This is a genomic window from Streptomyces sp. WP-1 (assembly GCF_030450125.1).
In the GTDB taxonomy this organism is placed as follows: Bacteria; Actinomycetota; Actinomycetes; order Streptomycetales; family Streptomycetaceae; genus Streptomyces; species Streptomyces incarnatus.
In genome coordinates this window covers 571,614-682,242 of the sequence record NZ_CP123923.1, presented here as the reverse complement: position 1 = coordinate 682,242, position 110,629 = coordinate 571,614, and the positions used below count along the sequence as shown (strand labels likewise).

The 110,629-nt window shown below is 73.6% G+C and carries 109 protein-coding genes and 2 pseudogenes (1 of these 111 running past the window's edge); 60 read left to right on the top strand and 51 right to left on the bottom strand.

What is annotated here, in order from left to right; all coding sequences use genetic code 11:
* Nucleotides 1-159: 159 nt before the first annotated feature.
* From QHG49_RS02660 to hypE, 9 genes are all read left to right on the top strand, one after another.
* A complete protein-coding gene (locus QHG49_RS02660) occupies nt 160-294 on the top strand; it encodes a hypothetical protein (RefSeq protein ID WP_268982581.1) in 135 nt (44 codons plus the stop codon).
* Nucleotides 295-593: 299 nt separating this feature from the next.
* Entirely contained in the window at nt 594-1,331 is a 738-nt protein-coding gene (locus QHG49_RS02655; protein WP_145489648.1) for an MgtC/SapB family protein, read from the top strand.
* A gap of 128 nt (nt 1,332-1,459) precedes the next feature.
* Nucleotides 1,460-2,020: a hypothetical protein gene (locus QHG49_RS02650; protein ID WP_159698337.1), complete on the top strand. Its 561-nt coding sequence runs from the start codon at nt 1,460-1,462 to the stop codon at nt 2,018-2,020.
* Nucleotides 2,017-2,598 (top strand): hydrogenase maturation protease, encoded by a 582-nt coding sequence (locus tag QHG49_RS02645; RefSeq protein WP_301487105.1) that lies wholly within the window; start codon nt 2,017-2,019, stop codon nt 2,596-2,598. The genes QHG49_RS02650 and QHG49_RS02645 overlap by 4 nt, the downstream gene beginning before the upstream one ends.
* Nucleotides 2,599-2,658: 60 nt before the next feature.
* The gene (gene hypB / locus QHG49_RS02640; RefSeq protein WP_301487104.1) at nt 2,659-3,411 is read left to right on the top strand and encodes a hydrogenase nickel incorporation protein HypB; all 753 of its coding nucleotides are present in this window, start codon (nt 2,659-2,661) and stop codon (nt 3,409-3,411) included.
* Complete coding sequence (gene hypF / locus QHG49_RS02635) at nt 3,408-5,747, top strand: carbamoyltransferase HypF (protein ID WP_301487103.1); 2,340 nt, start codon at nt 3,408-3,410, stop codon at nt 5,745-5,747. The genes hypB and hypF overlap by 4 nt, the downstream gene beginning before the upstream one ends.
* Before the next feature lie 3 nt (nt 5,748-5,750).
* Nucleotides 5,751-6,041 (top strand): HypC/HybG/HupF family hydrogenase formation chaperone, encoded by a 291-nt coding sequence (locus QHG49_RS02630; RefSeq protein WP_145489640.1) that lies wholly within the window; start codon nt 5,751-5,753, stop codon nt 6,039-6,041.
* The gene (hypD, locus tag QHG49_RS02625) at nt 6,038-7,180 is read left to right on the top strand and encodes a hydrogenase formation protein HypD (RefSeq protein ID WP_145489638.1); all 1,143 of its coding nucleotides are present in this window, start codon (nt 6,038-6,040) and stop codon (nt 7,178-7,180) included. Before QHG49_RS02630 ends, hypD begins: the two co-directional genes overlap by 4 nt.
* Nucleotides 7,173-8,267 carry a hydrogenase expression/formation protein HypE gene (hypE, locus tag QHG49_RS02620; protein ID WP_301487102.1) on the top strand — a complete coding sequence of 365 codons (1,095 nt, stop codon included), beginning with the start codon at nt 7,173-7,175 and terminating at the stop codon, nt 8,265-8,267. Before hypD ends, hypE begins: the two co-directional genes overlap by 8 nt.
* A gap of 125 nt (nt 8,268-8,392) precedes the next feature.
* On the opposite strand, the gene hypA is transcribed toward hypE, so the two are convergent.
* The 8 genes from hypA to QHG49_RS02580 all read right to left on the bottom strand — a co-directional run bounded on the left by hypA (nt 8,393) and on the right by QHG49_RS02580 (nt 14,971).
* Nucleotides 8,393-8,734 carry a hydrogenase maturation nickel metallochaperone HypA gene (gene hypA, locus QHG49_RS02615; protein ID WP_159698325.1) on the bottom strand — a complete coding sequence of 114 codons (342 nt, stop codon included), beginning with the start codon at nt 8,732-8,734 and terminating at the stop codon, nt 8,393-8,395.
* 7 nt (nt 8,735-8,741) lie between these two features.
* On the bottom strand, nt 8,742-8,930 hold the full coding sequence (locus QHG49_RS02610; RefSeq protein WP_145489625.1) for a hypothetical protein: 189 nt from the start codon (nt 8,928-8,930) through the stop codon (nt 8,742-8,744).
* A 21-nt stretch (nt 8,931-8,951) separates the two neighbouring features.
* Nucleotides 8,952-9,158 carry a hypothetical protein gene (locus QHG49_RS02605; RefSeq protein ID WP_145489623.1) on the bottom strand — a complete coding sequence of 69 codons (207 nt, stop codon included), beginning with the start codon at nt 9,156-9,158 and terminating at the stop codon, nt 8,952-8,954.
* Nucleotides 9,159-9,184: 26 nt separating this feature from the next.
* Nucleotides 9,185-9,781: a DUF5947 family protein gene (locus tag QHG49_RS02600; protein ID WP_301487101.1), complete on the bottom strand. Its 597-nt coding sequence runs from the start codon at nt 9,779-9,781 to the stop codon at nt 9,185-9,187.
* A complete protein-coding gene (locus QHG49_RS02595; protein ID WP_159698319.1) occupies nt 9,778-10,344 on the bottom strand; it encodes a NifU family protein in 567 nt (188 codons plus the stop codon). The genes QHG49_RS02600 and QHG49_RS02595 overlap by 4 nt, the downstream gene beginning before the upstream one ends.
* Entirely contained in the window at nt 10,337-12,130 is a 1,794-nt protein-coding gene (locus tag QHG49_RS02590; protein WP_145489618.1) for a nickel-dependent hydrogenase large subunit, read from the bottom strand. Before QHG49_RS02590 ends, QHG49_RS02595 begins: the two co-directional genes overlap by 8 nt.
* A gap of 73 nt (nt 12,131-12,203) precedes the next feature.
* A complete protein-coding gene (locus QHG49_RS02585) occupies nt 12,204-13,277 on the bottom strand; it encodes a hydrogenase expression protein HypE (protein WP_301487100.1) in 1,074 nt (357 codons plus the stop codon).
* Nucleotides 13,274-14,971, bottom strand: coding sequence for a hypothetical protein (locus tag QHG49_RS02580; RefSeq protein WP_236576190.1), 1,698 nt, complete (start codon nt 14,969-14,971; stop codon nt 13,274-13,276). Before QHG49_RS02580 ends, QHG49_RS02585 begins: the two co-directional genes overlap by 4 nt.
* 612 nt (nt 14,972-15,583) lie before the next feature.
* Here QHG49_RS02580 and QHG49_RS02575 point away from each other — a divergent pair.
* Nucleotides 15,584-17,110: a hypothetical protein gene (locus tag QHG49_RS02575; protein ID WP_301487099.1), complete on the top strand. Its 1,527-nt coding sequence runs from the start codon at nt 15,584-15,586 to the stop codon at nt 17,108-17,110.
* 33 nt (nt 17,111-17,143) lie between these two features.
* Here the strand turns inward: QHG49_RS02575 and QHG49_RS02570 are convergent, their stop codons facing one another.
* The 3 genes from QHG49_RS02570 to QHG49_RS02560 form a co-directional block, all read right to left on the bottom strand.
* Nucleotides 17,144-18,454, bottom strand: coding sequence for a hypothetical protein (locus QHG49_RS02570; protein WP_145489615.1), 1,311 nt, complete (start codon nt 18,452-18,454; stop codon nt 17,144-17,146).
* Nucleotides 18,455-18,635: 181 nt separating this feature from the next.
* Nucleotides 18,636-19,049, bottom strand: a complete 414-nt coding sequence (locus QHG49_RS02565) for an SRPBCC family protein (protein ID WP_159698310.1) — start codon at nt 19,047-19,049, stop codon at nt 18,636-18,638.
* Between the two features lie 83 nt (nt 19,050-19,132).
* Nucleotides 19,133-19,966 carry a hypothetical protein gene (locus QHG49_RS02560; RefSeq protein ID WP_301487098.1) on the bottom strand — a complete coding sequence of 278 codons (834 nt, stop codon included), beginning with the start codon at nt 19,964-19,966 and terminating at the stop codon, nt 19,133-19,135.
* Nucleotides 19,967-20,170: 204 nt separating this feature from the next.
* On the opposite strand from QHG49_RS02560, the gene QHG49_RS02555 reads away from it, so the two are divergent.
* Nucleotides 20,171-21,217, top strand: coding sequence for a permease (locus tag QHG49_RS02555; RefSeq protein ID WP_370530417.1), 1,047 nt, complete (start codon nt 20,171-20,173; stop codon nt 21,215-21,217).
* Complete coding sequence (locus QHG49_RS02550; protein ID WP_301487097.1) at nt 21,214-22,050, top strand: TIGR03943 family protein; 837 nt, start codon at nt 21,214-21,216, stop codon at nt 22,048-22,050. The genes QHG49_RS02555 and QHG49_RS02550 overlap by 4 nt, the downstream gene beginning before the upstream one ends.
* A 54-nt stretch (nt 22,051-22,104) precedes the next feature.
* Here the strand turns inward: QHG49_RS02550 and QHG49_RS02545 are convergent, their stop codons facing one another.
* Nucleotides 22,105-22,335, bottom strand: coding sequence for a hypothetical protein (locus QHG49_RS02545; protein ID WP_145486708.1), 231 nt, complete (start codon nt 22,333-22,335; stop codon nt 22,105-22,107).
* A 213-nt stretch (nt 22,336-22,548) separates the two neighbouring features.
* Between QHG49_RS02545 and QHG49_RS02540 the strand changes: the two genes are divergently transcribed.
* On the top strand, nt 22,549-22,989 hold the full coding sequence (locus QHG49_RS02540; protein WP_159698299.1) for a universal stress protein: 441 nt from the start codon (nt 22,549-22,551) through the stop codon (nt 22,987-22,989).
* 9 nt (nt 22,990-22,998) lie between these two features.
* Here the strand turns inward: QHG49_RS02540 and QHG49_RS02535 are convergent, their stop codons facing one another.
* Complete coding sequence (locus tag QHG49_RS02535; protein ID WP_159698296.1) at nt 22,999-23,487, bottom strand: CBS domain-containing protein; 489 nt, start codon at nt 23,485-23,487, stop codon at nt 22,999-23,001.
* A gap of 257 nt (nt 23,488-23,744) precedes the next feature.
* Between QHG49_RS02535 and QHG49_RS02530 the strand changes: the two genes are divergently transcribed.
* Complete coding sequence (locus QHG49_RS02530) at nt 23,745-24,602, top strand: universal stress protein (protein WP_301492673.1); 858 nt, start codon at nt 23,745-23,747, stop codon at nt 24,600-24,602.
* Nucleotides 24,603-24,625: 23 nt separating this feature from the next.
* Here the strand turns inward: QHG49_RS02530 and QHG49_RS02525 are convergent, their stop codons facing one another.
* Both QHG49_RS02525 and QHG49_RS02520 read right to left on the bottom strand, forming a co-directional pair.
* Nucleotides 24,626-25,327 (bottom strand): response regulator transcription factor, encoded by a 702-nt coding sequence (locus tag QHG49_RS02525; RefSeq protein ID WP_145486711.1) that lies wholly within the window; start codon nt 25,325-25,327, stop codon nt 24,626-24,628.
* Nucleotides 25,328-25,454: 127 nt separating this feature from the next.
* Nucleotides 25,455-26,117: a CBS domain-containing protein gene (locus tag QHG49_RS02520; RefSeq protein ID WP_145486712.1), complete on the bottom strand. Its 663-nt coding sequence runs from the start codon at nt 26,115-26,117 to the stop codon at nt 25,455-25,457.
* A 230-nt stretch (nt 26,118-26,347) separates the two neighbouring features.
* On the opposite strand from QHG49_RS02520, the gene QHG49_RS02515 reads away from it, so the two are divergent.
* The 4 genes and pseudogenes from QHG49_RS02515 to QHG49_RS02500 all read left to right on the top strand — a co-directional run bounded on the left by QHG49_RS02515 (nt 26,348) and on the right by QHG49_RS02500 (nt 31,853).
* A complete protein-coding gene (locus tag QHG49_RS02515) occupies nt 26,348-27,244 on the top strand; it encodes a universal stress protein (protein WP_145486713.1) in 897 nt (298 codons plus the stop codon).
* Nucleotides 27,245-27,400: 156 nt separating this feature from the next.
* Nucleotides 27,401-28,261 (top strand): universal stress protein, encoded by an 861-nt coding sequence (locus QHG49_RS02510; RefSeq protein WP_301487096.1) that lies wholly within the window; start codon nt 27,401-27,403, stop codon nt 28,259-28,261.
* Nucleotides 28,262-28,348: 87 nt separating this feature from the next.
* Nucleotides 28,349-30,727, top strand: a complete 2,379-nt coding sequence (locus QHG49_RS02505; RefSeq protein WP_159707851.1) for a phosphoketolase — start codon at nt 28,349-28,351, stop codon at nt 30,725-30,727.
* Between the two features lie 164 nt (nt 30,728-30,891).
* Nucleotides 30,892-31,853: pseudogene (locus tag QHG49_RS02500) on the top strand (alcohol dehydrogenase catalytic domain-containing protein).
* 17 nt (nt 31,854-31,870) lie between these two features.
* Here the strand turns inward: QHG49_RS02500 and QHG49_RS02495 are convergent.
* A complete protein-coding gene (locus tag QHG49_RS02495; RefSeq protein ID WP_301487095.1) occupies nt 31,871-32,311 on the bottom strand; it encodes a pyridoxamine 5'-phosphate oxidase family protein in 441 nt (146 codons plus the stop codon).
* A gap of 343 nt (nt 32,312-32,654) precedes the next feature.
* Here QHG49_RS02495 and QHG49_RS02490 point away from each other — a divergent pair, with 343 nt between their 5' ends.
* The 3 genes from QHG49_RS02490 (at nt 32,655) to QHG49_RS02480 (ending at nt 35,832) form a co-directional block, all read left to right on the top strand.
* Nucleotides 32,655-34,373: a GAF domain-containing protein gene (locus QHG49_RS02490; RefSeq protein WP_159707849.1), complete on the top strand. Its 1,719-nt coding sequence runs from the start codon at nt 32,655-32,657 to the stop codon at nt 34,371-34,373.
* 125 nt (nt 34,374-34,498) lie between these two features.
* Nucleotides 34,499-35,200, top strand: coding sequence for a CBS domain-containing protein (locus QHG49_RS02485; protein WP_159698284.1), 702 nt, complete (start codon nt 34,499-34,501; stop codon nt 35,198-35,200).
* Between the two features lie 32 nt (nt 35,201-35,232).
* Nucleotides 35,233-35,832 (top strand): hypothetical protein, encoded by a 600-nt coding sequence (locus QHG49_RS02480; RefSeq protein ID WP_159698281.1) that lies wholly within the window; start codon nt 35,233-35,235, stop codon nt 35,830-35,832.
* A 57-nt stretch (nt 35,833-35,889) separates the two neighbouring features.
* Here QHG49_RS02480 and QHG49_RS02475 read toward each other — a convergent pair whose 3' ends face one another.
* Together QHG49_RS02475 and QHG49_RS02470 are read right to left on the bottom strand one after the other, a co-directional pair.
* Nucleotides 35,890-36,501 (bottom strand): CBS domain-containing protein, encoded by a 612-nt coding sequence (locus QHG49_RS02475; protein ID WP_159707847.1) that lies wholly within the window; start codon nt 36,499-36,501, stop codon nt 35,890-35,892.
* Between the two features lie 59 nt (nt 36,502-36,560).
* Nucleotides 36,561-37,019 (bottom strand): cyclic nucleotide-binding domain-containing protein, encoded by a 459-nt coding sequence (locus QHG49_RS02470; RefSeq protein WP_145486719.1) that lies wholly within the window; start codon nt 37,017-37,019, stop codon nt 36,561-36,563.
* 432 nt (nt 37,020-37,451) lie between these two features.
* Here QHG49_RS02470 and QHG49_RS02465 point away from each other — a divergent pair, with 432 nt between their 5' ends.
* Nucleotides 37,452-37,745: a hypothetical protein gene (locus QHG49_RS02465; protein ID WP_145486720.1), complete on the top strand. Its 294-nt coding sequence runs from the start codon at nt 37,452-37,454 to the stop codon at nt 37,743-37,745.
* Between the two features lie 24 nt (nt 37,746-37,769).
* On the opposite strand, the gene QHG49_RS02460 is transcribed toward QHG49_RS02465, so the two are convergent.
* From QHG49_RS02460 to QHG49_RS02445, 4 genes are read right to left on the bottom strand one after another with little or no spacing between them, the layout of a single operon-like run.
* Nucleotides 37,770-38,141, bottom strand: coding sequence for an STAS domain-containing protein (locus QHG49_RS02460; RefSeq protein ID WP_301487094.1), 372 nt, complete (start codon nt 38,139-38,141; stop codon nt 37,770-37,772).
* 49 nt (nt 38,142-38,190) lie between these two features.
* The gene (locus QHG49_RS02455) at nt 38,191-39,129 is read right to left on the bottom strand and encodes an ADP-ribosylglycohydrolase family protein (protein WP_301487093.1); all 939 of its coding nucleotides are present in this window, start codon (nt 39,127-39,129) and stop codon (nt 38,191-38,193) included.
* A 22-nt stretch (nt 39,130-39,151) separates the two neighbouring features.
* Nucleotides 39,152-40,081 (bottom strand): M56 family metallopeptidase, encoded by a 930-nt coding sequence (locus tag QHG49_RS02450; protein ID WP_145486723.1) that lies wholly within the window; start codon nt 40,079-40,081, stop codon nt 39,152-39,154.
* Between the two features lie 6 nt (nt 40,082-40,087).
* Nucleotides 40,088-40,465, bottom strand: a complete 378-nt coding sequence (locus QHG49_RS02445) for a BlaI/MecI/CopY family transcriptional regulator (RefSeq protein ID WP_145486724.1) — start codon at nt 40,463-40,465, stop codon at nt 40,088-40,090.
* A gap of 159 nt (nt 40,466-40,624) precedes the next feature.
* Between QHG49_RS02445 and QHG49_RS02440 the strand changes: the two genes are divergently transcribed.
* The 4 genes from QHG49_RS02440 to QHG49_RS02425 all read left to right on the top strand — a co-directional run bounded on the left by QHG49_RS02440 (nt 40,625) and on the right by QHG49_RS02425 (nt 45,092).
* Nucleotides 40,625-41,209 carry a TerD family protein gene (locus QHG49_RS02440; protein WP_159698266.1) on the top strand — a complete coding sequence of 195 codons (585 nt, stop codon included), beginning with the start codon at nt 40,625-40,627 and terminating at the stop codon, nt 41,207-41,209.
* A 101-nt stretch (nt 41,210-41,310) separates the two neighbouring features.
* Nucleotides 41,311-42,534 (top strand): TerD family protein, encoded by a 1,224-nt coding sequence (locus QHG49_RS02435; protein ID WP_301487092.1) that lies wholly within the window; start codon nt 41,311-41,313, stop codon nt 42,532-42,534.
* Nucleotides 42,535-42,651: 117 nt separating this feature from the next.
* A complete protein-coding gene (locus tag QHG49_RS02430; RefSeq protein WP_159698260.1) occupies nt 42,652-43,056 on the top strand; it encodes a metalloregulator ArsR/SmtB family transcription factor in 405 nt (134 codons plus the stop codon).
* Between the two features lie 302 nt (nt 43,057-43,358).
* Nucleotides 43,359-45,092 carry an LCP family protein gene (locus QHG49_RS02425; RefSeq protein ID WP_236576183.1) on the top strand — a complete coding sequence of 578 codons (1,734 nt, stop codon included), beginning with the start codon at nt 43,359-43,361 and terminating at the stop codon, nt 45,090-45,092.
* 40 nt (nt 45,093-45,132) lie between these two features.
* Here the strand turns inward: QHG49_RS02425 and QHG49_RS02420 are convergent, their stop codons facing one another.
* Nucleotides 45,133-46,002: a class II glutamine amidotransferase gene (locus tag QHG49_RS02420; RefSeq protein WP_301487091.1), complete on the bottom strand. Its 870-nt coding sequence runs from the start codon at nt 46,000-46,002 to the stop codon at nt 45,133-45,135.
* 233 nt (nt 46,003-46,235) lie between these two features.
* Between QHG49_RS02420 and QHG49_RS02415 the strand changes: the two genes are divergently transcribed.
* Entirely contained in the window at nt 46,236-46,739 is a 504-nt protein-coding gene (locus QHG49_RS02415) for a lamin tail domain-containing protein (RefSeq protein WP_260864759.1), read from the top strand.
* A 79-nt stretch (nt 46,740-46,818) separates the two neighbouring features.
* On the opposite strand, the gene QHG49_RS02410 is transcribed toward QHG49_RS02415, so the two are convergent.
* The gene (locus QHG49_RS02410; protein ID WP_145486729.1) at nt 46,819-47,712 is read right to left on the bottom strand and encodes a TIGR01777 family oxidoreductase; all 894 of its coding nucleotides are present in this window, start codon (nt 47,710-47,712) and stop codon (nt 46,819-46,821) included.
* Between the two features lie 236 nt (nt 47,713-47,948).
* Here QHG49_RS02410 and QHG49_RS02405 point away from each other — a divergent pair, with 236 nt between their 5' ends.
* The 5 genes from QHG49_RS02405 to QHG49_RS02385 all read left to right on the top strand — a co-directional run bounded on the left by QHG49_RS02405 (nt 47,949) and on the right by QHG49_RS02385 (nt 53,416).
* Nucleotides 47,949-48,614, top strand: coding sequence for a ScbR family autoregulator-binding transcription factor (locus QHG49_RS02405; RefSeq protein WP_145486730.1), 666 nt, complete (start codon nt 47,949-47,951; stop codon nt 48,612-48,614).
* A gap of 239 nt (nt 48,615-48,853) precedes the next feature.
* The gene (locus QHG49_RS02400; protein ID WP_301487090.1) at nt 48,854-49,693 is read left to right on the top strand and encodes a bifunctional 2-polyprenyl-6-hydroxyphenol methylase/3-demethylubiquinol 3-O-methyltransferase UbiG; all 840 of its coding nucleotides are present in this window, start codon (nt 48,854-48,856) and stop codon (nt 49,691-49,693) included.
* 184 nt (nt 49,694-49,877) lie between these two features.
* A complete protein-coding gene (locus QHG49_RS02395) occupies nt 49,878-52,034 on the top strand; it encodes an MMPL family transporter (protein ID WP_301487089.1) in 2,157 nt (718 codons plus the stop codon).
* Nucleotides 52,035-52,179: 145 nt separating this feature from the next.
* A complete protein-coding gene (locus QHG49_RS02390; protein WP_301487088.1) occupies nt 52,180-52,893 on the top strand; it encodes a DUF2993 domain-containing protein in 714 nt (237 codons plus the stop codon).
* 58 nt (nt 52,894-52,951) lie between these two features.
* Entirely contained in the window at nt 52,952-53,416 is a 465-nt protein-coding gene (locus tag QHG49_RS02385; protein WP_301487087.1) for a hypothetical protein, read from the top strand.
* An 11-nt stretch (nt 53,417-53,427) separates the two neighbouring features.
* On the opposite strand, the gene QHG49_RS02380 is transcribed toward QHG49_RS02385, so the two are convergent.
* The 3 genes from QHG49_RS02380 to QHG49_RS02370 all read right to left on the bottom strand — a co-directional run bounded on the left by QHG49_RS02380 (nt 53,428) and on the right by QHG49_RS02370 (nt 56,846).
* Complete coding sequence (locus QHG49_RS02380; protein ID WP_145486733.1) at nt 53,428-53,778, bottom strand: cytochrome C oxidase subunit I; 351 nt, start codon at nt 53,776-53,778, stop codon at nt 53,428-53,430.
* Complete coding sequence (gene ctaD, locus QHG49_RS02375) at nt 53,775-55,463, bottom strand: cytochrome c oxidase subunit I (protein WP_159698245.1); 1,689 nt, start codon at nt 55,461-55,463, stop codon at nt 53,775-53,777. The genes QHG49_RS02380 and ctaD overlap by 4 nt, the downstream gene beginning before the upstream one ends.
* A gap of 183 nt (nt 55,464-55,646) precedes the next feature.
* Entirely contained in the window at nt 55,647-56,846 is a 1,200-nt protein-coding gene (locus QHG49_RS02370) for a mannosyltransferase family protein (RefSeq protein ID WP_301487086.1), read from the bottom strand.
* Between the two features lie 197 nt (nt 56,847-57,043).
* Here QHG49_RS02370 and QHG49_RS02365 point away from each other — a divergent pair, with 197 nt between their 5' ends.
* Entirely contained in the window at nt 57,044-57,913 is an 870-nt protein-coding gene (locus QHG49_RS02365; RefSeq protein ID WP_301487085.1) for an MBL fold metallo-hydrolase, read from the top strand.
* A gap of 183 nt (nt 57,914-58,096) precedes the next feature.
* On the opposite strand, the gene QHG49_RS02360 is transcribed toward QHG49_RS02365, so the two are convergent.
* Entirely contained in the window at nt 58,097-58,828 is a 732-nt protein-coding gene (locus QHG49_RS02360; protein WP_301487084.1) for a dienelactone hydrolase family protein, read from the bottom strand.
* Nucleotides 58,829-58,960: 132 nt separating this feature from the next.
* Nucleotides 58,961-60,334, bottom strand: coding sequence for a hypothetical protein (locus QHG49_RS02355; RefSeq protein ID WP_370530416.1), 1,374 nt, complete (start codon nt 60,332-60,334; stop codon nt 58,961-58,963).
* A gap of 113 nt (nt 60,335-60,447) precedes the next feature.
* Here QHG49_RS02355 and QHG49_RS02350 point away from each other — a divergent pair, with 113 nt between their 5' ends.
* The gene (locus QHG49_RS02350; protein ID WP_159698236.1) at nt 60,448-61,707 is read left to right on the top strand and encodes a molybdopterin-dependent oxidoreductase; all 1,260 of its coding nucleotides are present in this window, start codon (nt 60,448-60,450) and stop codon (nt 61,705-61,707) included.
* 322 nt (nt 61,708-62,029) lie between these two features.
* Here the strand turns inward: QHG49_RS02350 and QHG49_RS02345 are convergent, their stop codons facing one another.
* From QHG49_RS02345 to QHG49_RS02335, 3 genes are read right to left on the bottom strand one after another with little or no spacing between them, the layout of a single operon-like run.
* Nucleotides 62,030-62,782 (bottom strand): bifunctional 2-polyprenyl-6-hydroxyphenol methylase/3-demethylubiquinol 3-O-methyltransferase UbiG, encoded by a 753-nt coding sequence (locus tag QHG49_RS02345; RefSeq protein ID WP_301487083.1) that lies wholly within the window; start codon nt 62,780-62,782, stop codon nt 62,030-62,032.
* On the bottom strand, nt 62,779-63,396 hold the full coding sequence (locus QHG49_RS02340) for a DUF2064 domain-containing protein (protein WP_159698230.1): 618 nt from the start codon (nt 63,394-63,396) through the stop codon (nt 62,779-62,781). The genes QHG49_RS02345 and QHG49_RS02340 overlap by 4 nt, the downstream gene beginning before the upstream one ends.
* Nucleotides 63,393-64,085, bottom strand: a complete 693-nt coding sequence (locus tag QHG49_RS02335) for a glycosyltransferase family 2 protein (protein WP_186337822.1) — start codon at nt 64,083-64,085, stop codon at nt 63,393-63,395. Before QHG49_RS02335 ends, QHG49_RS02340 begins: the two co-directional genes overlap by 4 nt.
* Before the next feature lie 113 nt (nt 64,086-64,198).
* Here QHG49_RS02335 and QHG49_RS02330 point away from each other — a divergent pair, with 113 nt between their 5' ends.
* Together QHG49_RS02330 and QHG49_RS02325 are read left to right on the top strand one after the other, a co-directional pair.
* The gene (locus tag QHG49_RS02330; RefSeq protein ID WP_370530415.1) at nt 64,199-64,963 is read left to right on the top strand and encodes a response regulator transcription factor; all 765 of its coding nucleotides are present in this window, start codon (nt 64,199-64,201) and stop codon (nt 64,961-64,963) included.
* 2 nt (nt 64,964-64,965) lie between these two features.
* Nucleotides 64,966-66,075 carry a sensor histidine kinase KdpD gene (locus tag QHG49_RS02325; protein ID WP_145486741.1) on the top strand — a complete coding sequence of 370 codons (1,110 nt, stop codon included), beginning with the start codon at nt 64,966-64,968 and terminating at the stop codon, nt 66,073-66,075.
* An 11-nt stretch (nt 66,076-66,086) separates the two neighbouring features.
* Here QHG49_RS02325 and QHG49_RS02320 read toward each other — a convergent pair whose 3' ends face one another.
* Both QHG49_RS02320 and QHG49_RS02315 read right to left on the bottom strand, forming a co-directional pair.
* Nucleotides 66,087-67,088: an NAD(P)-dependent oxidoreductase gene (locus tag QHG49_RS02320; RefSeq protein ID WP_301487082.1), complete on the bottom strand. Its 1,002-nt coding sequence runs from the start codon at nt 67,086-67,088 to the stop codon at nt 66,087-66,089.
* Between the two features lie 254 nt (nt 67,089-67,342).
* Nucleotides 67,343-68,995, bottom strand: a complete 1,653-nt coding sequence (locus QHG49_RS02315) for a penicillin-binding transpeptidase domain-containing protein (protein WP_145486743.1) — start codon at nt 68,993-68,995, stop codon at nt 67,343-67,345.
* A 179-nt stretch (nt 68,996-69,174) separates the two neighbouring features.
* Here QHG49_RS02315 and QHG49_RS02310 point away from each other — a divergent pair, with 179 nt between their 5' ends.
* A complete protein-coding gene (locus QHG49_RS02310) occupies nt 69,175-71,688 on the top strand; it encodes a SpoIIE family protein phosphatase (protein WP_301487081.1) in 2,514 nt (837 codons plus the stop codon).
* Nucleotides 71,689-71,704: 16 nt separating this feature from the next.
* On the opposite strand, the gene QHG49_RS02305 is transcribed toward QHG49_RS02310, so the two are convergent.
* The 3 genes from QHG49_RS02305 to QHG49_RS02295 all read right to left on the bottom strand — a co-directional run bounded on the left by QHG49_RS02305 (nt 71,705) and on the right by QHG49_RS02295 (nt 73,884).
* Nucleotides 71,705-72,808: a PP2C family protein-serine/threonine phosphatase gene (locus QHG49_RS02305; RefSeq protein WP_370530559.1), complete on the bottom strand. Its 1,104-nt coding sequence runs from the start codon at nt 72,806-72,808 to the stop codon at nt 71,705-71,707.
* A 223-nt stretch (nt 72,809-73,031) separates the two neighbouring features.
* A complete protein-coding gene (locus tag QHG49_RS02300; protein ID WP_145486746.1) occupies nt 73,032-73,187 on the bottom strand; it encodes a DUF6131 family protein in 156 nt (51 codons plus the stop codon).
* A 127-nt stretch (nt 73,188-73,314) separates the two neighbouring features.
* The gene (locus tag QHG49_RS02295) at nt 73,315-73,884 is read right to left on the bottom strand and encodes a TetR/AcrR family transcriptional regulator (protein WP_222128853.1); all 570 of its coding nucleotides are present in this window, start codon (nt 73,882-73,884) and stop codon (nt 73,315-73,317) included.
* Nucleotides 73,885-74,193: 309 nt separating this feature from the next.
* Here QHG49_RS02295 and QHG49_RS02290 point away from each other — a divergent pair, with 309 nt between their 5' ends.
* From QHG49_RS02290 to QHG49_RS02250, 9 genes are all read left to right on the top strand, one after another.
* The gene (locus QHG49_RS02290; RefSeq protein WP_301487079.1) at nt 74,194-74,766 is read left to right on the top strand and encodes a (2Fe-2S)-binding protein; all 573 of its coding nucleotides are present in this window, start codon (nt 74,194-74,196) and stop codon (nt 74,764-74,766) included.
* Nucleotides 74,763-75,755: a xanthine dehydrogenase family protein subunit M gene (locus QHG49_RS02285; RefSeq protein ID WP_301487078.1), complete on the top strand. Its 993-nt coding sequence runs from the start codon at nt 74,763-74,765 to the stop codon at nt 75,753-75,755. The genes QHG49_RS02290 and QHG49_RS02285 overlap by 4 nt, the downstream gene beginning before the upstream one ends.
* Entirely contained in the window at nt 75,752-77,887 is a 2,136-nt protein-coding gene (locus QHG49_RS02280; protein ID WP_301487077.1) for a xanthine dehydrogenase family protein molybdopterin-binding subunit, read from the top strand. Before QHG49_RS02285 ends, QHG49_RS02280 begins: the two co-directional genes overlap by 4 nt.
* Nucleotides 77,880-79,019, top strand: coding sequence for an XdhC family protein (locus QHG49_RS02275; RefSeq protein WP_301487076.1), 1,140 nt, complete (start codon nt 77,880-77,882; stop codon nt 79,017-79,019). The genes QHG49_RS02280 and QHG49_RS02275 overlap by 8 nt, the downstream gene beginning before the upstream one ends.
* A 93-nt stretch (nt 79,020-79,112) precedes the next feature.
* Nucleotides 79,113-80,399, top strand: a complete 1,287-nt coding sequence (locus QHG49_RS02270; RefSeq protein WP_159707831.1) for an FAD-dependent oxidoreductase — start codon at nt 79,113-79,115, stop codon at nt 80,397-80,399.
* A 142-nt stretch (nt 80,400-80,541) separates the two neighbouring features.
* Complete coding sequence (locus tag QHG49_RS02265; RefSeq protein WP_301487075.1) at nt 80,542-81,498, top strand: hypothetical protein; 957 nt, start codon at nt 80,542-80,544, stop codon at nt 81,496-81,498.
* Nucleotides 81,499-81,640: 142 nt separating this feature from the next.
* A complete protein-coding gene (gene rpmG, locus QHG49_RS02260) occupies nt 81,641-81,805 on the top strand; it encodes a 50S ribosomal protein L33 (protein WP_085563397.1) in 165 nt (54 codons plus the stop codon).
* A gap of 154 nt (nt 81,806-81,959) precedes the next feature.
* The gene (locus QHG49_RS02255) at nt 81,960-82,217 is read left to right on the top strand and encodes a DUF6400 family protein (RefSeq protein WP_301487074.1); all 258 of its coding nucleotides are present in this window, start codon (nt 81,960-81,962) and stop codon (nt 82,215-82,217) included.
* Complete coding sequence (locus QHG49_RS02250; RefSeq protein ID WP_145486756.1) at nt 82,204-82,452, top strand: hypothetical protein; 249 nt, start codon at nt 82,204-82,206, stop codon at nt 82,450-82,452. The genes QHG49_RS02255 and QHG49_RS02250 overlap by 14 nt, the downstream gene beginning before the upstream one ends.
* A gap of 61 nt (nt 82,453-82,513) precedes the next feature.
* Here QHG49_RS02250 and QHG49_RS02245 read toward each other — a convergent pair whose 3' ends face one another.
* A complete protein-coding gene (locus tag QHG49_RS02245; protein WP_301487073.1) occupies nt 82,514-83,320 on the bottom strand; it encodes an SGNH/GDSL hydrolase family protein in 807 nt (268 codons plus the stop codon).
* 327 nt (nt 83,321-83,647) lie between these two features.
* Between QHG49_RS02245 and rox the strand changes: the two genes are divergently transcribed.
* Nucleotides 83,648-85,081 carry a rifampin monooxygenase gene (gene rox, locus QHG49_RS02240; protein WP_159698198.1) on the top strand — a complete coding sequence of 478 codons (1,434 nt, stop codon included), beginning with the start codon at nt 83,648-83,650 and terminating at the stop codon, nt 85,079-85,081.
* 138 nt (nt 85,082-85,219) lie between these two features.
* On the opposite strand, the gene QHG49_RS02235 is transcribed toward rox, so the two are convergent.
* Nucleotides 85,220-86,149: an SDR family oxidoreductase gene (locus QHG49_RS02235; protein WP_301487072.1), complete on the bottom strand. Its 930-nt coding sequence runs from the start codon at nt 86,147-86,149 to the stop codon at nt 85,220-85,222.
* A gap of 86 nt (nt 86,150-86,235) precedes the next feature.
* On the opposite strand from QHG49_RS02235, the gene QHG49_RS02230 reads away from it, so the two are divergent.
* The 4 genes from QHG49_RS02230 to QHG49_RS02215 all read left to right on the top strand — a co-directional run bounded on the left by QHG49_RS02230 (nt 86,236) and on the right by QHG49_RS02215 (nt 90,571).
* The gene (locus QHG49_RS02230) at nt 86,236-86,823 is read left to right on the top strand and encodes a TetR family transcriptional regulator (protein WP_301487071.1); all 588 of its coding nucleotides are present in this window, start codon (nt 86,236-86,238) and stop codon (nt 86,821-86,823) included.
* A 103-nt stretch (nt 86,824-86,926) separates the two neighbouring features.
* Nucleotides 86,927-87,238, top strand: a complete 312-nt coding sequence (locus QHG49_RS02225; protein ID WP_244320210.1) for a hypothetical protein — start codon at nt 86,927-86,929, stop codon at nt 87,236-87,238.
* 1,684 nt (nt 87,239-88,922) lie between these two features.
* Entirely contained in the window at nt 88,923-89,657 is a 735-nt protein-coding gene (locus tag QHG49_RS02220; RefSeq protein ID WP_301487070.1) for an acetate uptake transporter, read from the top strand.
* 176 nt (nt 89,658-89,833) lie between these two features.
* Complete coding sequence (locus QHG49_RS02215) at nt 89,834-90,571, top strand: hypothetical protein (protein ID WP_301487069.1); 738 nt, start codon at nt 89,834-89,836, stop codon at nt 90,569-90,571.
* Between the two features lie 91 nt (nt 90,572-90,662).
* Here the strand turns inward: QHG49_RS02215 and QHG49_RS02210 are convergent, their stop codons facing one another.
* The gene (locus QHG49_RS02210) at nt 90,663-91,019 is read right to left on the bottom strand and encodes a GNAT family N-acetyltransferase (RefSeq protein WP_301492669.1); all 357 of its coding nucleotides are present in this window, start codon (nt 91,017-91,019) and stop codon (nt 90,663-90,665) included.
* A gap of 280 nt (nt 91,020-91,299) precedes the next feature.
* On the opposite strand from QHG49_RS02210, the gene QHG49_RS02205 reads away from it, so the two are divergent.
* Together QHG49_RS02205 and katG are read left to right on the top strand one after the other, a co-directional pair.
* Complete coding sequence (locus tag QHG49_RS02205) at nt 91,300-91,737, top strand: Fur family transcriptional regulator (RefSeq protein WP_301487068.1); 438 nt, start codon at nt 91,300-91,302, stop codon at nt 91,735-91,737.
* 33 nt (nt 91,738-91,770) lie between these two features.
* The gene (gene katG / locus QHG49_RS02200) at nt 91,771-93,999 is read left to right on the top strand and encodes a catalase/peroxidase HPI (RefSeq protein ID WP_145486766.1); all 2,229 of its coding nucleotides are present in this window, start codon (nt 91,771-91,773) and stop codon (nt 93,997-93,999) included.
* Nucleotides 94,000-94,172: 173 nt separating this feature from the next.
* Here katG and QHG49_RS02195 read toward each other — a convergent pair whose 3' ends face one another.
* A complete protein-coding gene (locus QHG49_RS02195) occupies nt 94,173-94,739 on the bottom strand; it encodes a heme-binding protein (protein ID WP_159698180.1) in 567 nt (188 codons plus the stop codon).
* 219 nt (nt 94,740-94,958) lie between these two features.
* Here QHG49_RS02195 and QHG49_RS02190 point away from each other — a divergent pair, with 219 nt between their 5' ends.
* Both QHG49_RS02190 and QHG49_RS02185 read left to right on the top strand, forming a co-directional pair.
* Nucleotides 94,959-96,143 carry a sensor histidine kinase gene (locus QHG49_RS02190; RefSeq protein ID WP_301487067.1) on the top strand — a complete coding sequence of 395 codons (1,185 nt, stop codon included), beginning with the start codon at nt 94,959-94,961 and terminating at the stop codon, nt 96,141-96,143.
* Nucleotides 96,140-96,772 carry a response regulator transcription factor gene (locus QHG49_RS02185; protein WP_301487066.1) on the top strand — a complete coding sequence of 211 codons (633 nt, stop codon included), beginning with the start codon at nt 96,140-96,142 and terminating at the stop codon, nt 96,770-96,772. Before QHG49_RS02190 ends, QHG49_RS02185 begins: the two co-directional genes overlap by 4 nt.
* A 31-nt stretch (nt 96,773-96,803) precedes the next feature.
* Here the strand turns inward: QHG49_RS02185 and QHG49_RS02180 are convergent, their stop codons facing one another.
* Entirely contained in the window at nt 96,804-97,751 is a 948-nt protein-coding gene (locus QHG49_RS02180) for a serine hydrolase (RefSeq protein WP_301487065.1), read from the bottom strand.
* Nucleotides 97,748-98,719 (bottom strand): LysR family transcriptional regulator, encoded by a 972-nt coding sequence (locus QHG49_RS02175; RefSeq protein WP_301487064.1) that lies wholly within the window; start codon nt 98,717-98,719, stop codon nt 97,748-97,750. Before QHG49_RS02175 ends, QHG49_RS02180 begins: the two co-directional genes overlap by 4 nt.
* 127 nt (nt 98,720-98,846) lie before the next feature.
* Between QHG49_RS02175 and bla the strand changes: the two genes are divergently transcribed.
* The gene (gene bla / locus QHG49_RS02170; RefSeq protein WP_159698171.1) at nt 98,847-99,776 is read left to right on the top strand and encodes a class A beta-lactamase; all 930 of its coding nucleotides are present in this window, start codon (nt 98,847-98,849) and stop codon (nt 99,774-99,776) included.
* A gap of 90 nt (nt 99,777-99,866) precedes the next feature.
* Here bla and QHG49_RS02165 read toward each other — a convergent pair whose 3' ends face one another.
* Nucleotides 99,867-100,217 carry a metalloregulator ArsR/SmtB family transcription factor gene (locus tag QHG49_RS02165; protein WP_145486771.1) on the bottom strand — a complete coding sequence of 117 codons (351 nt, stop codon included), beginning with the start codon at nt 100,215-100,217 and terminating at the stop codon, nt 99,867-99,869.
* 151 nt (nt 100,218-100,368) lie between these two features.
* Nucleotides 100,369-100,761, bottom strand: coding sequence for a VOC family protein (locus tag QHG49_RS02160; RefSeq protein ID WP_159698168.1), 393 nt, complete (start codon nt 100,759-100,761; stop codon nt 100,369-100,371).
* 451 nt (nt 100,762-101,212) lie between these two features.
* On the opposite strand from QHG49_RS02160, the gene QHG49_RS02155 reads away from it, so the two are divergent.
* Nucleotides 101,213-101,905, top strand: coding sequence for a pyridoxamine 5'-phosphate oxidase family protein (locus QHG49_RS02155; protein ID WP_145486773.1), 693 nt, complete (start codon nt 101,213-101,215; stop codon nt 101,903-101,905).
* Nucleotides 101,906-102,037: 132 nt separating this feature from the next.
* Here the strand turns inward: QHG49_RS02155 and QHG49_RS02150 are convergent, their stop codons facing one another.
* On the bottom strand, nt 102,038-102,673 hold the full coding sequence (locus tag QHG49_RS02150) for a CBS domain-containing protein (protein WP_301487063.1): 636 nt from the start codon (nt 102,671-102,673) through the stop codon (nt 102,038-102,040).
* Between the two features lie 523 nt (nt 102,674-103,196).
* Here QHG49_RS02150 and QHG49_RS02145 point away from each other — a divergent pair.
* On the top strand, nt 103,197-104,075 hold the full coding sequence (locus tag QHG49_RS02145; RefSeq protein ID WP_145486774.1) for a universal stress protein: 879 nt from the start codon (nt 103,197-103,199) through the stop codon (nt 104,073-104,075).
* Between the two features lie 23 nt (nt 104,076-104,098).
* On the opposite strand, the pseudogene QHG49_RS02140 reads toward QHG49_RS02145, so the two are convergent.
* The 3 genes and pseudogenes from QHG49_RS02140 to QHG49_RS02130 all read right to left on the bottom strand — a co-directional run bounded on the left by QHG49_RS02140 (nt 104,099) and on the right by QHG49_RS02130 (nt 107,418).
* Nucleotides 104,099-104,193: pseudogene (locus QHG49_RS02140) on the bottom strand.
* Nucleotides 104,194-104,297: 104 nt separating this feature from the next.
* Nucleotides 104,298-105,872 (bottom strand): amidohydrolase, encoded by a 1,575-nt coding sequence (locus QHG49_RS02135; protein ID WP_301487062.1) that lies wholly within the window; start codon nt 105,870-105,872, stop codon nt 104,298-104,300.
* Between the two features lie 49 nt (nt 105,873-105,921).
* Nucleotides 105,922-107,418: an APC family permease gene (locus QHG49_RS02130; protein WP_301487061.1), complete on the bottom strand. Its 1,497-nt coding sequence runs from the start codon at nt 107,416-107,418 to the stop codon at nt 105,922-105,924.
* Between the two features lie 224 nt (nt 107,419-107,642).
* On the opposite strand from QHG49_RS02130, the gene QHG49_RS02125 reads away from it, so the two are divergent.
* Nucleotides 107,643-108,257, top strand: a complete 615-nt coding sequence (locus tag QHG49_RS02125; RefSeq protein ID WP_301487060.1) for a TetR/AcrR family transcriptional regulator — start codon at nt 107,643-107,645, stop codon at nt 108,255-108,257.
* A gap of 42 nt (nt 108,258-108,299) precedes the next feature.
* A complete protein-coding gene (locus tag QHG49_RS02120) occupies nt 108,300-108,536 on the top strand; it encodes a hypothetical protein (RefSeq protein WP_159698156.1) in 237 nt (78 codons plus the stop codon).
* A gap of 41 nt (nt 108,537-108,577) precedes the next feature.
* Here QHG49_RS02120 and QHG49_RS02115 read toward each other — a convergent pair whose 3' ends face one another.
* Nucleotides 108,578-109,579 (bottom strand): phosphotransferase, encoded by a 1,002-nt coding sequence (locus QHG49_RS02115; RefSeq protein WP_301487059.1) that lies wholly within the window; start codon nt 109,577-109,579, stop codon nt 108,578-108,580.
* Nucleotides 109,580-109,687: 108 nt separating this feature from the next.
* Nucleotides 109,688-110,629, bottom strand: the 3' portion of a protein-coding gene (locus QHG49_RS02110; protein ID WP_159698150.1) for a phospholipase C. Its footprint extends 882 nt past the window's final position; the window shows 942 of its 1,824 coding nt (coding positions 883-1,824); its start codon lies off the right edge, out of view; it ends in the stop codon at nt 109,688-109,690.

Genomic DNA, 110,629 nt, shown 5'->3' with positions numbered 1-110,629 from the left:
CTCCCGTCCCACGCTCCTGGAAGCACCGTAGGCACACCCCCGCCCACCCGGCCCCTCCAGCGCCCGCGCCCGGGTCACACCGCGCCCGTGAACGTCACCGTCCGCCGGTTTTGGACCGCGCTCCCGCACCGTCAGGAGATGTGGCGGGGGCCGAGTGATGTGACAGTGGACGTGGGCCACGCGGCCCTGGTGCGGGTGTGGGTGCTCACGGGACCTTCACAGCTCTCCCTGGTGGGCGGGTGCGCGCCGGGGCACTCGCGGGGTGTCGTCGGCCAGGAGGTGCACCTCCAGTGATCACCGTCGCGGTTCTGCTGCTCCCCGTTCTCAGCCTTCTGCTCTTCGGACTCGATCAGGTCGAGGACCGATGGGTGACCCGCCCCTCGAAGCCCCGTGCCGACCGTGTGCGCAGGCACCGCCGGGTCAGGTCCGGGCGTCGCTGACCGCTCCGGTCCCGGCGGCCCCCTTCGCTCGCCCACGCAACCGGCCGTAGCTCCCGGATGCCCGGGGACAGGGCGGCCGGTAGCGTCAGGAGACCACCTCCGGGGTAGGCGCCAGCGGCAGGACGAATCGGCACGAGGACATGCGAGGTGTGCATGGCGGGAGTGTGGCTGGCGGCACCGTTGTGGGACATACACAACGGCCAGGGACCCAGGCAACTGGCCGAGCTGGGGCTCGCGCTGCTGCTGTCGACCCTGATCGGCTGGGAGCGCGCGACCCAGCAGAAGAGCGCGGGTCTGCGCACCCACACGCTGGTCGGCATCGCCAGCGCGCTGATGATGGAGGTGTCCCAGCACGGGTTCACCGCGGTGCTCGGCCTGGAGCACGTCTCCTTCGACCCCTCCCGCGTCGCCGCCCAGATCGTCTCCGGTATCGGCTTCATCGGCGGCGGTCTGATCTTCGTACGACGGGACGCGGTACGGGGCCTGACGACCGCCGCCACCGTCTGGCTGACCTGCGCCGTCGGCATGGCCTGCGGCGGCGGGCTGCCCGTGCTCGCGATCGCGGTGACGGCGCTGCACTTCCTGGTGGTGCGCGGCTACTCCTACTTCTCCGGCCGGCTGGTCCCCGGCACCACCGCCGCCGCCTTCGAGGCCCGGCTGACCTATCGCACCGGCACCGCGCTGCTGCCCCGCCTGATGGAGATCTGCACCCGGCTCGGCTTCCGCATCGTGCAGGTCAAGCTGGAACGGCTGCCCGGCCGCACGGACGACGCGGCCCGCGTCCTGCTCGAACTGGAGGGCACCGAGGACCCGGCCCGGCTGACCTCGGAACTGTTCCAGGACGAGGGCGTGCTCGACATAGAGCTGATCCCGGCGTCCGACGAGGAGTGACGCCCGGCCCCGAAGGGCGGGACGGGTCCCGTCGCGCGGTCCGGATGGCGCAAGGGCGCCGCGCGGCGGGGGTGAATCCCCGTGGCGGTCCTTCGCGGGGCGCGCCGCAGGGGTGAGCATGCCGCGTCATGGACATCCTGCTCGTGGCCGGCGCCTTCAACGGCCTCTGCCGGCGTGTGTACGCCGAGCTGTCCGACCGGGGTCACCGCGTGGACGTCGTCCTGGCGGCCCGGGGCGCGGAGCCGGTGCGGGCCGCCGTACGGGAGCGGGACCCGGATCTGGTGATCGCCCCGATGCCCACGACCGCCCTGCCGGAGGGCGGATGGCGGGAGCGCCCCTGTCCGATCGTGCATCCGGGGCCGCCCGGCGAACAGCACCGGCCCTCCGCGCCGGACCGGGCCGTCGCGGGCCGCCCTCGCCGCCACCCCGACCTCGGCCGCCGTATCGCCGCGAAGGCGGCCCCCCGCGCCGCCGGCGAACGGCACCGGCCCCTCGCCACGTACCGGCGCGCCGAACTGGCCCGTATGCACGCCCCGTTCTTCGACCCGCACGCCCCCTACCACGCCCTGCGCGCCGCCTTCGTCCGCAGGACGCCGACGGGCTCGCCCCGCCCCCTGGCCGCACCCGCCGACCCGCGGCAGCCGCTCACCGCCCGAACCGACCCCGCCGAAGCCGGAGCCGCCCGATGACCGCCCCCCTCCTCGTCGCCGGTGTCGGCAACATCTTCCTCGCCGACGACGCCTTCGGACCCGAGGTGATCCGCGCCCTCGAACAGCGCCCCCTGCCTCCCGAGGCGCGGGTGCGGGACTACGGCATCCGCGGCCTGGACCTCGCCTACGACCTGCTCGGCGGATGCGCCACCGCCGTACTCGTGGACGCCGCCCGCCGCGGGCAGCGGCCCGGCACGCTGTCCCTGATCGAGGCCGAACCCCCCGACGGGATCGTCCCGCCGGAGGCGCACGGCATGGACCCGGCGAAGGTGCTGGCCCTGGCCACCCACATGGGCGAGGAGCCGCTGCCCCGGGTGCTGGTGCTGGCCTGCGAGCCGGAGGTGCTGCCCGCCGGGGACGAGGACATCCTGCCCGGACTCAGCGCGGCCGTGCGCGCCGCCGTCGAACCCGCCGTCACCGCGCTGCACACGCTCGTCCCGCTGCTGCTGGCCGACCCGGCCGCACCGGCCGGCGCATTGGGCCGCTCGATGGAAAACGGCCCGGCGCACCCGGCTGCGCTGCCCGCCCACGCGCCCGCCACGGCCGAAGATCGATGACACCCGGGCCGCGCGGGACGCGGCCCGGGGCCCAGCCGCCGAACCCGAGGAGCAGCGCCCATGTGCCGGTCCGACGACGTCCGACAGGCCGTCCTGGCGAAGAACGACGACCTCGCCGCGCGCCTGCGCGAGGAACTGGCGGAACAGAGGGTGGCCGTCGTCAACCTGCTGTCCAGCCCGGGGAGCGGCAAGACCGAACTCCTCGGCCGGATGCTCGCCGACGCGGTGGCGCGGGGCGTGCCCGTGGCCGCGCTCACCGCCGACCTGGCCACCGAGAACGACGCCACCCGGCTCGCCCGCTCCGGCGCCCCCGTCCAGCAGGTCCTCACCGACGGGCTCTGCCACCTGGAGGCCCGCCAGGTCCGCGAACGGCTCACGGGCTGGCTGCCCGAGGACACCTCGGTGCTCTTCGTGGAGAACGTCGGCAACCTGGTCTGCCCCGCCTCCTACGACCTCGGCGAGAACCTGCGGATCGTGCTGATGGCGGTCACCGAGGGCGAGGACAAGCCGCTGAAGTACCCGACCGCGTTCGGCTCCGCCCATGTCGTCGTCATCACCAAGACCGACCTCGCCGAGGCCGCCGGCTTCGACGAGAGCACGTTCCGCGCGAACGTCCAGCGGGTCAACCCGGGGGTGGAGATCGTACGGTCCTGCGCCCGCACCGGGGACGGCGTCGGCCCCCTCCTCGACCACGCCCTCGCCGCCCGCGACGGCGCCCCCGCGCACCGGCCGCCGCTCGCCCCGCACCCGCACGGCCACCACCACCAGCACGGACACCACCATCAGCACACCGAGTCCGCGCCCGTCGCATGACCGCTCCCGCGACCGGGACCGGACCGGTCCGCCGCCGGCTCACCGTGCACGGCACCGTACAGGGGGTGGGCTTCCGGCCGTATGTGCACCGGCTGGCCGCCGAGACGGGCCTGGCCGGGTTCGTCGGCAACACCGGCGACGGCGTGCTGATCGAGGTCGAGGGCCCGGCGGCGGAGGTGGCCCGGTTCTGCGACCTGCTGGCCCACCGGCCCCCGCCGCTGGCCACGGTGACCCGCGTCGCCCACGAGGAACTGCCCGCCACGGGCGCCGCCGGACCCTTCGCGATCCGCTCCACCGACCGGGCGAGCGGCCGCGCCCAGCTCCCGCCCGACACCGCGACCTGCGCCGACTGCCTGCGGGAACTCGCCGACCCGGCCGACCGCAGGCACCGGCACCCGTTCGTCACCTGCACCCACTGCGGCCCCCGCTTCACCATCGCCACCGGCATGCCCTACGACCGGGCGGCCACCACCATGTCCGGCTTCCCGATGTGCCCCGACTGCGCCCGGGAGTACGGCGATCCGGCCGACCGGCGCTTCCACGCCCAGCCCGTCGCCTGCCCAGGCTGCGGCCCCCGCCTCACCCTGACGGGCCCCGGCCTCCGCCCGGCACGGGACGCGGACGCGCTCGCCGCGGCACGCGGACTGCTCGCCGCCGGACGGATCGTCGCCGTTAAGGGGCTCGGCGGCTACCACCTGGCCTGCGACGCCACCGACCCGCGGGCCGTCGCCACGCTGCGCGACCGCAAGGAGCGCGGCGGCAAGGCGTTCGCCGTGATGTGCGCCGATCTCGCGGTCGCCGAAAGCCTCGCGGTCCCGACCCCCGCCGAGCGCGCCGCGCTGACGGGGCCCCGCCGCCCCATCGTGCTGGTGCGCCGCCGCACCCCCGCCGGGGAACTGGCCGACCAGGTCTGCCCGGGCAGCCCGCACCTCGGCATCATGCTGCCCTACACCCCCCTGCACACCCTGCTGTTCGGACTGCCCGGCGACCCGCCCGGACCCCGGGTCCTGGTCATGACCAGCGGCAACCGCTCCGGCGAACCCATCGTCACCGACGACACCGAGGCCCGCACCCGGCTCGCGGGACTCGCCGACGCCTGGCTCGCCCACGACCGGCCCATCGCCGCGCCCTGCGACGACTCCCTGCTGCGCATCCGCCCCGACGGCACCGAACAGGTGCTGCGCCGCTCGCGCGGCTACGTCCCGCGCCCCCTGCGGCTGCCGGTCCCGGTGCGGCCCGCGCTCGCCGTCGGCGGCGACCTGAAGAACGCGCCCTGCCTCGGTGACGGCGACCTCGCCTGGTTCGGGCCGCACATCGGCGACATGGGCGACCTGGCCACGCTGGACGCCGCCCGGCGGGCCGAACGGCAGCTGAGCCGGCTGACCCATGTCACCCCCCGGCTGATCGCCGCCGACCGGCACCCCGGGTACCACTCCACCGGCTGGGCCCGCAGACGCGCGGGCGCCCGGCTCCCGCTGCGGCTCGTCCAGCACCACCACGCCCACATCGCCTCCGCCATGGCCGAACACGGCCTCGACGGCACCACCCCGGTCATCGGGGTCGCCTTCGACGGCACCGGATACGGCGACGACGGCACCGTGTGGGGCGGCGAGATCCTGCTCGCCGACTACACCGGCTACCGCCGCTTCGCCCACCTGACCCCCGCTCCGCTGCCCGGCGGCGACGCGGGCGTGGCCAACCCCTGCCGGCTCGCCCTGGCCCGGCTCTGGGCCGCGGGCCTGCCCTGGGACGCGGAACTGCCCAGCGTCACCGCCTGCTCCCCGACCGAACTCACCCTCCTGCGTCAGCAGTTGGACCGCCAGGTGGCCTGCGTGCCCACCTCCAGCATGGGCCGCCTCTTCGACGCGGTCGCCTCCCTCGCCGGTGTCTGCCACCGCGCCGGATACGAGGCGCAGGCCGCCCTGGAGCTGGAGGCCGCGGCCCTCGACGCACGGGACGCGGACGCGGTGGCGTACCCCTTCGGGCTCACCGGCGGCGCCACCCTCGCCTGCGATCCCGCGCCGATGCTGCGGGCCCTGCTCGCCGACCGGCGCCGCCGCACCCCGCCCCCGGTCCTCGCGGCCCGCTTCCACCGGGGCGTGGCCCGCGCCGTCACCGAGATCTGCCGCCGGGCGCGCGGCGCGACCGGCCTCGGCACGGTCGCCCTCACCGGCGGGGTGTTCGCCAACGCCCTGCTGGAGGAGAAGTGCACGGCCCTGCTGCGCGCCGACGGCTTCACGGTCCTGCGGCACGGCGAAGTCCCCCCGAACGACGGCGGGTTGGCGCTCGGCCAGCTGATGGTCGCGGCCACCGCACCCCACCACGAGACGGAGTGAGCCATGTGTCTGGCAGTGCCCGGCAAGGTCGTGTCCATCGACCACCAGGCCGACCCCCTCACCGGCCTGATCGACTTCGGCGGCGTCCAGAAGCAGGCCTGCCTGGAGTACCTGCCCGATGTGAAAGTCGGCGAGTACGTGATCGTGCACGTCGGCTTCGCGCTCCAGCGCCTCGACGAGGAGTCGGCCCGCGCCTCCCTGGAGCTGTTCGACCAACTCGGACTGCTGGAGGAGGAGTTCGGTGACGCGTGGGAGCAGGCGGCCCGCCAGGAGAACGAGAGCGAGGCCCGGTGAAGTACATCGAGGAGTTCAACGACCCCGCGCGCGCCCACCGGCTGCTGGACGAGATCCGCGCCACGGTCACCCGGCCCTGGGCCCTGATGGAGGTCTGCGGCGGCCAGACCCACTCCATCATCCGGCACGGCATCGACCAACTCCTGCCGGAAGAAGTCGAGTTGATCCACGGCCCCGGCTGCCCGGTGTGCGTCACCCCGCTGGACGTCATCGACAAGGCCCTGGACATCGCCGCCCGCCCCGAGGTGATCTTCTGCTCCTTCGGGGACATGCTGCGGGTGCCCGGCACCGACCGCGACCTGTTCCGGGTCAAGGGCGAGGGCGGCGACGTACGCGTGGTGTACTCCCCGCTCGACGCGCTCGAAATCGCCCGCGGGAACCCCGACCGGCAGGTGGTGTTCTTCGCCATCGGCTTCGAGACCACCGCCCCCGCCAACGCCATGGCCGTCCACCAGGCCCGCCGCCTGGGCCTTCGCAACTTCAGCCTGCTGGTCTCCCATGTCCGGGTCCCCCCGGCCATCGAGGCGATCATGACCGCGCCCAGCTGCCGGGTGCAGGGCTTCCTCGCCGCCGGACACGTGTGCAGCGTGATGGGCACCGCCGAGTATCCGGACCTCGCCGAGAAGCACCGTGTCCCCCTCGTCGTCACCGGCTTCGAACCCCTCGACATCCTGGAGGGCATCCGGCGCGCCGTGCACCAGCTGGAGCGCGGCGAGCACCGGGTGGAGAACGCCTACCCGCGGGCCGTGCGCGAGCAGGGCAACCCGGCCGCCCTGCGCATGCTGGAGGAGGTCTTCGAGGTCGTCGACCGCAACTGGCGCGGCATCGGCCGCATCCCGGCCAGCGGCTGGCGGCTGACCGACGCCTTCCGCGACCACGACGCCGAGCACCGCTTCGACGTCTCCGGCATCCGCACCGAGGAGCCGGCCGTGTGCCGGGCCGGCGAGGTCCTCCAGGGCCTGATCAAGCCGACCGAGTGCGAGGCGTTCGGCACGGCCTGCACCCCCCGCACCCCGCTCGGCGCCACCATGGTCTCCAGCGAGGGCGCCTGCGCCGCCTACTACCTCTACCGCCGCATGAACACCCCGGCACCGCAGGGATCGCGCATCCCGCGGGAGGAGATGAACCCCGTTGGCTGACCTCGCCACCCCTGCCACCGCCGCCGCCCCGGACACCGCCGTCGACCCGGCGAACTGGACCTGCCCCGCCCCGCTGCGCGACCAGCCCGTCGTCGTCATGGGCCACGGCGGCGGCGGTGCCCTCTCCGCCGAGCTGATCGAGCAGGTCTTCGCCCCGGCGTACGGCAACCCCGTCCTCGCCGCCCTCACCGACTCCGCCGTGTTCGACCTCGGTGGCGCCCGGCTCGCCTTCTCCACCGACTCCTACGTCGTACGGCCCCTGTTCTTCCCCGGCGGCAGCCTCGGCGACCTCGCCGTCAACGGCACCGTCAACGACCTCGCGATGAGCGGCGCCCGGCCCGCCTTCCTCTCCACCGCCTTCGTCCTGGAGGAGGGCGTGGAACTGGCCGTGGTCGGGCGGATCGCCCGCGCCATCGGCGCCGCCGCCCGGGCCGCCGACGTCACCGTGGCCACCGGCGACACCAAGGTGGTGGAGTCCGGGCACGGCGACGGCGTCTACGTCACCACGGCGGGCGTCGGCCTGGTCCCGGACGGCGTCGACATCCGCCCGCAGCGCGCCCGGCCCGGTGACGCGGTCATCGTCAGCGGGCCGATCGGGCAGCACGGCGTGGCCGTCATGAGCGTGCGCGAGGGCCTGGAGTTCGGGGTGCGGACCGTCTCCGACACCGCCCCGCTGGCCGGTCTGGTCGCGGCCATGCTGGAGGTCACCAAGGACCTCCACGTCCTGCGCGATCCGACCCGGGGCGGCCTCGGCGCCTCCCTGAACGAGATCGCCCGCGCCTCCGGCACCGGCGTTCACCTGCGCGAGCGGGCGATCCCGGTCCCGGAGGAGGTCGCGAACGCCTGCGGCTTCCTGGGCCTGGACCCGCTGTACGTGGCCAACGAGGGCCGGCTGGTCGCCTTCGTACCCCCCGGGCACGCCGAGGCGGTGCTCGCCGCCATGCACGCCCACCCGCAGGGCGCCGGCGCGGCCCTGATCGGCGAGTGCGTGGCCGACCACCCGGGAATGGTCGTCGTCGCCACCGGCCTCGGCGGCACCCGGGTCGTGGACCTGCCGCTGGGCGAGCAGCTGCCCCGGATCTGCTGACCGGGGACGGTACGGAAAGGCCCGGCCCCCGCCGTCATCGGCGGGGGCCGGACCCTTATCCGTCCCTACGTATTGACATCCGTCCCTACGTATTGACATCCGTCCCTACGTATTGACATCCGTTCCTACGTATCGACGCCCGTGATCTCCAGCTCGCGTCCGCTGCGCAGCTCCTGGGAGGGCCGGTCGCAGTGCGGGCACCAGAAGAACGGCGGCATGCCCACCGCGAACTCCGCGGCGCACCCGTCGCACCACGCCAGCGCGGGCACCGCCTCCACCACGAGCCGGGCGTCCGCGAGCGCCGTACCGTCGCGGGCCACCTCGAAGGCGAAGTCCAGCGCGTCGGGCACCACCCCGGACAGCTCGCCGACCCGGACGGTCACCGCGGACACCCGGTCCGCACCGTCCGCGCGGGCGATCTCCTCGGCCTGCTCCACGATCGCCGACGCGATCGACAGTTCGTGCACGGCCGCCTCAGGGGTAGCGCCGGTTCGCGCCCGGCCCGCCGGTCATCCGGAAGATCCGCAACTCCCGCATGATGCCCGGGAGTTCCTTGATGACCAGGGCGGTGACCACACCGCCGGCCAGCGCGGCCTGGAGCAGCAGCAGCTGCCGTCCGGACATCCGCGCTCGTCTGCGCCTTCTGCTTCTGCAATCGCTCATGGCGGTCACCTTCCGTTTCTCTCAGCCGGGCGAGATGTTCGGCATGCTCTCGCCCAGGGCGTCATGCCGCTTCCAGTGGATACCGGTGGAGCGGCGCGCGTCGGAGCTGCCGTCCCGGTGGTGCCCGGTCTGCTCCTGGTACGGGCCCTTGTTGCCCTGGTGCAGTCCGGGAACATGGCTCGGGGTGTCGGGCTTCGCCTGGGGGCGGCCCACTCGGATGGTGCCCATGTCCGCTCTCCTTCCAGGTCGTACGACTACGACCGTTCGGTGAGGTCCCTGAAGAACTGTTCTACGGCGGGCCAGACCTGCCCGCCACCGGAGAGGCCCCGCCACTCGCGGCGGACCAGCGCCGTCATCCGGAAACAGTCGTCGACCGGTACGATCCAGTGCTCCGTGAGGCCCCGCACGGTGTTCACCAGCAGCGCCTCCACGTCCGGGGTCATGGACGCCACCTGCGGGACCTCGGCGGCCAGCCGACGCCAGGCGTCCGCGTCCACCTCCCAGCGCATCGCCCCGGCCGGGCTCGGCCCCTGCGCGGTGACCGTCCCGTCGGAGCGCGGCACGAAGAACACCAGCCCCACCGGGACGCCCAGCACTCCCGTGTCGACGGGCGGGAGCCGCAGCCGGCGCCGGGGCACCAGCCGGTAGCGGCCCTCGCCCGCCGCGCCGTCCGCGAACAGCACCGAGCAGGGGCCGCACACACAGCGCACCTCGGCGGCCCCGGTGTCGTACAGATGGGGGTGCTCGTCCGCCACCAGGGCCGCGCACAGCTCGCAGCTCTCCGCGCCGGCCGTGGCCGCGCGGTCGGCGGCGGAGCGGATGACCCGGGCGAGTGCCCCGTCCGCGCTCACCCGGCCTCCTGCGGCACGGACCGGCGCTTGATCGTGCTCAGCGGCACGAAGGCGGGGGCGGCCTTGCGCTCCTCGCCGGCCGCCACGATCTCCACCTCGGTCAGCTCCGGTGCCACCGCCAGCACGGCCTCCCGGACCGCCGCCGCGATGTCCGCGGAGCCGCCCCCGCACCCACCGCCGCAGCCGCCCTTGGAGCCGGAGTCGAGCCGCACCCGTGCGACCGCGCCCTCGACCCCGGCCCACGACAGGTCGCCGCCGCGCTCGCGCACCGCGGGCCGCAGCCGCTCCACCGCGCCCTCGGCCCGCTCGGCCAGGGGCAGCGGGTGCACGCCGTGCAGCACCATGAGGTGCCCGACCAGTTCGTCACCGGCCAGCCGCGCGCCCAGCCGCTCGTCGGCGCCGTCCAGGACCCGGGCGAGGGCCTCCCCGTAGACCTCGGTCAGCAGCCGCACCGCCTCCAGGGCCGGACCCGGGGTGTGCTCGAGGCCCGCCAGCACCTCGTCGAGCCGGGCGAGCCGGGCCTCCACCGCCGGATCCGCCAGGCGCCCGGCCGGATCAGCCATGGTTGGCCCCGTACGTCGGCGAGTGCACGGTGCTCAGGGTCTTGCCCTTGCCCATGTACATGTGGACGCCGCACGGCAGACAGGGGTCGAAGCTGCGCACCGTGCGCATGATGTCGACGCCCTTGAAGTCGTCGGGCCCGTTCTCCTCGAAGATCGGCTGGCCCTGCACCGCGTCCTCGTAGGGACCGGGCGTGCCGTAGATGTCGCGGGGGCTGGCGTTCCACGGGGTCGGCGGGTACGGGTGGTAGTTGGCGATCTTCTTGTCCCGGATCACCAGGTGGTGCGAGAGGACCCCGCGCACCGCCTCGTGGAAGCCGCAGCCGATCGACTCGTCCGGCACCTCGAAGTTCTCGAAGACCTTGGTGTCGCCGCTCTGCAGCATCCCCATGGCCTCCTCCAGGAACTGCAGGGCCATGGCGGCGGCGTAGGCGATGAAGTACGGCCGGGCGCGGTCGCGTTCGAGGGTGTTGCTCCACTTCGGGATGCGCCACTCCAGGGTGGTCTCCGGCAGCTTCTCGCCCTTGGGCAGGGTGATGCGGATGCCGCCCCCGGTCGCCTTCACGTACGGGGTGTCCACCAGACCGCTCAGCGCGGTCGACCAGAGCCGGGCGAGCGGGCCGCCGCCGGTGTCCAGCGCGAGGTGCTCGCCGGTGCCCGGGTGGTACCAGCGCGGGCTCATCACCCAGCTGTAGTTGCCCTCGAAGTCCCGCTTCTGCGGCACCGGCACGGTGGTCTGGTTCCACGGGTGGCGCATGTCGACGGGGTTGCCCAGCGGGTCGTGGGTGACGAACGGGTCCTCGTTCACCCAGTCCTCGTAGAACGAGCTGCCCAGCATGATGCGCAGCCCGAGGTTGATGTCGACCAGGTTGTTGGTGACCAGCTTGCCGTCCACCACGATGCCCGGGGTGACGTACATCGCCTTGCCCCACTCGTTCATGGTGGCGTAGCGGTAGTCGACCACGTCCGGGTTCTGGAAGGCGCCCCAGCAGCCCAGCAGAATACGGCGCTTGCCGACCTCCTCGTAGCCCGGCAGCGCCTCGTAGAAGAAGTCGAAGACGTCGTCGTTCATCGCCACCGCCTTCTTCACGAAGTCGATGACGCGCATCAGCCGGCTGAGGTAGTCGGTGAAGACGCTCGGCTGCGGCATCGTGCCGACGCCGCCCGGGTAGAGCGTGGAGGGGTGCACATGGCGCCCCTCCATCAGGCAGAACATCTCCCGGGTGATCCGGCTGACCTTCAGCGCCTCCTTGTAGACCTCGCCCTCGAAGGGGTTGAAGGCCTTCATGATCTCCGCGATGGTGCGGTAGCCGTGCACATCGCCGCGGGGCGCGTCGGTGCGCTCGGCGCGGGCCAGCACGCCCGGGTTGGTGGCCTTGACCATCGCCTCGCAGAAGTCCACGAAGACCAGGTTGTCCTGGAAGAGGGTGTGGTCGAAGATGTACTCCGCCGCCTCGCCCAGGTTGGTGATGTGCTCGGCCAGCTTCGGCGGCTTGACGCCATAGGCCATCTGCTGGGCGTAGTTGGAGCAGGTGGTGTGGTTGTCGCCGCAGATGCCGCAGATCCGCGAGGTGATGAACCCGGCGTCGCGCGGGTCCTTGCCCTTCATGAACACCGAGTAGCCGCGGAACAGCGACGAGGTGCTGTGGCACTCCACGACCTCGCGGTTGGCGAAGTCGATCTTCGTGTAGATGCCCAGGTTGCCGATGATCCGGGTGATCGGGTCCCAGTTCATGTCCACGAGCTGGGCTGGTTTGCGTCCTGAGGTCCGCGCGTCGGTGGTGGTCATCTGCGGTACTGTCCCTCGCTGTTCGGGTCGGGTGGAGCGGATGGCGGGGCGGGCGGCAGGGGCGAGTACGGCGTCACGCGCGCCAGTGCGGGTCGTAACCGCTGGTCAGCTTCTGCTTGTTGTGCCGCCAGCGGGGCTCGTGGTTCACCATGTCGTTGGTCAGCCCGCGCAGCCGGCGGATGACCGCCCCGTACGGCTTGATCACCATCGACGAGAGCGTGCCGCCCGGCGGCTCGTCCATGAACGGCATGAAGGCGTCGGGGAAGCTGGGCATGGTGCAGCCGATGCAGATGCCGCCGACGTTCGGACAGCCGCCGATGCCGGACATCCAGCCCCGCTTGGGCACGTTGCAGTTGACGACCGGGCCCCAGCAGCCCACCTTCACCTGGCACTTGGGGGAGTTGTAGTCCTTGGCGAAGTCGGCCTGCTCGTAGTACGCGGCCCGGTCGCAGCCCTCGTGCACGGTCTTGCCGAACAGCCACTGCGGCCGCAGCATGTGGTCCAGCGGCGGCGGGGGAGCGGTGCCGGCGGCGTGCTGGAGCACCCACACCAGGGTCTCCATGAAGTTCTCCGGCTGGATCGGACAGCCGGGCACGTTGACCACCGGGAGGCCCGAGCGCGCCTTGAACTCCCAGCCCAGGTAGTCCGCGAGGCCCATGCATCCGGTCGGGTTGCCGGCCATGGCGTGGATGCCGCCGAACGTGGCGCAGGTGCCGGCCGCGACCACCGCCCATGCCTTGGGCGCGAGTTGGTCGATCCACCAGTTCAGGGTCTGCGGCTCACCGGTGGCCGGGTCGTTGCCGAACGACGTCCAGTAGCCGTCGCCCTCGATGATGTTCTGGTTCGGGACCGAGCCCTCGATCACCAGGATGAACGGCTCCAGCTCGCCGCGGGCCGCCTTGCGGTAGGGGGCGAGGAAGTCCTCGCCGCCCAGGCTCGGGGAGAGGACCTTGTTGACGAGGTTGACCCTGGGCAGGCCCGGGATGAGACCGAGCACCACGTCCTCGATGGACGGCTGCCCGGCGGCGGTCAGCGACACGGTGTCGCCGTCGCAGCTCATGCCCTCGGAGATCCACAGGATGGTGATCTCGTCGAAGCCCCGGGGGGCGTCGGCGCGGGTCTCGGTGGTACCGCTCTGTGTGGTCATCTCTGCGGCCTCCGTCGCAGTCGGTCGTGGTCCCGGCCGGGGGCGGCCGGGGTGCCCGTGGTTGCGAGGGGTTCGACCTCGTCGGGCCGGAAGTAGTGGAAACGGCCGTACCAGCCGTGCAGTTCGGCGGCCGGATCGTCGTCCACGGTCACGGCGAGCCGCACGCTGCCGTCCACGTCGTGGAAGACCCCGGCCACGGTGGCGGGCCGCCCGTCCAGGAACATGTCCTGGGCGTCGGCCCCGCGCGTGCGCGGCCGCAGCAGCACCGGGCTGCCGGCACCGACGGGCACATCGGCCACGAGCACGGTGTCGGTCGTCGGCGACAGCCCCTCGTCCCCGCCCTCCTGCCACCAGGCGGGGCGCTGGGGGGTGGGGGAGGGCCGCTCCGGTGCCGGGGTTTCGCGGTCGGCCCGCGCGGTGGACGCGCGGGCCTCGGCGGGCGGCTCGGGCGCCGGAGCCCCGGGCCGGGCGGCCCCGGCTGAGGCGCGGGTCCCGGTCGAGGCACGGGTCATGGCCGAAGCACGCGTCCCGGTCGAGGCGTGCGTCCCGGTCGAGCGGTCGGAGGCCCGGGAGGCCGACGAGCCCGCCGGTGTCAGCGAGCGGATCGCGCCGTGCAGTCGTTCGAAGACCTCGCGGGGCATGCTGTCGACCCGGTCCAGGATCCGCGCGGCCCGTGGATCGGTGGCCCGCGCCTCCGCCTTCTCCGCGTCGGTCAGCAGCATCGTGCGCAGCGTCAGGATCTCGTCGATCTCCGCCGCGTCGTGCAGATCGCCGGGACTCTCCGGCGCCACCTGCGGATGGTCCGGGAGGATGATCGGTGCCGAGAGCATCGCCGGGCCGGTCTCACCTTCGCCCTCGCCGCCGGCGGCCTCCGGGGGCGGGCCGCCGAGCACGGGGAACGTGAACGCGTTGCGGCAGCCGCGCGCCCGCTCGGCCAGCGCCGCGGGCGGGTCGATCAGCGAGGCGAACTCCACGCCCTCCCCGCCGAGTACCGTGTGGGTGGCGATCAGCGCGTCGCGCAGCGCCTCGTTCCGGCAGGAACCCGGATCGGCCGTCTCGCCCGTGTTCTCGGTGCGCACCCGCAGCCGGAAGAGGCCCGGCGCGAGCGGCTCGGCGGCCACCGTCGTCGCGGCCCGCAGCTCCCGGTGCCGCCGCACGATCCGGCCCCCGGCCGCCGGCAGCGGCTCGTACTCGTCCCCGCCGGGCGCGCCGACGTCGACCGTACGACCGCCGTCCAGCAGCTCGGCGAGCGGCACCGCCAGCTCGGTCTCGCGCGGGATCGCCTCGTCGAAGGTGAGATGCGTGGTGCCGTCCGCCGTGCGCAGGGACTCCACCGGGGACCCGCCCGCGTCCTCCACCTGCTTGTGCTGCATCTGGAGGTAGCGCACCCGCAGCCGTACGACCGCGTCGTTCTGGGCGCGCACCAGGCACTCGGTCTGCTGGTACCAGGAGTCCGCGGAGCCGGAGAGACCGGGCGCCACCGGACCGAAGCGCTCCACCCAGCCGCGCGGCAGCAGCACCCCGAACTGCCAGCGGACCCGGTTCTTGGGGGAGGACCGGCGGTACGGGTACAGCAGATAGCCCTCGTACAGCACGGCGTCCGCGACGGCGCCCAGCTGCTCGAAGGCCCGCGCGTGCTCGGCGTCGGCATCGTCCCTGAGCAGGGGTTCGCGCACGCCGACCTGGTCCGGCATCCCGCCTCCTCGTCGCTGGGCAACCGGGCGGTCAGTCGCGCACCCGGAATTCTTTTCACCACGGTCACACCCGTTCCGGCTCCGCGCCCCTCCGACGCACCCGCATTGGGCCGGTCAGGCGATGTGTCCGTTTCCGGGTTGCGGACGGGCGGACCGGCGCGCCGGGTGCGGCCTGGGTGGAGGGAGGGCGGAGATGGTCCCCAAGTTCCGCTGGATGGAAAGGAGTTGAGGCTCCACCGGGGGCCCCGGCCGCTGGAATCGAAGGCCACGTACAGCGGGGGTTGTCGCACACGGGGGGAGTCGCCATGTCCGGAGGTTTCGGGGGCCCGGAGGGCCCGAGAGACGCGGCAGAACCAGGGGAAACCCGGGGTCCGGGAGGGCCGGGCGGGCCCGGGGGATCCTGGGGTCCGGGAGGGCCGGGCGGGCCCGGGGGATCCTGGGGATCCGGATCCGGTGCGCCCGGCGGGCCCGCCGGGGTCGGTGGGGTCGGTGGACCCGGGGCTCCTGGGAGTCCCGGGGGATTCGGAAGCCCGGCGGGAGCCCCTGGAGGGCCCGGAGCAACCCCCGGCGCCTGGTCCGTACGGCCCGGGCCAGGGCTTCGCCGTGCCGCCCATGCCTCCCATGCCCGCCGGTCCGCCGCCCGCGCCCCCGGACCGCGGCCGGGCCCTCGCCGTCGCCCTGCTCAACCTCAGCGGACTCGGCCTCGGCTACGCGCTCACACGGCGCCGGCCGCTCATGGCCGCCTGCTGGGTGGCGACCGCGGTCCTGCTGGTCATCGCCCTGCCCGCCGATGCCGACGGCGTCCCCGGCGCCCTCCTGGCGGCTTACGCGCTCCTCCTGCTGCTGGCGGCCGCCCACGGCGCGTACCTCGGACTGCGCACCCCCCTGGTCCGGCCCGGCCGCGTCCCCCTCGCGCTGCTGCTGGGCCTGGTGCTGCTCGCCGTACCGGCCGGTGGCGCGCTCTGGTACCAGGACGCCCACGACGAGGCCGTACAGCAGGCCCTCCTGGACCGCCTGACGAGCGCCGACCAGCTGGTGGCGGCGGACACCGGCAAGCCCTTCGGCACCGCCGAACCGGACTACCGCGAGGCCCTCGGGGTCTACCACGACCTCGTCACCGGCCACCCCGGCTCCCGCGCCGCCCGCAAGGTACCCGCCAGCCTGCGCACCTACTACTCCGAGGTCGCCGCGCCCTACGACAGCCAGGACCACTGCACCGCCGTGGCCCCGCTGACATATCTGCGCACGGCGCCCGGCGAGCTGCCCAGGGCCACCGTCGGCACCCTCGCCGGCTGGCCCGACGACCGCCTCGCGACCTCGCTGTACGCGTGCGGATCACAGGGCCTGTCCTCGGGCGACCAGGACTGGGTCACCCGCTTCGGCGACCTGATGAAGACCTTCCCGCACGCCACGCAGACGACGAAGGTGGTCCCCGCCGTCGACGCGGCCGTGAAGAAGGCGCAGAACGGCGTGGGCGGCTCCGGATCCTGCGCGGCCGTCGAGGAGTTGCGGCAGCTCGACACCAGGATCGGCGACCTGAAGACGGCCGCGGGCGACCCCGGCGGCGGGCTCGCGTCGGCCGCGGCCCGGGCCGGGCGCGGCGGTGACGACGGCGCCTACGACTGCGGTGTCCAGGAGTACGAGAGCGGCGACTTCAGTAACGCCCAGCAGACCATGGACAAGTTCGTCGCCGGGCACCCGCACCACAGGAACCGGGCGCGCGCCCAGAAGATCGCCATCGCCGCCGAGGTCGCCCAGACCATCCCGGCGGCCGGCAGGAAGCTGCCCACCACCGCCGGCGGCGGCAGCATCTCCGTCACGGTGAAGAACGACAGCCCGGACGACGTCACCGTCCTCTACACCGGACCGGTCACCGGCAGCTTCACCCTGAAGGCCTGCGGCGGCTGCCGGTCGTACCTGCTCGCCGACACGCTGATGTCCACCTTCAAGCCCTGTGCCGGCGGCAAGGACTATCCGCAGCGCACCCTGCGACTCCCGGTCGGCACCACGTACTTCGTGCACAAGCCGAACGGCGGCCAGGTGACGACCGCGGGCTCCGACACCGCCCGACTGCGCCCCGGGTACCTCTACACCGAGTGCGCGTACACCACCCAGGGCTTCGGCGGCCCGGGGACCTGACCGGCGTCGCCGCCGGTCAGGCCGAGCGGGGGATCAGTCCTCGCGGCCGCCCCGGCGGCGGGCGGCCACCACGGCGCCCGCGCCGACGACCACGGCCACGGCCGCGGCGCCCGCGAGGGGCAGCGCGGGCCCGGCGCCGGTGCTCGCGAGGCTGCCGCCGGTGGTGCCGGAACCGCCGGTGGTGAGGTCACCGGTGGTGCCGGTGCCGGACGTGGTGCCGGTGGTGCCGCCCGTCGTGGTGGTACCGCCGCCGGTGCTCGTGCCGGTGCCGCCCGTGGACGTCGTCGAGCCGGTGCCGCCGGTCGAGTCGCCGCCGCCCTTCGAGCCGCCGTCCCCGGTGGAGCCGCCGCCCGTGGTGTCGGTGCCGCCACTGACGGCGAGCGTGATGCGCGCGGTGTCGTTCTTCTTGACATGGTCGAACGGCCGGGCCTCCGAACCGAGTTCCACATAGCCGCGGGCGCCGGGCACCGCCTTGTCGAGCTTCACCTTGAAGGTGTACGTCCTGCTCTCGTGCTCGTTCACCCAGGGCGCGCCGGTGCCGCACGCGTAGGACTCGGCCCCCGTGTTCGTGCACAGCGTGTCGGTGCGCACCGCCGAGGTGCCCTCGGGCAGCGTGACCAGGACATGGGCCGCGCGCTGGCCCGGCTGCGGCAGCACCCAGGCGGGCCCGGCGTTCGCGAACTTCACCCGCAGCGTGACCGTGTCCCCCGTCTTGCCCTTCAACTGGGCGCCGCCGACCTGGAAATCGGCCGAGCCGGCGGCGTTCACCGCGACGTCCGCGCTGGACGCGGCACCCGCCGGCGGGGCCTTCTCGCCGGTCCGCTCGACCAGCTTCAGGGCGGCGGCCGTGCCGTGCACCGGGGCGGCGGCGCCGTCGTCCGGGACCGGGGCCGAGGAGTCGACCGTCACCTGGATGTGCTCGTACAGGGCGCGGTCCAGGGCCTTGAGGGTCAGCGGCCGCTCCGGGGCGTACGCGGCACCGGGCCGCACCGGCTGGTCGAACTCGCACACCACCTGCGTGTGACCCGGCTCCTCGTCGGCCGGACCGACCGCGTAGCTCAGGCAGTTGGAAGGCACCGCGGTCCGGCCGAGGCCGCGGGTGACGGTGTACGACAGCCAGACCTTGTCGAGTGCCGCCGTGCCCGTGTCGGTGAAGACGGGCGACAGCGGGAGCTCGCTGCCCGGCTTCACCTGGTCGAACGGCGCGATGGTGCCCAGCGCCAGACCGGTCGCGGGACCGTCGGCGGCCACGGCCGGCGCGGCGCACAGCGCGATCAGGGCGACGGCGCCGAACGCGCCCGCGGTCTGGCGCACCGCACGGGGGCCGGGAGAGCTGAAAGGCATGGAATCCTCTGACTGGAGCGACAGTGGCGGACGAACGGTCGGTGGGGGAACGGGAGTTCCCCACTCTGTGAGACGTCTGTGTCACCGGAACGGTTGTACGGGAGATCGTTCCGGCTCCGCCGCGCTCCTCGCCCCTGCCTCGTGGCCTGCCCCTCGCTCCGTCCGCGCCCTCTCGGGTGCCTCAGCCGGCCGCGTTGTCCGTGCGCAGGCGCACCTGCTCCTCCAGGCGGCGCAGGCTGTCCTCCAGGGCCTGCGCGGCCGCGCGCTCACCCGGGTCATGGCGTTGGTCGAAGAAGGACAGGTGGACGGTGACCTCGCTGGCGCCGCTGCCGATGCCCGCGACCTGGAGCCAGCCCGCGTACTCGCCCTGCTCGCGGGTGCCCCACTCCAGGCGCATCTGGTCGGGTTCGGCGCGCAGCAGGGCCGGGGTGTCCTTGTCGGAACCGGCCTCGTGCACGCTGACGGCGGGCAGTTCCTCGGGGGCCACGTGCAGGGCGCCCGGGAGCCAGGAGTCCAGCTGGTGGAGATTGGCCGCCTGGTCGAAGACGTGCTCGGGCTGGGCGGGCATCGTGCGGGAACGTTCGTACTCGGCCATGGTGGCATCGCTCCTCGGGTCGGGAGTCGTACCCCGCCCGCGTGCCCCTTCCGCGGCGGCCGAAAAGCGCCCCCGCCCGGCCGTCACGCCACGGCGGCGCGGGCGGTCCGCTCCACCAGGGAGACGCCGTCGTCCATGGAGGCGCTGCCGTCGGAGAGGACGGCGACGAGGCAGCGGTGGCCGCCGAGGGTGACCTCGCCGATGCTGTTGACGTCCCACAGGCCCGTGGTGGAGCGCTGGAGCCAGCCGTTCTTCAGCTCCGCCCCGGCCGCGTCCACCGCCGAGACGCCCCAGGACTGCTCGGGCAGGACCTCGCTCATCAGGGTGCGGACGTAGGCGCGGGAGCCGGGGGTGAGGGGGCCCTCGGCGCCGTCGTCGAAGACCGCGCGCAGCAGCCGTATCTGATCGCTCGCGGTGGTCCGGGTCAGCCCCCACCTGCCGCCGGTGCCGGCCGTGGTCGAGATCAGCCCCAGGCGCTCGTTGGCCGCGGTGAGACCGGCGTCCCGGCCGATCTCCTTCCACAGGGCGTCCGCCGAGTCGTTGTCGCTCTGCCTGATCATCGGCTCGGCGTGGCCGCGCTCCTCGTCGGTCAGCGCGCGCCGCTCGTCCTGCGCCTTGAGCAGCAGCGCGGCGAGGATGTCGACCTTGACGATGCTGGCGGTGTCGTAGGTGCGGTCCTCGCCCTGGATCACGGGGGTGGCGGCGCCCGCGTCGAGATCGAGGACGGCGACGGTGGCGTGCGGATCGGGGACGGGGGCGGGAGGGGTGGGGGCGGGAGCCGACGGAGCCTCGGTCGCCGGGGTCGGCTTGGGCTTCGGGGTGGGCGTGGCGGCGGCCGCCGCCGGGATGCCGGCGGTGAGCAGGGCGGTCACCGAGGCCAGAAGGACGCCGGCCGTGCGGCGCGGGTGCGAGGACATGGCACCCGAACGTAGGCAAATCCCGCCGCGTGCGAAGTGGCTGCCGTCACTCCGGCCCCCGTTTCGCCCGAATTGTTAGAAGAGTCACCGAGGGAAGTCCGGGGGCGGCCAAGCGGTGCACGGCGGTCGTCGCGGCGGCGTGTATACACGGCCCGGCCCCGGTCCTCGCTTATCGTCGGCCGGACACCGACATCCGGAGCGATCATGGAAAAAACGGATGAACTGGTTGCCGTGGGGGAGGGTGTGGCGGTCGTCCCCGTCCCTCCGCCTCCCGCCGCGCGCCGCCGCCCTGGGTCCTGGCCGCTCGGAGCGGCCGTGCTGCTCGCGGCGGGCGCGACGGCCGTACTCCTCCTCGGCGACACGGGGTGGCTGGACCGGCCCGCCGTAGGGGCCTGGCGTACGGTCTGCCTGGCCATCGTCGTCCAGGCGATTCCGTTCCTGCTGCTCGGCACCGTGCTCTCCGGGGCCATCAACGCCTTCGTGCCCGCCGACCTGTTCACCCGCGTGCTGCCGAAGCGGGCCGCGCTCGCCGTGCCCGTCGCGGGCGTCGCCGGCGCGGTGCTGCCGGGCTGCGAGTGCGCCCCCGTACCGGTCGCCAACAGCCTGATCCGCCGGGGCGTCACCCCGGCCGCCGCCTTCGCCTTCCTGCTGTCCGCGCCCGCCATCAACCCCGTCGTGCTCACCGCCACCGCCGTCGCCTTCCCGGGCGACCCCGCGATGATCGCCGCCCGGCTGCTCGCCTCCCTCGGCACGGCGGCCGTGATGGGCTGGCTGTGGCTCTGGCGGGGCGACGAGAAGTGGCTGCGCCCGGCGCTGCGCCACCGGCACACCGGGCACGCGCACGGCGGCAGCCGCTGGCGGGAGTTCCGGACCGGCTTCCAGTACGACTTCCTCCAGGCCGGCGGCTTCCTCGTGCTCGGCGCGATGGCCGCCGCCACCTTCAACGTCGCCGTGCCGCGCGCCGTCCTCGACGCCTTCTCCGGCACGCCCTGGCTCTCGGTGCTGTTCCTGGCGGGCCTCGCGGTCCTGCTGGCGGTCTGCTCGGAGGCCGACGCGTTCGTCGCGGCCTCGCTGACCGGGTTCTCGCCGACCGCCCGGCTCGCGTTCATGGTGGTCGGGCCCATGGTCGACCTGAAGCTGATCGCCCTCCAGGCGGGCACGTTCGGCCGCGCCTTCGCCTGGCGGTTCTGTACGGCGACCACGGTCGTGGCCGTCGCCGCCAGCGCCCTGACCGGAGGGGCCCTGCTGTGAGACGCCTCGTCCAGAGTCTGCTGCTGAAGCTGACCGGCCTCGGCCTGCTGCGCATCACGCTGCTCGACGACACGTACCTGCGCTACGTCAAGCCCGGACTGCGCCCCGTGCTCATCGCCTCCGGTGTCGTCCTGCTCCTGCTGGGGATCGCGGCGGCCTTCTCCCGGACCGGGAACCGGGGGCACGCCCACGGCGGCCACGAAGGACACACGCCTGAAGCCCGCGAAGGGCACGCCCATGACGCCCACGAAGGGCACACGCACGACCGTGACGACGGCGGCCACGAGGGGCACGACGGCCACGACCACTCCGGCACCCCCAGGATCGCCTGGCTGCTCGCCCTCCCCGCGCTGAGCCTCCTCCTCTTCGCCCCGCCGGCCCTCGGCGCCTACACCGCCGCCCGCTCCGGACCCGAGCCGGTCGCCGTGCAGAAGAAGGGCTTCGAGCCGCTGCCCGCGACCTCCCCGCTGCCGCTGACCCTCACGGACTTCACCAAGCGCGTCCAGCAGGACCGCAGCCGGGCCATCGAGGGCCGTACCGTCCGCCTGACCGGCTTCGTCACGCCCGACGCGGCGGGCGATGGCTGGTACCTGACCCGGATCATCTTCACCTGCTGCGCCGCCGACTCCCAGACCGTCAAGGTCCATGTCTACGGCCCCGGCTCCACCGAGCCGCCCGCCGCCGACACCTGGCTCGCGGTCACCGGCACCTGGCACCCCGCGGGCATCCTCGGCACCAAGTCGGCACCGGCCGCGCTCGACGTCCGCCAGACCACCCCGATCGCCCGGCCGATCAACGCCTTCAGCGACGATCTGCCGATCACCCCGGGCTAGGGCGATCACCCCGGGCGGGAGCGATCACCCCGGGCTGGAGGCGGGGGCGTCCGCTCAGCCGAACAGCCCGCGCACCCGGATCGTCTCCACCCGGCGCCAGGTGCCGCCGGGCAGCAGCAGCCACTGGTTGCCGGGGCCGTGGCCGCGCCGGCGGCCCGTGCCGGGGATCGCGTCGCCGGCGCGGGGACGCGATCCCCGGCGTGCGGGCAGCGGGGCCCCGCAGTCGCGGCCGGTACGAGGCCCCGCTGCCTTCGCCTTGCCGTTCTTCCTGCTCTGCTTGCCCATCCGTGCCTCACCTCCCGTTCCTACCGGTTCCCCCTAAGGCGTACCCCTTACGGCGTTCCCCTTACGGCAGGATGCACCGCCCCGGCCCCCGGCGGCAGGGCCGAACGGACGCTCTTTTCTGGCGGGGCGGCGGCGGGTCGCGCAGCGTGGGGGACAGGGGGCGACAGCCGTGGCCGCCGCAGAGAGCGCCGCCGCCGCAGAGAGGTGGGACCGATGGACCAGGACGTCTCCGAGCCCCGGGTCGTGGTGGGGGTCGACGGCTCGCCGTCCTCCTTCGCGGCGGTGCGCTGGGCCGTGCGCTACGCCGGGCTCGTCGGCGGCGCGGTGGAGGCCGTCGCGGCCTGGGAGGTGCCGCTGTACGGCTGGTCCGCGCCCGCGGTGGACATGTACATCGACGAGGAGGCCACCCGCGAGCAGATGACGCGGGAGCTGACCGAGGTGCTCGGCGCGGACGCGGCCGCCGGGGTGCGCACCCGCCTGGCCCACGGCGACCCCGCCGAGATCCTGCTCCGGGCCGCCGAGGGCGCCGAGGTCCTGGTCGTCGGCAGCCGGGGCCGGGGCGGTTTCGCCCGCGTCATGCTCGGCTCGGTCAGCCAGCGCGTCGCCGCGCACGCCGCGTGCCCGGTGGTGGTCGTCCGCGCCGAGGAGACCTGAGCACCGGGCTCACGGCGGCCCCGGCGGCTCCCGCAGCACGCTCCAGGCCACCGGCCCCAGCAGGTCCGCCATCCGCCGGAACACGTCCAGCAGCAGATCGTCCAGGGTGAGCACGCCCACCGGACGGCCCTCGTCCAGCACGGGCAGCCGGCGCACACCGGTGCGGCGGAAGGTGCGGTACGCCTCGTGGATCTCGTCGCCCGCGTCCAGGGTGACCACCCGGGGCGACATCACCGCGTCGATCCGGCTGTCCGGCGGCAGCCCCTCGCCGAGACCGCGCAGCGCCAGATCGCGGTCGGTGACGATGCCGCGCAGGGCGCCGTCCTCGACGACCAGCAGGGAGCCGACGGCGGTCTCGGCCATCAGCCGGGTGGCCTGTGCCAGGGTGGCGTCCGGCGCGACGGTCACGGGCGGCGCGGTCATCAGCCGGCCGACGCCGGCCCGACCCGCCACGGAGGGCGCGCCGGGCGGGGGACCGGCCTGGGGGAGATGGGTCATCAGGACCTCTTTCGGACCTCTTCCGAACCTTTTCGGGCACCGGCGGGGACACCGGCACCGGGACGATGCCGTCTCCAGACTGCGCCGGGCGGGCCGCCCCGGGGCAGGGGCCGCCCGGGCCTCGTCGGGGTGGTCCGATTCCCGCCGGAAGGGACAATGTGCCCATTGGCCCACCCGTTCGGCCGTGCGAGCGTGGAGAGCCGGACGGGGGGGCGCACTGGCGCGCGGCCCGAGGTCCGAGGAGGGCGGTGAGGACGATGCCCCTGCCCCTGGTCGTGGGTGTCGACGGCTCCGATTGCGGCCTGCTGGCGGTGGACTGGGCGGCCGACGAGGCGGTCCGGCTGGGCCTGCCGCTGCGGCTCGTGCACGCCTCGCTCTGGGAGCGCTACGAGGGCCGGCTCCCCTCGCCCGGCGGCGAACCGTCCGCTCCCCAGGCGAGGGCCGAGCACATCGTGGCCTCGGCGACCGAGCGCGTCCACCGGCGCACCCCGGACCTGAAGGTGGACTCCGCCGTCCTGGCCGAGGACCCGGTCGCCGCGCTGCTCGCCGAGGGCGACAACGCCACCGCCGTGGTGACCGGCAGCCGGGGCCGGGGCGAGCTGAAGGGGCTGCTGCTCGGCTCGATGGGACCGGCCCTCGCCGGTCGGGCGTCCGGTCCGGTGATCGTGGTCCGCGGGGACGCGGCGGGGCTCGGCGGCACCCATGAGCGGGTGCTGCTCGGCGTCGGCGAGCCCGGCACCAGTGACACCGCCGCCCGCTTCGCGCTGCGCGAGGCCGCCGCCCGCCGGTGCGTCCTGGACGCGGTGCGCGCCTGGCGCCGCTGCGGCGACCGGTCCGAGGACGGGACCGCACCGGATCACGAGGACGAGGCCGCCGACCTGATCGACAAGCTGCTCCGGGCCCCGCTGACCGAGCACCCGGACGTACGGGCCGCCCGGACCGTGCTGGAGGGCCCGGCCGGCACGGTCCTCCTGCACCGCTCGGCCGCCGCCGATCTGCTGGTCCTCGGGGTACGGCGGGAGCGCGGGCACACCGGGCTCCAACTGGGCCGGGTGACGCACCGGTTGCTGCACCACGCCAAGTGCCCGGTGGCCGTCGTACCCCGACTCCCTTGAGGGGCAGCCGTGTCGGGCCGGGGTCAGCGGCCGGAGTGCTCCTTCGTGCCCTGCGGCTCCAGTTGCGAGGCGAGCACGGCGGCCTGGACCCGGCGCTGCACACCGAGCTTGGCCAGCAGCCGGGAGATGTGGTTCTTGACCGTCTTCTCCGACAGGTACAGCCGCCTGCCGATCTCACGGTTGGTCAGACCGTCCCCGATCAGCGCCAGGATGTCCCGCTCACGCGGCGACAGGCTCGCCAGCTCCGGCGGCAGCGACGGCGTCTCCGCCGGGTCGGCCCGCAGCGAGCGCATCAGCCGGGCCGTCGTCGCCGGGTCCAGCATCGACTGCCCGGAGGCGACCGTGCGCACCGCCGAGACCAGGTCCGAGCCCTTGATCTGCTTGAGCACATAGCCGGACGCGCCGGCCATGATCGCGTCCAGCAGGGCGTCCTCGTCGTCGAACGAGGTGAGCATCAGGCACGCCAGCTCCGGCATCTTGTCGCGCAGCTCGCGGCAGACCGAGATGCCGTCCCCGTCGGGCAGCCGTACGTCCAGCACCGCGACATGCGGGCGCAGGGCGGGGCCCCGGACCAGCGCGTGCGCGGCGGTGTCGGCGTCGCCGACGACGGAGATGTCCGGCTCGGCGTCCAGGAGATCCGCCAGGCCGCGCCGGACGACCTCATGGTCGTCCAGGAGGAACACCCGGATCGGGTCCTGTGCCGTGAAGGTGCGTGTCTCGGTCATCTCGGCCTCTCGTTCCCGTAAAGCGGACAGACTACGGCCTGCCACCCGGCCGATCATCGCCGGGCGGCGCCGCGCGCACTAGGGCCGACCGGCCCCACTTCCCGGGACCGGCCCCGTCCCCAGGGTGTCACGCCTGTCCCGGCCGCCGACCGGGTGCCAGGTCGAAGCACACGTCCACCACGCCCTCGACCGCCCGCACCAGCCGGGCCGCCACCGGGACCAGGGAGGTGTCCCGAATCCGCCCGACGACGGTCACCACGCCGTCCTCCACCCGCAGTTCCACGGCCGAGTCCGGCGGCGGGAAGAGCCGCGCCACGATCTCCCGGCGCACCTCCTCCTCGATCTCCTGGTCGCCGCGCAGGAAGACCTTGAGCAGATCGGCGCGGCTGACGACGCCCTCCAGCATCCCGGTCCCGTCCACCACGGGCAGCCGCTTGACCCGGGCGCGGGCCATGGTCCGGGCGGCCTCCGCGAGGGTGGCGTCCGCGCGCACGGTGACGGCGGGGGAGGTCATCAGGTCCCCGGCGGTGAGCGCCTCGCCCTTGGCCATGTCGGCGGGCGGCCGCAGCTGCCGGTACTCCTCGGCCGGGTCGTCCCGCAGCTCCTCCTTGGGCAGCATGTCGGCCTCGGAGACCACGCCGACCACCAGGCCCTCGCCCTCGATCACGGGCAGGGCGCTGACCTGCCAGTCCTGCATCATCTCCACCAGCTCCTTGAAGGGAGCACGGCGGCCGACGGCGGCGACGGTGGTCGTCATGACGTCGCTGACGGTGTGCGGGGTGCCGTACATGGTGACTCCGTAGCTTCTCGGCGCGGTTTCTCGACGGGAGGTCCGCTGTCCCCAGCGTGCGCCGGACGCGCCCGGTCGGCACAGGGGCCGCCCGGCCCCCGCGAGGCGCCGCGGTCCGGGCCGTTCGGTCCCGGCCGGGGACCAGCGGCCCCTGACCGGCTCGCCGGTCCTGACCGAGGCTGGAATCGTCGCTCCTGTCTCCCGAGGCGACGCCCCAGAGAGGTGGAACCATGACCCGAACCGTCACCGCGGGCCTCGACGACTCGCCCGAGAGCCGGGCCGCCGTCGAATGGGCGGCGCGCGAAGCCGCGCTGCGCGACCTGCCGTTGCGGATCCTGCATGTGCGCGAGCCCGAGGCCGGCACCGACACCGACCGTGCCGCCGCCGAGGAATGGGCCCGCACGGTCCGGGAGTCCGCGGCGGGCCTGCGGCTGCGCCACCCCGGCATCGAGGTGGTCACCGACGAGGTCATCGGCGAACCGGCCGGGGCCCTGGCCGAGGCGGCCGACGGCGCGGAACTGCTGGCGCTCGGCTCCCGGGGGCTCGGCCGGCTCGGCGGGTTCCTGGTCGGCTCGGCCGGGCTGTACACCATCGCGCACACGACGCGTCCGGTGGTACTGGTCCGCGCGGGTGAGGCGGCCGCCGACGAACACCAGCCGGACCCCTCGGGCGTCCCCTCCGCCGCGACCGCCTTCCGGCCCGTCGTCCTCGGCCTCGACATCGACGACCCCGAGGGCCCCAGCGAGGCCCTGCTGGAGTTCGCCTTCGACGCCGCCGCGCGCCGCGGCGCCGCGCTGCGGGTCGTGCACGGCTGGACGCCGCCGCCGTACGCCGCGTACGGCATCCCCGCCGACCCGCCGGTCCCGCCCTCCTTCGGGCGCCGGGCCGCGACCCTGCTCACCGGGGTGCTGCGGCCCTGGCGGCAGAAGTTCCCGGACGTCGAGGTGAGCGAGGCGAGCCGGGCCGGCAACTCCGCGCCGGTCCTGATCGACGCCGCCCGGGACGCCTCCCTGGTGGTCGTGGGCCGCCGCATCCGCACGAGCCCGTACGGCATCCACATCGGCCATGTCACCCACGCCGTCCTGCACCACGTCGCCGCGCCCGTGGCCGTCGTCGCGCACAGCTGAGACGACACCCGTGGCCGGACAGCGGGCCGCGCGCGGCGGGGCCCATGGCCGAAACGGCCGAAACCGCGCGGCACGGCTCGCGTGCGCCGGTGAATCCGTCAACGATGGGGTGCGGGCCCGCCTCCTCGTCGACCTGTACCAGGGAGAGTGAACACGATGGACCTGCCCGTTCTCGTGGGGGTCGACGGCTCCGAGGAGAGCCTGCGCGCCGTGGACCGGGCCGCCGAGGAGGCCGCCCTGCGCGGGGCGCCGCTCCGGCTGGTCTACGCCTCGCTCTGGGAGCGCTACGAGGGTTCCCTCATCGCCCAGGAGGTCGGGAAACCGGCCGAGGAGGTGATGGGCCAGGACATCATGGACGCCGCCGAACGCCGGGCCCACCGGCACCACCCGGAACTGCGGCTCACCACCGCCGTGCTGGCCGACGAACCCTCGTTCGGACTGGTGAACGAGAGCGGCACCGCCCGCCTCCTGGTCGTCGGCTGCCGGGGCCGCAACGCCGTCACCGAGCTGCTGCTCGGCTCCGTGAGCCTGTCGGTCGCCGCCCGCGCCCACTGCCCGGTGATCGTGCTGCGCGGCGGCCCCGAGCGGCGGACGACCCCCGGCCGCGTCGTGCTCGGCGTCGCCGACAAGGACGCGGGACCGGCCGCCGTACGGTTCGCCGCCGAGGAGGCGGCGCTGCGCGGGGTGCCCCTGGAGGCCGTACGGGCGTGGCGGCGGCCCGCGCACGGCACCACCGGGCATCCCCTGCTCGCCGACGGGCCCGCCCAGGCACAGGAGGAAGAGGCCGCCGACGCGCTGGAGGAGGCCCTGCGGGACCTCCCCGAGGGGCTGGAGCGGCGGCGCACCGCCGAGGGGCCCGCCCGCGACGTCCTCGTCGACGCCTCCCGGGACGCCGGACTGCTCGTCGTCGGCGCCCGGCGCCGCTCCGGACGGTTCGGCCCCCAGCTCGGCCGGGTCGCCCACGGCGTACTGCACCACGCGGCCTGCCCGGTGGCCGTCGTACCGGAAACCGACTGATCCCCGCCCCCCGACACGCTTTCGCACCACCGGCCGCGCACGAACCTGACGATGACGCGCACGAACCTGACGATGATCGGAGTCCCCATGACCGAGGCCGCCCCCCAGGAAGCCGCTCTCAGCGAGGAGGAGCTGCGCACCCTGGACGCGCACTGGCGCGCCGCCAACTACCTGGCCGCCGGCCAGATCTACCTCATGGCCAACCCGCTGCTGACCGAACCACTGCGCCCCGAGCACATCAAGCCGCGGCTGCTCGGCCACTGGGGCACCTCGCCCGGGCTCAACCTCGTCTACACCCACCTCAACCGCGTCATCAAGGCCCGCGACCTGGACGCGCTGTGCGTCTGGGGGCCGGGGCACGGCGGCCCGGCGGTCCTCGCGGGCTCCTGGCTGGAGGGCAGTTACAGCGAGACCTACCCGGACATCAGCCGGGACGGGGCCGGCATGGAGCAGCTGTTCCGGCAGTTCTCCTTCCCCGGCGGCGTGCCCAGCCATGTGGCCCCCGAGACGCCCGGCTCCATCCACGAGGGCGGCGAACTCGGCTACTCCCTCGCACACGCCTACGGCGCCGCCTTCGACAACCCCGGTCTGCTCGTGACCTGCGTGATCGGCGACGGCGAGGCGGAGACCGGGCCGCTCGCCGCGTCCTGGCACTCCGACAAGTTCCTCGACCCGGTGCACGACGGCGCCGTCCTGCCCATCCTGCACCTCAACGGCTACAAGATCGCCAACCCGACCGTGCTCTCCCGGCTCCCCGAGAGCGAACTCGACGCCCTGCTGCGCGGATACGGCCACGAGCCGCTGTACGTCACCGGCGAGGACCCCACCGAGGTGCACCGCGCCCTCGCCGCCGCCCTGGACGACGCGCTGGACCGGATCGCGCGGATGCAGCGCGGCGCCCGGGAGGGCGGGAGCACCGAGCGGGTGCACTGGCCGATGATCGTGCTGCGCACCCCCAAGGGCTGGACCGGACCCGCCGAGGTGGACGGCCTGCCCGTCGAGGGCACCTGGCGCGCCCACCAGGTCCCGCTGCCGGGCGTGCGCGAGAACCCCGCGCATCTGCGGCAGTTGGAGCAGTGGCTGCGCTCCTACCGCCCCGAGGAACTGTTCGGCCCGGACGGCCGGCCCAGCGCCGACGTCCTCGCCTGCGTCCCCGAGGGCGCCCGCCGCCTCGGCGCCAACCCGCACGCCAACGGCGGTGTCCTGCTGCGCGATCTGCCGCTGCCGCCCCTGGACACCTTCGCCGTGGCCGTCGACAAGCCGGGCACCGCCCTGCACGAACCCACCCGGATCCTCGGCGACCTCCTCGAACAGGTCATGGAGGACACCCGCGAACGCCGGGACTTCCGGCTCGTCGGCCCGGACGAGACCGCCTCCAACCGGCTCCAGGCCGTCTTCGACGCCAGCGGCAAGGCATGGCAGGCCGAGGTGCTCCCGGTGGACGAGCACCTCTCACGGCACGGCCGGGTGCTGGAGATCCTCTCCGAACACCTCTGCCAGGGCTGGCTGGAGGGCTATCTGCTCACCGGCCGGCACGGACTGTTCTCCTGCTACGAGGCGTTCGTGCACATCGTCGACTCGATGGTCAACCAGCACATCAAGTGGCTCAAGACCTCACGGCAGTTGACATGGCGGGCTCCCATCGCTTCCCTCAACTACCTGCTCACCTCGCACGTCTGGCGCCAGGACCACAACGGGTTCTCGCACCAGGACCCCGGCTTCGTGGACCACGTCCTCAACAAGAGCCCCGAGGTCGTCCGCGTCTATCTGCCGCCGGACGCCAACACCCTGCTCTCGGTGGCCGATCATGTGCTGCGCAGCCGCGACTACGTCAATGTCGTCGTCGCCGGCAAGCAGCCCTGCTTCGACTGGCTGACCATGGACCAGGCCCGCGCCCACTGCGCGCGCGGCGCCGGGATCTGGGAGTGGGCCGGCACCGAGAACGGCGGCGAACCCGATGTCGTCCTCGCCTGCGCCGGTGACGTCCCCACCCAAGAGGTGCTGGCCGCCGCCCAGTTGCTGCGCCGGCACCTGCCCGATCTCGCGGTGCGGGTCGTCAACGTGGTCGACATGACCCGGCTGCTGCCGCACGACGAACACCCGCACGGCATGACCGACTTCGAGTACGACGGCCTGTTCACCACCGACAAGCCCGTCATCTTCGCATACCACGGCTACCCCTGGCTGATCCACCGCCTCGCCTACCGCCGCACCGGCCACCAGAACCTCCATGTGCGCGGCTACAAGGAGTCGGGCACCACGACCACCCCGTTCGACATGGTCGTCCGCAACGACCTCGACCGCTACCGCCTCGTCATGGACGTCATCGACCGCGTCCCGGGCCTCGCGGTGCGCGCCGCCGCCGTCCGCCAGACCATGGCCGACGCCCGCAGCCGCCACCACGACTGGATCCGCGAGCACGGCACGGATCTGCCCGAGGTCGCGGAGTGGACCTGGGGCGGCTGAGGCCACCGAGAGGCCTCGGAGAGGCTGAGCCCCGGCGCCCGGCCCGCGTGCCCCGCCCCGTCCGGCGGGGCACGCGGGCCGGACGGCCCCTGCGCGCACCCTCGGATCGCCCGACCTGGACATGCCGGGACACATCGACCCGGGCGAAGAGGGTGAGGAGCGGCATGAAGGGCCATGTCTTCCACGGTCCCGCAGCGGCCTCCTGGGAGGACGTCCCGGACCCGGGGATCAAGGAGCCGACCGACGCCGTCGTGAAGGTCGGGGCGGTCACGATCTACGGCACCGACCGGCACATCTCAAGGGCGAGGTGCCCGAGGAGCGGCCCGGCACGGTGCCGTCGGAGAGATCGTCGAGACCGGCGGCGATGTGCGCACCGTACGCCCCGGCGACCGGGTGCTGCTCTCCTGCGTCACTTCCTGCCGCCGCTGCCGCTACTGCCGGGAGGGCGGCTACGGCCAGTGCCTGGGCGGCGGCTGGATCCTCGGCCACCTGATCGACGGCACCCGGGCCGAGTACGTCCGCGTCCCGTACGCCGACCTGTCCGTGCACCCGCTGGCCGGCGCCCTGGCGGGCGAGGACGCCGTACTGCTCGCCGGCATCTTCCCCACCGCCTACGAGGTGAGCGTCCGCAACGGCCGGGTGCGCCCCGGGGACACCGTCGTGGTCGTCGGCGCCGGACCGACCGGGCTCGCGGCGATCCACGGCACGCCTGTTCACACCGGAGCCAATCATCGCCGTCCACCTTGCACCGGGCCGTCCGGAGGCCGCCCGGCGGTTCGGCGCCGACGCGGTCGCGGATGCGTACGAGGCCCCGCACCAGCTGGTCGCGGACCTCACCGACGGGCTCGGCGCGGACGTCGCCATCGAGGCCGTCGGCGTGCCGGACGGCTTCGAACTGTGCACCCGCGTGGTGCGCCCCGGCGGACACGTGGCCGACGTCGGCGTGCACGGCAGGCCCGTCACGCTGCACCTCGAAGACCCGTGGATCAGGGACGTCACCATCACCACCGGCCTGGTGGACACCTCCTCCACCCCGGCCCCGCTGAAGACGGCCGTCGCCGAGACCGGCGCCTTCAAGGTCGTCCTCGGCGGGGAACAGCGCGAACCGGCCGTCCCCGCGGCCTGATCCGGCCGACCGGTGGCTCAGCCGGCCCCGCCCGCCAGCCGCACCCCGGTGACCAGGTCCGGGCGGATGCGCACCGCCTGGTCCATGTCCTCCGGCGGCGCCCAGGGATGCAACAGCTCCCGCAGCCGGGCCAGTTCGGCCGGGTCCGTGACCAGCCGGGCGTACCCCGTCACCACGACGCTCCAGCCGAGATGGGTCTCGGGGTCGATGGCGTCGGCCTCGTACGCGACGACGACCCCGCCGTCCGCGCCCCGGCGGGCGTGCGAGGTCAGCGCGGCGGCCTCATGGGTGCGGATCACGATGTCCCCGCCGTCCAGCACGTGGTTGACCGGGCGGACGGTCGGCAGCGCCTGCCGGGTGAACACGATCCGGCCCAGGGACACGCTGCCCAGCAGCCGCAGCGCCTCCGTACGGTCGAGGTCGATGCGGCGCTGTGCCGTGTCGTGACGAGGGATCATGGCTGGCTTCTTCGCGGTGCGCGGCCGACGGCGGGCAGCGGTCCACGGGTTGCTCCCCGCGCGGACCGAGGGTGCTCTTGCACGGAAGGGAGCGGCACCGCGGGGGATCGGTGCCGCTCCTGAGGACACTCTCGCCCCTGTCGTACGACGCTCGACAGTGCCGTTCGGACCCGCTCCTGGGCCGTACGGCCCCGCCCGTCCGGGTGGGCACATGCCCCCGGCATGCCGAGGATCACAGCGCGCGGTACCCAGGGCGGCGTATCCCTTCCCTGCTCCGAGCGGCTACCGTGTCCCTCGGAACCCGTCGGTCCGAGGCATGGGCTGATGGGAAGTGGAGGGCGTGGTGATCGAAGCGGAGGAGCCCGGCGTGCGGCTGCCGCAGCTGAAGCTGGACGAGCTGCTGGAGGAACTGCAGGCCAGGATCGACGCGGCCCGCGGTACCCGGGACCGGGTGCACAGCCTGCTGGAGGCGGTCCTCTCCGTCGGCCGCGAGCTGGACCTGGAACAGGTCCTGCACTCCATCGTGGAGGCCGCGGCGGCGCTGGTGGACGCGGAGTACGCGGCGCTGGGCGTCATCGGCCCGGACGGCACGACCCTCGCCGCGTTCCACACCGTGGGCCTGTCCGAGGAGCGGATCGCCGACATCGGCCCCTATCCGGAGGGCCACGGCATCCTGGGCGAGCTGATCCGCCACCCGGAGCCCCTGCGCCTGCCGAAGCTCTCCGCGCACCCGTCGTCGTACGGCTTCCCGGCCGGGCATCCGCCGATGAACACCTTCCTCGGCGTCCCGATCCGCGTCCGCGGCCAGGTCTTCGGCAATCTGTACCTCACCGAGAAGCGCGGCGGCGCCGACTTCGACGAGGAGGACGAGTCGGTCCTCGCCACCCTCGCCGTCGCCGCGGGCGTCGCCATCGACAACGCCCGCCTCTACGAGGACTCCCGGCTGCGCGAACGCTGGCTGCTGGCCAACGCCGAGATCAGCCACAGCCTGATGTCCGGCAGCGAGCGCGCCGAGGCCCTGGACCTGATCGCCGAACGCGCCCGGGAGATCACCGGCTCGGCGCTCGCCGCCGTCGCGATGCCGATGCCGGACACCGAGGCGCTCGGCGTGGAGATCGCGGTCGGCGCCCAGGCCGACGCCCACCGCGGCCTCGTACTGCCCCTGGACAACAGCCTGATGGGCCTGGCCTTCACCGCCGCCGCCCCGGTCACCAGCGACGACGTCGCCCGTGACACCCGCGTCGGCCAGGACCCGCCGCGCTTCGAGGGACTCGGCCCCGCCGTCGCCGTCCCGATCGGCACCGGCGAGGGCGGCGCCCGCGGTGTGCTGCTGCTGGCCCGCGACAGCGACCGGCCGGCGTTCTCCGGCAAGGAGACCGAGATGCTGCGGGGCTTCGCCGCGCAGGCCGCGATCGCCATGGAGCTGGCCGAGCGCCGGCAGGCCGCCCAGCAGATCGCCCTCCTGGAGGACCGCGACCGCATCGCCCGGGACCTGCACGACCTCGCCATCCAGCGGCTCTTCGCCACCGGCATGACCCTCCAGAGCGCGGGCCGCTTCATCGAGCACCCGGAGGCGTCCGAGCGGGTCCTGCGCGCCGTGGACGACCTGGACGAGACCATCAAGATCATCCGTTCGACCATCTTCGGACTGCGCGCCCGCGAGGGCGCGGCGGCCGGCGGACTGCGGGCCCGCGCGGTCCGGGTGGCGGGCGAGGCCGCCCCGGTGCTGGGCTTCGCGCCCAGCGTGCGCATGGAGGGCCTGGTCGACACCGACGTACCGGGCGAGATCGCCGACCATGTGGTGGCCGTACTCTCCGAGGCCCTCACCAACATCGCCCGGCACGCCCACGCCGGCCGGGCCGAGGTGCTGCTCGCCACCGACGGCCGCGAGGTGCGCCTGCGCATCAGCGACAACGGCGTCGGCATCCCCTCCGGCGGCCGCCGCAGCGGGCTGCGCAACATGGCGGAACGCGCGGAACGGCTCGGCGGCCGGCTCGACATGGCGAGAACCGAAGGGGGCGGGGCCACACTGGAGTGGCGGGTCCCGCTGCGAGCCTCGTAACCCCGGCGATCCCGGGGGCGCGGGACCGGTGGGCACCCGGAAGGGTCCGGTCGGCCCATGACGGCGGCCGGGCGGCGGCCACAGGCTGAACGTGCGGCGCGGCACCAGAGCCCCTGGAGGAAGCCATGGACGGCACTCCGACCACCGTGGACGACGTGATGACCCGCAGGGTGCTCGCCCTGCGCACCGGCGCGGGCTTCAAGGACATCGTGCAGGCCATGCGCGAGTGGCGGGTCGGCGCCGTGCCCGTGCTGGACGACGCCGGACACGTGGTCGGCGTGGTCTCCGAGGCGGACCTGCTGCCCAAGGAGGAGTACCGCGACAGCGACCTCGACCGGTACGGCAGGATGCGCCACCTCGCCGAGCTGACCAAGGCCGGGGCGGCGAGCGCGGAGGCGCTGATGACCACCCCGGCGGTCACCGTGGCCCCGGACGCCACCCTCGGCCGGGCCGCGCGCGTCATGGCCCGCGCCCGCGTCAAGCAGCTCCCGGTCGTGGATCCCGAGGGCACCCTGCTGGGCATCGTGAGCCGTTCCGACCTGCTGAAGGTGTTCCTGCGCGGCGACGCGGAGATCGCCGGCGAGGTCGGCGCCGACGTCGTCACCCGGCTCTTCGGCGCTGAAGCGGCCGGGATCCGGGTGGAGGTGCACGATGGTGTCGTGACGCTCAGCGGCCGGGTCCGGGAGACCGCGCTCGTACCGCTCGCCGCGCGCCTCGCGCGGGCCGTGCCCGGCGTGGTGGACGTGCGGTGCGCGCTGGCCGGGCCGCCGCGCCACCCGGATCTGGACCCGGACCTGCCGGACGCCGGGTCGGCCCGCACCCGCTGAGGGGCCGCCGGGCGCGAGAGGAGGCGGTGACGATGACACGTACACCTGCCGCGACGGTCAGGCCGGTACGGCTGTGGCGGTGGCGGCGCAATCCGCTGCGGCGGCACAGTGACGCCGTCGAGGCGTGGATCGTCCTCGCCACCTGGGTGCTCGTCCTCGTCTGCGGTGTCGTCGCCGGTCTTCTCGCGGCCCGGGCGTCCGCCGCCTCGTACGCCGCCCGGCTCGCCCAGGTGCACCCGGTCACGGCGGTGCTCACCGGCCCGGCCGCCACCCCGGCCGCCGGTACCGGCTACGACGACGGGCGGGTGTGGGCGAGCGTGCGCTGGACCGACGCGGACGGCTCGGTGCACACGGACCGGGCGAAGGTCGCGTCCGGCGCCCCCGCCGGCAGCAGCGTCACGGTCTGGGCCGACCACGCCGACCATGTGGTCGCCCCGCCGGTCACCGGCGCCTCGGCCGACCTCCAGGCGGCCCTCACCGGTGTCCTCGTGGGCCCCTCGGCCGGTGCCGCCGTCTGGTGCGCGGGCCGGCTGGTCCGGGGCCGGCTGATCCGGCGCAGGATGACCGAGTGGGACGAGGAGTGGAAGCAGATAGGGCCACGCTGGGGCAACCTCAGCGGCGGCCGCGGATGAACGACGACGCCGGACCCCGGGGCTCCGAGAATCTCCCGGCAGTGCCCGAGCCGGTGCTCAGCCCTCCGCGAGGTGGCAGTCCACCCCCACCACGCCCTCCACACCCCGCACCATGCGCAGCGCGAGCGGGATCCGCGTGCCGTCCGTGACCTTCCCGGTCAGCGTCACGACGCCGTCGACCACCACGACGTGCAACGGCTCGACCGGCGCCGGGAACAGCACGTCCAGCACCTCGCGCCGGATCTCGTCGGCCAGTTCACGATCGTCGCGCAGGAACACCTTGAGCAGGTCGCCCCGGCTGACCACGCCCTCCAGCACGCCCTCCGCGGTCACCACCGGCAGCCGCTTGACGCGCTTGAGCGCCATGACGCGCGCCGCCTCCGCGAGCGTGGCGTCGGCGTGCACGGTGACGGCGGGCGTGCTCATCAGGTCCTCGGCGGTCAGCCCGCCGGCCTTGGCCAGGTCGCCCAGCCGCTGCCGCTGGGTGAGCCGGTCGGGATCGCTGTCCCGGAACTCCTCCTTGGGCAGCAGATCCGCCTCCGAGACCACCCCGACCACCCGGCCGTCGCCCTCCAGGACCGGCAGGGCACTGATGTCCCACCGCTCCATCCGCGCCACGATGTCCTTGAACAGGGCCGTACGACCCACCGCCACCGCGGCGCGCGTCATCACGTCGCCGACCCGGCTCGGGCCCCCGGTACGGGCCTGTGCGGCGGGCTGCCGGGCGGTCACTCGGCGCTCCCGCTGCCGTAGGGCGCGTAGAGGTCGAGCAGCCTGACCCGGGAGGCGTGCAGCCGCTGGGCGACCACGCGGCCGACCCACAGCGCGATCGCCCGCCCGAACTCCGGGTCCTCCTCGCACAGCGCGAGCACGGAGGCGGCGTCGAACTCCCAGGCCCGCACCGGGCTCATCGCCTCGGCGCCCAGCTGCCAGATGTGCGGCGGGAAGTGCCAGGACCAGCCGATCAGTTCACCGTGCCCGAGGGTCTCGATGACGGCCGGCCGGCGGCCGGGTACGCGCAGGTCGAGGGCGATCGTGCCGGTGCGCACGATCCAGAAGCGGTCGGCGCGCCGCCCCTCCTCGAACAGCCGGGTGCCGGCCTCGAAGGAGACCTCGCGGGCGAGGCTCATCAGCCGCTCGCGCCGCACGGGGTCGAGCGCCGTGGTCATGGTGGTGGCGGAGGTCATCGCACCGGCTCCCTTCCTGGGGTGGTGGTCCCAGCGTGAGCGCGTCCGCGCGCCGCCGCCACAGGTCGCCCGGACCCGGGCGGGGGCCTTTCGGCCCAGGGACGGAGGGCCGGGCAGCGGTCCGGGGCGTGGACCCGAGGGGCGGAGACGCGAAGGACGGGAAGGGCCACCCGCTTCTCGCGGATCCGGATTGCGCGGTGCGCGGCTCCCGGCCGCTTCTCCACGTCTCAACGGCTCTTCCCGCCACTACCAGCACACCACGAGAACCGTCGGCGCACCAGTGCCGTCCGGTACCGGGGCGCTCCCGGGAAGGGGGCCGTACGGCCCCAGCCGTATCGCGCCCCGGTGGCGCACCATGGAGGGCAAGCGTACGGGGATAGAAACACGCAAACCCGTCATGGGGGCGTGGAGCGGAGAAGAGAGGCTGAGAGCATGGTCTTCGCATCTTGGACCACCCCCGGGGTCTTCACCGGCCGGGGCGGCGCCCGCACCGTGGAGGCGGGCATCCTCACCGGGGACCTGACCGTCCACACCACCTGGGACGGGCGCAGGGCCGATGTGGCGGTGCAGTACAGCGGCACCTCCCAGTGGTTCACGCTCAGCGGCAGCCCGGTGCCCTGCCGCTCCGAGCGGGCCAGCCGGGACCTGCACCAGGAGGTCGTCGAGTCCATCAGGGCCGGCGCCGCGGCCACCGTCCCCCGGTTCCACCAGACCGCCGCCCCGTAGCGGCACGGCGCCGCCGCGGCCGGGTCAGGCGTCCAGTGCCGCGTCCACGTCCGGATAGCAGTGGATCAGGCCGGTGAGCCCGACCATCTCCAGGGTGCGCAGCACGGGTCTGCGCACCCCGGCCAGGCGCAGCCAGCCCGTCGGCTCATGCGCCTGGTGGACGGCGATGAGGACGTTGATGCCGCTGGAGTCCATGAACCCCACCCCGGCGAGGTCGGCGACCGTGCGCGGGGTGTCCGCCGTGGCCGGGGGCATCAGCGCGCTCCGCAGGACACCGGCGGTCTGGTGGTCGACCTCGCCGGCCACCGTCACGACGACGGCCCCGCCGCGCGGCGCGCGGCCGATCGCCAGCCCGCCCGGCTCCACTGATTCGTCGATGCTCACGCTGTCCGTCACCCGTACCTCGGCCCTTCGAAGGTTCCTCAAGTCCCTGTTCGGCCCCCGCTCAGGGGCAGCCTGCCCCGTTTTCCCCGGACGATGCCGCACCGGTGCCGCACGGCAGCGGCTCCCGGCGTTCCAGCCAGGCGCGCGGTACGGCCGTCACGCCGGTGCGCGCGGCCACGATGCCCCCGGCGATGGCACAGGTGGTGTCCACGTCGCCGAACCCCTCCGCCGTGGTCCACAGGGCGGACACCAGGTCACCGGGGTGGCGGGCCGCGCACCACACGGCGAACGGCACCGTGTCGTCGGCGCGGATCCGCTGCCCGCTGCCGAGCGATTCCGCCGCGCGCCACGGCTCGGTGGCGAAGGGCACCTCGGCGGCGCGGGCCAGTCCGTCGCGGACCGCGCCGCGCGGGGTCAGGGCCGCCACCTCGGCGACGCTCAGCGTGCCGCGCACCGACAGGGCGGCCGCGACCGCCACGGCGACCGCTCCGGCGATGCCCTCGGGATGGGCATGGGTGACCTCGGCGGAGCGCGTCGCCTGCGCGACCACCCGCGGGAGGCTGCCGTGGAAGAACGCGCCGAGCGGGGCCACCCGCATCGCCGCGCCGTTGCCGAGACTGCCCTCGCCGCCGAACAGCTCACGCGCGAACTCACGCCAGGAATCCGGGAGTTCGAGCAGACGCGGCAGCAACTGGTGCATGCCGTGGCCGTAACCCCGGGCGGGATCGGCGTCGTGGCCGAGCGCGAAGGACAGGGCCAGTTCGCGCGGACGGATCTCGCCGTGCTCGTCCAGCACCCGCAGCACGGCGAGGGCCATCGCGGTGTCGTCGGTCCAGGGCCACGGCGATTCCCCGGGCGTCTGCCGGGCGCGTATCTCCCGCAGCGCGCGGCGGGGTTCGCGGAAGAGCGGGAACCAGCGTTCGCCGAAGGCGTCGCCGAGCGCCAGGCCCTCCAGGCTGCGGTGGGCGGCGGCACGGTCCGTGGGCGCGGTGACGGTCATGGCCCCGATTCTGCCCGGCCGGTCACAGAGGTGTGGCGGCGTGCAGCAGAAACGCCAGGGTGAGCGCGGAGTTGGCCGAGAACATCGCGGACAGGAGGGCTCCGGTGGCCGCGGTCCACACCGCGAGACCGGCCGTCGTGAACAGGGACGGCCAGGCGCGGGCGGCGGGTTCGGGACCGAGGAGGGCCGCGACCCGGCGGGGGAGCGGACCCGGCGCGGCGAACGCGGGCAGCGCGGGCGCGGGGCCGGTGGCGGCCAGCGCCGCCCGGCCGATCGCGCGGGCCACCACCCGGCGGCTGCCCACGGCCCGCGCGGCCTCCTCGTCCGCCCACCGCTCCGCCGTGTACGCCACCGCCGTGCGCAGCGGCAGCAGGAACGGGTTGGCGCAGGCCGCGAGTCGGACCAGCAGCAGATGGCGGTGGTGCCGGGCGGCGAGATGGGCCCGCTCGTGCGCGAACAGCGCGCGGCGCTCCCGCGCGGCCAGCGACCCGAGCATCCCCCGGGACACCACGATCCGGTCCCGCCGCCCGCCCGGCAGCGCGTAGGCGTACGGCGCCGCGTCCGGCAGCACGGCCACCTCGGTGCCCGGTAACCCGGCGAGCGCCCGGTGGGCCCGCCGCCGTACCCGCACATGACGCGCGAGGGTGCGGCCGCACGCGGCGAGGACCGCGAGCAGCGCCGGGATCGCGGCCTTGCCCGCGATCTCGTGCCGGGGCACGCTCTCGCGCACCTCCGGGTCGGACCAGCCGTCCGGCAGCGGATTGCCGGGCAGTTGGGCGGTGCCGACCACCATCAACAGGACCAGGCACACCGTGCTGCACAGCGCCAGCACGGTGGACACCGACGTCAGCAGCACGGTCGCGGTGCGCGGATGCAGCCGCTGCTCGGCCAGCCGGGCGATCGGCCAGGCGGTCAGCGGCAGGACGAGGGGCAGGAAGACGAAGATTCCCATGCGCGCTCAGTCGTCGCCGGGTTCCAGCAGCGCGCGCAGCAGCCGCTCGTCGCCCTCGGGCAGCGCGGTGATGAAGCTGGCCAGCACCGCGTGCCGGTCCTGCTCGCCGTCCAGGACCCGGCGCATCTTCAGCGCGGCGAGCCCCGCCTCGTCCGCGGCCGGCAGCCACACGAAGGAGCGTCCCTCGCGCCTGCGGGTGACGGCGTTCTTCACCAGCAGCCGGCCCAGGACCGTCATCACGGTCGTATAGGCGAGACCGGCGGCCAGATGGTCGCGCACCCAGCCCGCGGTCACCGGACCGCCGGCCTCGTGCAGTGCCCCGAGCACCCGTGTCTCCAACGCCCCCTGCGCCCTGCGCCGACGGTGCGCGTCCGGCTCCGCCACCCGCGTTCTCCCTTCCTGCGTGGCCGTCCGTGTGCCTCAACCCCTCGTCCCGAAGGAGCGTCACATCGTACAGAGCGGACCTGCGGCGGCTTTCTTCTACAGTGTTGTAGATTCGCACCGGCGAACCGGTGAGGGCGACGAGAGCAAGGGAGCGGACCCGTGTCGGTCAACCTGAGCAAGGGTCAGCGGATCAGTCTGGACAAGGCGGACGGCGGCGCGCTGGACGCCGTACGGATGGGGCTCGGCTGGCGGGCCGCGCCGCGCAAGGGGTTCCTGGCCAAACTGGTCGGTGCCCGCGAGATCGACCTGGACGCCTCCGCGCTGCTGTTCGCGGGCGGGCAGCTCGCGGACGTCGTCTTCTTCCGCCATCTGGCCAGCGACGACGGCTCGGTACGGCACCTCGGCGACAACCTCGTCGGCGGCGCGGGCGCCGGGAGCGACGACGAGGTCATCCTGGTGGACCTGGCGCGCGTCCCCGGCCATGTCGACCAGATCGTGTTCACCGTCAACTCCTTCACCGGGCAGACCTTCGGCGAGGTGCAGGACGCCTTCTGCCGGCTGGTCGACGAGCGGACCGGCACGGAACTCGCCCGCTACACCCTCAGCGGCGGTGGCGCCTACACGGCGCAGATCATGGCGAAGCTCCACCGCACCGGCACCGGCTGGCAGTTGCAGGCCCTCGGCGCACCGGCCTCCGGCCGCACCTTCCAGGACCTGCTGCCCGCGATCTCCGCGCACCTGTGACCCTTCTTGATCACATCTTTGCGCGGGCGTGGAACCGGTGACGGGCGGAACACGTTGATCATCATGGACGCGGATCACCGCGGTGGCTCTGGAGGAGATGCATGAGCACGACCCTGGCCAAGGGCGGCAATGTGTCGCTGAGCAGGCAGGCCCCCGGCCTGACTGCCGTGACGGTCGGGCTGGGCTGGCAGGCCGACCCCGGTTACGAGCCGGACGGCAGCGCGCTGTTGTGCGATGCCACCGGCCGGGTGCTCTCCGACGAGCACTTCGTCTTCTTCAACAACCCGAGCAGCCCCGACGGTTCGGTCCGGCACGACGGCCAGGGCCGCCCCGCCGGTGCGGACGACCAGCGGATCCGGATCGACCTGACCCGGCTCCCGGACGCCGTGGAGAAGGTCGTCTTCCCGGTCTCCCTGTACGACGCGGCGGGCCGCGGCCACACCTTCGGACAGGTGCGGCGCGCCCACATCCGCGTCCTGGACCAGGACGGCGACACCGAACTGGCCCGCTACGAGGTGACCGGCGGCGCCCTCGGGCAGGAGACGGCACTGGTCCTCGGCGAGCTGTACCGGCACGGCGCGGAGTGGAAGTTCCGCGCGGTGGGCCAGGGGTACGCCTCCGGCCTCGCGGGCATCGCGAGCGACTACGGGGTGACGGTGCTGGGGGAGGCGGCGGCGCCCGAACCGGCCCCGCACAAGGCCCCGACGGCACCCGAACCGGCCCCGTACAAGCCTTCGGCGGGACCCGAACCGGCCCCGTACAAGCCCTCGTCGGCGCCCGGACCGATGCCCCGTCAGGCCCCGGCCCCTGCCCCGCTGCCGCCCGCCCCGCCGCCGGCGCCCGTACCACCCGCCCCCGCGTCCGCCGTATCCGCGCATCCCACCGGGAGTTCCCCCATGACCTGTTTCTTCGACCCCAACCACGGCCCCGGTGTGACGACCGTGACCTGGTCCCCGCAGTGGGGCGTGCCCCGGCCCGTGCAGGCCTGCGGCGGCTGCGCCCAGCGGGTGCAGACCACGGTGCCGCCCTTCTACACCCCGCCCCAGCAGGGCTACCCCCAGCCGGTGGCACCGGGCTACCCGCAGCAGGGCTACCCCCAGGGCTATCCCCAGCAGGGCTATCCCCAGCAGGGCTACGGGCAGCCGTACGACGACCGTGCGCACGACTACCACCACCACGACCACGACGAGCGCGGCGGCGGCCGCCGGTTCGGCACCGGCGCGCTGATCGGCGCCGGCGCGGCCGGACTCATCGGCGGCGCGCTGCTGAACGAGGCGTTCGACGACGACGAACCGGACGTCGTCAACAACTTCTACGAGGACTGACGCCCGCCCGACCACCGTGCGCCGCCCCTCGCGCGGCGCACCCCTCCCGTCCCGTGGCGGTCCGTTCCCGTTCCCGGACCGCCGTCGGCCCCGGACGCCTACACTGGGTCGGCGCATATGCGTCGGCTGTGCGGAGGGTGGGGACGGGAGAGGACCGTGACGGACAACGCCGGGGGGTACGACGATCCGCCCGCCGAGGTGCTGACCGAGGCCGCCGCCGCGTTCGGACTGCTCGCCTCCTCCGCCCGGCTCCATCTGATGTGGGCCCTGTCACAGGGTGAGAGCGATGTCACGCACCTCGCCGGCCGGGTGGGCGGCGCCCTGCCCGCGGTCAGCCAGCACCTGGCCAAGCTGAAGCTCGCCGGACTCGTCCGCTCCCGCCGTGAGGGACGACGGCAGGTCTACTACATCGACGACCCGGACGTGGTGACCCTCGTGCGTGCGATGGTCGGGCAGCTGACCGCCCGCGCCCGGGACACCGCCGCCGCCCCTGTTCGCCGGCTGCACGGGATCGGCGGCTGAGCGTCACCGGCCCTTCCGGTCCACCGGGCACTCAGGCCCAGGTAAGAGCGCTCACCTGTACGCTCCGCTCACAGACGGGGCGCGTAGACTCCGGCTGCCGTACCACCCCGCCCAGGGCCGCCGGTGCGATGAGGTGCCTCACCTGTGAATCTCATGTGCATCCCTGCAGTTCCGGGCCATTTGTTTGTTAGATTGCGCAACTACGCAATCGAGGTGGGGCGGCACGTCACCGCCTCGTACACCACCGCGCATGCCGGTCCGCAGCGTCGACGGCCCGGCCCGACCCTTCAGGGGAGTGGGAGATGAGCGACCCGTGGGACGGGCCGGCCGGCCAGGCCACGCGCCGCCGTGACCGCCGGGTGCCCGGCCAGCGGGCCCCCGAGCCGGACCCGGCAGGTGCCGAGGCGCCACCTTCCGAGGCCCGCCCCCAGGGCGGCCGGGCCGCGGCCCGCGCGGCCGCCCGCTCCGGTGGCGGAAAGCGCTCCCGCAGGGGCAGGGCCCGCCCGGTGTCGCGCGCCAGGCGCGTGCTGAAGATCGCCGCGATATCGCTGTCGACGGTCATCGTGGTCACCGCCGGCGCCGGCTGGTGGTTCTACGACCATCTGAACGGCAACATCCACAGCCTCTCCCTCGACGGCAAGGGCGGCACGGAGAAGCCCGACGCCTTCGGGCGCACCCCGATCAACATCCTGGTGATGGGTTCGGACGGCCGCACCAACGCGGCGGACTGCAAGCTCGGCGGCGGCTGCTCCCACACCGGGGTGCAGACCGGCAGCAACGCGGACGTGGAAATGGTCGTCCACATATCCGCCGACCGCTCCAACGCCACCGTGATGAGCATCCCGCGCGACACCATGACGCAGGTGCCGAGCTGCAAGAACCCCGAGAACGGCCAGTCCACCGCGGGCTACTTCGGCCAGATCAACAGCGCCCTCCAGTACGGCCCCGCCTGCCAGGTGGAGACCGTCCACCAGCTCACCGGCATCACCATCGACCACTTCGTCAAGCTGGACTTCTCCGGCGTGGTCAAGATGTCCGACGCGGTCGGCGGCGTCCCCGTATGCGTCAGCGACAACGTGTACGACACCTACTCGCACCTGAAGCTGTCCAAGGGCACCCACACCCTCAAGGGCGTCGCGGCCCTGGAGTTCGTGCGCTCCCGGCACGGCTTCGGCGACGGCAGCGACCTGGGCCGGACGATCTCCCAGCACATCTTCCTCAGCTCGATGATCCGCAAGTTCAAGAGCGCGGGCACCCTCACCGACCCCGGCGCGGTCTACGACCTCGCGGACGCCGCCACCAAGGCGCTCACCGTGGACGACGGCCTCGACACGGTGAAGAAGCTGATCGGCCTCGCCTCGGACGTGAACAAGGTCCCCACCAAGCGGATGACCTTCACGACCATGCAGACGGCGGCCGACCCGGCCAACGACAACCGCGTGGTGGTGGGCCCCGGCGCCAAGACGCTCTTCGCCACCATCGCCGGCGACCAGTCCCTGACCACCGGGTCCGGCGGCAAGAGCGCGGCGGCCTCCGCCACCAAGAAGGCCACCACACCGAGCGTGCCCGCCGCGCAGATCGCGGTCACGGTGGAGAACGGTACGGCCGTCACCGGCCGCGCCTCCGACATCGCCACCGCCCTCACCGACCAGGGCTTCAGCTCCGGTACGACCACGGCCAACGCGCCGAGCCCGTCGGCGACCACCACGCTCACCTACGGCGACGGTCAGAAGGGCGAGGCCCAGACGGTCGCCAAGGCGATCGGACTGTCCGGCTCGCACCTCAAGCAGGGCACCGGCACCGGCCTGACCCTCGTCATCGGCGGCGACTGGGCCTCCGGCACCACCTTCCCGGGCGGCTCCGCCGGGACCGCCGACACCAAGACGGCGGTCTCCAACGCCCACGCCTCCACGGCCGACCAGGCCAAGGCGTGCGCCAAGGTCAGCCCGTACAAGACCGTCACCCTCGACGGGGTGTCCATGACGCCGTCCGAGGCGTACGCGGAGGCCAGGGACAAGCCGGACTCGGACTCCTGACCTCAGGCTCCTGACCTCGGACTCCTGGTCTGGTGCGCCGTCAGGAGGGCCGCTGCGAGGCGGCCGCGTCGGGGCGCAGATCGGCGAGGGTGAGCGGATGCGCCGGCGGGTCGGGCAGCGCGATACGGGACGTGACACCGAGGTCGGGGCCCACGCGCAGCAGTTCGCCGGGCGCCAGCAGTCGCCAGTGCGGGCTCTCGTCCAGGGGCTCGCTGGCCACGACGACCGACGACAGACCGGCCAGCCCCGCCGAGCGCACCCGCAGCCGCCCGTGCCGGCCGGTGTGGTCCAGATGACGTGAGCCGTGGTGGCCGCCCGCGGGCCGCTCCAGGACGTACAGCTCATGGGTGTCCGGATAGCGCAGCGCCCACAGTTCGTCGGCTGTGACGAGGATGACGTTCAGCGCGAACAGCGGCAGGTTCTCGGCGACCCAGCGGGCCGCCGTCACCAGTCCCGCGGACACGTCACCGCCGTTCGCCTCGGAGTCCCGGGTGACGAGGGCGAAGAACCGCTCGGAGTCGGTGTCGCCGTGCACCAGGGCGCGGTCCTCGCCCAGGTGACGGTCGAGCAGATCGAGCCCCTCGATCACCCCGTTGTGCGCGAACAGACGCCCGCGCTGCTCGAAGGGGTGCGTGTTGCGCAGATCGAGGCCGCCCGTCGAGGCGTACCGGATGTGCGCGAGGAAGGTGGCCGACTCCACCTCGCGGGCCTCCTCGGCGAAGGCCCGGTCCTCGTAGGCGGCGATCGGCGCCTTGTGCACCTCGGGTGTGCCGTCGGCCGCGTAGTACCCGAGGCCGGTGCCGTCCGGTTCGCGGTGGCTCTGCGCGCTGAGGCTGTCGGGCGCCTCCAGCAGCCAGAAGGTGGCACGGGTGCGCCGGGGAGCGCTGGTCAGCCCGAACAGACGGCACACGGGATCCTCCGAAGTGACGGCTCCTCCGAACAGAAGGTCAATCCGTTCATACCCCAGGCAAAAGGAAGATACCGGTAAAGGGAGTAAGAGTCATGGAAACCTGAAGGAAGCGCAATGCATCCCGTTTTCCCCACGGAATCCCCCCGAAGCGCTGCACAGTGTGGGGGTGCGGTCACCCGGCCGACACCAGCACCACGCACCATGCACAGCACCATGTACAAAGGGGGACCTCTGTGTCCGTTTCTGTTCTCACGACCGTCCGTCGGCTGAGCGCCGCCACCGCTGTGGCGGCGGCCGTCGTCGGCGCCGCCGCGCTGCCCGCCGCGGCCGCCGGCCACCACTCGGGCCGCTCGCACGGCGTGGTGTACATCAGCAATGTGCGGTACGACAGCACGGGCCGGGGGGCCCGTACCAACGTCGCGCTGAACCAGCAGTGGGTGGCCGTCACCAACGAGTCGCGCAAGGCGGTGAACCTCAACGGCTGGACGCTGTCGGACGCCGCCGGGCACACCTTCACCTTCCGCCACTACTCCCTCGGCGCCCGCGCCACGGTCCGCGTCCACACCGGCGTCGGCCGGAACACCCGGTCCGACCTGTTCCAGGACCGCCACTCCCAGGTCTGGGACAAGTCGGACACCGCCAAGCTGCGCAACGACCGCGGGCGCCTGGTCGACCAGGTCGCCTGGAACCAGCACCGCGCCACGGGCCACTCGCGCCAGGGCGGCGGCCGCCACTGAACGCCGGCCGGCTGAGGTGAACGGTGCGGGCGGTGCGCGGCTCCCGGAGCGGCGCACCGCCCGTCGGTGTGACGGCGGTTCAGAGCACCGACCCCAGGGCCTGTTCGAAGGTGGGATGGCGGAAGGCGAAGCCCGCCTTCGTCAGCGCCGCCGGGACCGCGCGGGTGCTGCATGTGACGGTCGTCGCGAACTCCCCGAGCGCGGCGCGGAGCGCGAAGGCCGGGGCGGGCACGACGGCCGGGCGGTGCAGCAGACGGGCCGTCACCCGGGTGACCTCACGTTCCCTCAGCGGCTCGGGGGCCGTGAAGTTGACCGGCCCCGAGAGCGCGTCGGTGTCGAGGGCGAACCGCAGCGCCGCGATGTGGTCGGTCAGCGAGACGAACGGCCAGTACTGGTCGCCGGACCCGATCCGGCCGCCCAGCCCGAGCCGGAACAGCGGCAGCAGCCGCCCGAACGCCCCGCCCTCGCCCGCGACCACCAGCCCGGTCCGCGGATGCACCACCCGGATCCCCGCCTCCCGGGCCGGCCCGGCCGCGGCCTCCCAGTCGACGCAGACGGATGCCAGGAAGTCGTCCCCGGGCGGCGCGCTCTCGTCCACGATCCGCTCACCGGTGTCCCCGTAGTAACCGGTCGCGGACGCCGAGACGAGCACCCGGGGCGGCTCGTCGGCGTCGGCGCACGCCCGCGCGATCGCCCGGGTCCCCCGCACCCGGCTCTCCCGGATCTCCCGCTTGTACGACGCGCTCCACCGGTGGTCCCCGACCCCGGCCCCCGCCAGATGCACCACCGCGTCCACCCCCTCAAGGCGCACCCCGCCCCCGGACGGGTCCCAGGTCACCGCCTCGCTGCCGTCCCCCGGAGCATGATCCGCCCCCTCCCGGACGAGCCTGACGACCTGATGCCCGTCCCCCGACAGGGAACGGACGAGGGCGGAACCGATGAGCCCATGGGACCCGGTGATCGCGACGCGCATGACGTCCTCCTGGGGCGGCGACAGGGTGTGATGCCTTCTGATGTCTCCTCAGATTCAAACCCGAACCGACCCGGTTCGCGGCGCACGCCATGAGCGTTCCCCGGGTGTGTCCTCGCACTCCGTCTCCCGTCCCGCCCCCGGTGCCCCGGATCTCCCAACGGCCCGCGCGGACCCGGTGGTAGAGAGGCCGTGGGGTAGGCTATTGATTGGTTTAACGTTCAGCTTGAGGAGGGTCCATGGCTCAGCAGGAGCGAGCTGTGCGGACCCGACGGGCTGTCCTGGAGGCCGCCGCCGGGGTGTTCGCCGAGCGTGGCTATGCCGCGGCGACCATCGCCGAGATACTGAACCGGGCCGGTGTCACCAAGGGCGCCCTCTACTTCCATTTCGACTCCAAGGCGGCCCTCGCGAGGGGCGTGCTGGAGGAGCGGATCTCGGGCGAGTACCACGTCCCCCGGGAGCTGAAGCTCCAGGAGTGGGTGGACGCCGGGATGACCCTGGCCGACCGGCTGCCGCGTGAGCCCCTGCTGCTGGCCGCGGTCCGGCTCTCGGCCGACCTCCAGGGGCGGGACGTCTTCGGCAGCGCCTGGCCGGCCTGGGCCGGACTCACCGCGTCCCTGCTGGCGGAGGCCCAGGCCAGGGACGAGGTGCTGCCGCACGTGGTGCCGGAGGAGACCGCGCAGGTCTTCCTCGGGGCGTGGATAGGGGTGCAGCTCGTCTCGCAGGCCGTCGCCGACTGGGCCGATCTGGACCAGCGGATGTCGGCGCTCTTCGGCCATCTGCTGCCCGCCATCGCCGTCCCGTCCGTCCTGGTCCGGCTCGACACCGCCCCCGACCGTGGCGCGCGGGTGATCGCCGAGGCCCGACGCCGCTCACGGGCCGCGCTGGCCGGCGCCTCCAGCTGAAACGTCACAGGCCCGGGTCCGCCCGCAGCCCGATCAGCCTCTTCGGCCGAGGCCGTCCACCTGAGTCCCGTCACCTGAACCGGCCCCCGGCCCGAATCGTTCGCCCTGACCCCCGTCACCTGAACCGGCCCCCGGCCCGAGTCGCTCGCCCTGGCCCCCTTCACCCGATCCGCCCCCCGGCCCGAGTCGCCCACCCTGGCCCCCTCCACCCGAACCGCCCCCGCAGGAAAGGCCGTCACGTGACCTGGGAGTGGGACGAGACCCTGTTCGCCGGAGCCGCCGAGCACTACGAGCGCGGCAGGCTGCCGTACGCCCCGGGTCTGGTGCCCCTGCTCGCCGGGGCGCTGTCCGCCGACGGGCGGGGCCGGCTGCTCGACGTGGGCTGCGGTCCGGGCACCGTCACCGTGCCACTGGCCGCCCTGTTCCACGAGGCCGTCGGGATCGATCCCGACCCGGGGATGATCCGCGCGGCCGAACGCCGGGCCGCCGCCGCGGGGATGGCCGGGCGGACCCGCTGGGCACGGCTGCGTGCCGAGGAACTCCCGGCCGGACTCGGCCTGTTCGGCGCCGTGGTCTTCGCGCAGTCCTTCCACTGGACCGACCGCGCCCGGGTGGCCCGCACTGTCCGCGCGCTGCTCCGGCCCGGCGGCGCGCTGGTCCACCTCGCCGACCTCAAGGGCGAGCGCCGGACGACCGGGGGATCGCCGTACCCCGCCGTGCCCCACGAGGGCATCGCCGCGCTGGTCAAGGAGTACCTCGGGCCCGTCCGCCGCGCGGGTCGCGGGCTGCTGCCCCAGGGCACGCCCGGGGGCGAGGCCCGGATCCTGGCGGAGGCGGGATTCCTCGGCCCCGAGCGTCATGTCGTACCCGGTGGCGGGGTACTGGAGCGCACCGCCGACGACGTCGTCGCCTGGACCTTCTCGCACTCCTTCGCCGCCCCGCACCTCTTCGGCCCGCGGCTGGACTCCTTCGAGGAGGATCTGCGCGGGCTGCTCGCGGAGGTCTCCCCGAAGGGGCGTTTCGCCGAGCGAGCCCCCAGTACCGAGGTGTTCATCTGGCGGAATTCCGGACCGGTTTGATCCGCTTGAGACGCGGTACAGGCCACCGAGAATTCAGTGCGAAAAACATATCGTCGGTCACTACGATGTGATCCCTCAGACAACCATTCGACCGGCTCGCCGGACTGGGCCGGTCGGGGTCGCCGATGCCAGGGACCGCTCCCCGGGCTGCGGTGATCTTCCTGTAACAGGAGGACCCTCCCGCATGTTCCGACGTATTGGCGCTGCCGTCGTCCGGCATCCGGTCTGGACGATCGTGGCATGGCTGATCGCCGCGGTGGCGATCGTCGCCACCGCCCCAGGCCTGCCCTCCAACAGTGACGAGAGCAGTTTCCTGCCCAAGAGTTACGAGTCCATCCAAGCGGCGAATCTCCAGCAGAAGGCGTTCCCCAGCGCGTTCACCCCGTCCGCGATCGCGCTCTACCAGCGCACCGACGGCGGCCGGCTGACCGCCGCCGACCAGAAGGACATCGCCCGGATCACCACCGAGCTGGGCGAGAAGAAGATCGATCAGGTGCAGAAGGTGGTCCCCGGCCCGCCGTCGAAGGACGGCAGGTACTCCCTGACCCTGGTCCAGATGGACAGCAAGAACGCCGGCCAGCCCAAGCAGGCCGACGCCGCCAAGACCCTGCGCGCCGACGTCGAACAACTGGCCCGGGGCACCCACCTCGACGTGAAGCTCGGCGGTTCCGCCGCGCAGGCCCTCGACCAGCAGGACTCCTCCCAGCGCGGCCAGGCGCTGATCGGCATCGGCACCTTCGTCATCATCCTGGTGACCCTGCTGATCATCTTCCGCGCGCCGGTCCTGGCCGTCCTGCCGCTGATCCTCATCGGCCTTGTCTCGGCCGTCGCCAACGGGCTGATCGCCTACGCCACCAAGCTGTTCGGGCTCCAGGCCAACAGCTCGATCTCGTCCATCCTGATCGTGGTGCTCTTCGGCGTGGGCACGGACTACTTCCTGTTCCTGATGTTCCGCTACCGCGAACGCCTCAGGGCCGGTGACGAGTCCAAGGAGGCGATGATCAACGCGGTCGGCCGGGTCGGCGAGGCCATCGCCTCGGCCGCCGGCGCGGTCATCATCGCCTTCCTCGCGCTGGTCCTGTCCACCCTCGGCTTCCTCAAGCAGATGGGCCCGGCCCTCGCCATCGCGGTCGCCGCCACTCTCGTCGCGGGCCTCACCCTGATCCCGGCCGTGGTCTCCCTGATCGGTCCCAAGGTCTTCTGGCCCTCCAAGTCCTGGCAGCGGGAGCCGGAGAACGCCCGGTTCGCCGCGCTCGGCCACGCGGTGCGCCGCCGCCCGGCGCTGGCCGCCGTCGCCTCCGGCCTGGTCCTGCTCGCACTGTCGGCCGGCAGCCTCGGCTACCAGGCCACCTTCGACCTGGCCTCGGGCTCCATGCCCAAGACCAAGGAGTCCATGGTCGTCCAGGACCGGATGCAGCAGGCGTACTCCGCGGGCGCCGCCGCGCCCACCGACGTCTACCTCTCCAGCACCGGCGACAAGCCGCTCGACAAGAGCGGATTCACCGGGTACGCGCACAAGCTCGGCGCGGTCGACGGCGTCGCGAGCGTCCGGATGAGCCAGCTCAACAAGGACGGCACCACCGCGGACTTCACCGTCACCCTGAAGTACGAGGCGTCCACGGACCAGGCGATCGACGCCGTGCAGCGGGTGCGCGACACCGCCCACGCGGACGCGCCCGCCGGCACCGAGGCGCTGGTCGGCGGCATGTCCTCGATCTACAAGGACATCGACACGGCGGTCAACCACGACTACCGCACGGTGTTCCCCGTCGCCGCCCTCCTCATCATGGTCATCCTCGGCCTGCTGCTGCGCAGTGTGGTGGCGCCCTGGTACCTGATGGCCTCGGTGGGCCTCGGGTTCGGCGCCACCCTCGGCGCCACGGTGTGGATCTTCCAGAAGGGGGAGGGGCACTCCGGCCTGATGTTCATGCTCCCGGTGATCATGTATCTCTTCGTGGTCGCCATCGGCACGGACTACAACATCCTCATGATCGCCCGGCTGCGGGAGGAGGCCCGCGAAGGCCGCGATCCGCGCGAGGCGGCGGGCCAGGCCCTGCGGCACGCCGGACCGACCGTGGCCGCGGCCGGGTTCATCCTGGCGGCGACCTTCGCCACGATGATGCTGGCCGGCAACGCGCTGCTCACGGAGATGGGCTTCGCGGTCTCCTTCGGCATCGCGATCGCCGCGTTCGTCATGGCGATGTTCTTCACGCCGAGCCTCACCGCGCTCATCGGCCACGCGGCCTGGTGGCCGGGCCACGGCGACCGGGCGGCGGAGACCCCCGGCATCGTCCCCGCGCGGGCCGCGGACGACCGTGACCCGGCGGGTCACGGCCGCTGACACCGGGCACCACTCGGCGGGGGCACACCAGGGCGCGGGCCCCGGTGTGCCCCCGCTGCCCACGGCGGCCCGCCCGTGGGGCATGATCGGGGGCGCACGCGGGGGGGCGTGCGGATCAACTCCACTTAGTACAGGGGGAATTGGGATGAGACGACGCTGGGTGAAGGTGCTGGCGATCACGGTGGTGATCCTGGCCGTGCTGTTCACCGTCGCCGACCGGGTCGCCGTGCACTACGCGGACAAGGAGGCCGCCCGGCTCGCCGGGCAGAAGTACGGCTACGGCAACACGACCGACAGCGGCATCGACGTGTCGATCAAGGGCTTCCCCTTCCTGACCCAGGCGTTCGCCCAGGACTTCGGCCATGTCGCCCTGACGGCCGAGAACTTCACCGTCGACACCACGAGCAACGCGCAGGGCGGGTACCTGAACGTCGAGCGGCTTCGCCTCGACCTGCACGGCGTGACGGTGACCTCGCTGACCGCCCGCAGCGCCGAGGCGAACCTCGTCACCGGCACGCTGACCCTGTCGTACGACCAACTGTCCGGCGTCCTCACGCGGTTGGCCGGCGCCGGTGGTCCCGTCAAGGTGGCGCAGGCGCCGGGTTCGAACGGCCAGGCGGCACGGGTCGGGATCAGCGGCACCGTCGGCGGCCGGCGGGCCGACGGCACCGGTACGCTGCTCGCCCAGGGGAACGAGATCTCCCTCGACATGCCCGGCACCGAACGGCCCGTGGCCACCTGGCGTGTCGAACTCCCGGAGAACGTCGGCTTCAGCGCCGCCCGCGCCACCCCGGACGGCGTACGGATCGACATGGTCGGCCATCTGGTGAACCTGGGCACCTCGCGCTTCTCCCGCTGACCCGCCGGGGGCCCGCGGCGACGTTTCGCGCCGGGACCGCCGCGGTACCCGGAGGCCCATGTTCCGCAGCATCGTGCGCGGCTGCGCCGCCGGGGCCGCCGGTACCACCGCACTGAACGCCATGACCTACCTCGACATGGCGCTGCGCGGCCGTCCCGCCAGCAGCGCGCCCGAAGACGTGGTGGAGAAGGCCACGGAGAAGGCAGGGCACCCGGTCCCGGAGACGGACGGCCGGGACAACCGGCTGTCCGGCCTCGGCGCGCTCACGGGCATCGCTGTCGGGGCCGGTACCGGAGCCGCCGTCGCCCTGCTCCACCGGGCCGGCGTCCGCCCGCCCGGGTGGCTGGGCGGCCCCGCCACCGGGGCCCTGGCGATGGCCCTGTCCGACGCCCCGATCGCCGGGTTCGGCATCAGCGATCCCCGCACCTGGTCCCCAGCCGACTGGACCGCGGACGCCCTCCCGCACCTGGCCTACGGCCTGGTCACCTACGGGCTGATCGGCGCGGCCCACCGGTACCGCTGACCGCCCGGGGTTCAGAGAAGCAGCAGCAGCGTCACCGCCGCCGCCAGCCCCGCGCACACCCCGAGCGTCCAGCCCACGCACCGCCGCCGCAGCTCCCGGTACCGGTTCTCGTACTCGGCGCGCAGCGAGGTGCAGCGGGCGGCGATGCGCTCCAGATCCTTCCGGGCGCGGCGCAGGGCGTCCTCGACGTAACTCTGCTCGATCTCGGTGCGCTGGGCGGTCGTCAGCCAGTCCATGGGCCGCACGAACTCCCGGGCGCGCTGCTCGGCCTCCGCGATCCGGGCCTGCCAGAGCAGGTACCCCTCCACCTCGTTGCCCAGGTCCCCCTCGGTGGCCCCCTGCCGCAGGCTCGGGTCGCTCATACCGCGCCCTGCGCCTCGGCCTCCGCCAGCGCGATGTCCGGGTGGTGCAGATCGAACGCCGGGGCCTCGCTGCGGACCCGCGGCAGGGTCAGGAAGTTGTGGCGCGGCGGCGGGCAGGAGGTCGCCCACTCCAGCGAGCGGCCGTAGCCCCACGGGTCGTCCACGCCGACCGGTACCCCGAATCGGGCCGTCTTCCAGACGTTGTAGAGGAACGGCAGCATCGACAGGCCCAGCAGGAACGAACCGATGGTGGAGACCGTGTTCAGCGCGGTGAAGCCGTCGGCGGCCAGATAGTCGGCGTACCGGCGCGGCATGCCCTCGGCGCCCAGCCAGTGCTGGACGAGGAACGTGGTGTGGAAGCCGATGAACAGCGTCCAGAAGGTGATCTTGCCGAGGCGTTCGTCCAGCATCTTGCCGGTGAACTTCGGCCACCAGAAGTGGAATCCGGCGAACATGGCGAACACGACCGTGCCGAAGACGACGTAGTGGAAGTGGGCCACCACGAAGTACGAGTCGGACACATGGAAGTCCATCGGCGGCGAGGCCAGGATGACGCCGGTCAGACCGCCGAAGAGGAATGTGACGAGGAAGCCGGTCGCCCAGAGCATCGGTGTCTCGAAGGACACCGAGCCCTTCCACATGGTGCCGATCCAGTTGAAGAACTTCACCCCGGTCGGCACGGCGATCAGGAAGGTCATGAAGGAGAAGAACGGCAGCAGCACACCGCCGGTGACGTACATGTGGTGCGCCCACACCGTCACGGACAGGCCCGCGATGGAGATCGTCGCCGCGATCAGGCCCATGTAACCGAACATCGGCTTGCGGGAGAAGACCGGGATGATCTCGGAGACGATGCCGAAGAACGGCAGCGCGATGATGTAGACCTCGGGATGGCCGAAGAACCAGAAGAGGTGCTGCCACAGCAGGGCGCCGCCGTTGGCGGAGTCATAGATATGAGCGCCGAACTGGCGGTCCGCCTCGATGGCGAACAGCGCGGCGGCCAGGACGGGGAAGGCCAGGAGCACCAGGACAGCGGTCAGCAGCACATTCCATACGAAGATCGGCATACGGAACATCGTCATGCCGGGCGCGCGCATGCAGATGATCGTGGCGATGAAGTTGACCGAGCCGAGGATCGTCCCGAAGCCGGAGAAGGCCAGACCCATGATCCACAGGTCGGAGCCGACGTAGGGCGAGAACACCTCGTTGTGCAGGGGGGCGTAGGCGAACCAGCCGAAGTCGGCCGCGCCCTCGGGGGTGAGGAAGCCGCCCACCGCGATGAGCGAGCCGAACAGATACAGCCAGTAGGCGAGCATGTTCAGCCGTGGGAAGGCGACATCGGGCGCACCGATCTGGAGCGGCATGATCCAGTTGGTGAACCCGGCGAACAGCGGCGTCGCGAACATCAGCAGCATCACGGTGCCGTGCATCGTGAACAGCTGGTTGTACTGCTCCTTGGAGACGATCTGCAGCCCCGGGCGGGCCAGCTCGGCGCGAATGATGAGCGCCATCAGGCCGCCGATCAGGAAGAACGCGAACGACGTCGCCAGGTACAGCGTGCCGATCGTCTTGTGATCGGTGGTCGTCAGCCACTTCACCACGACATTGCCGGGCTGCTTGCGCCGCACCGGCACCTCGGTGTCGTAGGTGTCGGCCGGCCCCTTGGGCTCGTTCAGAATGCTCACAGCTGGTACGCCTCCCGGCGCTCGCAGACGGCAGTCACCCGACATCCTTGCGGCACCGGGCCGACCGCCGGAGCCCTCGGCGGCCGGGACACGGCCGAACGGCTGACGCTCGCACCCGAACGGAGCATCCGCACACCCCGTTCGGCGCAACGGGGCGGTGGGGGCGGACCGGCGGGCCGGGACTCAGGGGGAGTGGTTGGCGAAGGTCGCCAGGTACGTGCCGTAGAGCAGGGAGAAGGCGGCGAGATACCCGCACAGCCTGCGGGTGGTGTCGGGGTCGGTGCGCCAGCGGTGGACCAGCGCCCGCGCCGCGGGGACGAGCAGCGGGAACGCCGGCAGCAGAAAGCGCGGCTTGGACTCGAAGGGGCCCGAGACCAGCACGACCGGCAGCAGCAGCGCGGCGGTGTACAGCAGCAGCGCCAGGGGGACGCGCTCCCGGCACAGCCGCACGAACAGGTACACGCCGACCGCCACGACCACCAGCGCCACCGGGTAGATGACACCGTCGGTGAGCGGCACCGTCGCGAGGAAGCGGAGGGTGCCCAGACCCCCGTCGAAGCGGGACTCCCAGGCACTCTGCACCTGGAAGTAGCCGCGCAGCAGGGCGCCCGTGCGATGCCCCACCAGCAGCAGGTACGCCGTCCAGCCGAGCGGCGCTACGAGGGCGCCGGCCCACAGGCCGAGCGGCACCCGCCCCCGTCTCCGTACGACCTCGAAGGCGGCCACGCCGAGGACGGCCGCGGCGGCCGCGTAGCCGTTCGGCCGGGTCAGGCCCGCGAGCGCGGCGAGCGTGCCCGCCGTCAGCCAGCGCTGGTCCAGCAGCGCGTACAGGCACCAGACGGCGAGCGCGATGAACAGGGGCTCGGTGTAGGCGAGGGTGAGGACGACCGAGTGCGGCAGTACGGCCCACAGGGCGACCATCGCGGTGGCGACCGCACGGCCGTACAGCCGGTACCCGATCGCGTAGACGCCGACGGCGGCCAGCGCGGTCGCGGTCCAGGCGATCAGCAGCGCCGCCACGCCCGGGGTCAGCAGGGGGATCCAGTCGAGGACCCGGACGAGTCCCGGGTAGAGCGGGAAGAACGCCCAGTCGGTCTGCACCGCGCCGGAGCTCGTGATGTGCACCCGGGTGCCGTAGCCGTGCGTGGCGATGTGGAGATACCAGACCGAGTCCCAGGAATGGGCCAGGCCCTTGAGTATCGAACGGCCGGTGAGCAGGTTCACCACGACGACGAGGACCGCCCCGGCCAGCCGGACGGCACCGAAGAGGACGAGCGCCCGCTGGACACCGGGCGGCCAGGTCCGCCGCTCGCGCCCCTCCAGGGACGAACCGGGCCGTTCGAAGGCGGAGGCAGCACCGTGCTGCGGGAAGAACGTACTCACCCCCCGACCTTCATCGGAGCCGGACGTCCGTGCAATGGGACCACGCCGATCAAGCCACTTCTGTCTCGATTCATCTGCTGGTCAGAGCGTTGTACACGGGAAAACACAAGACCGGATGCCCCTATCGGTCCCGGTGCGCGCGGGCCATCCTGGAACGGCGGGCCCGCCCGGGGCCGCGCCCCGCGGAAGGAGCCCCTGTGGACGGCTGGTACGTCGACGACCGCTGCACCAACTGCGACGTCGCCCGGCAGCTGGCGCCGGACCTGATCGACGAGGAGAACGGCACGTCCCGGATCGTGCGGCAGCCCGAGACCGAGGAGGAGAACCGGCGCCTGCACGCGGCCGTCTTCGCCTGCCCCACCCGCTCGATCCGCCCCACCACCGGGCAGCCCGACCAGGCGCTCGACCCGTTCCCCATGGCCCTGGACGACGGTGTGCTGCTGTGCGGCCACAACTCGCGGCGCACCGCCGCCGCCAACGCCTATCTGCTGCGCCGCCCCGACGGCACCCAGATGATGATCGACACCCCGCGCTGGAGCCCCGCCCTCGCCGACCGTTACACGGCTCTCGGCCGGATCACGGACGTCCTGCTCACCCACCGCGACCACGCCGCCCACGGCCGCCGCTGGGCCGACCACCTCGGCGCCCGGCTGTGGATCCACGAGGGCGACCTCGACGCCGCGCCCGACGCGGACCGGGTGATCCGGGGCCTCGACCCGGCGGAGATCGGCGCGGGCGTCACCGTGCACCCGCTGCCCGGCCACACCCGGGGCAGCGTGCTCTATCTCGCGGACGACCGGTACTGCTTCACCGGCGACAGCTTCTACTGGTCGCGCGCGTCCGGCGATCTCGCCGTCGCGGACAGCGTGACCTGGTACTCCATCGAGGAGTTGGCCGCCTCCCTGGCGCGTACGGCGGACCGGCTGCGCTTCGAGTGGGTCCTGCCGGGCCACGGCGACCGCAGGCACCTGCCCGCCGACGAGATGTCCCGCCGGCTGCGCGCCCTGACCGAGCGCGCCAGCTCGCTGCGCCCGCGTCCCGTCGACTTCACGGCCGTACGGTGGTGAGGGGAGCGGCGTTCGAGAGCCCCGCCGGACGGGGCACCGCCGCCCGCCGGAACCGGGGCTCCGCCGAGTCCTTCGGGCCGGCCCGGCTGCCGGTCGACCACGTGGCGCTGTCCGGGAGGCCGGAGCCGGGTTGAGTGCGGGGTCGGGGCAGGCTGGTCAGGGGAGTGCCGGGAGGGCGCTGTCTCACTGCCCGTATGTCTCCAGCTCCTGCTCCCGTTCCTGCTCCCGTTCCCGTTCCTGCTCCCGTTCCCGGCCCTGCTCCTCCTGGGCGGCCCGCAGCCGCTCGTCGCACCACCGCCTGGCCGCGGCGGAGACCTGGGCCAGCGCGCGCGGATCCTCGAAGAGATGGGTGGCGTCGGGTACGACATGCAGGGCGTGCGGGGCCCGCATCCGCCGGGCCGCGTCCTGGTTGAGCCGCAGGATCTCGTGGTCCTGCCCGCCGACGACCAGCAGCACCGGCGCCCGGACCCGCTCCAGCGCGTCGCCCGCCAGATCGGGCCGCCCGTCCCGGGAGACCACGGCCAGGACCCGGTCGGGCCGCTCGGCGGCGGCCGTCAGCGCGGCGGCGGTGCCGGTGCTCGCGCCGAACAGCACCACCGGCGTCCCCCGGGTGTCGGGCTGCTCCGCGAGCCAGTCGATCGCCCCCACCAGCCGGTGCGCGAGGAGCGGGATGTCGTAGCGGTGCTCGCCGTTCAGCGCGTCGTGCCGCTCCTCCCGTTCGTTGAGCAGATCGAGCAGCAGCGTGCCGTACCCGGCCGCGCGCAGCTCGGCGGCCACGGTCCGGTTGCGGGTGCTGTGCCGGGAGCTGCCGTTGCCGTGCGCGAAGAGCACCACCGCACGCGCGGATGCCTGGACCACGAGGTCGCCGTGGAGCGCGGCGTCGTCCATGCGGACGAGAACCATCTCGGAGATCATCGGCCTCAACCCTTCCCGGGGCGCCGTTTTCGCCGAGCGACAAGGCCCGGATGTCCCACCTCCCATGATGCCCACGCGACCCGGCCCCCGGCACCCGCAGGGCCGGGGGCCGGGGGCCTGCGGAGATCACCGTCACCAGCCGGTCAGCAGCAGATGATTGAGGAGCAGGGCGAGCACCACCTGGGCGGCGAGCCAGGGGCGGGGACGGGGGAGCAGCGCGCAGGCGGGCAGCAGCCACAGCGCGAAGGGCAGCCAGATCCGCTCGGTCTCGGCCTTGCTCATGCCGGACAGGTCGGCCACCAGCAGGGCGAGCAGCGCGGCCCCGACGAGGAGGGCGAGCCGGGCCGGGGGGCCGGTACGGCGGTGCGGGAGCACGGCGCCGGTGCGGCGCAGGCCCGCCGCGGTGGCCGGGCCGGTGATGACCGCGGCGCAGGCGAGATCGGCCCACACCCAGTAGCTGTAAGGGCGGACCCCGCCCACGCCTTGGTAGTAACGGGTTGTCAGGAGCTGGTATCCGTCCCACCAGTTGAAACCGGCGACGGTGAACACGGCTGGGAACACCGCGAGTCCGACGAGCAAGGGCAGCAACAGTGTTGGTCCGGCGCGTAGTTCACGGCGGGCGAGGAAGAGGACCGCGGCGCCGACGAGGGCGAAGAGCGTGAGGCCGTACGAGAGGTAGCAGGTCAGTCCGAACAGCAGGCCCGAGCCGGCCGCCGCCCAGGGGGAGGGGCGGGTCAGGGCGAGGGCGAGCAGGGCCACGGACCAGGCGGCGACCGCCGCGAAATAGCCGTCGGCGGAGACGCCCTGCCACACCGCGGCCGGGGCCAGCACCGTGAACGGGGCCGCCCGCCGCGCGAGCGCCTCCCCGGCCAGGGCGCGCACGGCGATCAGCACCGCCACGCATCCGCTCGCGCCGACGACCACGCAGTACATCCCGGCCCAGCCGCCGCCCCGCAGCCCGATCCGGTCGAGCAGCACGAAGGTCAGCGTGGCCGCCGGGGGGTGCCCCGCGATGTGGGCGGGCCACGGCGCCGGGGAGCCGCTGACGATGTGGTGGGTGAAGTCGCGCAGGGCGGCCGGGATGTCGTGGAACCGGCCGATCACCCGGAGGTACTCCTCACGGGTGGTCAGCCGGCCCGCGATGCCCCGCTGCCAGCCGTCCACCAGCGCCAGCGAGACGATCCACGCCAGCGCGGTCGCCCAGGCCGCCGCGAGCAGCCGGCGCCAGGGCAGCCGGGCCGCGAGCGCGGGGCCCTGGGCCACGGCCGCCGCGGCCACGGCCAGTGCGGCGGGGGTACCGGGGCCGAGGTGCGGGTCCCAGTCGGCGAACAGCGGGGGCCAGTGCACGAACAGCGTGCGGTGGACGTCCTGGATGTGGCGGCCGACCAGGACGGCCGCCGTCACGAGCAGGGCGGCGGCAGCGGCGGCGTACAGATCACGGCGCGTGGCACGGGGGGAGTCTGCGGCGTGGCCGGGGGCGAGGTCTCGGCAGGAGGAGCGGGTCACACCGGAACGCTAGGCCGGGCGTGCGGCACCGGGCCGCCGTCCGGGCCGGACGTCAGGGTTTCGTCACCAGTCGTACCCCCTGTTCCGGACGTCTCGCGGCTTACGGTCGGGCCATGCGCGACCAAGACCGTCTCCCCACCTCACCGGGTTTCTGGCGCAGCCCCCTGCGCGGCCCGTGGTTCACCTCGGTGCTCGGCCTCGTCCTCCTCGTCGGCATCACCGTGCTGTTCGTGACCGGCCTGGTGTCGTACGCCGCCTACAACCCGAACCTGTCCGGGGTGAACGACACGACCCCGGACAAGGGCCTGCTCGGCTTCTACCTGTTCGCCTGGCCGACCGACCCGGTGTGGCTGTACCGCCTCACCCAGGGTGTCCACGTCACCCTGGGCATCACCCTGATCCCCGTCCTGCTGGCCAAGCTGTGGTCGGTGGTGCCCCGGCTGTTCGCCCTGCCCCCGGCCCGCTCCGTCGCCCACGCGCTGGAACGGATCTCCCTGTTGCTGCTGGTCGGCGGCGGTCTGTTCGAGTTCATCACCGGCGTGCTCAACATCCAGCTGGACTACGTCTTCCCGGGCTCCTTCTACCCCCTGCACTTCTACGGCGCCTGGGTGTTCTTCGCGGCCTTCGTCGCCCACGCCGTACTGAAGGCGCCCATGGCGCTGCGCGCCGTACGGCGGCGGCTGCGCGACGAACCCGAGGAAGGCGTCACGCCCGCGGCGGACAGTCTGATCCCCCCGCGTCCCGACCGGCCCACCGTCTCCCGGCGCGGCGCTCTCGGGCTGGTCGGCGGCGGCTCGCTGCTGCTGTTCCTGACCACGGTCGGACAGAGCCTCGGCGGACCCTTCCGCCGTACCGCCCTGCTCGCACCGCACGGCACGGCCGATCCGAACGGCGGACCCAACGGCTTCCAGATCAACAAGACCGCCGCGTACGCCGGGATCACCGCGTCCGACACCCACGAGGACGCCTGGCGGCTCGTGGTCACCGGCCGCACCGGCACCGTCCGCCTCAGCCGTGCCCAGCTGCTCCGACTGCCCCTGCACAGCTCCTCGTTGCCCATCGCCTGCGTGGAGGGCTGGTCGACCGCCGACCAGTGGTGGCGAGGGGTACGGCTGCGCGACCTCGCCGCGCTCGTCGGCCACGACGGCGAACCGCCGGACGTGCTCGTGGAGTCCCTGCAACGCCACGGCGCCTTCCGCCGTGCGGCCCTGCGCGCCAACCAGGTGGCCGATCCGCGCACCCTGCTCGCCCTGTACGTCAACGGCGAGGAACTGTCCCCCGACCACGGCCACCCGGCACGCGTCATCGTGCCCGCCGCACCCGGTGTGCTCAACACCAAATGGGTGGCCCGGCTGACCTTCGGAGCCCTGTGATGACGCCCCGACGGCTGCGCGTCGCCCTCGGCAGCCCCTTCCGACTGCTGCTGCTCGCCTGCTCGTTCGCGCTCGCGGCGTACGCCGGGATCCGGCTGCTGGCCGGTGACTGGCTCGCGGTGGCGCTGTGGATCGTGGGCGCCGCCCTGCTGCACGACCTCGTGCTGGTGCCCCTGTACGCGGCGGCCGACCGGGCGGTGATCCACGGTCTCGCGGCGGCCGGACGGCGCACCTGGACCCCCTACGCACGGGTCCCGGCCGCGCTGTCCGCGCTGCTGCTCCTCGTGTGGTTCCCGCTGATCAGCGGCAGGACCGCCGAGCGCTACCGGTCGGCGACCGGCCTGTCCCCGGACGGCTTCCTCACCCGCTGGCTGCTGATCACCGCCGTGCTCTTCGGCGGTTCCGCCGGGCTGCTGGCGTGGCGGGTGCGCAGGGCGGCGAAGCACCGGCCGCCGGCGCCCCACTGAGCGACGCGCCGCCACCCGGCCCCGCGCGCACGGCGCAGCAGGGCCGGGGTGCCGAGCCGGGCCCACGGGAACACGGCGCCACTGGCGTCCGGGCCCGCGGTCACGTCGACCACCTCGACGTGGGCGCGTTCGTCGACATCGACCGGCGCGGTCTCCGCGATCAGCAGGCCGCCCGGCCGCAGCAGCCCGGCCACCCGCGCCAGCAGCGCGGCCGGGTCGCCGCCGATGCCGATGTTGCCGTCCATGAGCAGCACGGTGCCCCAGTGGCCCTCGCGGGGCAGCGCCTCGAACACCGAGCGGCGCAGCGCCGGACCGCCGAGCCCGGTGGTGTGCTCCACCGCCGCGTCGCTGACATCGATGCCGAGCACGGTACGTCCCCGGGCGGCGAGTTCCGCCACGAGCCGCCCCGGCCCGCAGCCGACGTCCAGCACGGCGCCCTCGCAGCGGTCCAGCACCGCGAGATCGACGGGGTCGGCCCGGCCGCACCAGCGCTCCACCTCCAGTGGCAGCAGCCAGCCGTCGGCACGGCGCAGGAACAGCGGGCCCCGCCCGGCGCGCAGCGCGGTGGCGTACGGGTCGGCGGCGGCCCAGGCGACGGTGCCGCTCATCGGGGCAGCCCCGCGGCGCAGCGGGCCAGCCGGGCGGCGAACCGGCCGTGCGGGGCCAGCGCGGCGACCGCCCGGGTGTCGGCGGCGACATCGACGTCCCGCAGCCGGGGCAGCTCACGCACCCGCAGCCCGGCGCTGGTCAGCCGCGCCCGCTGCGCCGCGCCGGTGCCGGGCGTCGACATGGGCACGCCGCGCAGCAGCGCCGGGTCGGGCTCGGCCAGCCCGAGCGCCCAGAACCCGCCGTCCCGCGCCGGGCCCAGCCACGCGTCGCAGTCCGCGAAGTCCACGGTCAGCAGCTCCGGCGTGACCTGCGGGGTGTCCATGCCGATCAGCAGCGCCGGGCCGGAGCAGCGCGCGAAGGCGTCCGCCAGCCGCTCGTCCAGCCCGCCCGCGCACTGCGGTACGACCTCGAAGCCCGGCGGCAGCCAGGCCCCCGGGCTCCCGTCCAGCACCAGGACCCGCCGGGCCGCGGGCGTACGCGCCACCGTGTCCAGGGTGTCGGCGAGCGCCGCCTCCGCCAGCTCGGCCGCCTCCTGTGGGGTGAACGGCGGCGTGAGCCGGGTCTTGACCCTTCCGGGTCGGGGCTCCTTGGCGATCACGAGCAAGGTGGTCACCGCGCCGCCCTCTCCCGGGCCGGGGCCGCGCTCAGCACCCGGCGCATGTCCCGCACCGCGTGCCAGGTGCCGGCCCAGGTACCCGTCACCTTGGACGTACCGGTACGCGGGAGGTACGGCACGTCGTATTCGGCGACCCGCCAGCCGGCGTCGGCGGCACGGACCACCATCTCCAGCGGGTACCCACTGCGCCGGTCGGCGAGACCGAGCCCGAGCAGCGCCTCGCGCCGGGCGGCCCGCAGCGGCCCCAGGTCGTGCAGCCGCAGACCGGTGCGGCGGCGCAGCATCCGCGCCAGCGCGAGGTTCCCGGCCCGGGCGTGCACCGGCCAGGTGCCCCGGGCCACCGGGCGCCGTCGGCCCAGCACCAGATCGGCCGTCCCCTCGTGGATCCGCTGGACGAAGGGCGCGAGCAGTGCCGGGTCCAGTGAGGCGTCGCAGTCGCAGAAGCACACGATGCCGGCCGTGGCGGCGGTCAGCCCGGCATGGCACGCGGCGCCGAAGCCGCGCCGCGGCTCGTCCACCACGGTCGCGCCCAGCGCCCGGGCGATCCGGGCCGAGCCGTCGCGGGAGCCGTTGTCGACGACGAGAGCGCGCCAGCCCGCCGGGATCCGGCCGAGCACCCAGGGCAGCGCCTCGGCCTCGTCCAGACAGGGCAGGACCACGTCGACGTCCGAAGAAGAGATCGTCATGGCTCTCACCCTACGAACGCGAACCGGACATAACGGGCTTCCGGTCCTTACGAAACGCGGACACCGGACCCGCCGCCCCGCCCGCCGGGCGCGGGCGGTGCGACGCTTGAGGCATGCGATCGCCGTACGAGCCCCACCGGGCCGCCACCAGGGACGACCCGGTACGAGACCGAGACCGGGACGGAGCCCGCGCCCGGGTTCTGGTCGTGGACGACGACCCCACCGTCGCCGAGGTGGTCGCCGGATATCTGGACCGGGCCGGCTACGCGGTCGACCGCGCCGACGACGGCCCGGCGGCGCTCGGCCGCGCCCGCGCCCGGTGGCCCGACCTCGTCGTGCTCGACCTGATGCTGCCCGGCATGGACGGCCTGGAGGTGTGCCGCCGGCTGCGGGAGCAGGGGCCCGTGCCCGTCATCATGCTCACCGCCCGCGGCGACGAGGAGGACCGCGTCCTCGGCCTGGAGGTCGGCGCGGACGACTACGTCACCAAACCCTTCAGCCCCCGGGAGCTCGTGCTGCGCGTCGAGTCCGTGCTGCGCCGCAGCCGCCCCGCCGCCGACGGCGGGCACCGGCTGGCCGCGGCGGGACTCTCGGTCGACCCGGACGCCCGCCGCGCCACCAAGAACGGCGGCGAACTCGCCCTCACGCTGCGGGAGTTCGACCTGCTCGCCTTCTTCCTGCGCAATCCGGGCCGCGCCTTCGGCCGGGAGGACCTGATGCGGGAGGTGTGGGGCTGGGACTTCGGCGACCTCTCGACGGTCACGGTGCATGTGCGCCGGCTGCGCGGCAAGGTCGAGGACGACCCGGCCCGGCCCCGGCTGATCCAGACCGTGTGGGGCGTCGGCTACCGCTTCGGGCCCGGCGGGGCGGTGGACTGACCATGCGCGCCATGCCCCTCATCGCCCTCTACGCCTTCGCCGGGGCCGCCGCGACCGGACTCGCCGGAGCCTGCGTGCTGCGGCTGATCCGGCGCCGCTCGCTCACGGCCTCCCTCGCCGTGGTCGCGGCCGTCGGTGTCGTCGCCATGCTCGCCGGGACGCTCGCGGTCGCCTGGGCGATGTTCCTGTCCCCGCACGACCTGTCCGTGGTCACCACCGTCGTCGCCATGGCGGCCGTGGTCTCCCTGGCCACCGCGCTGCTGATGGGCCGCTGGGTGGTCGCCCGCAGCCGCGAACTCACCGACGCCGCCCGCTCGTTCGGCGACGGCGGGGCCTTCGCCGCACCGGACGGACCCGCGACCGCCGAACTGGAGGCCCTCAGCCGCGAGCTGGCGGCCACCAGTGCCCGGCTCGCCGAATCCCGGGAGCGGGAGCGGGCGTTGGAGGCATCGCGGCGGGAGCTGGTCGCCTGGATCTCGCACGACCTGCGCACCCCGCTGGCCGGACTGCGGGCCATGGCGGAGGCCCTGGAGGACGGCGTGGCCGCCGACCCCGACCGCTACCTGAAGCAGATCCGCGCCGAGGTGGAACGCCTCAACGGCATGGTCGGCGACCTCTTCGAACTCTCCCGGATACACGCGGGCACCCTCTCCCTGAGCCTCGCCCGGATCTCCCTGTACGACCTGGTCGGCGACGCCCTGGCCGGGGCCGACCCGCTGGCCAGGGAACACGGGGTGCGGCTGGTGGGGGAGCGGGTCGAACCCGTGCCGGTGGAGGTCGACGGGAGGGAGATGAGCCGGGTGCTCGGCAATCTGCTGGTCAACGCCATCCGCCGGACGCCCGCCGACGGCACGGTCGCGATCGCCGCCGAACGCACCGACGCGGGTGTGCTGCTGTCCGTCACCGACGGCTGCGGCGGCATCCCGGAGGAGGATCTGCCGCGCGTCTTCGACACCGGCTGGCGCGGCACCGACGCCCGGACGCCGCCGGCCGGCGCGGGTCTCGGCCTGGCCATCGTCAGGGGCATCGTGGAGGCACACCGGGGCCGGGCCACCGTCCGCAACATTCCGGGCGGCTGCCGTTTCGAGGTGGTGCTGCCGACAGCGCGATAGGGCGCGCGAGTTCATTCCACCCGGAGACCGGCCCGCGCGAACTCCCGCATCCCCTCGGCGAATTCGACCTGCGGCTGCCACCCCAGTGCGGCCCGCAGCCGCCCGGAGTCCGCCGTGATGTGCCGTACGTCCCCCAGCCGGTACTCCCCGGTGACCACCGGCTCCGGTCCGCCGCACGCCTCGGCGAGCGCCCGCGCCAGTTCGCCGACGGTACGGGGCTCACCGCTGCCGGTGTTGTACGCGGTGAGCGCGCCCGGCGCGGACTCCGCCTCCAGCGCGGCCACGTTCGCCGCGGCCACGTCCCGGACATGCACGAAGTCCCGCCGCTGGCCGCCGTCCTCGAAGACCCGGGGCGCCTGTCCACGGGCGAGCGCGGAGCGGAAGAAGGAGGCGACCCCGGCATAGGGGGTGTCGCGGGGCATCCGGGGGCCGTACACATTGTGGTAGCGCAGGGACACCGCCGTACCGCCCGTGGACCGGGCCCAGGCGGCGGCCAGGTGTTCCTGGGCGAGCTTGGTCGCCGCGTACACGTTACGGGGATCGGCCGGGGCGTCCTCCCCGACCAGGCCGGGGGACAGCTCCGCCCCGCACTCCGGGCACCGGGGCTCGAACCGGCCGGCGTCGAGGTCGGCCACGGCGCGCGGGCCCGGCCGTACGACACCGTGGCGCGGGCAGGTGTACCGGCCCTCGCCGTAGACGACCATGGACCCGGCGACCACCAGGCGCCGCACGCCCGCCTCCGCCATCGCGGCGAGCAGCACGGCCGTGCCCAGGTCGTTGCGCGAGACGTACTCCGGGGCGTCCGCGACGCCGTTGCCGAGTCCGACCATCGCCGCCTGATGGCATACGGCGTCCACCCCGGCCAGCGCCCGCGCCACCGCCGCCGGGTCCCGGACGTCCGCGCCGGGATCCGTACGGACGTCGTACACCACCGGCTCATGGCCGTGCGCCCGCAGTGCCTCGATGACATGGGAACCGATGAACCCGGCGCCGCCGGTGACCAGTACACGCATACGGCCACGCTAGACGGGCCCCGCACCGCGCTCCCGGAACGCGCGGGTCATGTCACGGCTCCGTAAGACATGAGGGGCGCCCAGCCGATGCGGAGCACCGGCACGCAGAACCGCTCCGGCGAGGTCGACGCGCGAGCCGCTGAGGTGAGGCTGTGTGCAGGCGGTGCTGTTGTTCCTGGGCGGATTCTCCGGGAGTCATGCGCACCGGAACGGCCCCCGGCGCGGTTCACGTCCACCGCGCCGGGGGCCGCCGGTCAGCCGGTGGTCAGCAGGCGTCGTACGACATAACCGGCGGAGTCCACGCCGGAGGTGCCGCCCTCGACCAGGGCCGCGACCGCGATGTGCGCGTTGTACGCGGTCAGCCAGCCGTTGGTGTGGTCGCCCTCCTCCGCGGTGCCCGTCTTGGCGCCGACCCCGGCGAGGCCGGCCAGGCGCGGTGCGGCGGTGCCACCGGTGGCGGTCGCGCGCATCATCGACCGGAGGTAGCCCGCGGTGCGGGGCGTGATGGGGCGCGGCGCGCTCGTCTGCTGCTGCCCCGGCACGATGATGGGCTGCCGGAAGCCGCCGGCCCGCACCGTCGCCGCCACGGACGCCATGAACAGCGGGGTGGCGGAGACCCGGCCCTGACCGATGAACTGGGCCGCCTGGTCGCCGCCCTCGGCGTCCACCGGGATGCTCGGGTCGGTGGTGGCGACCCCGCCGCCGATGGACCAGCTGCCCATGCCGAAGACGTTCACCGCCTCGTCGTGCAGCGCGGAGGCGTCACCGTCGTGCACGAGGTAGTGGAAACCGTCCTTGATGAAGGAGGTGTTGCACGACACGGCGAAGGCCTGCGCCAGGTCGGACCCCGGATTCGCCTTCACACCGGGGTCGTTGTGGAACGACTGGCTGTTGGCCGTCAGGGAGTCGGTGCACGGCGCCGGGCTCGCCGGGGTCAGGCCCGCCTTGTCGAACAGGGCCGCCGACGTGATGATCTTCATCGTGGAGCCGGGCGACTTGATGCCGTTGATGGCGATGTCCCCGTCCGCGCCCGTGTGCGCCACCGCCAGGATGTGCCCGTTGCTCCAGTCGACGGCCACCGAACCGGCGGGCCTGCCCGCGAGGTGCGGGTCCTTCACGGCCTGCTCCGCCGCCGACTGGAGCCGCGCGTCGATCGTGGTCCTGATGACCGGCGCGCCGCCCTTCTTGAACGTCTTCAGCGTCTTCACGCCCGCCCCGTCGGCGTCCACGACGGCCACTCCGGTGCCCGGACGGCCGCCGGTGGCATCGCCGTTCTGCCGGATCGTCGCCGCGATGTCCCGCAGCGAGTCGAACCCGGACAGGTCCGTCCTGCCGTCGCTCGCCACCACCTTCGCGTCGATCGAACCCGCGGGCAGCGTGCCCGCGGTCAGCGACTGGCCGTCCCCGAGGCCCGGGTACAGCACCGAGTTGTTCCAGTGCACCGCCGTGGCGCCGTTGTCGCTCTTGCGCACGGCCACCGCGCTCGGATAGCTCCAACTGCCGCCCGCCACCTGCGCGGTGACGGTGAAGGTGACCTTCGTCGCCCACGGCGTCACGGTCGACGGACCGGCCGGGAGAACGTTGTCGAACGTCACCTTCTCCAGGTGCAGGCCGTCCTTGTACTGCCGCAGCGCCAGGGCGGCCGCGTCCGGCTCGTCGGTCTCGGCGGCCGCCCCGCCGACGTTCTGCCCGGCCCAGTGGTCCAGGAACGCGCGGGCCGACTTCACCGCCTCGGTTCCGGAGGGCGGCGTGGTCGACGTCGCCGACGGGTCGAAGCCCGTGTCCTGCGCCCGGTCCCCGGCCGTACCGCCGGTCAGCCCGTGCAGGAGGTTGTAGGTGCCTATTCCCCCCAGAACGAGCAGGGCGGTGGACGTACCGGCAATGCCGATCTTCACAGCTCTGTTCATGCGCCGGATCGTATGTACGTTCCATGAAGTGACGAGACGACTACGGCGGGATCGTTACCGAAATGTCGATACGGACCGCTCAAAAATCCGGCACGAGGGGGATCGCCCAACCCGGCGGGGCGGCCCTCCCCAGCTATCGGACGATTAAACCGGTCGATACTGGTGTAAAAGTGAGACTGATGGAACCAGCGCGCAAGAGCGACACCGCAGCGACGTCCGTGGGGTCGGCGGACCTCTTCGACGCGTCCACGGACGCGGCCGCGGTGATCTCGCAGGACGGTGCGGTGGTGGGCTGGACCCGCGGCGCCGAGGCCCTGCTCGGCCACACCGCGCCGGAGATGGTCGGCACCCCCGCCGGGCGGCTGCTCGCCGCGCCCGAGGCCCCCGCCCGGGTCGGTGGCATCGCCGAACGCTGCCGCGCCGGGAACGGCTGGAACGGCACGGTCCGCGTCCGCCACCGCGACGGCCACCCGATCGACCTCCTGCTGCGGGTCTCGGCCGCCTTCCGCATGGACGGACGGGACTGCTTCCTGCTGTCGGCGCACGAGGAGCGCGGGCGGTGGACGATGGCCCAGTCCGTCCTCGACGGATTCCTCACCCGCTCACCGGTCGGCATGGCCGTCCTGGACCGCGACCTGCGCTACGTATGGTTGAACGGCACCCTGGAGCAGCTCGGCGGGGTACCCCAGGAGGAGCGGCTCGGCCGGCGCCTGAGCGAAGTGCTGCCGGGACTACAGGGCGAGGCCCTGGAGAAGCTGATGCGCAAGGTGCTCGCCACCGGCGTGCCCGTCACCGACTACGAGTACGACGGCTGGAGCTGGGCCGACCCGCACCTCAGGCACGCCTACTCGGCGTCCTTCTTCCCCCTGGTGGACGCCGACGACGCCGTCACCGGCATCTGCTACATGGTCCTGGACGTCACCGAGCGCTGGGCCGCCCGCCGCATCCTGTCGATGGTCAACGAGGCCGGCACCAGCATCGGCACCACCCTCGACGTGCTGCGCACGGCCGAGGAACTGGCCGACTTCGCCGTCCCGCGCTTCGCCGACCTCGTGATCGTGGACCTGCTCGAACCCGTGCTCGGCAGCGAGACCCACGAGGCACTGCTCGACGACGCCGGGTCCGCGCCCGCCCGGCCCACGCTGCGCCGCGCCGCCCTGCGCTCGGTGCGCGAGGGCTGCCCCGAGGCCGTCCACCGGGTCGGCGAGCGGGTCGGGTTCCTCGGCCCGCCGCACGACGCGAAGACGCTCATCAAGGGCGACCCGCTGTTCATCCCGGTCCTCGACGCGGAAGAGGGCCCCTGGACCGACGCCGAACCGCGGCGCGCCGACCGCATCCGCGAGTTCGGTATCCACTCGCTGATCTGCGTCCCCCTGCGGGCCCGCGACACCGCGCTCGGCCTCGCCACCTTCGCCCGTACGACCAACCAGGCGCCCTTCGGCTCCGACGACGTACTGCTGGCCCGGGAACTGGTGGCACGGGCGGCGGTCTGCCTGGACAACGCCCGCCGCTACACCCGGGAGCACACGGCCGCCCTCACCCTCCAGCGCAGCCTGCTGCCCCCGGCCCTGACCGGCGGCACCGCGCTGGACGTGGCCTCCTCCTACCTCCCGGCCGACTCGGCCGGCGGCGTCGGCGGCGACTGGTTCGATGTGATCCCGCTGTCCGGGGCGCGGGTCGGGCTCGTCGTCGGCGATGTGGTGGGACACGGCATCAGCGCCGCCGCGAGCATGGGCCGGCTGCGCACCGCCGTACAGACGCTCGCCGACATGGAGCTGCCCCCCGACGAACTCCTCGCCCACCTGGACGATCTCGTCCTGCGGCTGGGCGGCGAGGAGACCGTCTCCGGCGCCGACGTCCGGGGCGCCGCCGCCCTCACCGGCGCGACCTGCCTCTACGCCGTGTACGACCCCGTCACCCGGCGCTGCACCATGGCCCGCGCCGGCCACCCGCCGCCCGTCGTCGTCCCCCCGGACGGGCCCGCCTACTTCCCGGAGATCCCCGCAGGGCCGCCGCTGGGCCTGGGTGGCATGGCCTTCGAGGCCACCGAGATCGAGCTGGCCGAGCACAGCCTGTTCGGCCTGTTCACCAATGGCCTCATCCAGGCCGACGACGACGTCGAGTGCGGTATGTCCCGGCTCGCCGAGGCCCTCGCCCGCCCCGAGCCGGACCTGGAGAGGCTGTGCGCCGCCGTCGTGCGCGACCTCGTTCCCGGGCCGCAGCCCGACGACATCGCGCTGCTGCTGACCCGCACCCACGCCCTGGGCGCCGACCACGCCGTCTCCTGGGACGTCCCCGACGACCCGGCCGCCGTCGGCGAGATCCGCACCCTGGCCGCCCGCCAGGTCACCGAATGGGGCCTCGGGGAGCTGGCCATGACGACGGAACTGCTGGTGAGCGAGCTGGTCACCAACGCGATCCGCTACGCCGCCCCGCCCATCCGGGTACGGCTCCTCCGGGACTCCCGGCTGACCTGCGAGGTCGCCGACGCCAGCAGCACCGCGCCCCGCCTCAGGCACGCCCGCAGCACCGACGAGGGCGGCCGCGGGCTGTTCCTTGTCGCCCAGATGTCGTTGCGCTGGGGCGCCCGCTACACCGGCGAGGGAAAGATCATCTGGGCCGAGCAGAGCATTCCCGCCGAGCAGCAGCTCAAGGCCGAGTACCGGTACCCCGACGACCGGGGGATCTTGTAGGGGACGGATGGCTCGGCTAGGGCGTGTGCGGCTTGTCCACGGCGCGGATCCCGTCGTCGGCGAGCAGACACGCCGCGAGGGCCGCCGTGTCGTCCTGGAGGCTGTCGCCGCTGTACTCCAGCAGATCGTGGTGCAGCCGCTCCAGCAGCTCGTGCGGGGGCAGCGGGCCGAAGGAGCGCAGGCGCCGCGCCAGGGGGTAGAAGGTGCCGGACGGGTCCCGGGTCTCGGTCACGCCGTCCGTGTACAGCAGCAACTGCTCGCCGGGTTCGAAGGGGTAGCTGTCGACGTGGTGCGGGTCCGGCAGCAGTACGCCGAGGTTCAGCGGGGGGCCCGAGCAGCCGCTGTCCAGCTCCAGCACCTCGTCGGCGCGGATCAGCAGCGGCGGCGGATGGCCGCAGTTGACGACCCGGACGGTCCGCCCGTCGGCCGGGATCTCGGCGAAGATCGCGGTCACGAACCGCTCGCCGATCTCGCTGCCGCCGAGGTGCTCGGCCCGGCGCGTCATGCTGCGCTCCATGCGCAGGGCCAGGGCGGCGAGATCGGGCTCGTCGTGCGCGGCCTCGCGGAACGCGCCGAGCAGCGCCGCGGCCGTCTCCACCGCGAGCAGCCCCTTGCCGCGCACATCGCCGATGAGCAGCCGTACACCGAACGCGGTGGGCACCGCCTCGTAGAGGTCGCCGCCGATGCGCGCCTCCGCGGCGGCGGACAGATACAGGCTCTCCAGGAGCAGATTGCCGATCCGCTGCGGAAGCGGGCGCAGCAGCACGCGCTGCGCGATGTCGGCCACGAACCGCACGTCGGCCAGGGTGCGTTCACGGCGGATGCGGTGCGCGGCGAGGATCGTGCCGAGCGCGCCCACCAGGGCCGTGCAGACGTAGTCGGCGACGTAGTGGCGGTCCCACAGATAGCCGACCGGTCGGCCGGCGCAGCACGGCGTGCCGGCCAGGATCCCCTCCATGACGACGGCGAAGACCGTGGCCCCCGCGACCGTACGGGGCCCGTGCGCGAACGCGGTCACCAGCGGAAGGGCGACCAGCAGAAAGCTCACGGGCCAGTCGACGGGCGTGATCGGTTCGAGGATCAGTACGGCCGCGACGTAGAACACCGGGAGCCAGCGCATCCACCTCGGAGGCGCCGGTGCTCCGGTGCGCGTGGCGGCACCGACCTCCGGCAGGCGACGTGGACTTCGCACACGGGACTCCTGTCACACGGGCTGGACAAGGATCCAGCCTGGTGTGCGGGTCCACGCCGCACCGGTCATTGCTCCACTCAGCGGCATGTTCCGGTACCCGGGGGCCAACGGGCCCTACCGGGGGACCGGGGAGCCCGGCCGGGGGAACGGTTCACCAGTAGTGCCGGCGGCCTCCGACCGCGTGTCCCACCGATCCGAGGATCCACAGCACCGCGCCGACCACCAGAAGGATGATTCCGATGGTCCACAGAATGGATATCCCGGTGAGGAATCCGACGATGAGCAAGATGATGCCGAGGGCGATCATGGCCCGCCTCCTGTCGACGAACGTTCCTGGGTACCGTGTGCCCCGAAGTAGGCCGAGTCATCATCCGGGATGCGAAAATCTGTCCGGGTTTCTTCGGGGGTGCCGTTCGCGCGGGACCCGCCGCGGCTCAGCCTCCGGGCGCGCCCCGGCGCAGGCCGTCCATCACCAGGTCGAGGAGCCGGGTGGCGCGCGGCCGCCAGTCCTCGCGCGGGTCGAGCTGCCACAGGCCGGCGATGGCGAGCATGAAGTCGTCCGCGGTGACGCCGGGCCGGATGGTGCCGGCCTCCTCGCCGGCCCGCAGCAGCAGCGCCGCCGCGTCGGTCACCGGGGTGTGCGCGGGCTTGGCCGGGCCGCCCGGCGCGCCGGTGACCTGCCGGATCGCGTCGGCAAGACCGGCCTTGGTCATGGCGAACTCGGAGAGCCGGTCCATCCAGGCGCGCAGGGCCTGCGCGGGCGGCAGGGTGTCCAGCAACTGCGCCGCGCTGTCGGCGACATGGCCCATCTCGTGGCGGTAGATCTCCAGGACCAGGGACTCGCGGCCCGGGAAGTTGCGGTAGAAGGTCCCCTGGCCGACCCCCGCCTTGCGGGCGATGGCGCTCAGCGGGACGTCCGGGCAGCGCGACAGCTCGGCCAGCGCCACCTCCAGGATGCGCTCCCGGTTGCGCTGCGCGTCCGAGCGCCGTGGTGAGTCCTGCATGTGCGGCACTCGTCCTCCCCGAGGGGCGTGGCCGAACCTCGCCCTTGCTGAGCGGACAAGTGTCCGTTACGTTTCCGAAGTAACGGACAGCTGTCCGGTTGACTCCACGATAGCCGCGGAACCGCCACCGCGGCAGCCATCGGGCCGCCGCCCCCCACCACGGCGATCCGCATCGCCCCGCACGGCGCTCCGCACCGGCTCCGCATGTCACCGCTCCACATACCAAAAGTCACCGCTCCGCATATCAACGGCTCGGCATACAACGGCTCCGCACCTCATGTGTTTTCTGGAAATGCGAAAGAAGCTGCCATGGCCTCCTCGACGTCCAGTGTCATCACCCTGCACATCAACGGCGAGAAGTTCACACTGCCCGTCGACCACCGCACCACCCTGCTCGACGCGCTGCGTGAACACCTCACCCTGACCGGCACCAAGAAAGGCTGTGATCAAGGGCAATGCGGGGCCTGCACCGTCCTGTCGGACGGACGCAGGACGGTCTCCTGTCTGCAACTGGCCGTGGCGGCCGAGGGGCGGGAGATCACCACGATCGAGGGCGTCGCCGAGGGGGACCGGCTGCATCCCGTGCAGCGGGCGTTCCTCGAACTCGACGGCTACCAGTGCGGTTACTGCACCCCGGGCCAGATCTGTTCGGCGATCGGGATGCTCCGGGAACACGCGGAGGGCCTGCCGAGCGCCGTCACCGACGACATCCGGCCCGAGGCCGGACCGCCCCCGCTGAGCGCCGAGGAGATCCGGGAGCGCATGAGCGGCAACCTGTGCCGGTGCGGTGCCTACGTCGCCATCGTCGAGGCCGTGGCCAGGGCGGCGGCGGACGGCGAGCGCACGGCTGCCGCGACCGAGTCCGAGGAGGCCGTGGCATGAGGGAGTTCGACTACCGGCGGGCCACCGACGTCGCGGGCGCCGTCGCCCTGCTCGGCGCCGACCCGGACACCCGCTACCTCGGCGGCGGCACCAATCTCGTGGACCTGATGAAGACCGGCGTCGAACGCCCCACCCGGCTGGTCGACATCCGTGAACTCCCGCTCGACCGGGTCGAGTCGACGCGCGACGGCGGTCTGCGCATCGGCGCCACCGTCACCAACGCCGACCTCGCCGCCCACCCCGAGGTGCGCCGCCGCTACCCGGCGCTGGCCCAGGCCGTGCTGGCCGGTGCCTCCGGGCAGCTGCGCAACATGGCCACGGTCGGCGGGAACCTGCTCCAGCGCACCCGCTGCGGCTACTTCACCGATGTCACCCGGCCCTGCAACAAGCGGATCCCGGGCAGCGGTTGCCCCGCCGTCGAGGGCGAGCACCACAACCACGCGATCCTCGGCGCCTCCGAGCACTGCGTGGCCGTACACCCCTCGGACATGGCCGTCCCGCTCACCGCCTTCGACGCCGTCGTCCAGTACGAAACCGCCGACGGACCGGGCGAGTTGCCGCTCACCGAGTTCTATCTGCCGGTCGGCGACACCCCGCACCTGGAGACCGCCCTGCCGCCCGGCGCGCTGATCACCGGCGTCGTCCTGCCGCCCGCGCCCGTCGCCGCCCGCTCCCGCTACCGCAAGGTGCGCGAGCGCGCCTCGTACGCGTTCGCCATCGGCTCCCTCGCGGCCGCGCTCGACATCGGGGACGGCGTCGTGCGCGAGGCGAGGCTGGCCCTCGGCGCGGTCGCCTCCCGGCCCTGGCGGGCCCGGGCCGCCGAAGCGGTACTGACCGGGGCGCCGGCCGTACCCGAGACCTACGCCGCCGCGGCCGAGGCCGAACTGGCCGCCGCCCGGCCGCTGCCGCACAACGGATACAAGGTGACCCTGATGCGCAACCTCGTCGTATCCGTCCTCACCGAACTCGCCGAGGAGGCCGCCCGATGACCACCGTCACCGCCACCGGGACGGCCACCCGCGCACCGTCCGTCGGCACCGCCCGCACCCGCGTCGAGGGCGTCGAGAAGGTCACCGGCGCCGCCCGGTACGCGGGCGAGATCCCGTTCGCCGACCTCGCCCACGGCTGGCTGGCCCTCTCCACGGTCGCCCGCGGCCGCGTCAGTGCCCTCGACACCGACGCGGTGCTCGCCATGCCCGGCGTCCTCGCGGTCCTCGACCACCGCAACGCGCTGCGCCTGAACACCGACTTCGCCGGTCTGCTGGGCATGCGGCCCGACCCGACCTGCGCGGTGTTCCAGCACGACCGGGTGCCGCACCTGGGCTGGCCGGTGGCGCTCGTCGTGGCCGAGACCTCCGAACAGGCCCGGGAGGCAGCCGAGTCGCTGGTGGTGCACTACGAACCGGAGCCGTCCACAACCGACTTCACCGCGCAAAGCCCCGACGCCTACCCGCTGGACGGAGTCATGCCGGCGCTGACGGAGAAGGGCGACATCGAGGCCGAACTCGCCGCCTCCGCCGTGACGTTGGACGCCGAGTACACCACCCCCGAAGAGCACCACAACCCGATGGAGCCGCACGCGGCCACCGCCCGGTGGGACGACGGCCGCCTCGAAGTGGTCGACTCCAACCAGGGCGCCACCTGGGTCGGGGGCGACCTGGCCAGCCTCTTCTCGCTCGACCCGGCCGCCGTACGGGTGCGCTCCGAACACGTCGGCGGCGGCTTCGGCAGCAAGGGCGTGCGCGCCCACCAGGTGGCCGCCGCGATGGCCGCGAGCGTGCTCAAGCGCCCCGTCCGCGTGGTCATGACCCGCCGTCAGATGTTCACCCTGGCCGGCCACCGCAGCCCCACCGTGCAGCGGATCAGGCTCGGCGCCGACGCCGAGGGGCGGCTGCGGGCCCTGGAACACCGCGCCCTCAGCCACACCTCCACCGTCTACGAGTTCGTGGAGCCGAGCGCCGGGGTGGCGCGGGTGATGTACGACGCCGACGCCCACCGCACCGAGAACCGCGTGGTACGGCTCGATGTGCCGAGCCCGACCTTCATGCGTGCCCCGGGCGAGGCGCCGGGTTCCTTCGCGCTGGAGTCCGCGCTGGACGAACTCGCCGTCGCCTGCGGGCTCGACCCGATCGAACTGCGGCTGCGCAACGACGCCCGGCGCGGGCCGGTCTCGGGCCTGCCGTTCGCGGGCCGGCGGCTGGCCGAATGCTTCCGGGAGGGCGCCCGCCGGTTCGGCTGGGCCGGCCGCGACCCGCGCCCCGGCGCGCGCCGCGACGGCCGCTGGCTGCTGGGCACCGGCACCGCCGCGGCCTCCTTCCAGGCGGGCGCGGCACCCTCCACCGCGACCGCCACCGCCCACCCGGACGGTGCCTTCACCGTCCGGATCGCCGCCGCCGACATCGGCACCGGCGCCCGTACGGCCCTCACCCTGGTCGCCGCGGACGCGCTGGGCGTGGCACCCGAGCGGGTCCGGGTCCGCATCGGCGACAGCGCCTTCGGACCGGCGATGATCGCCGGCGGCTCCATGGGCACCCGCTCCTGGTCCTGGGCGGTCAAGCTCGCGGCCGAGGAACTGCGCGAGCGGCTCGCCCTCGGCGCCGACATCCCGGCCGAGGGCATCACCGTCCGCTCCGACACCACCGCGGCCATCGGCGCGCTCGCCGCCGCCGAACGGCACTCCTTCGGCGCCCAGTTCGCCGAGGTGGCCGTGGACGTCACCACCGGCGAGGTGCGGGTGCGCCGGATGCTCGGGATCTTCGCGGCGGGCCGGATCATCAATCCGCTCACCGCGCGCAACCAGTTCCTCGGCGGCATGACCTGGGGCATCTCCATGGCCCTGCACGAGGAGGCGCTGCGCGACCATGCCTCGGGCGGTCTCGTGGGCGCCGACCTCGCCGGGTATCACGTCGCGACCCACGCGGACGTCCCGCGCATCGAGGCCGACTGGATCGAGGACCCGGACCCGGACGACCCGGTCGGCATCAAGGGCATCGGCGAGATCGGCATCGTGGGCGCCGCGGCCGCCGTCGCCAACGCCGTCCGGCACGCCACCGGCGTCCGCCACCGCGATCTGCCGATCACTCCGCGGCGCGTCCTGACGGCGGGGGCGCCGGATGCTTGACCTGGCCGCCGAGCTGACCCGATGGCTGGGCGAGGGGCGGGAGTTCGCGGTCGCCACCGTGGTGTCCGTCGGCGGCAGCGCCCCGCGCGATCCCGGCGCCGCCCTCGCCGTCGACCGCGCGGGGACCGTGATCGGCTCGGTCTCCGGCGGCTGCGTCGAGGGCGCGGTCTACGCGCTGTGCCAGGAGGCGCTGGAGAGCGGCCGGAGCGTCGTCGAGCGGTTCGGGTACAGCGACAAGGACGCCTTCGCGGTCGGGCTGACCTGCGGCGGGGTGATCGACGTCCTGGTCACGCCGGTAAGCGCGCGGGCGCCCGTCCGGCCGGTCCTCGCCGCGGCCCTCGCACTCGTCGCCGAGGGCGAGCCGGTGGCCCTCGCCCGGATCGCCCGTGGCCCCGACGACCTGCTGGGCCGGACCCTGCTGGTGCGGCCCGACGGCGCCCACGAGGGCACGCTCGGCGGCCACGCGGACCTCGACCGGCGGGCTGCGGCCGAGGCGGGCGCCCTGCTGGAGGCGGGCCGCACCGGCACGGTGGAGATCTCCGCCGACGGCTCGCACTGCCCCGGCGGCCTCACCCTGCTGGTCGAGTCCGACGTGCCGCCCCCGCGCATGATCATCTTCGGTGCGGTGGACTTCGCCTCGGCGCTGGCGCGGGCCGGCAAGTTCCTCGGCCACCATGTGACCGTCTGCGACGCCCGCCCCGTCTTCGCCACCGCGGCCCGCTTCCCCGACGCCGACGAGGTGGTGGTCGACTGGCCGCACCGCTATCTGCGGCGCACCGCGACCGACGCGCGGACCGTGCTGTGCGTGCTCACCCACGACGCGAAGTTCGACGTACCGCTGCTCAAGGTGGCCCTCGGCATGCCGCTCGCGTTCGTCGGCGCGATGGGCTCCCGGCGCACCCACGAGGACCGGGCGCGGCGGCTGCGCGCGGAGGGCGTGAGCGAGCGCCAACTGGCCCGGCTGCGCTCGCCGATCGGCCTCGACCTGGGCGCCCGTACGCCCGAGGAGACCGCCCTGTCCATCACGGCGGAGATCGTCGCCGCCCGGCGGGGCGGCACCGGCGCGCCGCTGACCGGCGGCCGGGCGCCGATCCACCGGAACCGGCCATCCGCCGTGGCGGCGGGCGTATGAGACGACGACGGTGGGTAGGGAAGGACCAGGCTATTCACCGTTCGATGAATTACTGCTCCGACGAAGGGCGGGAACGCGATGGAGACGGTGGACATGGACGACCCCGGGGAGCGGACCACCTGCTGTGTGGTGGGCGGCGGCCCCGCGGGCATGGTGCTCGCCCTGCTGCTGGCCCGCTCCGGCGTGGAGGTGACGGTGCTGGAGAAGCACGCCGACTTCCTGCGCGACTTCCGCGGCGACACCGTCCACCCCTCCACCCTGGCGCTGCTGGACGAACTGGGCCTGGCCGAGCGGTTCGCCCGGCTGCCGCAGCGCCGGGTGCGCACCGTACGGCTGCCGGTCGACCCCGGCCGCCCCCAGGTCACCGTCGCCGACCTCTCGGTGCTGCGCGGCCCCTACAACTACGTGGCAATGGTGCCCCAATGGGATCTCCTCGACCTGCTCGCCGACGAGGCCCGCCGCGAACCCTCCTTCCGGCTGCGGATGAACACGGAGGCCACCGGCTTCCTGACGGAGGGGGGACGGGTGACCGGGGTGCGCTACCGCACCGCCGACGGCCGCACCGGGGAACTGCGCGCCCTGCTCACCGTCGCCTGCGACGGCCGCGGCTCGCTCGCCCGCGCCCGGCGGGAGCTGGGACCGCGCTCCTTCGACTGCCCGATGGACGCCTGGTGGTTCCGGCTGCCGCGCCGCGTGGACGATCCGAGCGGGCTGGTCGGCGGCGCGGGCGACCGCTTCCTCACCGCGATGATCGACCGCGGCGAGTACTGGCAGTGCGCAGCGCTCATCCCCAAGGGCACCGACGGCAGCCGCCGCGCCGCCGGACTCGGCACATTCCGGGCCCAGTTCACCGCCGCCGTGCCCTGGCTCGCCGACCGCGCCGACACCCTGCGCTCCTGGGACGAGGTCAAGCTCCTCGACGTACGCCTGGACCGACTGCGCCGCTGGTACCGCCCCGGACTGCTGTGCATCGGCGACGCGGCCCACGCCATGTCCCCGGTCTTCGGCATCGGCATCAACCTCGCGGTCCAGGACGCCGTGGCCACCGCCCGCCGTCTCGCCGGACCGCTGCGCCGGGGTGCCGTGAGCGAGCGCGAGCTGCGTGGGGTGCAGCGGCGCCGCCGGCCCACGACGGTCGCCACCCAGACCCTCCAGCGGCTGGCCCACGCCCGCCTCATCCGCCCCGTGCTGGAGGGCCGGCCGCCGCTCGGCAACGCGGACCGGGCCCGGCGCGTCGCCCATCTGCTCGCCGGCTCCCGGCGGTTGCGCAGGCTGCCCGCCTACTTCATCGCCTACGGCGCCCGGCGCGAGCGGCCACCCGCGGCGGCGGTCCGCAAGCCCGCCCGGGTCGGCGAAGGGGGTCCGGGCGAGGCGTCGTAGCGACCGGGAAAAGCTACTGACGGGGTGTCGTCCGTACAGGAAAATCCCAGTGAATGGACAGGTAACCTCGGGTAAGCGGGGTAATCCATAACGATCTTGGCGCAGACCTTGCGCAAGGGACGAACGCCCCTAGCCTCCCCCCATGGCTTTTCTTTCAAGTCGCCGCAGCAGAACGCGTCTGGCTCCCGAGCTGGACGACCAGGAGCTGGGCAGACTTCTCAAGTCCCTGCGGGCGACCACCCGGACGGGGACGATCGCGACGACCGACCTGTGCGCGGCGCAGATCACCCGCCTGCTCGATCAGGACCCGGGCGACTGGGACCGCCGTACCCACCGCATCGACGTGCTGGCGGACTTCCTGACGGCGTCGCACCTGCCGCGGTCCTGGGCCGCGCGCGAGCCGCGCAGCGCCGACGCGCTCGTGCTGCACGCCTGGACCATGGTCGCCGACGCCCGCGCCCAGGGCCGCCCGGAGGACGCCTCCAAGGCCACCGACCTCTGTCTGCGGGCCGCCGAGATCGCCCCCGACGACCCCACCCCCTGGGTCGCCCTGCTGGCGGTGGCCCGCCTCCAGCGCTGGCAGCAGCCCCAGGCGTTCGGCGTCTGGAACGAGGTGCTCGCCCGCGACCGCTGGAACCGCGAGGCCTACCTCGGCATGCTCGGCTACCTCAGCCCCGAGGAGGGCGGCTCGCGCATCCAGGTCCTGGAGTTCGTGGACACCCTGTGCGCCCGCATGCCGGCGAACGCCCCCTGCGCGGGCGTCGAGCTCACCGCCCAGGTCCTCCAGTACCACTCCGTCCTCGGCCGCGGCGGATTCGAGGCGCTGGTGGCCCGCAACCACTGGTCCCACGCGATGGCCGCCCAGGCCCTCGACCGCGTGGCCCACACCTGGCCCCAGCCGGGATTCCTGCGCCACGCGAAGGCGCTCGCCGATCTCAATCTGCTCGCCTACGCCCTGATGGCCGCCGACCGCCGCCGCGACGCCGCGCCCGTCTTCGAGGCCCTGGGCGGCATCGTCACCTCCTGGCCCTGGAGCCTCGGCGGCGAGGCCCTCGCCGAGTACGACCAGGCGCAGCGCAGGGCCACCGTCGGCCTGTGACGACGGGGCGCGGGGCCCTGTCGGCGAGGGCTCGCCGGTGCCGGAATATCCGGGGCGGGGGCCCCGTTGACGTGACCTGATTGGCATGCCCGGAACAGAGCCCGACCAGGGTGGGGGCGAGGACCGGGCGGAAAGGTATCCCATGGCACGCAGCACCGCGCGTCCCGTCGTCAGGCTGAAGTCGACGGCCGGGACCGGCGTCACCTATGTGACGCGGAAGAACCGCCTCAACGACCCCGACCGCCTCGTGCTGCGCAAGTACGACCCGGTCGCCGGCGAGCACGTCGCGTTCCGCGAGGAGCGCTGAGCCCCGGGGTCGCCCCGGGAAACCCGATGATCGACCGGTCCGGTTCCGCGAATGGCGGCACCGGGCCGCTCGCCGTCCGGGGCCGCACCGGCCTGCTGTGATGTCTCCCACCCACCCTTGTCGTGGCGTGGAAGGGCTACCTAAGTTCGTATGTATGTCCGCTTATGACCCCACCCCGTCCGCCCAGCCGGTCGAGTTCTCCGTCGACCTCACCGCCCACGAGATGCTCCGGCGCGCCCATGTCATGGACGCCGTCGGCCCCACGTGGGACCCCGTCAAGGCGCTGCGGGAGGAGGACGCGGCCCAGGACCTGCTCTACTCCGACCTCGACGAGGAGCAGCAGCGCATCTACGACGAGCTGGTCGCCGCCGGTGTCCTGCCCCGGCGCGGAGACGGCCGTGCTACCGCTTGATCCGCAGGCGGACATCGGCCGGCGCGCCTGGGTGACCTGTCCGAACTGCTCGGACCACCAGGGCTGCGCCACCTGCGGGGAACGCCGCAGGTGCACACGGCACTGGCGCTATCTGCTCTCGAACACCGGCAGCATGCTCCACCTCCAGTGCCCGACCTGCACCCACGTCTGGGACCACGAGACGGGCTTCGGTGCGAGCGGCGGCCGCCGGAACAGGGCGTCGGACGACCGCTGACGTCCGTGCCGTCTGTGCCGCATGTTCGGTCTGTGTCGTCTGCGTCGGGGCGCGATCGGTCTCAGGCCGCGCGCGTGAACAGGGGCAGGTAGCCGAGGGACTGCCCGGAGGCGTTCGGGTGGTACGACTCGGTGAGGTCCAGCACCTCGACGCTGCGCAGCCACGGCCCCGCGGAACAGATCTCGTGCCCGTCGAACGCGCTCCGGGCGTCCGCGAACGCGAACCCGTGACCGGTGGCATGCCGGGCGATCACCCCGTCGAGGTGGTCGATGGCCGCGTTGAGCGCCGCCCGTTCCGTGTCCTCCAGGCCCCGCGAGCAGGTGCCGTGGAGCTGGTAGAAGTGCGGATAGCCGAGCACCACGACGCGGGCGCCCGGCGCCTTGCCCCTGATCGCCGAGTAGAGCCGGTCGAGGTTCGCGGGCAGCGTCTCGTCGACGTAGGTGCGCGCGCTGTCGACGGCGTTGAGGCACGCCTTGGTGCCGGGCAGCGCGCAGATCCCCATCACCTTGGCCCAGCTCGCGTCACTGCCGCCGACGGTGACGCTGACCAGGTCGGTACGGCCGCTCAGCGCCCCGAGCTGCTTGTTCAGCACGTCCCCGGTCTTGGCGCCGTTGCAGGCGGCGAAGGCGAAGGACGAGGCGTGCACCGACGCCCACAGCGCGGGGTACGCCCGGCTGCTGCGTAGACAGCTCGCGCCCTCGGGGAGGTAGTCGCCGGCACCGACACCGGCCGAGTAGGAGTCCCCGAGAGCCACGTAGTCCAGGGCCGCGCGGTTCGGTGCCGCCGGGGCGCTGGCGGGACCGGCGAGGGTGCAGGCGCCCGCGAGGGACACGGCGGCGGCCCAGGACTGGATGCGGAACGGTCTCATGCCCCCGTTTATCGCGCACCCATGACGCCCCCGCTCCGTCACCGTCCGCGACGTTGACAATCCGCTCCGTCGATGCGCCCGGGGCCGGGGCTCGGGGCGGAAGGCGCCGAGCACGGTGTCGCGGGACCGCCGCCCGCCCGGCGTTCACCCGAAAGGACGTCACCCGCACGGACGAACGGAAATGAAAAAGGCAAGGAGTGCGTACTCCTTGCCACTCTCAAGTTATAGCGGGTGGGGGGCCTTGCGGCAAGGCCCCTCCCCTGGCGCACAATCTCCGCTCCGGACGGCGAACCGCAGGTGGGACGCCTTATGTGGGTGAGGGGTTTCATGATCGACGTGATCATCGCGGGTGGCGGACCGACCGGTCTGATGCTGGCCGCCGAGCTACGGCTGCACGGCGTCCGCACCGTCGTGCTGGAGAAGGAGGCGGAGCCCACCCGGATCGTCCGGGCGCTCGGGCTGCACGCGCGCAGCATCGAGGTACTGGACCAGCGCGGCCTGCTGGAACGTTTCCTGGCCCAGGGCAAGCAGTACCCGCTCGGCGGCTTCTTCGCGGGCATCCGCAAGCCGTCGCCGGCGGGCCTGGACACCGCGCACGGGTACGTCCTCGGCATCCCGCAGCCCGTCACCGACCGCCTGCTGGCCGAGCGCGCCACGGAGCTGGGCGCCGAGATCCGCCGGGGCGGCGAGGTGGCCGGGCTGAGCCAGGACGAGGACGGGGTGAGCGTCGCACTGGCCGACGGCACACGGCTGCGCTCGCGCTACCTCGTCGGCTGCGACGGCGGCCGCAGTACGGTGCGCAAGCTGCTCGGCGTCGCCTTCCCCGGGGAGCCCTCCCGCGTCGACACCCTGCTCGGCGAGGCACGGCTGACCGCCTCGCCCGAGGAGGTGGACGCCGTGGTGACCGAGATCCGCAAGACCCAGCTGCGGTTCGGCGCCGGGCCCCTCGGCGACGGGGTGTACCGCGTCGTCGTACCGGCCGACGGCGTGGCCGAGGACCGTACGGCCCCGCCGACCCTGGACGAGGTACGACGGCAGCTGCGGGCCGTCGCCGGGACCGACTTCGGCATCCACGCGCCGCGCTGGCTCTCCCGCTTCGGCGACGGCACCCGGCAGGCCGAGCGCTACCGGGTCGGCCGCGTCCTGCTGGCCGGCGACGCGGCCCATGTCCACCCGCCGATGGGTGGCCAGGGGCTCAACCTCGGCGTCCAGGACGCGTTCAACCTCGGCTGGAAACTGGCCGCCGAGATTGCCGGCTGGGCGCCCCAGGGGCTGCTCGACACCTACGAGCGCGAACGCCACCCCGTCGCCGCCGACGTGCTCGACAACACCCGGGCCCAGATGGAACTGGTCTCCCTCGAACCGGGGGCCCAGGCGGTACGCCGGCTGCTCTCGGAACTCATGGACTTCGAGGAGGTGAACCGCCGTCTGACCGAGAAGATCATCGCGACCGGCATCCGCTACGACCTCGGCGACGGCCACGAACTCCTCGGCCGCCGCCTCCCGGACATGCCCCTGAAGCAGGGACGCCTCTACGAGCTGCTGCGTGAGGGCCGCGGCCTGCTGCTCGACCGTACCGGCCGCCTCTCGGTGTCCGGCTGGGCCGACCGGATCGACCATGTCGTCGACGGCAGCGACCGACTGGACGTCCCCGCCGTGCTCCTGCGGCCCGACGGCCATGTGGCCTGGGCCGGCGAGGACCCGTCCGGTCTCGCCGAACGACTGCCGAGGTGGTTCGGCGCACCCGGGTCGCCCCGCTAGGAGCGACCGGCCCGGCACGCGCGCCGGGTACGGGACCGGTCTCGGTCCCCGATTCCCGTCCCGGCGAAGGTGCTTCGCGAGACGAGCCGCCCGGGGCGCGCACGCGTGGACGCGCGCCCCGGGGCCCGCCCCTCGGTGTCAGACGGCGCTGTCCTCGGCGGCCCGGAAGTAGTGGCCCTCCTCCAGGTCGGCGAGGAGGGCCGGTCCGGTCGGCTCCCAGTCGAGCAACGCGCGGGTGGCGGCGCTCGAAGCGGGGGCGTCGAGGCCGACGAAGCCGCTCAACCAGCCGAAGTGCCCGGCCAGGTCCTCGGCACCCACCGACGCCGTCGGCAGCTTCAGCCGGCGGCCGATCACCTCGGCGATCTCACGGAGCGGCACACCCTCTTCGGCGGCTCCGTGCAGCACCGTGCCGGCCGGGGCCTTCTCGACCGCGAGCCGGAACAGCCGCGCCGCGTCCAGCCGGTGGACGGCCGGCCAGCGGTTGGCGCCCTCACCGGGGTAGCCGGAGACGCCCTTCTCCCGTGCGGTGCCGATCAGCGAGGCCATGAAGCCGTTGTCCCCGTCGCCGTGGCAGGTGGGGGAGAGCCGCACCACGGACGACCGCACCCCGCGCTCCGCGCACGCGAGGACGGCCTGCGCGGTGACGGCACGGATCAGGATCGGCGAGTCGCCCTCGACCACCGGCATGTCCTGCTCCGTCGCCACCCGCCCCGGCTTCAGCCCGGCCAGCCCGGAGGCGAGCACGAACGGGCGGTCGCTGCCCGCGAGCGCCTCGGTGAGCACGTCGACGGCCCTGCGGTCGGCCTCCGCGGCGCTCTGGAAGCCGCCGGAGAAGGCCACGTCGTGCTTGAAGGCGAGGTGGATCACCCCGTCCGAGCCGGCGGCCGCGGCGCGCAGGACATCCAGGTCGTCCAGGCTGCCCCGGACGACCTCGGCGCCGGCCGCGGTCAGCGCCTGCGCGGAGGCGTCGGAACGGGCCAGGCCGACGACCTGGTGACCCGCCCCGATGAGCTCAGGAACGACGGCCGAACCGATCCAGCCCGACGCCCCGGTCACGAAAACACGCATGAGAGATCCCCAGACAGTTTGATGTCAGTTACTGACATCGACGCTAGCACTGATGTCAGCCGCTGTCATCGCGTAGGATGCGGGCCATGGGCAGATGGGAGCCGAACACGCGCGAGCGCCTGGCGAAGGCGGCGTTGGACCTGTACGGCGAGCGCGGGTTCGAGCAGACCACCGTGGCGGAGATCGCCAGGAGCGCGGGACTCACCGAGCGCACGTTCTTCCGGCACTACGCCGACAAGCGCGAGGTGCTCTTCTCCGGCGCCGTCGAACTCGAGCAGCTGCTGGCGAAGGCGGTCGCCGACGCCCCGCCGTCCGCCGCGCCGATCGAGGCGGTGGCGGCGGGCCTGGACGCGATGTGCGCGGTGTTCGAGGAGCGGCGCGACTTCGCGCGCAAGCGCCAGGCCGTGATCTCGGCGACCGCGGAACTGCGGGAACGCGAACTGATCAAACTCGCCTCCCTGGCCACCGCCCTCACCGACACGCTCCGTGGCCGAGGTGTCCCGCTTTCCGTGGCCGGCCTCACCGCCGAGACCGGCGTCGCCGTCTTCAAGGTGGCCTTCGAGCGCTGGATCACCGCCGACGAGACGCGTCCGCTGGCCCGGCTCGCGCGGGAATCGCTCGACGAGCTCAGGGCCGTCGTCATGGGCGGGAACACTTCGATGAGTGAGGTGTGACTGGTGGGGTAGGCGCCCCCACCGGCCGGTCGAGCGGCAAAGTCGGGCAATCCGTTACATGGTGCCCGGGGCTCGTCACCGGCCGTACAGGAAGGAGAAGAACATGATCAAGCTGGCACGGCACGCGGGTACGGTCGGAGCCTCGGCGGCGCTGCTCGGTGGCGCCCTGCTCGCCACCGCCGGGACCGCGACGGCGGCCCCGCAGCACACCGCACACCTCCCCGCCCGCACCACCGCGAGCCAGACCGGCGGCCCCAGCGGCTCCGCCCACCGCGCCGGGCACCGGCTCGACCCCTGGATCGAGGGGCAGCTGGCGCAGTTCGACCCCGCCGCCAAGCGCCGTCTGGCCGTGTTCGACCCGTGGGTGAAGGACCAGCTGGCCCGGTACGCGCCCGCCGCTCTCGGCCAGGGCTGACGCGGGCCCGCCGCCCTCGCCCCGGTCGGCGCCCTCAGTCCACGAACTCCACGGCCGGGTACATCGGTGACGGTCTCCCCGGCAGCCGTCCGTCGCGGCCGCGCAACCAGTGTCGAAGCACGAGGCCACATATGCCTCGGTCATACGGATCGCCGTGGTTGGAGGGATCGTGCCGAGGTCGCCGGTCATACGAACCCGGGTCTTTTCGCCCGGGGTATCCGTAGGGGATGCCCGATGTCCGACCCTGGACTGGCCGGGGCCCGCCCCCGCGGGCGGAGCCCCGGTCACGGCGGCGTCGTACAGTGCGCGGGTCGCGGAGCCGAAGTACGCGCTGTACGAGACCTGCGCGGTGTTGCCGCCCGTGTGGTACCCGCCGATCACGCCGATGACCGCCCACCCGTCGACCCACGGCACGAGCATGGGGCCACCGCTCGTGCCGCCGACGAAGGCGTCGCAGGCGATGCGCGGGAACGTCCCCGGGTCGGCCGGATCGTCGCTGGCCCACCGCGTGGTCCGGCTCCAGCACTCCAGCGGCTTGTCCGCGCCCGCCGGGTAACCGATCATCCGCACCGGTGCGTGGCGGTACCCCGTCCCGGTGAGCAGCCGTACCCCGCCGACCGCGTCCTGCAAGGACGTCCCGTCCTGGTTGGGCTCCGTCACCGCGAAGCCGAAATCGTAGGCGGCGCCCGCGTGTTCGCCCAGGTCGTAGTACTGCTGCGGCACATAGACACCGTTGGCCCCGACGGGGAAGACCCCGTAGGGCTTGACCCCGTCGTGGTACTGGGGGACGAAGGCCAGCCGGCGCTGCGGGGCGGTGCCCGAGTAGCCCTTCAGGCAGTGGCCCGCGCTCAGGACCAGGTCGCGCCCGGGGCTGCGGACGACCGAGCCGCTGCAGGTACGCCCGGTGCCCTGGGCGTCGGTCCAGAAGAAGGTGCCGGCCTGCGGGACGCCGTCGAAACTGTGGCTGGGCGGAATGTACTCGCCCGGCCGGGGACCGTCCACCGCGGGGGAGAGGGCCGGGCTCGCCGCCCCGGAGCCCTTCGCCGCGCCGGCGGGCAGGGCGGCCGTCATACGAGCCGCCGTCCAATAGGCGTCGAGCCGCGCGGCGACCGGATTCGGCCCGGCCGTCGTATCCCTCGCCCCACTCGTCGAACCCGTCGAACCCGTCGAACCGAACGAGTCCGTCGAACCCAACGAACCCGTCGCATTCGGCGACGGAGGCGGAGGTGGTGAAGCCGAAGCCGCCGCGGCCGGGCCGCCCGACAGCAGCAGAGCGGTCGCGCAGACGGCGAGGTGACGTAAGCCCGGGATCCTACGCACCATCAGTTCCCTTCGGAGCACGGGTACATGACGGCTCACCCTAGGCCCGGGGCCGACGCGGCGGAAGAACGCACCACGGCACCACGCGGCCCCGCCGAGCCGCGTAGTGACGGTCGCGTCGGCGGACCCCCTGATCCGGACCCGCTCCGGCCCCGCCCGGCCGGCGAGGTGGGGCGGCATCAGCGGCGAAGCCATGCGAGCCGCAAATGCTATGAAGTCGGGTAAATGGGTACATTCTGTACAGGTGTATCTACGTGGCACGCGAGTGTCACAGCCCGCCTCGGGGGCACTGACCAGCATGTTTGCGGGCTCGGCGAGCAAGGGCCTCCGGCCCTGCTGACCATTGGTCGAAGGGATGCCGGTTATGAACGAGGACACGAGGAGCCCGTACCCGGAGCAGCCGCCGCCCGGGGCGGTCCCGCCCAGGGCGGCCGCGCCCGAGGCGGCCGCGCCCGAGGCGGCCGCGCCCGAGGCGGCCCCGCGCGCGGCGGCCTGGGCCGATCCCGCCCCTCTGGGCCTGGCCGGCTTCGCCCTCACGACTCTGCTGCTGTCGATCATCAACACCAATCTCCTGAAGGAGACCGCCGGTATCCTGCCGGTCCTGGGCCTCGCCCTGTTCTACGGCGGCCTCGCCCAGTTCGCCGCGGGACTCATGGAGTTCCGCCGGGGCAACACCTTCGGTGCGACGGCGTTCGTCTCCTTCGCCGCCTTCTGGCTGTCCTACTGGTGGATCGCGCCGCGCGTGGCGCTCGCCGGTGACGCCCACAACGCGCTGGGCCTGTTCCTGCTCGGCTGGGCGATCTTCACCGCCTACATGACCATCGGCGCCCTGCGGGTCAGCCTTCCGGTGCTCGCGGTGTTCGTCCTGCTGACGCTGACCTTCCTGTTCCTGGCCATCGGGTCGTTCCAGGGCGGCGCCGGGCACGCCATGACCGAGGTGGGCGGCTGGTTCGGCATCCTCACGGGGCTCGCCGCCTGGTACGCGTCGGCGGCCGGTGTCATCAACGCGGCGCACGGGCGCACCGTGGTGCCGCTCGGCTCGCTTCCGGGCCGGACCGAGCCGGGCGAACGGGTGCGTCACGACGAGCGATCCGTCTGACGGGGGAGGCGTGAGGCCGTACCGCTCATCGGCGTGACCGTCGTACCGCTCATCGGCGTGACCGTCGTACCGGTCATGGCGTCGTCCCAGCCCCCGGCCCTGCCGTCCCGGCGCCACCGGCGCCCACCCCCGTGCCGACGCACCCGCGCACCCCCGCGCCCGCGACAATGTGCGGCATGAGCGAGGACATGGACGACGCCGACGGACGCCTGGCCAGGATCGAACGGCTCCTCCAGAGCGGGGAGCGCGAACTGGAGCCGGCGTGGCGGCGGGCGACCCGGGGTGAGACGCGATGGGCCGTGACCACCGTCATGCTGGCGGCGGTCGCCCTGCAACTGGTCCTGCCGCACCGGCTCGTGCTGCTGCGTCCGGTCTGGGCCCTGCCGGTGCTGGAACTGGTCCTGCTGGCCGCCCTGGTGGCGGGCAACCCCCGGCGGGTGGAGCCCAGCACGGTGTGGTGGCGATGGCTGGGGCTGCTCCTGATCGGTGTCATCAGCCTGGCCAACGGCTGGTCGGCGGCCCAGCTCGTATGGGACCTGGTGCACGGCATCGGAGGGCAGGACGCGGTGCCGCTGCTGCGGGCCGGCGCGGTCATCTGGTTCACCAATGTCATCGTCTTCGCGCTCTGGTACTGGGAGTCGGACCGCGGCGGCCCGATGGCGCGGGTGCGCGGGCAGCAGCAGTACGCCGACTTCCTGTTCGTCCAGATGCAGAGCCCCGACATGGCGCCCCCGGACTGGGAGCCGGAGTTCCTCGACTACCTGTACCTCTCGTTCACCAACGCCACCGCCTTCAGCCCGACCGATGTGATGCCCCTGTCCAGGTGGGCCAAGATGCTGATGATGCTCCAGTCGTCGGTGTCCCTGGTGACCGTCGGCCTCGTGGTGGCCCGCGCCGTCAACGTCCTCAGGTAGCGGACGGAGTCCTCAGGCGGCGGGTGGGCGGACAGGGCGACCGGCCTCGGCGGGCTCCGGGACGGAGGCCGGCCGGGCGTGCGTCTCGACGTCATGGCGCACCCCGTCGTACTCCGGCTTCTGCCGTCGCAGGCCCTCCACCGCGAACCCGGCCGCACCGGCGACCCGGCAGCACCCGGTTGTCGACGCGATGGCCGAGTTCGAGGCGGGAGGGTCCGGCGTCGTCGAAGGCCCGGCGGGCCAGGGACCGGCAGGCCGCGGAGGCCGCCCCGCGTCCCCGGGCCGCCCTGGTGGTCCAGTAGGACAGCCAGCCCGTCGAGTGACGCCGGTCGATCGCGCTCACGGCCACATGGCCGAGGACGGTGCCTCTCCCGTCCACGACGGCGAACGCGAAGGCCGTCCCCGCCCGCCACCGCGCCTCCTGCCCGTTCTGCCCCGTCGACGGCATGGCGAAGGCGCCGAGGAAGAGCCCCGGTGCCGGATGGTTCCCTCTCACCCGATCGGTGGACGGTTCGACTCGCGTCGGCCGGGGAGAGACGGGTGGGGCGCGTGATCCGTGCGTGCCCCGGCGTGGCGTCCGACCGACGGCGCCCGGCGGGCGGCGCAAAGCCGCGCAGCCGTGAACGCGGAGGTGAACGCCGTACATCGGCGCGTACACCGGCGCACGACCAGAATTGCATCGTTCGTTTTCTTGAATCCTTCGTGTTTGTGAGAGTAGGTTCGCCCCCATGACCGCCTCCCCGACTCCGACCACCGCCGAGGAGCTCCGCGGTGCCGGCCTGCGCGTGACGGCGGCTCGCGTCGCGCTGCTGGAGACCGTCCGGGACGGCGACCACCTCGGTGTCGAGGCGATCGCCTCCGGGGTCCGTGACCGCGTAGGCCATATATCCCTGCAAGCCGTCTACGAGGCTCTGCACGCGCTCACCGCGGCGGGACTCGTGCGCCGCATCGAGCCGGCCGGTCATCCGGCCCGGTTCGAGGGGCGCGTCGGCGACAACCACCACCACCTCGTGTGCCGGTCGTGCGGGGCCGTCGCCGACGTCGACTGCGCCGCCGGGGAAGCGCCCTGCCTGACCGCCGCCGACGACCGGGGCTTCGCCATCGACGAAGCCGAGGTCGTCTATTGGGGCGTGTGCCCCGACTGTTCCACCGGCCGCAGTTCCTGAGCACCTGGTTCCGCTTAGTTCGGAAGGATTGCCATGACTGAGAACCACGACGCGATCGTCACAGACGCGAAGGCGGAGGAGGGGAGCGGCGGCTGCCCCGTCGTTCACGACCGGGCCCTGCACCCGACCCAGGGCGGCGGCAACCGCCAGTGGTGGCCGGAGCGGCTCAACCTGAAGATCCTCGCCAAGAACCCGCCCGCGGCCAACCCGCTGGGTGAGGAATTCGACTACGCGGCGGCCTTCCGGAGCCTCGACCTCCCGGCGGTGAAACGGGACATCGAAGAGGTGCTCACCACCTCCCAGGACTGGTGGCCCGCCGACTTCGGCCACTACGGCGGTCTGATCATCCGTATGGCCTGGCATGCCGCCGGCACCTACCGCATCAGCGACGGCCGCGGCGGCGCCGGCCACGGCCAGCAGCGCTTCGCCCCGCTGAACAGCTGGCCCGACAACGCCAACCTGGACAAGGCCCGCCGCCTGCTGTGGCCGGTGAAGAAGAAGTACGGCCAGAAGATCTCCTGGGGCGACCTGATGGTCCTCGCGGGCAATGTGGCCCTGGAGTCCATGGGCTTCGAGACCTTCGGCTTCGGCGGCGGCCGCCAGGACGTCTGGGAGCCGGAGGAGGACGTCTACTGGGGCCCCGAGACCACCTGGCTCGACGACCGCCGCTACACCGGCGACCGCGAGCTGGAGAACCCGCTCGGCGCCGTCCAGATGGGCCTCATCTACGTCAACCCCGAGGGCCCCAACGGCAACCCGGACCCGCTGGCCGCGGCCCGCGACATCCGTGAGACGTTCGGCCGCATGGCGATGAACGACGAGGAGACCGTCGCCCTGATCGCCGGCGGCCACACCTTCGGCAAGACCCACGGCGCCGGCCCCGCCGACCACGTCGGCCTCGACCCCGAGGCCGCCGGCCTGGACGAGCAGGGCCTGGGCTGGCGCAGCACCTACGCCAGTGGCAAGGGCAGGGATGCCATCACTTCCGGCCTGGAGGTCACCTGGACCTCGACGCCGACCCGCTGGAGCAACGGCTTCTTCGACAACCTGTTCCGCTACGAGTGGGAGCTGACCGAGTCCCCGGCCGGCGCCAAGCAGTGGGTCGCCAAGGACGCCGAGCCCACGATCCCCGACCCGCAGGACCCGGCCAAGAAGCGTCTGCCCACGATGCTCACCACGGACCTCTCCCTGCGCTTCGACCCGATCTACGAGCCGATCTCCCGTCGTTTCCACGAGAACCCGCAGGAGTTCGCCGACGCCTTCGCCCGCGCCTGGTACAAGCTCACCCACCGCGACATGGGCCCGAAGTCCCTCTACCTCGGCCCCGAGGTCCCCGAGGAGACCCTGATCTGGCAGGACCCGCTGCCGGAGCGCGAGGGCGAGCCGATCGACGACGCGGACATCGCGGCCCTGAAGAGCAAGCTGCTCGACTCCGGGCTGAGCGTCGGCCAGTTGGTCACCACCGCGTGGGCCTCCGCGTCCACCTTCCGCGGCAGCGACAAGCGCGGCGGCGCCAACGGCGCCCGTATCCGCCTCGCGCCGCAGCGCGGCTGGGAGGTCAACCAGCCCGACGAGCTGGCCCAGGTGCTGCGCACCCTGGAGGGCATCCAGCAGGACTTCAACGCCTCCTCCGGCGCCAAGAAGGTCTCGCTGGCCGACCTCATCGTCCTCGGCGGTGTCGCCGGGGTCGAGAAGGCGGCCAAGGAGGGCGGCTTCGAGGTCCGGGTGCCGTTCACGCCGGGCCGGGTGGACGCCCGTGAGGAGCACACCGACTCCGAGTCCTTCGAGGCGCTGGAGCCGACCGCGGACGGCTTCCGCAACTACCTCGGCAAGGGCAACCGGCTGCCGGCCGAGTACCTGCTGCTCGACCGCGCCAACCTGCTCACCCTCAGCGCCCCCGAGCTGACCGTCCTCATCGGCGGCCTGCGCGTGCTCGGCGCCAACCACGCCCAGGCCCAGCAGCAGGGCGTCCTCACCAGGACGCCGGGCGTCCTCACCAACGACTTCTTCGTCAACCTGCTCGACATGGGCACGACCTGGAAGTCGACCTCCGAGGACCAGACCACCTTCGAGGGCCGCGACGCCGTGACGGGCGAGCTGAAGTGGGCCGGCAGCCGTGCCGACCTCGTCTTCGGCTCCAACTCCGAACTGCGCGCCCTCGCCGAGGTCTACGCGAGCGACGACGCGAAGGAGAAGTTCGTCAAGGACTTCGTCGCCGCCTGGGACAAGGTCATGAACCTGGACCGGTTCGACCTGGCCTGATCCGCCGGCACCATGTCCGGGCCGCCCCTTGGCGGGCGGCCCGGACATCGTCGCCTCATCAGCACGGTGGGAATGCGTGCGTGGGGAACGAGCGGTTACGACGCCCCCGGCGCGTCCCGGCGCGTCCCGGCGCGTCCCGGCGCGTCCCGGCGCGTCCCGGCGCGTCCCGGCCGTCAGCGGTCCAGCGCCGCCGCGCCCGCCCGGGCGTACTTCTCGTCCAGGTCGCCGGAGGGGGCGCCCGCGACGCCGATGCCCGCGACCGGGGCGCCCTTGACGGTCACCGGGGTGCCGCCCGCGAGGAACAGCGTCCCCGGAATGTCCTTCAGGGTCGGCGCCTGCGCCAGCCGTCCGGCCAGCTCCGAGGTGGGGGCGTTCCAGGACACCGCCGTGAACGCCTTGCGCCCGGCGGACTCGTACGACTGCGGGCCCGCGCCGTCCCCGCGCAGCGTGACCAGCGTGTCGCCGTCGCGGTCGACCACGGCCACGGACACCTGGCGGCCGTCCTTGACCGCGGCGTCCAGCGCGGCCCGCGCCGCCTTCTCCGCGGCCTTGACGGTGAGGTGCGTGCTCCGGGTGAGATCGCCGGGGCGGACCGCGGCGGGCGCGGCGGCCGGGGCGGCGCCGGCCGAATCGGCGGCATGGGCGGTGACGGTGCCGACGACACCCGCGCCCACGACGGCCAGGGCGGCACCGCCCACGAGGACACGGGTACGGCGGGACGGCTTCCTGCGGCTGGACATGACGGGCAACCTTCCGGTGGCGGTGGGGCCGCGGCCGAGACGCGGCCGGGCCGAGACGCGATCGCCTCGGTACCGATCCTCGGCCCGCCCTCCGCCGTCTCCCGTCGACGGACCGGTGGTCCCCGGGGTCATCCGATCGGATGACCCCGCCCGCTCGGGGCCGGGGAACAATGGACCTTGTTCGCCCAGTTCAGCGCGGTGACACGGGAGGTGGTGGCGATGCCGGAACCCGCACCGGACGACCCCCGCGCCCTCACGATCGTCATGCACACCGCGTTCTTCGTACTGCTGGGCGCGTCGCTCGCCCGCTATCTCGCCCGGCACGGCGAAGGCCCCCACACCCCCTGGATCGTCGCCCTCACCGCGCTGCTCGCCGTGCTCTACGTCCTCGGCCCCGCCCTCGGCACCCGTCCCACCCCGCGCCGTCTGACCTGGCTCGGCCTGGTCGTGGCGGCCTGGGCGCTACTGGTCGTCCTGGCCCCGAGCTTCGCCTGGTGCGCGGTCCCGCTCTTCTACACCGGCCTGCGCACTCTGCCGCCGCGCGCCGCGATCCCGCTGGTCGGGCTGCTGACCGCGCTCGCGGTGGCCGCCCAGCTCGAACTCGCCGGCTGGCCCGACCCGAACGTGCTGCTCGCCCCGCCGGCCGTGGCCGCCGTCGCCGCCACCGTCTACGTCGTCATGCACCGCCAGGCCGCCCGGCAGAGCGCCCTCATCGACGACCTGGTCCGCACCCGGCGCGAACTCGCCGCCACCGAGCGCCGCGAGGGCACCCTCGCCGAACGCGAACGGCTCGCCCGGGAGATCCACGACACCCTCGCCCAGGGCCTGTCCAGCCAGCGCATGCTGCTCCAGGCCGCCGACCGGCTCTGGGACACCGCGCCCGGCACCGCCCACGAGCACGTCCGCACCGCCGCGCTGATCGCCGAGCGCAGCCTCGCCGAGGCCCGCCGCTTCGTGCACGATCTGACTCCGGCCGACCTCGCCGAGGGCGGCGGCCTGCCGCAGGCTCTGCGCGCGGTCGCCGCCCGCGAGACGACACCCGGACTCACCGTCCGCGTGCACACCGAGGGCACCCCGCCCGAACGGCTGCCCGCGCCCGTCGAGTCCGCCCTGCTGCGCATCGCCCAGGGCGCCCTCGCCAACGTCCGCGAACACGCGGACGCCACGACCGCCACCCTCACCCTGACCTGCCTGGACGACCAGATCGTCCTGGACGTCATGGACGACGGCCGGGGCTTCGACCCCGCCGAAGCCGGTCGCGACGCCACCGCGAGCGCGGGCCGGGGCCACGGTCTGCCCGCCGTCCGCGCCCGGCTGCGCCAGCTCGGCGGCACCCTCACCATCGAGTCGGCGCCCGGCGCGGGCACGGCCCTGTCGGCGGCGATCCCCCTGGAGCGACCATGACCGAACGCCCCGTACGCATCCTGGTCTGCGACGACCACGCCGTCGTACGCGCCGGACTGCTCGCCCTGTTGCGCAGCGCCCCGGACATCGAGGTCGTCGGCGAGGCCGGCGGCGGCGAGGAGGCCCTGGCGCTGGCCCGCAGGACCGCGCCGGACGTCGTCCTGATGGATCTCCAGCTCGGCGCGGGCATCGACGGCGTCGAGACCACCCGGCGGCTGCGCGCCACGAGTCCCGCGCCGCACGTCCTCGTGCTCACCACGTACGACACGGACGCCGACGTCACCCGGGCCGTCGAGGCGGGCGCCACCGGCTATCTGCTCAAGGCCGAACGCGCCGAGGACCTGTTCACCGCGATCCACGCCGCCGCCCAGGGCCGCCCCGCCCTCTCGCCCCCGGTCGCCGACCGGGTCATGTCCCGGCTGCGCAACCCGCGCCCCGCCCTCACCCCGCGCGAACGCGACATCCTCGCCCAGCTCGCCCAGGGCCTGCCCAACCACGCCATCGCCCGCGCCCTGTTCATCAGCGAGGCCACGGTGAAGACGCATCTGCGGCGCATCTACGACAAGCTCGGCGTGGACACGCGCGCGGGCGCGGTCGGGGTGGCGAAGGAGCAGCGGCTGCTGTCCTGACCGGCACATCGACGCGGCGGCCCCGGCCCGTTCAGCGGCGCAGTGCCTCGAAGGCGTCCCGGGCCGCCGTGCCCATCGCCAGCTCGATGTCCGGGGCGAGACCGGCCCGCCGGTCCGCGCGGGTGAGCGCGGCCATGGCCACCCGGTCGCCGGACTCCGCCTCCACCACGCCGATCTCGTGCCGCAGATGCAGGAACGTGCCCGTCTTCCCGCTCCACCGCAGCGAGTCCGCGCGCAGCTCGCACGCGAGACGCTGGGTGAAGACCTGGAAGCCCATCAGCCGCCGCAGCTCGGCCGTCGCCCCGGACGCGGCGATCTCGTCGCACCACACCCGCCGCAGCAGGGCGACGAGGGCCGCCGCCGAGCCGGTGTTGGCGTGTGCCGGGTCCAGGGTCTCGATGGTCGGCAGGCCCGCCCGCTCGTCCCGTACGGCCAGCTCCAGCGCGAGCGAGAAGTCGTTGCCGGCGGCGCCGGCCGCGCACTCGTACATGTGGTTCATCCGGTGCCGCATCCGGATGCCGTCGCACCCCCATGCCCGCAGCCGCGTGTCCACCTCGGCCACCGGCACCAGGTCGAACAGCGCGTCCGCGGCGGCGTTGTCGCTCACCGACAGCATCAGCAGGAGCAGATCGCCGACCGCCACGGTGGCCGGGTGCCGGAATGCCGACAGGCCGGTGGAGCCGACGCTGCTCCCGGCCGGATCGACGGTCACCGGCCGCGCCGCGTCCAGTTCCCCGGCCGCGATCCGGTCCAGTACGACCAGGGCCAGCGGGACCTTCGCGACGGACGCGAGCGGCGTCGGCTCGTCGATGTCGAAGCCGAGTCGCGCACCCGTGTCCAGGTTCAGGGCGAGGAAGGAGCCGCGCACCCCGAGCGCGCGCCAGTTCGCCGCGGCCGCCTCGGCGACATCCAGCAGGGCACCGTCGTCGCCCACGCAGACGGGCCGGTTGCGGGTGCCGCCCGTCTCCACCGGGCTCATCCGCGGGCCGCCAGCCGGGAGGGGGCGTCACCGGCGGCCCGGAGGTCACCGGTGTCACCGTGCCGGGCCGACCCGACGGCCCCGACCGCCGTGGCCAGCAGCCGGGTCAGCCACGCCGGTACGTCCGGTGTGCCGCGCGGACCCGGTGGCGCGCTCACGTCGTACCCCCGGTGCAGGGCGGTGTCGCCCAGGGGTGCCCACCGGGCGTCGTACCGGCGTGCGTACGGCTCGGCGCACAGCAGCAGGGCGCGCCCGGCCAGGGTCTCGGTGAGCGCGTCGGCCGCCGGGCCGGCCGGCCCGATCCGCCCCTCGGGCAGCCCGGCGCGCGCGACGGCCCGGGCGAACCGGTCCTCGAAGCAGGGGACCTGGTCCTCGGCCAGGACGAGGATCGGCGGCGGGGACGCGGGCGGTTCGCCGGTACGGCGGCGACGCGGCCGTAGCTCTTCGAGGTGCAGGGTGCGCGGCGCCTCACGGGTGTCGGCCGGTGCGGAGGCCAGCCCCAACGGCACCCGGAGGGCGGCGCGTTCGGGTACGACGCGGACGAGCGCGTAGGCGAGCGAGCCGTCGGCCAGGCCCGACTCCCGCTCCAGGGGCGGCAGTTCACGCATGCCGAGGGTGATCCCGCGCTCGGTGCCGGCGTGCAGGGCGCGGGCCAGGGCGGCGGGGGCGCAGTCCGCGGGCACGCCGACGGCACGCACCCGCGCGTGCCGCGCCGAGTGGGCGGCCTGCCGCAGCCGCTGGGCGCGGTCCAGGACGTCGCGGGCGTAGGGGAGGAGCAGCACGCCCAGCTCGGTGGTGGCGACCTGGCGCCGGGAACGGTCGAACAGCGGACCGCCGAAGTGGCCCTCCAGTGTCTTGATCCGTCGGCTGAGCAACGGCTGCGCGATGCCGAGCCGGTCGGCCGCCCGGGAGAAGCTCATCTCGTCGGCGGTCGCCACGTACGCCTCCAGATGCGCGAGTAGATCCATCCTGTAGTCATATCAATAAGGCATGAGATGTGCACGGTTCACTCTTGGACATGAGCGTCCTCGTGCTGTTTCGCTGTTTCCCACGGATCACCCCGCCCGACAGGGCATGACCTGGGAGGACTTCACCATGACCGCTTCCGGACCGCTCGCACGCCGTGGCCTGTTGAAGGCAGGCATCGCGCTCACCTCCGTGGCCGCCGCGGCCTCCACCGGCCGTGCCGCCGCCGCCCCGGCGGGCCCGGCCGCACCGGCCGCCCCGGTCTCCGGCGAGCTGGCCGATCTGGAGCGGCGCTACGGCGCCCGGCTCGGCGTGTACGCGCGCAATGTGCGCACCGGGCGGGTGCTCGCCCACCGGGCGGGCGAACGGTTCGCGATGTGCTCGGTGTTCAAGGCGTTCGCGGCGGCCGCCGTGCTGCGTGACGAGGCGCGCTGCGCGCCGATGGACAAGGTGATCCACTACCCGCCGCACGACCTGCTGCCCAACTCGCCCCGCACGGAGGAGAACCAGGCCACCGGCATGGCCATGGCCGATGTGTGCGCGGCGGCGATCCAGTACAGCGACAACGCGGCCGGCAATCTGCTGCTGCGCCGGCTGGACGGGCCGGGCGGCCTCACCCGGTTCTTCCGCTCGCTCGGCGACGAGGTGAGCCGGCTCGACCGGTGGGAGCCCGAGCTGAACACGGCGATCCCCGGGGACCCGCGCGACACCACGAGCCCCGAGGCCCTCGCCACGAGCATCGAGCGGCTGGCCCTCGGCCGGGCCCTGGCCGCCCCCGACCGCGAGCGGTTCGTCGGCTGGCTGAAGGGCAACACCACCAGCGGCGCGCGGTTCCGCGCCGGACTGCCCGCGGGCTGGACCATCGCCGACAAGACCGGGACCGGCGACTACGCCAGCGCCAATGACCTCGGCGTCGCCTGGACCACCCGGCGCACCCCCGTCGTACTGGCCGTCCTGTCGACCAAGGAGGGCAAGAACGACAAGGACGCCCCCGTCGACGAGGCACTCATCGCGGAGGCGGCCCGCATCGCCGCGCGGACGGTGGCGCCCGGGGAGTGAGACCCGGAGGGGCCGGGCGACGCGGCCGGGGCCGGACCCACCGGGATCAGGGCCGCCCGGGCGATGCGGCCGAGGCCCGACCCACCGGGGTCAGGCCCGCCCCGGCTGCTCCCCCTGCGCCGCCTGGAGGTCGGCGAGCAGCTCCGCCTGTTCCGCGAGGACCCCGGACAGGATCGTCCGCGCCACCCGCAGCAGTTCGGCCACATGCGGGCTGGTGAGGGAGTAGTAGACGTTCGAGCCTTCCTTGCGGGTCTTGACCAGGTTGGCGCGGCGCAGCACGGCCAGCTGCTGGGAGAGGTGGGCGGGTTCGATGCCCACCTCGGGCAGCATCTCGGCGACCGCGTGCTCGCGTTCGCTGAGCAGTTCCAGCACGCGGATACGCGCGGGATGGCCGAGCGTCTTGAAGAACTCGGCCTTCAGCTGGTACAGCGGCTTGCTCACCGGACCGTCGTCCCTTCACCGGTCCGGCGACCCGCCCCCTGCGGCCCGGTCTCGGCCCGTCCCATCGACCCATACGTCAACACCATGGGGACCATCCTCACCCGCGGGCCCCGCAGGGACCGAATCGGCCCCCAGGACACCCCGCTGGCGCTTACGCGGTCGGCCAGCCGCCGTAGGGCACGGTGAGCAGTTCCATGGCGTGTCCCACCGGATCCATGAAGTACACGCCCTTGCCGCCGTCGTTGCGGTTGATGGTGCCGGGCTGCTTCTGGTGCGGATCGGCGTAGTGCTCTATGCCGCGCTCGGTGATGCGGGCGTACGCGGCGTCGAACTCCTCCTCGGAGACCAGGAACGCGTAGTGCTGCGGGGTGATCCTGTCCTCGGGGACGGTGGCGAAGTCCAGCGTGACGCCGTTGCCCAGGGCGACGGCCACGAACGGGCCCCACTCCCCGGCGATGTCCAGGCCCACTATCTCGGTGAAGAAGCGGGCGGATTCCCGGTTGTCCCGGGCATGGACGATGGTGTGATTCAGATCGACCGACAAAGAATGCCTCCAGAGGCATCTCCCGGCACCTCCATGCCTCACCCGGCCGGTGACCGGCACGCGATGCCGCCGTCCAGTGTAGTCAGCCGTTCGGCGCAGCGGAGCGGGCAGGACGCGAACCCGCGCGGGCCCCGAAGGGCCCGGCCGCGAGCCGTGCGCGCCGCCCCCGACACACCACTGCGGGCAGGGCCGTTCGGCCCAAGGCGGACGGGGCGGGGCGGGCCTAGGGTTTCTGATCGTGCGACGTCGTGTCCGGCCCCCGGTGGGGGGAGGCCGGACACGACGGTCTCCGGATGCCCCGGCGCAGCCGAGTGGTAGCCCGGGTGCCCCGGTGGTAGACGTGGTACGAGCCAGGGCCCCGGCCGCCCGAGGGGCGAACACGCGGCCCCGGGGGCGGACGCGGACACCGTGCGCACCGGTAGTCCGGGAACCCGGCGAGGAGTGAGCGAGCATGGCAGAACGCCCCACACCTGGGCACGGCGCGCCGGAGCCGCAGGACGGGCCCGCGCGGGGCGACCTCGGACGCCGGCTCCAGCGGCGCCGGTCGGAACTCGGTCTCAGCCGGGAAGAGGTGGCCGAACGCGCCGGCATGGCCGAGGCGTATGTCGCCCATCTGGAGCAGCACAGCACCGCCGCGCCCGACTCCGGCACCCTGCTGAGGCTCGCCGGGGCGCTGCGCACCAGCCCCCAGGAACTCGGCGGCGGATACTCCGGGCTGCCGTCCGGGCTGGGACAGGCCGCCCGCAGTCCCCGGACGGGCGAACTCGACGAACAGGAGTGCAGGGAGCTGCTGTCGACGCACGGCGTCGGAAGGTTCTCCCGCAGCACCGAGGGCGCGCCCGTCGTCCTCCCGGTGAACTACACCGTCGTGGACGGCGCGATCGTGTTCCGGACCCGTGAGGGCTCGGTGATCAGCCAGGGCCTCGACCGCGAGGTGGCCTTCGAGGTGGACCGGGTGGACGACGCGTTGAGCGAGGGCTGGAGCGTGCTGGTGCGCGGGACCGCCCGCGTGGTGGACGATCCCGTCGAGGCGGAGCGGCTGGCCGGGCGCGCGTACAGCACCCCGTGGGCCGGCGGGGACCGCGATCTGTGGGTGCGGATCGAGCCCACGGCGTACACGGGCCGTCGTATCGAAGCGGGATGAGAGCGGAAGGGGGGCGGCACCCGCGGGTGCCGCCCCCCTTCCGCGCGACGGGGCCCGCCTCTCCGCGCGACGGGGCCCGCCTCTCCGCGCGACGGGGCCCGCCTCGCGTTGACGAGCCCCGCCGTACGAGGGTCACCCCGGGCGAGCCATCCCCTCGGGGGTCACCGTCGGCACCAGGTTGACCACGCCGACGACCCCGTCCAGCCGCCAGGCCGCGAAGCCGGCGCGGGCGATGGCGCCGCGCAGTTCCGCGCCGCCCGCGAGGGTGACGATGCCGTCCCGCACGGACACGGTGACGGCCTCCGGCGGCAGCCCCAGCTCGCCCGACACGATCTCCTCGGACACCTGGCGGCGGATCTCGTCGTCTCCGCGCAGAAAGACCCGGAGCAGGTCACGGCGGGTGACGATGCCGATCAGCCGGTCCTCCTCGTCCACCACGGGCAGGCGCTCCACACCACGCCGCTCCATCAGCCGGGCGGCGTCCGGGACCCGCTGCTCGGGGTGGACGGTGACGGCGGGTGTCGACATCAGCTCACGTGCCGGTGACTCCCGTACGGGCTCGCCGGGGGCCTGCGCCTGCCGGTCGGCCCGTTCGCGGACCAGATCGGAGACCGAGACGACGCCGAGCACCTTGTCGTCGTGGTCGATCACCGGCAGCCCGCCGATCCCGTACCGGTCCAGCAGCCGGGTCACGGCCGCGGACGACATGGTCTCCGACGCGGTGACGACATCGCCGGTCATCACCTCGCCGATCGTGCTCTGGATCACGGCTCTTCCTCCTTCAGGGTGGGCGGGCCTTTTGCGCCGGGCGGCGGTGGATCCCCCGCCTTCGTGAGCCCGCTCGACGCCCCGGCCACGCGCGTCCCCGCTGTCCGTTTCGAGCCGGTACCACCAGCGTGCCGCGTCCCGCGCCCTGGGCCGAGGGCCGGGCGCCCCCGTGAACGGGACCTTTGGTCCCGTCCCCGGGCCCCTTCCGGCTCCGCCGGGGTGGGCGGAGCCGGAAGGGGCCCGGCCGTATCGCCGACGTGCTCGGGCTCGCGCGCGGACGGCACCCGGCCGTGCGTGCGCCGCGTACCGGGCCTGCGTATGTCGCGTACCGGGTGTGCGCCGCGCCGGTCGGGGGCCGGGCGGCTCGTCCGCGTCGGCGGGCTGCTTCTCCAGGGGGCGCCCGGCCCCAAGGACGACCCGGACGGCCCACGGGCGCGAGTCCCCTTCAAGGGGCACGCTTGTCGTACGGGAGAGCGCTCGGTGGACGGCGGGAAGCGTCGGGTCGGATCCGGAGGGACACGTCATGGCTGGTCGTATCGCGGTGGGAGTCGACGGGTCCCCGCAGAGTGTCGCCGCCGCTCACTGGGCCGCGCAGGAGGCGGTGCGCCGGGGCGCCGAGCTGGTCGTGGCGCACGCGTGGGTCGCCGATGTGCGGCCGGCGCCGCCGGTGACCCGGGACAGCACGGAACGCGGCTGGGCGGAGCGGGTGCTGCGGGAGGCGGTCGACAGCGTGCGCGCGGCGCATCCGACGCTGGCCGTGACCGGCAGGCTGATCGCCGAGTCGCCCGTGACCGCGCTGCTGTCCGTGGCCGCGGAGACGGACACGCTGGTGGTGGGCACGCTCGGGCTCGGCCGGGCCGCCGGGGTCCTCGTCGGCTCGGTCTCGCTGCGGGTCGCGGGCCGCGCCCCCTGCCCGGTGGTGCTGGTGCGGGCGGGCCGCAGCGCCGCCGACGAGCATCTGCCGACCGCTCCCGGACTCGCGCCGGACGAGATCCCGAGCATCCCGTACCGCGCCGTCGTGCTCGGCCTGGACGTCGACAGCGCGTGCGACGAGCCGATCGGGTTCGCCTTCGAGGCCGCCCGGCGCCGCCGCACCGAGCTGCGTGTGTGCCATGTCCACGAGGCGGACGGCGGTTCCGGTCCCGAGGGGGCGGTCGCCGCCGAGCACGCCGTCATCGCGCTGCTGCGGCCCTGGCACGAGAAGTACCCGGACGTGTCCGTCGCCACGACCGTCACCGAGGGCCGGGCAGGGGACGAACTCGTACGGGCCACGGACGGCGCCGGACTGGTCGTGGTGGGGCGCCGGATCAGCGGCAGCAGGCTCGGCGAACGCCTCGGCCAGGTCGCCCACGCGGTGGTCCAGCACGCCGAGTGCCCGGTCGCGGTCGTCCCGCACGACTGAGTACGGCGGAGAGCCGTATCGAGCGGAGAGGGCAGGATTCGAACCTGCGCGGGCCCCGAAGGGCCCGACCGTGAGCTGTGCTCGCTGGTCCCCGATAAACCACTCCGGGCACCTCTCCCTGTCGTTCCTGTGACCGGTTCCGGTTCTCCGTCCCGCTCACAGGAACAACAGTGCCAGGAGGCGCTGACCGCCCGCTGACGCACGGCTGACCCCGGGCGACCGTCAGCGGGCGGACCGGTGCGTCACCCGCCCGCCCGTCACTGTCAACGCCACCGGCGCGTCGACGAGTTCGTCGACGGACGCGCGCACGGGGTCCACGCCCAGCGCGGTGAGGTCGGCGCGGAACCCGGGCGCGACACGTCCGGCGATCCCCGGCTCGCCCGCCGCGGCGGCCGCGTGGCTGGTGCAGCCCTCCAGGGCCTGCAACGCGGTCAGGCCCTCGTGGCGCGCGGCGGCGCCCCGGGGGCGGCGGGCGGTCGCCAGCACGGCACGGGCGTCGAAGTGCGCGATGGGCCAGTCCGAGCCGAGCGCGACGGTGGCGCCCGCGTCCCGCAGATCCCGCAACCGCCAGGCACGGGCGGCCCGTTCACCCCCCAGGCGGCGGGACCACTCGTCGCTGCCGTCGTCCCGGGTGTACCCGGTGTGCGGCGGCTGCATGGAGGCCGCTACACCCAACTCCGCGAAACGGGGCAGGAGTTCGTCCGGTGCGGTCTCGATGTGTTCGATCCGGTGCGCCCCGCGCCCGCTCGGCCCGAGCGACGCCACGGTGTCCAGTACATGCCGTACGGCGGCGTCCCCGATGGCGTGGGTGGCGGTGCGCACCCCGGCCGCGTGCAGGGTGCGGACGGCCTCGGCGTAGGCCTGCGGGTCCGGCCAGAACGCGGCCGTGCCCTGCCCGTGGCAGTCGGGATGCTCCAGCCACGCCGTGCCGCCCTCCACGGTGCCGTCCATGAAGAACTTCACCCCGCCGACCAGCCAGTGCCGCCCGCCGCGCCCCTGGAGCGCGACCAGCTCACGCAGCGCCTCCGCGTCCGCGCCCGGCATGCACCAGGGCGCGAACCGCAGCCGCACCGGCAGCACCGTCTCCCGTGCCACCGCCGCCACCAGCTCCAGGTCACCGCCGTCCATCACATGGGCGCCGGTCAGCCCCGTGGCGGCCATCGCGGACAGCAACTCCACGAGCCGCGACCGGCGTTCGGCGTCCGAGGGGCGGGGCGCGACGGCCGTCACCAGGTCCATCGCGGCATGTTCAACCAGATGCCCGGTGGGCCGGCCCGAGGCGTCGCACACGATTTCCGCGCGCTGGTCGAAGGAGCGGGGCCCGGACACCCCGGCGGCGGCCAGGGCGGCGGCGTTGGCGAGGGCGGAGTGGCCGTCGTACAGGCGCAGCAGGGCGGGGGAATCGCCGAGGACGTCGGCCACCAGGTCGTGGTGGATCGGGCGGCCCCCGAAGGCGTTGTGATCCAGGCTGTGCCCGAGCACCCAGCCACCGATCCGCCCGGTGGCCGCCAACTCGGCGCGCAGCCCGGTCAGATCGCGTACGCCCGACAGGTCCACGCCGGTCGCCATCTCCAGGCCCCACACCGGATGGCTGTGGGCGTCGACCAGGCCGGGCACCAGATGCGCCCCGCCCAGCTCGACCACCTCGGTGCCGGGGCCGCGCCAGTCCCGTACGTCGGCCGCCTCCCCGACCGCGGTGATCACCCCCGCGCGCACTGCGACCGCCGTGGCGGCGGGACGGTCGGGGTCGAGGGTGCGCACCTGGGCACCGGTGAGGACGAGATCGGCGGCAGGCATGCCAGGAACTCCTCTGCGAAGGGGGGTGATTCGGCTTTGTGAACGGGGGTCATACGGCGGACTCGGTCGGCACCGTGGGTTCGGTCGGCGTCGCGGGCTCGGCGGCGAAAGACGCGTACACCTCCGGTCGGCTGCGCCGCAGCCACCACGCGAGCGGCAGCCCGAGCAGGAAGGCGACCGGCGCCGCGAGCACCAGCAGGGTGTTCACGGCGGACGAGGCGCCGGTGAACAGGTCGATGTGCCCCACCACCAGGACGAGCGCGGTCGCGAGCAGCACCGTGGCGAGGACCGGCGCCACCACGGTCCGCAGGCTCCCCTCGCCGTGCCGCACCCGCCGGAAGTAGCAGGGCACCGCGAGCGCGGCGAGCAGCTGGAGCAGCATCAGGCCGATCATCCCCGGGGTGTTCACCCACAACAGCAGCTGCTGGTAGGGATCGGCGTGCGTGGCCCAGAAGGCGAGGACGACCACCGCGCCGAGCACGGTCTGGGCGGTACCGGCCATGTACGGGGAGCGGTGGCGCGGGTGGATCCGGCCGAGCCGGCGGGGCAGCACGCCCTCCTCCGCCAGCGCGAGCGCGTAGCGGTTGATGGCGTTGTGGAAGGCGAGGAGGGAGGCGAGGACGCTGGTGACGATGAAGACGTGCATCAGGTCCGCGGCCCAGCCGCCCACGTAGGTGGTGATCGCGGTGAAGAACAGCCCGGCCGGATCCTTCCCGGCGGCGCGCACCACCTGGTCGTCGCCGAACGCCTGGACGGCGATCCACACCACGAACGCGTAGAACAGGCCGAGGAATCCGACGGCCAGATAGGTGGCGCGGGGCACGGTGCGCCCCGGGTCGCGGGCCTCGCGGCGGTAGATGACGGTCGACTCGAAACCGGTGAACGCGGCGAACGCGAAGGCGAGTACGGCGGCCGTGCCGGGCACGAACACATGCGAGGGCGCGAGGGAGGCCAGGGACAGCCCGTGCGCGCCGCCCTCCAGCAGCACCCCGCCGGCCAGCAGCACGAGTATCCCCGTCTCGGCGACCAGCAGGACGCCGAGCAGCTTGGCGCCGAAGTCGATGGAGCGGAAGCCGCCGTAGCCGATGAGCAGCAGCCCGGCCAGCGAGACGGGCAGCCAGGGGACGTCGGCGCCGAACAGGGCGTGCAGGGTGTCGCGGGAGGCGGAGGCGAGCAGGCCGTAGACGCCGATCTCCATGCCGTTGTAGCCGAGCAGCGCGAGCAGGGCGGCGCCGACACCCGCCGGGCGGCCGAGGCCCCGGGTGATGAAGGCGTAGAAGGCGCCGCCGCCGGTGACATGGCGGCTCATGGTGGTGAAGCCGACGGCGAAGACGGCGAGGGTCAGCCCGGCGAGGAGATAGCCGACCGGGGCGCCTATGCCGCCCAGCAGGATCGCGAGCGGCGCGACCCCGGCCATGACGGTCAGGGGCGCGGCGGCGGAGACGACGAAGAAGGCGATGTCGGCCGTGCCGAGGGAGCCGGGGCGGAGGGTGGCCGCGGCGGACGGCGCCTTCTCCTCGGGCAGTTCGGAGGTGGTGACGGGCATACGGGGGAGCCCTTCTGGCGGCGGAGGGGAGGGGGTCCCGGAGACGGGCGGGCGCGGTCGCGGCGGCCCGGGGGAAGGGCCCGCGCGAACGCTCCCGGGCGTACGGCCGTACGGGCGCGCGGAAGGGATGGCGGGCGCCCGGAGCCGTAAACCTAAAGGCTTTTGGTTTCCGCAATGTAACCTGCGGTTGGGCATCCGGGAAGACCTCAGGGAGAACACCGATCATGGGACGGCCGCGCACCCCGCTCCTCGACCGTGAGCGCATCACCACGACCGCGCTCCAACTCGTCGACGAGAGCGGCGACTTCAGCGTCCCGCAGATAGCCAGGCGGCTCGGCGTGCAGACCGGCTCGCTCTACCATCACGTGGACGGCCGGGACGGCATCGTGGAACTGCTGCGCGAACGGGTCGCCTCCGCGATCGAGACGGCCACCCTCGACCTCGAACCCTGGGACACGGCCGTCGAGGCCTGGGCCCGCTCCTACCGCGCCGCCTTCGCCGCGCACCCCCGCACGATCCCGCTGCTGATGACCTCGCCGGTGCGCGCGCCCCGGGTCCTTGACCAGTACGAGCGCGCGGTCACCCGGCTCCTGGACGCCGGGTTCGAGCCCGCCGGGATCATGGCGCTGATCACCGCGCTGGAGAACCTGGTGCTGGGCTCGGCCCTCGACCTCGCCGCCCCCGAGACCATGTGGGAGCTCCCGGACCGCGCCGCGACGCCCCATCTCGCCGCGGCCCTCGCCGCCGTGGGCGACCAACGGGCCGACCGCGCCTTCGAGGTCGGTCTGACCGCCTTCATGGAGCATGCCCGGACGCTGTCCGGAACCCATGGCTCCTGAGGTCCCCCGAATTTCCCAGTACCGCCAGTAACATGATCACCTTTGGGACTGGTTGTATCGGCCAGTCAAGTCGGCGCGCCGTTCGATGTCCTGCCTTTCCCGGAGATGTCCATGTCTGCTGTCAGTGACGCATTAGAAGACGCCCGTATCCAGTACGAGCAGCACACCCGCGCCTGCCGCCAGTGCCGCGCCGACTCCGCGCCGTGCGCCGTGGCCAAGCACCTGTGGCGCCTGTTCAACAAGGCCCGCCAGCTGCAGCTGCGGTCGAACGGGGCCTGACCGGGAACCGGCGGCTTCGGGCGGCCGGGTCCGCGATCTGCCTAGAGCGGCGGCTCGTCGAGAAGGTTCAGCAGCCATTCCGCGCTCTGTGCGACGCCGGGCGCGGGGCGGTCCGGGTCGGGGAACATCCGGCTCCAGGAGGCGGCGCGGCCCAGGGCGCTGAGCCGCCAGGCGAGGCTCGCGGCCCGGCGCAGGTCGGCGGCCGGGAGCCCGGTGCCCGTCCACGGCTCCAGATAGGCGTCGCGCAGCCGGGGCAGTGCCTGCGCGCCGTACCGTTCGCGGACCTGCTCGCCGGTGACCCGCAGGCTGCAGAACGGGTGGGACACGGCCGCGTCCCCCCAGTCGAAGAACGTGAACCGGCCCGGTGCCGGGCGGAACAGTTGCCCGTCGTGCAGATCCGCGTGGTCGAGGGTGTCCTCGATGCCGAGGGCGGCGAGTTCGGCGCACCAGTCCACGAGCCGGGGCCGTACGGCCGCCACCCGGGCGCGTGCCTCGGGTCCGAGCGCGGTGTTCGCCGCGAGCAGCCGGTCGAACACCTCGGGCAGATCGCGGGTGCGGGCCTTCGGGACGCCCAGCCGCTCCAGTTCCCCGGCGTACGGGATCAGAGCGCGCTGCATGCCCGCGTACTGGCGCAGCAGGTCCTCCCAGACCTCCGGTCCCACCGGCTCCCGCGCCAGCACCTGCCGGAACAGATCGCCGCCGTCCGGGAGCAGCGACCAGGCGCGCGCCGCGTCCACGGCCAGCGGCTCCAGCACATGTCCGGGCACCCAGCGGGCCAGCGCGGCGGTCAGCGGGCCCTCGAAGGCGGCGGCCCGCGGGTTCGCCTTGAACCAGACCGCCTCCCGGCCCGCCACGGGCACCCGTGCCAGCACCGACCACGGCCGCAGCCGCACCCGCAGCTCGCCGTCCGCGCGCAGGCCGTGCTCCGCCAGCCGCTCCCGGATCCAGTCGAGGGCCGCGGCCCGCCAGGACTCCTGCTCCCACGGTGTCACCGCGTCCGGGAAGCCGCCCCGGTCCACGGTCGTCAAGATCTCACTGTGCATCACGCCATCCCAGCAGCAGGGCCACGGCCCCGACCACCGGTTTTTCCGGCGCGGACACGGGTGTGCCCCCGGCCGTCGGCCGGGGGCACACCGGGGAACCCGCTGTCGTCAGGCCTGCTGACGGCGGCGCATCGTGAAGTACGTGCCCGTCAGACCGGCGGCCAGCAGGGCGCCGACGCCGAGGCCGACCGGGAGGGCCGGGAAGGACGCGTCCGAGGTGTCGGCCGCGTTCTGGAGGGCGGGGCCCGGGGTGATGCTGGTGTGCACCGGGGCGACGTGCCTGATCGGGCCGACGGACTTCACGGAGCCGTCGGTGTTCAGCAGCACCTGCTTGTTGTTCGGGTGCCGGAAGTCGAACATCCCGCGTAGCGAGCCGGCCTTGGCGTCGAAGGAGGCGTCACCGATGCGGCCGGTGTGCCAGTTGTCCTCGATGAAGCGGGTGATGGACGCCTGGTCGGTCAGCGTGTGGTCGACCTTGTTCACCTTGCTGTAGGGCGAGATGACCAGCAGCGGCTGACGGGTGCCGGGGCCGCAGCGGTCCGCGTAGCCGCCGGCCGCCTTCGGGCCGCTCTGGCAGGCCGGGCTGTCGGTGGCCTTGCCGTTGGAGCCGACCGAGGAGTCGGTCGAGCCGTTGCGCGGGGCGACGAACGCGTGGTCGTACCAGCCGTCGGAGTCGTCGTAGGCGACCACGATCGCGGTGGACTTCCACTGCGGCGAGCTCTGGATCGCGTTGATCTCGCCGACCAGGAAGTGCTGCTCGTCCAGCGGGTCCGAGTACGCGGCGTGGCCGTCCTGGTACTCGCCGGCCTTGAGGAAGCTGACGGACGGGAGGTGGCCCGCCTTGAGCGCGGCGGAGAAATCGGTCAGGTCGTAGTTGTGGTTGGCCTGACCGTTGTGGCCGATCTCGGAGACGGACTTCGGCGGCAGGTGATGCGGGTTGGCCGTCGACTTGTAGTACGAGAACGGGTTGTGGTGCGGGCTGTAGTCCACCGCGGCCGCGCCGCCCACGTTGGCGTGCGTGGTGTCGCACTTCGCGTGCGAGCCGGACTG

Excerpts from the sequence above, each read along its gene's own strand:
- QHG49_RS02410 (WP_145486729.1), bottom strand. The coding sequence starts at position 47,712 with ATGCGCGTCGCGATCACCGGGTCCCATGGGCTCATCGGTTCCGCCCTC.
- QHG49_RS02230 (WP_301487071.1), top strand. The coding sequence starts at position 86,236 with ATGGGCAGATGGGAGCCGAACACGCGCGAGCGCCTGGCGAAGGCGGCG.
- QHG49_RS02245 (WP_301487073.1), bottom strand. The coding sequence starts at position 83,320 with ATGAGACCGTTCCGCATCCAGTCCTGGGCCGCCGCCGTGTCCCTCGCG.
- QHG49_RS02175 (WP_301487064.1), bottom strand. The coding sequence starts at position 98,719 with ATGGATCTACTCGCGCATCTGGAGGCGTACGTGGCGACCGCCGACGAG.
- QHG49_RS02650 (WP_159698337.1), top strand. The coding sequence starts at position 1,460 with ATGGACATCCTGCTCGTGGCCGGCGCCTTCAACGGCCTCTGCCGGCGT.
- QHG49_RS02435 (WP_301487092.1), top strand. The coding sequence starts at position 41,311 with ATGAGCACGACCCTGGCCAAGGGCGGCAATGTGTCGCTGAGCAGGCAG.
- QHG49_RS02475 (WP_159707847.1), bottom strand. The coding sequence starts at position 36,501 with ATGACGCGCGCCGCGGTGGCGGTGGGTCGTACGGCCCTGTTCAAGGAC.
- QHG49_RS02405 (WP_145486730.1), top strand. The coding sequence starts at position 47,949 with ATGGCTCAGCAGGAGCGAGCTGTGCGGACCCGACGGGCTGTCCTGGAG.
- QHG49_RS02280 (WP_301487077.1), top strand. The coding sequence starts at position 75,752 with ATGACCACCGTCACCGCCACCGGGACGGCCACCCGCGCACCGTCCGTC.
- QHG49_RS02255 (WP_301487074.1), top strand. The coding sequence starts at position 81,960 with ATGTCCGCTTATGACCCCACCCCGTCCGCCCAGCCGGTCGAGTTCTCC.
- QHG49_RS02580 (WP_236576190.1), bottom strand. The coding sequence starts at position 14,971 with ATGCCGGACCAGGTCGGCGTGCGCGAACCCCTGCTCAGGGACGATGCC.
- QHG49_RS02270 (WP_159707831.1), top strand. The coding sequence starts at position 79,113 with ATGGACGACCCCGGGGAGCGGACCACCTGCTGTGTGGTGGGCGGCGGC.
- QHG49_RS02125 (WP_301487060.1), top strand. The coding sequence starts at position 107,643 with ATGGGACGGCCGCGCACCCCGCTCCTCGACCGTGAGCGCATCACCACG.
- QHG49_RS02485 (WP_159698284.1), top strand. The coding sequence starts at position 34,499 with ATGGACGGCACTCCGACCACCGTGGACGACGTGATGACCCGCAGGGTG.
- QHG49_RS02555 (WP_370530417.1), top strand. The coding sequence starts at position 20,171 with ATGGAAAAAACGGATGAACTGGTTGCCGTGGGGGAGGGTGTGGCGGTC.
- QHG49_RS02595 (WP_159698319.1), bottom strand. The coding sequence starts at position 10,344 with ATGGCTGATCCGGCCGGGCGCCTGGCGGATCCGGCGGTGGAGGCCCGG.
- QHG49_RS02295 (WP_222128853.1), bottom strand. The coding sequence starts at position 73,884 with ATGCAGGACTCACCACGGCGCTCGGACGCGCAGCGCAACCGGGAGCGC.
- QHG49_RS02630 (WP_145489640.1), top strand. The coding sequence starts at position 5,751 with ATGTGTCTGGCAGTGCCCGGCAAGGTCGTGTCCATCGACCACCAGGCC.
- QHG49_RS02180 (WP_301487065.1), bottom strand. The coding sequence starts at position 97,751 with ATGAGCCCGGTGGAGACGGGCGGCACCCGCAACCGGCCCGTCTGCGTG.
- QHG49_RS02320 (WP_301487082.1), bottom strand. The coding sequence starts at position 67,088 with ATGCGTGTACTGGTCACCGGCGGCGCCGGGTTCATCGGTTCCCATGTC.
- rpmG (WP_085563397.1), top strand. The coding sequence starts at position 81,641 with ATGGCACGCAGCACCGCGCGTCCCGTCGTCAGGCTGAAGTCGACGGCC.
- hypB (WP_301487104.1), top strand. The coding sequence starts at position 2,659 with ATGTGCCGGTCCGACGACGTCCGACAGGCCGTCCTGGCGAAGAACGAC.
- QHG49_RS02545 (WP_145486708.1), bottom strand. The coding sequence starts at position 22,335 with ATGGGCAAGCAGAGCAGGAAGAACGGCAAGGCGAAGGCAGCGGGGCCT.
- QHG49_RS02590 (WP_145489618.1), bottom strand. The coding sequence starts at position 12,130 with ATGACCACCACCGACGCGCGGACCTCAGGACGCAAACCAGCCCAGCTC.
- QHG49_RS02520 (WP_145486712.1), bottom strand. The coding sequence starts at position 26,117 with ATGTACGGCACCCCGCACACCGTCAGCGACGTCATGACGACCACCGTC.
- QHG49_RS02235 (WP_301487072.1), bottom strand. The coding sequence starts at position 86,149 with ATGCGTGTTTTCGTGACCGGGGCGTCGGGCTGGATCGGTTCGGCCGTC.
- QHG49_RS02130 (WP_301487061.1), bottom strand. The coding sequence starts at position 107,418 with ATGCCCGTCACCACCTCCGAACTGCCCGAGGAGAAGGCGCCGTCCGCC.
- QHG49_RS02360 (WP_301487084.1), bottom strand. The coding sequence starts at position 58,828 with ATGATCTCCGAGATGGTTCTCGTCCGCATGGACGACGCCGCGCTCCAC.
- QHG49_RS02190 (WP_301487067.1), top strand. The coding sequence starts at position 94,959 with ATGCCGGAACCCGCACCGGACGACCCCCGCGCCCTCACGATCGTCATG.
- QHG49_RS02450 (WP_145486723.1), bottom strand. The coding sequence starts at position 40,081 with ATGGGAATCTTCGTCTTCCTGCCCCTCGTCCTGCCGCTGACCGCCTGG.
- QHG49_RS02645 (WP_301487105.1), top strand. The coding sequence starts at position 2,017 with ATGACCGCCCCCCTCCTCGTCGCCGGTGTCGGCAACATCTTCCTCGCC.
- QHG49_RS02515 (WP_145486713.1), top strand. The coding sequence starts at position 26,348 with ATGACCCGAACCGTCACCGCGGGCCTCGACGACTCGCCCGAGAGCCGG.
- QHG49_RS02115 (WP_301487059.1), bottom strand. The coding sequence starts at position 109,579 with ATGCACAGTGAGATCTTGACGACCGTGGACCGGGGCGGCTTCCCGGAC.
- QHG49_RS02350 (WP_159698236.1), top strand. The coding sequence starts at position 60,448 with ATGCGCGACCAAGACCGTCTCCCCACCTCACCGGGTTTCTGGCGCAGC.
- hypF (WP_301487103.1), top strand. The coding sequence starts at position 3,408 with ATGACCGCTCCCGCGACCGGGACCGGACCGGTCCGCCGCCGGCTCACC.
- QHG49_RS02290 (WP_301487079.1), top strand. The coding sequence starts at position 74,194 with ATGGCCTCCTCGACGTCCAGTGTCATCACCCTGCACATCAACGGCGAG.
- QHG49_RS02185 (WP_301487066.1), top strand. The coding sequence starts at position 96,140 with ATGACCGAACGCCCCGTACGCATCCTGGTCTGCGACGACCACGCCGTC.
- rox (WP_159698198.1), top strand. The coding sequence starts at position 83,648 with ATGATCGACGTGATCATCGCGGGTGGCGGACCGACCGGTCTGATGCTG.
- QHG49_RS02275 (WP_301487076.1), top strand. The coding sequence starts at position 77,880 with ATGCTTGACCTGGCCGCCGAGCTGACCCGATGGCTGGGCGAGGGGCGG.
- QHG49_RS02480 (WP_159698281.1), top strand. The coding sequence starts at position 35,233 with ATGACACGTACACCTGCCGCGACGGTCAGGCCGGTACGGCTGTGGCGG.
- QHG49_RS02505 (WP_159707851.1), top strand. The coding sequence starts at position 28,349 with ATGACCGAGGCCGCCCCCCAGGAAGCCGCTCTCAGCGAGGAGGAGCTG.
- QHG49_RS02495 (WP_301487095.1), bottom strand. The coding sequence starts at position 32,311 with ATGATCCCTCGTCACGACACGGCACAGCGCCGCATCGACCTCGACCGT.
- QHG49_RS02385 (WP_301487087.1), top strand. The coding sequence starts at position 52,952 with ATGTTCCGCAGCATCGTGCGCGGCTGCGCCGCCGGGGCCGCCGGTACC.
- QHG49_RS02335 (WP_186337822.1), bottom strand. The coding sequence starts at position 64,085 with ATGACGATCTCTTCTTCGGACGTCGACGTGGTCCTGCCCTGTCTGGAC.
- QHG49_RS02325 (WP_145486741.1), top strand. The coding sequence starts at position 64,966 with ATGCGCGCCATGCCCCTCATCGCCCTCTACGCCTTCGCCGGGGCCGCC.
- QHG49_RS02425 (WP_236576183.1), top strand. The coding sequence starts at position 43,359 with ATGAGCGACCCGTGGGACGGGCCGGCCGGCCAGGCCACGCGCCGCCGT.
- QHG49_RS02265 (WP_301487075.1), top strand. The coding sequence starts at position 80,542 with ATGGCTTTTCTTTCAAGTCGCCGCAGCAGAACGCGTCTGGCTCCCGAG.
- QHG49_RS02305 (WP_370530559.1), bottom strand. The coding sequence starts at position 72,808 with ATGCGCTGGCTCCCGGTGTTCTACGTCGCGGCCGTACTGATCCTCGAA.
- QHG49_RS02310 (WP_301487081.1), top strand. The coding sequence starts at position 69,175 with ATGGAACCAGCGCGCAAGAGCGACACCGCAGCGACGTCCGTGGGGTCG.
- QHG49_RS02560 (WP_301487098.1), bottom strand. The coding sequence starts at position 19,966 with ATGTCCTCGCACCCGCGCCGCACGGCCGGCGTCCTTCTGGCCTCGGTG.
- QHG49_RS02285 (WP_301487078.1), top strand. The coding sequence starts at position 74,763 with ATGAGGGAGTTCGACTACCGGCGGGCCACCGACGTCGCGGGCGCCGTC.
- QHG49_RS02525 (WP_145486711.1), bottom strand. The coding sequence starts at position 25,327 with ATGACCGAGACACGCACCTTCACGGCACAGGACCCGATCCGGGTGTTC.
- QHG49_RS02135 (WP_301487062.1), bottom strand. The coding sequence starts at position 105,872 with ATGCCTGCCGCCGATCTCGTCCTCACCGGTGCCCAGGTGCGCACCCTC.
- QHG49_RS02585 (WP_301487100.1), bottom strand. The coding sequence starts at position 13,277 with ATGACCACACAGAGCGGTACCACCGAGACCCGCGCCGACGCCCCCCGG.
- QHG49_RS02225 (WP_244320210.1), top strand. The coding sequence starts at position 86,927 with ATGATCAAGCTGGCACGGCACGCGGGTACGGTCGGAGCCTCGGCGGCG.
- bla (WP_159698171.1), top strand. The coding sequence starts at position 98,847 with ATGACCGCTTCCGGACCGCTCGCACGCCGTGGCCTGTTGAAGGCAGGC.
- QHG49_RS02455 (WP_301487093.1), bottom strand. The coding sequence starts at position 39,129 with ATGACCGTCACCGCGCCCACGGACCGTGCCGCCGCCCACCGCAGCCTG.
- QHG49_RS02470 (WP_145486719.1), bottom strand. The coding sequence starts at position 37,019 with ATGACCTCCGCCACCACCATGACCACGGCGCTCGACCCCGTGCGGCGC.
- QHG49_RS02155 (WP_145486773.1), top strand. The coding sequence starts at position 101,213 with ATGGCAGAACGCCCCACACCTGGGCACGGCGCGCCGGAGCCGCAGGAC.
- QHG49_RS02510 (WP_301487096.1), top strand. The coding sequence starts at position 27,401 with ATGGACCTGCCCGTTCTCGTGGGGGTCGACGGCTCCGAGGAGAGCCTG.
- QHG49_RS02570 (WP_145489615.1), bottom strand. The coding sequence starts at position 18,454 with ATGCCTTTCAGCTCTCCCGGCCCCCGTGCGGTGCGCCAGACCGCGGGC.
- QHG49_RS02430 (WP_159698260.1), top strand. The coding sequence starts at position 42,652 with ATGCGTCGGCTGTGCGGAGGGTGGGGACGGGAGAGGACCGTGACGGAC.
- QHG49_RS02330 (WP_370530415.1), top strand. The coding sequence starts at position 64,199 with ATGCGATCGCCGTACGAGCCCCACCGGGCCGCCACCAGGGACGACCCG.
- QHG49_RS02220 (WP_301487070.1), top strand. The coding sequence starts at position 88,923 with ATGAACGAGGACACGAGGAGCCCGTACCCGGAGCAGCCGCCGCCCGGG.
- QHG49_RS02215 (WP_301487069.1), top strand. The coding sequence starts at position 89,834 with ATGAGCGAGGACATGGACGACGCCGACGGACGCCTGGCCAGGATCGAA.
- QHG49_RS02465 (WP_145486720.1), top strand. The coding sequence starts at position 37,452 with ATGGTCTTCGCATCTTGGACCACCCCCGGGGTCTTCACCGGCCGGGGC.
- QHG49_RS02380 (WP_145486733.1), bottom strand. The coding sequence starts at position 53,778 with ATGAGCGACCCGAGCCTGCGGCAGGGGGCCACCGAGGGGGACCTGGGC.
- QHG49_RS02605 (WP_145489623.1), bottom strand. The coding sequence starts at position 9,158 with ATGGGCACCATCCGAGTGGGCCGCCCCCAGGCGAAGCCCGACACCCCG.
- QHG49_RS02205 (WP_301487068.1), top strand. The coding sequence starts at position 91,300 with ATGACCGCCTCCCCGACTCCGACCACCGCCGAGGAGCTCCGCGGTGCC.
- QHG49_RS02145 (WP_145486774.1), top strand. The coding sequence starts at position 103,197 with ATGGCTGGTCGTATCGCGGTGGGAGTCGACGGGTCCCCGCAGAGTGTC.
- QHG49_RS02300 (WP_145486746.1), bottom strand. The coding sequence starts at position 73,187 with ATGATCGCCCTCGGCATCATCTTGCTCATCGTCGGATTCCTCACCGGG.
- QHG49_RS02610 (WP_145489625.1), bottom strand. The coding sequence starts at position 8,930 with ATGAGCGATTGCAGAAGCAGAAGGCGCAGACGAGCGCGGATGTCCGGA.
- QHG49_RS02195 (WP_159698180.1), bottom strand. The coding sequence starts at position 94,739 with ATGTCCAGCCGCAGGAAGCCGTCCCGCCGTACCCGTGTCCTCGTGGGC.
- QHG49_RS02530 (WP_301492673.1), top strand. The coding sequence starts at position 23,745 with ATGCCCCTGCCCCTGGTCGTGGGTGTCGACGGCTCCGATTGCGGCCTG.
- QHG49_RS02540 (WP_159698299.1), top strand. The coding sequence starts at position 22,549 with ATGGACCAGGACGTCTCCGAGCCCCGGGTCGTGGTGGGGGTCGACGGC.
- QHG49_RS02535 (WP_159698296.1), bottom strand. The coding sequence starts at position 23,487 with ATGACCCATCTCCCCCAGGCCGGTCCCCCGCCCGGCGCGCCCTCCGTG.
- QHG49_RS02390 (WP_301487088.1), top strand. The coding sequence starts at position 52,180 with ATGAGACGACGCTGGGTGAAGGTGCTGGCGATCACGGTGGTGATCCTG.
- QHG49_RS02395 (WP_301487089.1), top strand. The coding sequence starts at position 49,878 with ATGTTCCGACGTATTGGCGCTGCCGTCGTCCGGCATCCGGTCTGGACG.
- katG (WP_145486766.1), top strand. The coding sequence starts at position 91,771 with ATGACTGAGAACCACGACGCGATCGTCACAGACGCGAAGGCGGAGGAG.
- QHG49_RS02655 (WP_145489648.1), top strand. The coding sequence starts at position 594 with ATGGCGGGAGTGTGGCTGGCGGCACCGTTGTGGGACATACACAACGGC.
- QHG49_RS02210 (WP_301492669.1), bottom strand. The coding sequence starts at position 91,019 with ATGCCGTCGACGGGGCAGAACGGGCAGGAGGCGCGGTGGCGGGCGGGG.
- QHG49_RS02575 (WP_301487099.1), top strand. The coding sequence starts at position 15,584 with ATGCCTCCCATGCCCGCCGGTCCGCCGCCCGCGCCCCCGGACCGCGGC.
- QHG49_RS02565 (WP_159698310.1), bottom strand. The coding sequence starts at position 19,049 with ATGGCCGAGTACGAACGTTCCCGCACGATGCCCGCCCAGCCCGAGCAC.
- QHG49_RS02315 (WP_145486743.1), bottom strand. The coding sequence starts at position 68,995 with ATGAACAGAGCTGTGAAGATCGGCATTGCCGGTACGTCCACCGCCCTG.
- QHG49_RS02345 (WP_301487083.1), bottom strand. The coding sequence starts at position 62,782 with ATGAGCGGCACCGTCGCCTGGGCCGCCGCCGACCCGTACGCCACCGCG.